The following is a 109,852-nucleotide window of genomic DNA, read 5'->3' on the forward strand; positions in this document are numbered from 1 at the left end:
ACGGCACCCTCGACGACCCGTACGCCCCGAGCAGCCCCACTGCCGATTCGGAGGATGGCATCTCAACCGAACGGACAACCGCCGCGAGCCGGCTCCGGGCGTACGCCCGGGACCTGACCGGACGACGCCGGGCGCAGATGGCCCTGGCCACCGGTGTGGTGTGTTGCCTCGGTCTGACCGCCGTCGTCCAGGTTTGCAACGAGGACGCCGACGCGGCGACCCGGGGTGGATCGCTCTCCAGCTCCGAGCTGGCGCAGCGCGCGGAGCAGCAGCGCGCCTCCCGTTCCCTCGACCGCACGGCCGCCCCGAGCACGTCCGCCGCCGCCCCGTCCGTCGTGGCGAGCCCCGCCGACCCGGACACCAGCGCGCCGGCCCGCAAGGTCGCCCCGGCTCGCCCGACCGACCCGGCGCCCGTCGCCGGGCTGGACGAGGACCAGATGGAGAACGCCGAGGCGATCGTCCGTACCGGCCGCAAGATGGGGGTGCCGCGCCGGGGTCTGGTGATCGCGGTGGCCACCGCCATGCAGGAGAGCAACCTCTACAACGTGGCGAGCGGGGTGCTGCCCGAGTCGCAGGACTATCCGCACCAGGGCGTCGGCTGGGACCACGACTCGGTCGGGTTGTTCCAGCAGCGTTCCAGCAGCGGCTGGGGCCCGGTGGGGCGGCTGATGGACCCCGAGTTCGCCACCCGGCAGTTCCTCGCCGCGCTGGAGCAGGTGCCCGGCTGGCAGCGGATGCGGCTCACCGACGCCGCCCAGGCGGTGCAGGTCTCCGCGTACCCCGAGCACTACCAGCAGCACGAGTGGCGGGCCACCCGGGTCGTTGACGCCATCGTGCCGTCGGGGCGGTAACCTACCGCCCACTATGGACGGTCAGGGTTGAGGCTGTCGCATCCCGGGTACATGTGTTGCGGGTTCGGGGTACACATGATTACGGGATCACCGACAGGAGGACGTTATGTCACTGATGCAGCGGATCAGCGCGTTTCTGAAATCGCCGAAGGGGCAGCAGTTGGTCGACCGGGGCCGGCGCGAGATGGCCAAGCCGGGCAACCAGCAGAAGCTGAAGGGGTTGGCAGCGCGGTTCTCCAACCGCCGCCGCTGACCGCTCCATCGGCCGCCCTGTCCACCGTTCCCACCCCTGGGGAGACCTGGTGACCGACACCCCGCCCGTCGGCGGTCAGCCCGCCGCCCCTACTCCGCAACCGTCCGTCGACCTGCCGGCCGGGCCGGTGGACGCCCCCGAGGGTCCGCCGGCCCGGCTCTGGGACCGGATGCGGGACGACCCGCAGTACGCTCCGGAGCACCTCGCCCTGGAGGCGGTGCGTCGCCTCGGGCCGGAAGCCGCGCAGTGGGTCGGTCGCGCCCGGGCCGAGCAGCCCGGGGTCTCCGCCGATGTCCTGGCCGACCAGGCGGCCCGCAAGTTCGTCAACCTGGCCCGGCTCTCCGGCGCGGTCTCCGGCGCGGCGGGGCTGCCCGGCGCCGTGATCGACGTGGGTGTGCTGGCCTGGACCCAGGCGCGGATGGTGCTGCACATCGCCGCCGCGTACGACGTCGACCCCCTGCACAGTGATCGGGCCACCGACCTGCTGGTGCTCCAGCGGGTGCACAAGGTCGCCGAGAGCGCCCGGTTGGCGCTCGGCGTGGCCGCCGGCCGGGAACGCGCCGACGCGCTCTTCGGTCTGGGCGGCCAGCGTCCGCTCGGTCGGGTCATGCTGCAACTCGGCATCCGGCTGGCCCAGATGGCCGGCGTCCGGGCCGCGAAGCGGATGGTCGCCAAGATCGTCCCAGGCGCGGCCATCGTGCTCGGCACCTGGGCCAACTCGTCAGCTACCAAGGACCTCGCCCAGCGATCCCGGGCCCTCTACCGCTCCCGCGGCGGCGCCGTCCCGGAGCCGCGTCAGCCCTGACGGCCGGCCCCGGGGTGGTCAGTTGGCCAGACCGGAGGAGCGCCAGGTCACCTCGGCGATGCGGCCCTGGCCGGTGGCGTTGGGGTGGAACCAGTCCAGCGGGTTGAGCAGGTCCAGGGTGAACCGGGCCTTGTGCAACGCGCCGCCGTCGTGCCGGCACCGTGCTCCGTACGCCCGGCAGGCCGCCTTCAACTCGGCGTTGTACGCGTCGATCCGGTCCCGGACGGCGGCCCGGCGTGCCCGGTCGGCGGGCGCGGTCGACGTCGCATCGGCCAGCAGGGCCGGGCAGATGCCCCGCCGCCACGCGCGGGTCGCCCGGGGGTCGTCGTGCCCGACCTCCCAGAGCCGGTACAGGTCGGGGATGCTCACCACCAGCACCCGGGCCTTCGGCCGGCCGGTCCGCAGCACCCGCAGCCCCCGGTCGACGTCGGCCCGGAACTGCCCCACCGGCGTCATCGCGTCCACCCCGCCCCGACAGACGTCGTTGGCGCCGATCAGCACGGTGACGTAGTCGGGACGGTCGCGTACCGCTGCCTTGGCCTGACCCTCCAGGGCGTCCGCGCGGGCGCCGGGACGGGCATGGTTGTACGTCCGGTCGCGGATCGCCGTATTTTGGTCGAGCAGCCGCCGGTAGTGGCTCTGCACCCGCAGCCCGTCCCCGGTCGACCAGGAGTTGCGCTCGCAGGAGGTGAGCACCAGGCAGGAGGCGAAGCCGGTGCTGATCGAGTCGCCGAGGGCGGCGATGCCGCCCGGCCCGCTCGACGGCGGGGCGCTCGTGCTGGGGCGGGGTGTCGCGGAGTTGCCGCCCTCGCAGGCCAGCGCGACCAGCGCGGCGAGACAGGCCAGGGCGGCGACCCAGCGTCGAGGCATGACGTCTCCCGTTCCCGCAGCACAGAGCGACAGCGCGGTAACTCTATGCGCAGGAACTGGTTTACCGGGAAGTTGCTGTCGGGTATGCGGCAGAGCGCCGACAGGAGAGCCTTCGGGGTGCTATGCGCCCCGCCAGGGTGCCGGCTGGCCGTGCAGCCACCAGTGCAACGCCCGGGTGATCCGGGGCAGCACCAGATAGGTCATCAGCGGGGTCAGGCAGAGCGTCATCAGCAGCACCCGGGCCGCCAGCGGCACCGCGTCGAGGAAACGACTCGTCAGCAGGGTGGCGGTCAGGCTCAGGGGGAAGAACGCCAGCCAGATGGTCACCGCCTGCTTCCACCGGGGCGGCGACCCGGGCGGAGCCGGCTCCACCGGGTCCACCGAGTGCTCCAGCGGCCTGTCGAACCAGCCCTCGATCCCGGTACGCCGCTCGACCCGGGTGTGCTCGACGATGCCCTGCGCCGAGCTGAGCCACCAGTGCCGCTGCGGCGACTCCTCCCACCGGCGCAGCGTCTCGGCGTCGGCGAAGCGGTACAGCATGTGCCACTCCGGCGAACCGGGGCCACTCTGCACCCAGCCGGCGCCGAGGAACCCGGGGAACGCCTCCGCCAGCGCGGTGCCGGCCCGCATCCAGGCCACCATCTCGCTGGCCCGGTCGGGATCGACGCGGCGGGCGATGGAGACGGTCACCGGCACGGCGAGGGTCATTGACATGCGCCCATCCTGCGGTCGGCCGGGGCCGTGGCGCGAACGGATGTGCCGGAGCACACCGGGGCGGCCGGGTGTGGAAGCCCACGACACCGGTTAACCCGGCCGATCGGGGGTAGCTCGGTGGGTATGACGAGATCGCAGCCCCGGCGCGCCCGTGGCACGGTCGGCCACGCGAACAGCGCGTTGAACCTTCGGCTCACCCTCGCCAGCTTCGGGCTGGTGATCATGGTGCTCTTCGCGGTGCTGGCGTTCTGGGCCGGCATCGCCTGGCTCGGCGTAGTCTGCGCGATCTTCGCCGTGGTCGCCGTGGTCGACCTGGTCGTGATCCAGCGCCGCCGCGCCGCCCGCCGCCGCGAGGAGCCGGGCGTACGACACTCGTTGTTCGAGTGACAGGAGGACGGAATGCCCCACATCGCCACCACCAACCCCGCCACCGGACAGGTGCTCAAGACCTATGAGGCGATGTCCACCGAACAACTCGACGACGCCATCGAGCGCACCGACCTCGCGTTCCACCAGTTGCGGGCGACGACCGTCGACCAGCGCGCCCAGTGGATGAACGCCGCGGCCGACCTGCTGGACACCGAGCGCGACGAGATCGCCCGGATCATGACCACGGAGATGGGCAAGACGTACGTCGCGGCGCAGGCCGAGGTGACCAAGTGCGCCACCGCCGCCCGCTTCTACGCCGACAAGGCTCCCGCGTTCCTCGCCGACGAGCCGGCCGACGCCGCCGCCGTGAAGGCGACCCGGGCGTTCATCCGCTACCAGCCGATCGGCGTGGTGCTCGCGGTGATGCCGTGGAACTTCCCGCTCTGGCAGGTGATGCGCTTCGCCGCCCCGGCGCTGATGGCCGGCAACACCGGCCTGCTCAAGCACGCCTCGAACGTGCCGCAGACCGCGCTGCTGCTGGAGGACGTGTTCCGGCGAGCCGGCTTCCCCGAGGGGGCCTTCACCACCCTGCTGGTCGACTCGGAGGCTGTCGACCACATCCTCAGCGACCCCCGGGTACGCGCCGCGACGCTCACCGGCAGCGAGCCCGCCGGTCGGTCCATCGCGCAGATCGCCGGGCGGGAACTGAAGAAGACCGTCCTCGAACTCGGCGGCAGCGACCCCTTCGTGGTGATGCCCTCGGCCGACGTGGACCGGGCCGCCGAGGTGGCCACCACCGCCCGCTGCCAGAACAACGGCCAGTCCTGCATCGCCGCGAAACGGTTCATCGTGCACACCGACGTGTTCGACGCCTTCGCCGAGAAGTTCGCCGCCAACATGGCCGCGCTGCGCGTCGGTGACCCGATGGACCCGAACACCGACGTCGGGCCGTTGGCCAGCGAGCGTGGCCGCGACGAGGTGCACGCCCAGGTCCGCGACGCGGTCGACAGCGGCGCGACAGTGCTCTGCGGCGGCGAACTACCGACCGGCGACGGCTGGTTCTACCCGCCGACCGTGGTCACCGACCTCACCCCGCAGATGCGGATGTGGTCCGAGGAGGTCTTCGGCCCGGTCGCCGGCCTGTTCCGGGTCTCGTCGTACGAGGAGGCCATCGAGATCGCCAACGGCACCAGCTTCGGGCTCGGCTCGAACGCCTGGACCCGGGACCCGGCCGAGCAGGAGCGCTTCGCCACCGACCTGGACGCCGGCAACGTCTTCATCAACGGGATGACCACCTCGTACCCGGAGTTGCCGTTCGGCGGGGTGAAGAACTCCGGTTACGGGCGGGAGTTGTCGGCGCTGGGCATGCGGGAGTTCTGCAACACCAAGACGGTCTGGGTAGGCGAGGGCGCCGCCTCGGCCGGCGCCGGCGCGCACGCCGAGTAGTTCGGGGCGCGGCACGCGTCAGCCGGTGCCGTCGTGGGTAGGAAGTGTGCCCATGACGTCGTTCGGGTTTCACGCCTCGCATGAGCAGATCGGTCCACGCGCCCTGTTGGAGGCGGTGATCCACGCCGAGCGGGCCGGCTTCGACGCCGCCATGTGCTCCGACCACTTCTCCCCGTGGAGCGCCCGCCAGGGCGAGTCCGGCTTCGCCTGGTCCTGGCTGGGCTCGGCGTTGCAGGCCACCGGCATGCCGTTCGGCGTGGTCAACGCGCCCGGTCAGCGGTACCACCCGGCGATCATCGCGCAGGCGATCGGCACCCTCGGCGCGATGTACCCGGGCCGGTTCTGGGCGGCCCTGGGCACCGGCGAGGCCAGCAACGAGCACATCACCGGCGACCCGTGGCCGCGCAAGGACGTGCGCACCGCCCGGCTGCGCGAGTGCGTGGACGTGATCCGGGCCCTGCTGGCCGGCGAGGAGGTCAGCCACGACGGCCTGGTCCGGGTGGATCGGGCCCGGCTGTGGACCCGCCCCGAGCAGCCGCCCGCGCTGGTCGGCGCCGCCGTCAGCGTGGCCACCGCCCGCTGGTGCGCCGAGTGGGCGGACGGGCTGATCACCGTGAACGCCCCGGTGGCCCACCTGCGCGAGATGATCGACGCGTACCGGGACGCAGGCGGGCGTGGGCCGCTGCACCTCCAGGTGCACGTCTCCTGGGCGCCGGAGCAGGCCCAGGCCGCGGCGCTCGCGTACGACCAGTGGCGCAGCAACGTCTTCGCCCCGCCGGTCTGCTGGGACCTGGAGACCGTCGAACACTTCGACGTGGTCTCCGCCGACGTGCCGGCGCAGCGGGTCGCCGAGGTGGTGAACGTCTCGTCCGACCTGGGTCGGCACGTCGGTTGGCTGGAGGAGTACGTGCAGCTCGGCTTCGACCAGATCGCCCTGCACCACGTCGGGCAGGAGCAGCGCGGCTTCATCGACGCGTTCGGCGCCGAGGTGCTGCCGAAGCTGCGCCAGGGCGGCTGATCGAGGCCGGATAGCCGTACCCCTAGGCTCCTACCCCATGGAAAGCCTGTTCCCGGTCGTCGTCTTCCTGGCGATCGCTACCCTGGGCGCCGCGTTGGCCCGCCGGCTCGGCCTGCTCGCGCCGATCGTGCTGGTCGTCCTCGGCCTGGCGCTCTCGTTCGTGCCAGGCTTCCCGCAGGTCGAACTCGACCCGGAGTTGGTGCTGGTCGGCATCCTGCCGCCGCTGCTCTACGTGGCCGCGCTGGAGACCTCGGTGCCGGCGTTCAAGAACAACATCCGGCCGATCCTGCTGCTCGCGGTCGGCCTGGTGCTGTTCACCGCATTCGTGGTCGGGTTGGTGCTGCACCTGCTGCTGCCGCAGCTGCCGTTCGCGATCTGCCTGGCCCTCGGCGCGGTGGTCGCCCCACCGGACGCCGTGGCTGCCACCGCCGTCGCGCGCCGGGTCGGGCTGCCCCGCCGGGTCGTCACCATCCTGGAGGGCGAGAGCCTGGTCAACGACGCGACCGCGCTGGTGCTGCTGCGGGTCGCGACCATGGCCACCGTCGGCTCGGCCGTCGGCGCCGACAAGATCGCCATCGAGGTCCTGCGGTCCACCGGCGGCGGCATCCTGATCGGGGCGCTCGGGGCGGTGGTGTTCGGCTTCCTGCACCGGCGGATCAGCGACCCGCTGCTGGACAACGCGCTGTCGTTGATCATCCCGTTCGCGGTGGTGTTCACCGCCGAACACCTGCACGCCTCCGGTGTGGTCGCGGTGGTCGTCACCGGCCTGGTGCTCGGACACAAGCTGCCCCAACTGCTGTCGGCGGCGTCCCGGTTGCAGATCGGCGCGTTCTGGCGGCTGGTCCGTTTCCTGCTGGAGGGCCTGGTCTTCCTGCTGGTCGGGCTGCAACTGCGGAAGGTGCTGCGCGATCTCGACGAGCCGATCGGCTCGCTCGTCCTGATCACCTTCGCGGTGCTCGCCACCGTCTTCCTGACCCGGTTCGTCTGGCTCTTCCCGGCCACCTACCTGGCCCGGTTGGTCCCCCGGGTCCGCCGCCGTGACGCCCGACCGTCACCGAAGTTCCCGATCATCATCGGCTGGGCCGGCATGCGGGGCGTGGTGACCCTGGCCGCCGCGCTGGCCCTGCCGCTGACCCTGGCCGACGAAGAGCCGTACCCCAGGGCGCTGTTGATCTGGCTGGCCTTCGCCGTGATCGTTTTCACCCTGGTCGGCCAGGGCGCCACCCTGCCGCTGGTCGCCCGCCGGTTGAAACTGCCCCAGGACGACCCGGTGCAGGACGCGCTCTCCGCGGCCTCGGTGCAGCAACAGGCCAGCAAGGCCGCCCAGGACCGCCTCGACGAGTTGGCCGACAGCGCACCGGATGCGGTGGTGGACCGGCTGCGCCGAGCGGTGGAGGACCGCACCAACATGGCGTGGGAACGACTCGGCGGCGACCAGCGGGAGACCCCGTCGCAGGCGTACGGTCGGCTGCGGCAGGAGATGATCGACGCCGAGCGGGATGTGTTCCGGGCGGCCCGGGACTCCGGCCGGATTCCTGAGGAAGTGTTGGTGCGGGCCTACCGTGACCTGGACCTGGAAGAGTCGTTGCTGCGAGAGGTTGAAAAGTGAGCTGCCAGCACCTGACCGAGGCCGGTGCCGCCGAGCCGCGCACCCCCGACGAGTGCGCGGACTGCGTCGCCATCGGCGACACCTACTGGGTGCACCTGCGGACCTGCCTGAGCTGCGGGCAGGTCGGCTGCTGTGACTCGTCGCCGAACCAGCACGCGAGCAAGCACTTCGCGTCCACCAACCACCCGGTGATCCGCTCGGCACAGCCGGGCGAGGCCTGGCGCTGGTGCTTCGTCGACGAGGAAATCGGCTGACGGTCAGCCCGGGTGCGGTGACCGATCGGCGCGGTCGGCCAGGGCGCGTCGGGTGAGCGGTGGCACGGCAAGGCCGGTGAGCGCGAGCAACCCCGCCAGCGCCAGCCAGCCGTCTGGGCCGCCGTCGATGATCAACCAGGTCAGCAGGGCCGGGTCCCGCCGCGCGGACCAGCCCGGCGAGCAGACCGTCGACCCCCTGGTAGGCGCCGAGGGCGTCCGGGGCGGCGAGGTCATAGGCCAGCGTCGCCCCGGCCCCGGCGTGCCACAGGTCGCCCAAGGTGTAGATCACCGTCGCGCCCAGCAGCAGGCAGCGTGTTGACCAGTAGGAAGGCGGAGACCGTCACCAGAGGCGCATCGGTGTGTGCCACCACCCACAGCGGCAGCACCAGCGTCAACGCCACGTGGTGCACGGAGAGCACCGCCGAGGCCCCGGCGACCGCGAGGAACGGCCCGTCGCGCAGCGCCCGGCCGACTCTCTGACGCAGGGGTCGCCGGGCCGGCGGGTACGCCGGGAGTCGCATGATCAGCGCCGCCGAAACCAGATAGGTGGCGACGTTGCCGAGCACCAGCAGTCGGTACGCCCACCCGGTGTCCACCACCAGCGCGAACGCGGCCAGCCCCGCACCGAGCGCCACGCCCAGGTTGGCCACCGCGCGCAGGGTGGCAAAGGCGTGCACCCTGCCCTGCGGGCCGCCCACCGCGGCGACCAGCGCGGCGCGGACGGCAAGGTTGCCGGAGATCAGCAGAGCGTCCAGTGTGGCCACCAGCAGAAAGGCCGGGAAAGAGCCGACCAGCAGGTACGCGGCGGCGACGGCGGCCTGCGTTAGCTGCAGGACGGCGCGGAGGCTCCGGGGGTCACGCTGGTCGGCGAGCCCGCCGAGCGGCACGCTGGCAGTGAGCCCGACCGGGCCGGCGAGGGTGAGCCCGAGCCCCACCTCCGTCGGGGTCAGTTCCACGGCGCGGGTGAGGAAGAGCGCCGCACCCGTTACCCACAGTCCCGTGCCAATCGTGTTGGCGAGGGTGGCCAGCGACAGGGTGCGTAGCCGACCGGGTGGCGGCAGTGGCGACAGGGACCGCCAGCGGTCGCGAGCCTCCGCCGTGGTGCTGATCCACCGACCCTAGAGCCGCCGCCTGCTCGCGCAGCCCCCGTCGCGCAGCACCAGGGCGCGGCGTAGTGGGCCGGTGATGAGCCGGCGTTGCCTGCCCACGTCGAGCGTCTGACTGGCGCCACCGAGGACGGCGGGCAGGACGGCGGCGTCGCAGGCGAGCCGGCGCACGGTCGCGGGGGTGAGCTGCAGGCCGGTGTCGAGAGCGCCGGTGCCCAGCTGCCGGGCCAACCCGTCGTAGCTGGTGGTGACGACGAGTTGGGTGGGGTCACCACCGTGGTTCGGGCAGTTCACCACCGCGGAGGGCGAGTCGACAGACATCGGCGAGGGCGTCGTGGCGGCGTTGTCCGGCGGTGCGGGCGTCGTCCGGGCCGGTGGGTGCGCTGAGGGGGTCGATGGCGGTGCGAAGCAGCGCGGCAGCCTCTGCATCGAGGATGCCGGTGAGGCGTAAACGGCCGTCGGTCTGCTCGCTGATGGTGACGTGCCGCTCGCGCGCGGCGCGCGACTCGTCGGCCCGCAGCGCCGCCTCGGCGGCCGCGTCAGCGACCTCTGGGGCGACGTGGTCGAGGATGCGGGTGCCGAGCCTGCGCAGCAGGGTGGCGTCGAACTGCGCCGCCCAGTCGACGAGGACGCCGACGGCCTTGTCGACGACGTCTGCCCCGGCGGCGGTGTGGACGGTTTCAACCGTGCCGGCGATGACCCGGACCTGCTCCACGTCGACCGCTCCACCGGCCAACGCGTCCCGCAGACCGGGCGGGGCAGCATCGAGCGTCGCCGCCAGCTCGACCAGACGACGGGCGGCACCAACCCGTAGGCGCAGCCGGTCCCGCAGCCACACCGCCGTCGAGGACGCGCCCTGCGCGGTTGCGGTGCCTCGACCGTCCAGCTCCCGCACGAGGGCCAGCTTGACCGCGGCCAGCCGTTGCTCAAGCCGGTGAGCCGCGTCGAGTGCCGCGACGAGACCGTGCTCCGGAAGTGCCCACGCCGGCGCGTCGAGGCAGTCGGCGACCGCCGCCTCCGCCTGCGTCAACTCCTCCAACATGGACCGAGAATAGAACGGGTGTACGACAGTTTCGGGCTCGTTCGGCGGGCCAGGTTCGGCCGCTTCGGGCAGGGGCAATCGGTGGGCCAGGTGGTCGTCGCCGAGCCCGGTTCAGCGGCTGATGCTGTCCACCAGACGTTCGGTGGCGAGGCAGGAGACGAGGCAGCGTTCCTTCGCGTCACCGCTCAGCCGGGCGGTCCAGTCGGTGAGGCCGCCGTCGCCGATCTCCAGTTTGCCGCCCAGGACGGTGATCCGCAGGGCGCAGCCGGTGTAGTAGCCGCGACCGCGGGACCGCTCCGGTTCGTCCACCAGCGGCACCACATCCCCGTCGAGTGCCGGTCGAACGGTGTCGGCCAGCCGCTCCCGGACGGTCCGGTCGTCGAAGGTGGTGACGTGCAGCTGAGGTGCGACGGCCGGTGCCAGCTCGGAGAGGACGGTCCGCCAGTAGGTGAGGTGCCGGACCAGCAGCCGGGCCTGCGTGCCGCCCGACCCAGTGTCCCGGGCACTGGACACCAGCGCGAAGAGCCGAAAGTGCGCCGACGCGTCGCCGCCGAAATCCTGCGCCCGCAGCACCCGATGAGCGGCGGCCAGGTGCACCTCGCTCTGTCGGCGGCGACGCACCGCCGCCTCGATCGCGAGGGCGTTCGTGGGGTCGCTGAGCACCTCGCTGGCGCGCATCGTGGTGACGATCCTGTTCTGGCTGACCGGTGCGACCGCCGAGCAGGCGCCGACCGGTACGACCGGGGACAGCTCCACTCCGGCGACGTCGGCGGGCAGCAGTTGCCACATCCGGGCCTCCACCCGGGCGAGCACGCGCGGGTCGGCACGGGCCGGGCGGACGAAGCGGTCCTCCCGCCAGCGGCGTACCACCTCGGACGGGCGCACGGCCGCTGCCCGGTCGCGGGCCAAGCCCAACAGGAGACTGCGCAGATCCGCGCCGGACAGCCCGGCCAGCGCGGTCCGCGTCCCCGCCGGCATCGCCGCCCACACCCGACGCTGCGCGCCAGGCAGCTCGTCGCCATCCATGACGTCACCATGGCCCACTGGGCGCGACCGATCCATCGGTTTTGTGGCGTGCCCGCTGATTCGTTCACGTCATCAGCTCGACAGCGTCAGTCGCAGGCACCCCGCCCGCTCACCCCAACGGCCTCCCGGCGGGCCAGCGACATCCGCCCGGAGCGCTGGTGGAGGTCGTAACCCCGTCTATGCTTCACCGACCTGCGAGCGTCAACGGGGGACGGACATGATTGACGCGGTCATCTTCGATGTTGGTGGGACCATTCTCGACGAGTCTCACGAGTTCGCTGCCTGGGCCGACTGGCTCGGCGTGCCCCGGCACACCTTCTCGGCGGTCTTCGGTGCGGTGATCGCCCGGGGTCTGGACTATCAGGAGACGTTCCGGGTCTTCCGGCCCGATTTCGATCTCGCGACCGAGTTGGCGCGTCGGGAGGCTGCTGGCCAGCCGGAGTCGTTCGCCGAGGAGGATCTGTACCCGGACGCGCGAGGGTGCCTGGAGTCCTTGAAGGACCAGGGCCTGTTCGTGGGCCTGGCCGGCAACCAGCCAGCTCATGCGGAGGCGACCCTGCGCGATCTCGACCTCCCGGTGGACGTGATCGGCACGTCGCACGGATGGGGTGTGGCGAAGCCGTCACCGGTGTTCTTCGAGCGGGTCGTCGCCGCGGGAGGTGGTGTCGCGTCGTCGATCCTGTACGTCGGCGACCGGCCCGACAACGACGTGCGCCCGGCCCTGGAGGCGGGCATGAAGACGTGCCTGATCCGACGTGGCCCGTGGGGGCACATCCTCGACCCGTCCACCGTGGCCGAGCGGTGCCTGTTCCGGATCGACTCGCTGGACGAACTCCCCGGCCTGATCGCGACGCACAACGCGGCCGGCGGTTGACCCGCCGGCTGCGTGATCGTGCGGTCCCGGTGGCCGCCCCGGGAAGGGGCGGCCACCAGGGTCGGGGTCAGGTCAGCGAGCAGGCCGCTCCGTTGACGGTGACCAGGCCGGGGCTCGGGTTGGCGCCGCCGGCTGTCGTCGCGTTGAAGCCGAACGTCACCGTGCCGCCGGGGGCGATCTTGGCGTTGTGCGACTCGTTGCGCGCGGTCACCGTCGCGCCGGACTGGGCGACCTTCGCCAGCCACCCCTCGCGGACCCGCTGGTCACCGGTGAACGCGAAGCGCACGCTCCAGCCGTTGACGGTCGCGGTGCCCGTGTTCTTGATGGTCAGCTGCGCGGTGAACCCGGTGCCGCCCTGCCAGGCGCCGTAGTTGGTGTAGCGCGCCGTGCAGGTGGTGGCCGGCACCGCGCCGGCGTCACCCTGGTCGGCCAGGAACGAGGCGATCCAGGCCAGCGCCGAGTTCCAGTTGATCGCCACCTCGTTGGTCGAGTACGAGTTGATGTCGTCGACGTAGCAGAACATCGGCTCGCAACCGGCGAGCAGTTGCGCCACGAACGGGTCCTGGAGGGCCGCGTTCGGGCCACCGGCGAGGGAGCCGGCGGGCGGTCGGGGCAGGCTCGAGTCGAGCTGGTGGCCGAAGATCCGACTGTGCTGGTTCTGTGCGGCGTGCTCACCCCACCCGGTGACGTAGGAGATGTTCAGGGCGTTGCGGCCGAAAATGTAGTCCATGGCCTGCACGGCGCCGTCGCGATAGACGGGGTTGCGGGTCAGGTCGAACGCGGTGGCCAGCACCACGGCGTTGTTGATGACGTTGCTGTTGCCGCCCCAGAAGTAGCTGTTGGCGTCACCGGGCATCGGCAGCCCGTACGCCTGCCGGCGCAGCTCGGCGAGGTACGTGTCGGCGGCGGCGGTGACCGAGGCGCGGACCCGGGCCAGGTCGGCGGCGGGCAGCCCGTTCGGCACGGTGGCCAGGTCGAGGCGGCCCAGCGCCGCCACGCTCTGCCAGCCGAAGCCCCGGGCGTCGAACACGTTCCCGGTGTGGTGCGGTGAGGCGGTCAGGTCGGCCAGGTAGTTCTGCGCCCCGGTGGTCAGGTACAGCTCGGCCGCCGCCCAGTAGAACTCGTCGGTGACGTTGCTGTCGTCGTACGCGCCGCCGCCGGTGCCGTCGGTCGGGCTGGCGTACACCGCCGGGTTGGCCTTGGCCGCGGCGTAGGCCGTCTTCGCGGCAGTGCCGCAGCGGGTCGCGAACGCCGCGTCGTAGGGGGCGAAGAGTCGGGCGCACTGGGCGGCGGTGGCGGCGAGGTTGAGGGTGGCCGCGGTCGACGGTGGGTGCAGCTCGCGCGGCTGCGGGTCGTCCTGCGGGGCGAGGGGAAGCCCGGTCCAGTTCTGATCGTGGATCTTGTGGTGGACCATGCCGGCGAGCGGCTTGCCGGCGGGCACCTGCATGCGAAGCAGGAACTCCAGCTCCCAGCGGGCCTCGTCGAGGATGTCCGGCACCCCGTTGTCGCGCTCGGGCACCCGCAGCGTGCTGTCGGCGAGTTCGGCGCCACCGTCGGCGGTGGCCGCCGTCCTGGTCCGCTCGAAGGTGTTCAGCAGCTGGTAGGTGGCGATGCCGCCGTTGACCACGTACTTGCCGTGGTCGCCGGCGTCGTACCAGCCGCCGCGCACGTCGAGGGAGTAGTCGCAGACACCCGGCTGGCAGGGCACGTTGGTGTCGCCCTGGTTGGGTGCGACGCCGAGGTGGCCGGCGGGCCGGGCGTACTCGTCGCCGATCAGGTCGCCGTCGATGGCGATGCCGCTGCGTTGGGCGTAGAAGAACTGCAACGAGTCGGAGCGCAGCTGGTCGTAGAGGGCGCCGGAGATGTCGAACGGGTGGCTGGTCTCGCCGTCCACGGTGAGCGTGAGCCCGGTGCCGGGCGTGCGGTAGCTGGAGAAGTCGGCCGTCTGCACGTTCTGCCCGGAGGCGGCGTCGACACCGCGAGCGGTGGTGGTGCCACTGGCCACGACGGCGCCGGCGGCGCTGCGCAGCTGCCAGGGCAGCGGTTCGGTGGCCTCGGTGACGACCGTGGCGTTCTTCGGGCCGCCGGGAAGGTAGCCGACCTGGTTGACGCGCACCCGCGGCCCGGTGTCCGGCTCGTACGGCTCGGGTGGCTCGCCACCGCGCAGCGAGACGTCGTCCAGGCAGATGGTCTGCGCCTGGGCGGAACCGCCGACCTGGAAGATCAGTTGGGCGCTGGGGTTGTCGTCCGGGACGGTGAAGGTCTGCTCGACCCGCTGGATGGTGCCGGTCGCGGTGGCGTCCACGGCCGCGTACGTGGTGTACGGGGCGCTGCCGAGCTGCAACACGGCCTTGACCGCGGCGCCGGGGGTGGCGGAGACCGCGAAGCCGAGGGTGTATTCGGCGCCGGCGATCAGCGGCACGCCGTCCTGGCCGATGCCGGCGTCCCACGGGTTGGCCAGCCCGCCCGCGACGGTGGTGCAGAGCTGGCCGTCGGTGACCGCCAGCGCGCCGGTGCCGAAGGAGAACCAGGGGCTCACCCCGGCGCTGAAGTCGCCGTTGTCGATCTGCTCGGGGGCGTCCGGTGGTGGGTCGGCGTGGGCCGCGCCGGCGCCCGCGCCGGTGAGGGCCAGAGTGGTCGCCGCAGCCAACAGGAGGCGGCGTCGGGATGGCGTCACGGGGAGTCCTTCCGGGACGGGAGTGGGACGTTGGTGGTGGCATGGTGGTGCGGAGAACCTGGGAGCGCTCCCAGGTATCGGCTCGATGTTTCCAGTGCGAGTACGCCATGTCAATTGATCCGGTTGGATGGGTTCCGGCATGCCACGAGGGCGGTCGGCCCGCCGGGTGGCCGCCGACGCGCGCCGCCCGAACGTGAGATTGGCCGCGCCACGCGCCGTCGTCCTGATCTCCTAGAGACAACTGCGCCCTTCGCCTGGCAGGCTGCCTCCCATGACCCTGAAGCTGCGTTCCGTGGGAACGAGCGACCGTGGGCTGATCCGCAGCGGAAATCAGGACGCCCTGCACGCCGGCACCTGGCTCGTCGCCGTCGCCGACGGCATGGGTGGGATGGCCGCCGGCGACCTGGCCAGCGCCCTCACCATCGACGCGGTCGCCCCGCTGGACGTGGAGACACCCGAGGACGCCCTGGTCGCCGCGCTCGAGGGTGGCATCGCGCTGGCCACCGCCCGGATCCGACAGGCGGTCGCCGAGGATCCCGAGCGCCAGGGCATGGGCACCACGCTGACCGCCCTGCTCTTCGCCCGTACCGGCAGCTGCCTGGCGCTCGCGCACGTCGGTGACTCCCGGGCCTACCTGTACCGCGAGGGCGTGCTCAAGCAGGTCACCCGGGACGACACGTTCGTGCAGATGTTGGTGGATCAGGGCGTGATCACCGCGGACCAGGCCAGCAGCCACCCACGCCGCGCCGTGGTCACCCAGGCGTTGCAGGGCGACGAGGTCTCCCCGTCGTACGCGACCATGGTGCCCCGGGTCGGCGACCGGTGGCTGCTGTGCAGCGACGGCCTCTCCAACGTGGTCCGCCCGGACACCCTCACCGAGGTGCTCAGCGGCTATCCGGACCGGGGCGCCTGCGCCGGCAAGCTGATCGACCTGGCCCTGCACGCCGGCGCGCCGGACAACGTCACCGTCGTGGTGGCCGACGTCGTCGAGGAGTAGGCCGGCGCTCAGCGCCGACGTGGCGTGGCGCGCCGGGTCGGTGTCGCCGTCCCCGGGTCCTCCGGCCACGGGTGCCGGGGATAGCGCCCGCGCAGCTCGGAGCGGACCTGCGGGTAGCCGGTACGCCAGAACGACTCCAGATCGGCGGTGACCGCCACCGGCCGGCCGGCGGGGGAGAGCAGGTGCAGCAGCACCGGCACCCGACCGTCGGCGATGCGGGGGGCCGCCGCCCAGCCGAACGTCTCCTGGAGCTTCACGGCGAGCACCGGGGCGGCCGGGTCGCTGTAGTCCAGCCGGATCCGGGAACCACTCGGCACCTCGATCCGTTCCGGAGCCAACTGGTCGAGGCGGGCGGCCTGCGCCCAGGGCAGCAGCCGACGCAGCGCCGACGGCACGTCCACCCGCGCCAGGTCGGCCCGGCGGCGCCCGGCGGCCAGCTCCGGGCCCAGCCAGCTCGGCGCGGCGTCGAGCAACGAGTCGTCGTCGACCGCTGGCCAGGGCTCGCCCAGCTGGTGCCAGAGGAACGCGAGCCGTTCACGCAGCGCCCGCGCCGCCGGCGTCCAGGGCAGCAGCCCCAGCCCCTCCTGACGCAGGCCGGTCAGCAACGCGGCGGCCACCTCCGCCCGGTCCGGCCGGTCCAGCCGCCGCTGGACCAGCTCGATCGCGCCCAGCCGGGTCACCTCCCGGGCCACCACGTCCCCGTCGGACCAGCCGACCTCGCGGTCGGTGCGCAGCAGAGGACCGCCCGCCTCCCGGGCCGTCGCCTCGTCCACCGGGGAAGCCCGGCGGATCCGGGCCGACGGCGCGCCCGGGGTGCGGTCCGCGACCGCCACCGCCAGCCAGTCGGACCCGGTCAGCCCCGAACCGGCCGCCAGCTCCGCGGCGGTCCCGCCGGTCATCAGGTACGCCGAACCGCCCGGCCGCCGCACCCGGGCCAACCGTTCCGGGTACGCCAGACCGACCAGCAGCCCGGCGGCGAGATCGTCGCTCAACCCACCCGAGCTGGTCCGGTCGGTGGCATCGGCGCGGCCCTTCGGTGGGGCGCCGGTCGGCAGCGCGGCGCGCAGCCGGCGTACCTCGGTGCGCCAGCGGGCGGTCGCGCCCGCGTCCACGCCGGTGCGCAGCCGACGCCAACCGGCGACCAGATCGTCACCGGGACCGGCCGCGCTCTCCTCGGCGAGCAGGGCGACCACCTCGGCGGCCCGGTCGGCACCGACCCGGCCGGCGCCGTCGAGCAGCGCCCGGGCCAGCCGTGGGTGCGCCCCGGCGGCGGCGATCGACCGCCCCCGCGCCGTGATCCGACCGTCGGCGTCAACCGCGCCCAGGGTCGCCAGGGTGTCCCGCGCCACCGTCATCGCGGCGGCCGGCGGCGCGTCGGGCAACGCGAGCCCGACACCGTCCGGGGCGCCCCAGGCGGCCAACTCCAACGCGAAACCGGTCAGGTCGGCGGTGGCGATCTCCGGCTCGGCGCGGGCGGGCAGCCGCTCGTGGGTCGCCGCCGACCAGCAGCGGTAGACGTACCCGGGGGCCTCCCGGCCGGCCCGGCCGGCCCGCTGGGTGGCGGCGGCGCGGGAGACCGGCACGGTGACCAGCGCGCCCAACCCACGGGCCAGGTCGATCCGGGGCACCCGGGACAGTCCGGCGTCCACCACGATCCGCACGCCGGGGACGGTCAGACTGGTCTCGGCCAGCGCGGTGGCCAGCACCACCCGCCGTCGGTCCGCGCGACGCAGCGCGGCGTCCTGCTCGGTGCCGCGTTGACGGCCGTGCAGCGGCAGCAGCGCGACCGCGTCCCTCAGGTCCGCCAGCCGACCGGTGACCGCCGCGATCTCGCCGGCCCCGGGCAGGAAGACCAGCACGTCGCCGTCGTGCTCGCGCAGCGCCCGCCGCACGGTGGCGGCCACGTGGTCGAGCAGGGCCCGGTCCACCGGCCCGGCCCCGGGCGGGGCGATCGGGCGTGCCGGGGGCACCCAGATCCGCTGCACCGGATGCAACGCCGAGTCGGCCCGGACCACCGGGGCCGGCGTGGTCCCGCCCAGCAGCGCGGCGAACCGGTCGGTGTCCGGGGTCGCCGACATCGCCAGCATCCACAGGTCCGGCCGGAGGGTAGCGCGCGCCTCCACGGTGAACGCCAGCGCGAGGTCGGCGTCGAGTTGGCGTTCGTGGCACTCGTCGAGCAGCACGGCACCCGTGCCGGGCAGCTCCGGGTCGTGGTGCAGCCGGCGGACCAGCAGGCCGGTGGTGACCACCTCGATCCGGGTGGCCGGGCCGACCCGGCGCTCGCCGCGCACCGCGTAGCCGACCCGCTCACCGACCCGCTCGCCGAGCAGCTCGGCCATCCGCCGGGCGGCGGCACGAGCCGCCACGCGGCGGGGTTGGGCGATCACCACCCGACCGGTCACCCGGTCGGCCACGGCCAGCGGCGCGAGGGTGGTCTTGCCGGTGCCCGGCGGGGCCACCAGCACACCGGCGCCGGCCGCGTCGAGTGCCGCGACCAGCGCCGGCAGCACCGGACGGACCGGCAGGTCAAGGGTTACGTCGGAGAGCACGGCCCAGTCTCGCACCGGGACGGGTGCGTCAGGAGTGACGGACCTCGCCGACGCCGAGCACGAAGGCCCGCCAAGCCGCCGCGCCGAAGGCGAGCACCGGGCCGGAGCGGTCCTTGCTGTCCCGGACGGCGACCTGACCGTCGACTGTCGCGACCTCCACGCAGTTGCCGTTGCCGCTGCTGCGCGTGCTGGTGCGCCAGTCCGCTCGGGTCAGGTCGTACGCCGTCATCCGCGGTACCTCTCGTCTGCGTCGGCGTGCCGCAGAAGCGGTCACGCAAAGTTACGAGAAGCCTGCTCAAGACGGGTCAACGACGCCGTCGGATCGAGCGCCATCCGGCACAGCTCCTCGTGCAGAAGGCTATACCCGAGCACATGATCGGCTTCCTCCAGAGCCAGCCCCATCGTGAGGTTATCCAGGTAAACCACGGAAGCGTCGGCGGCATCGGCGAAGTTGAGGATCACGTACGGGGTGCTCATGGCCGGATGCCCGCCGGCCGCGAATGGAAGTACCTGAATTGTCACGTTGGGTAGTTGCGCGATGCGACTCATGTGGACCAGCTGTTCGGCCATCACCGCGGTGCCGCCGACCGGGCGCAGGAGCACCGCCTCGTTGATGATCACCGACAGGTCGACCGGGTCCTCGCGGCGCAGCACCTCCTGCCGGCGCAATCGGGCGGCGATCTTGCGCTCCAGACCGTCCTCGCCGGCGGTGCGCCGGAAGATCTCCCGGGCGTACGCCTCGGTCTGCAACAGCCCGGGCACCGACTCGGCCTCGTACGTGCGCAGCGCCGCCGCCTCGGCCTCCAGCCCGACGTAGAACTCGAACCACTCCGGGAGCACGTCGCTGTAGTTCTGCCACCAGCCGCGTTGCTGTGCTCCTCGGGCGATCTCGATCAGCGCTTCGGCATCCGAACCGGTCACCTCGTACAGCGCGAGGGCGGCCCGGACATCGCGCGGTTTGATGCCGATCTGCGCGGTCTCGATCCGGGAGAGGTTGCTCTTCGACATGTCGAGTTGGCGGGCGGCCACATCGAGGGTCATGCCCGCGCGCTCCCGCAGTTGGCGGAGTTCCCGAGCGATGCGGCGTCGCCGCACGGTCGGGCTGGCGGCGGGTCGAATGGTGGGAGTGGCGGTCACCGTCCGAGTCTGCCACGACAAGATCCGCAGGTCGCGCCTGCACGGAGTGCAACTTTCAAATCTGGGAGTTGCGTTGCAGTAGCTGTCGGTGCATCCTTTCCCGGTCGCGATCACTGTGGACACACCTGTGCGGGAGGACCGTTGCTCATCGCCGACGAGTTCTTCCTGATCGCGCACAACGACAGTCGTGGCAAGGCCAAACTGCACCCGGCGGCGACCGGGCTCGGGCTCGCCGGCGGGCTCCTCGGCGAGCTGATCCTTTATGGACACATCACCGTGCTGGCCGGGCAGATCACGGTCATCGACCGGCGCCCGCCGGCCGACGCCCTGGCGCACACCGTGCTGGACCAGTTGGTCGGTGAGTCCCAGCACCAGGAGTTGCGCACCTGGCTGAGCTTCCTGGCGCAGAGCGCGACCACCTCGGTGGGGGAGCGGCTGGCCCGAGCCGGGGTGCTGCGCCGCCAGGAGAGCCGCCGGCTGCTGCGCACCACGGTCAGCTACCTGCCGATCGACCTCAACGCGGTGGCCTGGCCGGCCACCCGGCTGCGGGCCCTGCTGGACCGGCCGGACCCGCCGGGCGTGCCGGACGCCCTGCTGCTCGGCCTGGTCGTGGCCGCGGGGCTGACCCGCGAGGTGCTGTGGAGCGCCGGCCCCCGCGCGCACCACCGGCTGAACGTCCTCATCCCCGCGCTACCGGCCCCCCTCAAGGAACTCGTCGGGCACACCGAGGCCGCCGTCGGCGCCGCCGTGCTGCGCGGTATCCCCTGATCCCCCGGTAACCCCCAACCCTCCCCTCGTCAATCGGAGTAGTCGTATGCCCCCGACATCGACAGTCGACCGACCCAGCAACGTCTCCGAAGCCCTGGCCCGAGGCCGTCTCGGCATCCCCTCGGTGATCTTCTTCGTCCTCTCCGCCGCCGCGCCGTTGACCGTGGTGGCCGGCGTCGTCACCACCGGCTACGGCGTCATCGGGGTGACCGGAATCCCGCTGGCCTTCCTGCTGGTCGCCGCGGTGCTCGCGCTCTTCTCGGTGGGTTACGTGGCGATGTCCCGCCGGGTGGAGAACGCCGGGGCCTTCTACGCCTACATCTCCCGAGGGCTCGGCCGACCGGCCGGCGTGGGCGCCGCCTGGGTCGCGCTGATCGCGTACAACGCGCTGCAGGTCGGGCTGTACGGCACCATCGGTGTGGCGGCCGAGCCGGTGCTCGACCGGCTCTTCGGCGGGCACCCGCACTGGGCCGTTGTGGCGCTGGTGGCGTGGGCGTTGGTCGGCCTGCTCGGCCTGCTCCGGGTCGACCTCAACGGCATGGTCCTGGCCGCGCTGCTGGTCGCCGAGATCGTCGTGGTCCTCGTCTTCGACCTGGGACAGATCGGCAACCCGGCCGACGGTCAGGTCAGCTTCGCCTCGTTCTCGCCGGACAACCTCTTCGTGCCGGGTGTCGGCGCGGTGCTGGTGCTGGCCGTCCTCGGCTTCGTCGGCTTCGAGTCGGCGGTGGTCTTCAGTGAGGAGAGCAAGGACCCGAAGCGGACGGTGCCGCTGGCCACCTACCTCTCGGTGGCGATCATCGCCGGGCTGTACGCGCTGTCGTCCTGGACCATGACGGTCGCCGTCGGGCAGGACCAGATCGTCGCCGAGGCCGGCGAGCAGAGCGTCGGGCTGATCTTCAACCTGGCCGCCGCGCAGCTCGGCGACACCGCGGTCACCATCGGGCAGGTGCTCTTCCTGACCTCGGTGCTGGCCGCGATGATCTCGTTCCACAACACCACGGCCCGCTACACGTTCGCGCTCGGTCGGGAGCGGGTGCTGCCGGCGGTGTTCGGGCAGACCTCGGCCCGTAGCGGGGCGCCGCGGGCCGCCTCGGTGGCGCAGAGCGCTCTCGGCCTGCTGGTCATCCTGCTGTACGCGGTCAACGGATGGGATCCGGTGGTCCAGCTGTTCTTCTGGGTCGGCACCACCGGCGGCTTCGGCGTCCTGCTGCTGATCGCCACCACCTCGGTGGCGGTGATGGCCTACTTCGCCCGCTCCGCCGGTGGCGAGAATCTCTGGCGACGGGCCATCGCACCCGGCCTGGCCACCATCGCGCTCTTCGTGATCATCTGGTTGGCCGTGTCGAACTTCGCCAACCTGCTCGGCGTCGCGCCGGACTCGACGCTGCGCTGGGCGCTGCCGGCCGCGTACCCGGTGGCTGCCCTGCTGGGCATCGGCTGGGCCCTGCTGTTGCGCAGCAACCGTCCGGACACGTACGCCCGGATCGGCCTGGGTGCGGCGAGCGCCGCCGCCGTCGTGAAGCCGGAGGCACCGGCCGCCGTGGAGGTGACCCGATGAGCGTGGTCATCGAGCGGCTCGGGCCGGAGGAGACCACCCTCGTGGCGGGTCGGATCGCCGAGGCGTTCACCGCCCTGGAGGTGACGTACTGGTTGGTTCCGGACGCGAGCAAGCGGGAGGCCGTGCTGGCCGGGGACTTCGAGATTCTGGTCGAGCACGCGATGCGGCACGGGATGGTCCACGCCACCGCGGACCGAGCCTCGGTCGCGGTCTGGTTCCCGTCGGTCGGCGAGCCGGCGCCGCCGCCGGCGGACTACGACGCCCGACTGGCCGCCGCCTGTGGCGAGTGGACCGACCGGTTCCAGCACCTCGACGAGCTGTTCGCGGCGAACCACCCGCACCCGGACCACCACCACCTCGCGTTCCTGGCGACCCGGCCGGATCGGCAGGGGCAGGGGTTGGGTAGCGCGCTGATGCGGCACCACCACGCCTGGCTGGACGCCAACGGGATGCCGGCGTACCTGGAGGCGAGCAGCCCGCGCAGCCGGGACCTGTACGCGAAGCACGGCTACCTGGCCGGCGAGCCGTTCCGGGTGCCGGACGGCACGCCGTTCTGGCCGATGTGGCGGGAGCCGGTCGGCCACTGAGCCGGACGGGTCGCCGCGGCCAGCACGCACCGTGGCCGCGCTGTCACGCTCACGTGACAACGTGGACAGCGAGGAGGGCCGGGTCCACGGACCCGGCCCTCCACTCGTGAACTGGTCAGTACGTGCCGTCGAGCTGGCCGCGCAGCTTGGTCAACGCCCGGGTCAGCAGCCGCGAGACGTGCATCTGCGAGACACCGATCTGGTCGGCGATCTGCGACTGGGTCAGGTTGCCGTAGAAGCGCAGCGTGAGGATCTTCTGCTCGCGCTCGTCGAGGGTGGCCAGTGCCGGGCCGAGGGCGACCCGCAGCTCGGCCAGCTCGAACTCGCTGTCCTCGCCGCCGAGCATGTCGCCCAGCTCGGTGGCGCGCTCGCCGTCGCCGGTCGGGGTGGACAGCGACACGGCGTTGTACGCGCGGGCGCCCTCCAGGCCCTCCAGCACCTCTTCCTCGGTGAGCTTGAGGTGCGCGGCGATGTCGGCGACCGTCGGCGAGCGGCCGAGGGTCTGCAGGAGCGAGCTGTTGGCGTCGGAGATGGCCAGCCGCAGCTCCTGGAGCCGGCGGGGCACCCGGATGTCCCAGGTGCGGTCCCGGAAGTGCCGCTTGAGTTCGCCGATGATGGTGGGGATCGCGTAACCGGCGAAGTCGACACCGCGCTCGGGGTCGAACTTGTCGATGGCCTTGATCAGGCCGATGGCGGCGGTCTGCGCCAGGTCGTCGTTCGGCTCGCCGCGCCCGCTGTAGCGGTGGGCCAGGTGGTTGGCGAGCGGCAGCCAGGCCTCGATCGCCCGGTCCCGCAGGGCGGCGCGCGACGGGTGGTTGGCGGGCAGTGCGGCCATCGCGTTGAGCAGGTCGGCGGCGCTGTCGGTGAGAGCGCGCGGGTCGAGCTTGGTGGTGGCCTTGACGGCGGCGCTCGGCTGCTCGGTGATCGTTGGCGCGGTCATGGGTGGTCCTCCCTGCACCTCGTCCGCTGACGAAAAAGACGTGACGCTTTGGTTTAGCTTCCAATAGGCCGTTCGGGAGTCACCTTAACCTGATCGTCTCCCCGAAATCTAGCCGAAAGGTTGATGTACTTAAGGCGTGTTGAACCACAAAAGGGGTAAATGACGCGGAAGTTGGGGTGGCTGTGAGGATCCTTACCCGGTTTTCCGGCTGCGGGCCGCTGACCGGTCGTCCGACCGGTCCGGCTTGATCGGCCCCCCGGTCGCGTCGACTGGTCAACATGAAATCCGACAAGTCGCCAGGAGTGTCGACTATCCGTCCTTGTCCCGCTGGCGGGACCGGCCGTAGCGTCGCGTGTACACACCCGGTTCGGAGGCACCGTGCTCGATCCAGCCGCTCCCCAGCTCGTCGTGAACAGTCGCACCCTCTACTTCAGCTGGCTGCCGGCGGATCCTGACGCGGTCGCCGCACTGGTCCCTCCGGGGCTCTGCCCCCGCCCCGACCGGCAGGTCTTCCTCAACCAGTACATCGTCGACGACGAGACGCAGACCTCCGGCTTCGGCGCGTACTCGCTGACCTACCTCGGCGTCTCGCTGGTGGGCGTCGACGCGCCCGGCGGCCTCAACCCGGGTGGCTGGTGGACCCACTACGTGGCCTCCAGCCGGCGGGTCCGTGAGTACGCTGTCGCCCGCGGCGCCCCGGTGCTCGCCGGGCGCACCCGGATCGAGGTGACCGGCGAGGACCTGCTCTCCGAGACGGAGATCGACGGCACACCGTTGATCCGGGCCCGGTGTCGGGTGGGGGAGACCGGGCACGTGATCAGCAGCGGGCACCACCGCTACTTCACCCGGCGCGACGGCCAGCTGCTCAGCTCGGCCTACCCGTTCGTCGCCGAGCCGGTCGCCCCGTTCGAGATCGAGTCGGTCGAGTTCCTCCAGCCCGGCCACCCGATGTACGCGCTGCGTCCGGCGAACCCGCTGACCATCGTGTTCGGCTACTACTCACCGCGCTCGTCGTTCGCCTACCCCGGCGGGCTGAGCGTGCACGCGGTCGCCACGCCGGAGCCGGCCCGGCCGCTTCACCAGGTGCCGGCGAGTCTCGCCCGCAGCGGCCTGCCGTCCGGGTCGTAGACCAGCCGGTACACCGGCAGCGCCCAGGCCCGGGTGTACCACGGCAGCCGCTCGGGGCGGTGCGGGCGCAGCCGCCCGGGCGGCCGTTCTCCCACCTGGCCGTCGTCGTACCACTGCTGTAGCGCGTCCGCGGCTGCCGTGACGGCCGCGACGGCGTCCGCCGGCTCCAGCAGGTCGGCGTCGTCCGCGCCGTCCGGGTCACGGTCCAGGTGCTCGCGCCACAGCCGCAGTCGCAGGTCCCGGGCGAAGCTCCGCGCGCCGTCGCCCCGCCCCGCGGGGTCGGTGGGCTCCCGCTGGTCCGGGGTGTCGTCGAGCACCGCGCAGGACAACTCGCTGTCGTGGGTCCAGGATCGTCGATTGAAGTTGTCGCTGCCCACGCTGGCCCAGACGTCGTCGACCACACAGACCTTCGCGTGCACGTAGACCGGGTCGCCCGCGTGGTTCTCCACGTCGAACACGTGCACCCGGTCCGGTGCCGCCCGCTCACACAGCGACAGCGCCTGCTCGCGCCCGACCATGTTCGGCGGCAACGCCAGCTTGCCGTCCACGTCCGGGTGGCGGGGGACGACGGCGATCAGGTGCAGGTCCGGGTTCTCCCGCAGCGCGTGCGCGAACAGGTCCGCGACCTCGGCCGACCAGAGGTACTGATCCTCCAGGTAGATGAGTCGGCGGGCCCGGCGTACCGCCTTGGTGTAACCCCGGGCCACGGTCCGCTCGCCGTTCGGTGCGAACGAGTAGCGGGGACGGACGGCGGGATAGGTGCGCAGCACCTGGATCTGGTGCGGACCGCAGGCCGGCGGGTCGGCCGGTTGCTCGGGCAGCGGGTCGGGGCGCAGGTCCGAGGCGCGCAGTCGATCCCGCAGGTAGGCCATCGGGTTCTCCGAGTCCAGCGGCATCGGGTCGGTCCAGCGTTCCCGAAAGAGGGTGTCCAACGCGCCGACCACCGGACCGCGCACCGCGAGCTGCACGTCGTGCCAGGGCGGAGTGGGCCCGTACCGGGGGGACATCTGCACCGGCTGCGGGTCGCCGTGGTGCGCGGCGTCATCGCGGCGGCTGTGGCACAGGTCGATCCCGCCGGCGAAGGCGACGTCCCGCTCGGGCTCGCCCAGGTGCCGCAGCACCACGAGCTTCTGATGGTGCGAGCCACCGCGGCGGACCCGTTGGTCCAGCAGCACCTCCCCGCCGGCGGCCGAGATCGTCTCGCTGAGGTCGCGGTTCTCCGCCTCGCTGTAGGCCAGGACGTCGAGGTGCGAGCGCCAGATCAACCCCTTGACCACCACACCGCGCTGCGCGGCCTGCGCGAAGAGTTGGGCCACGGTCGGACCGTCCGGGCGCAGTCGCTGGTCCGGGTCACCCCGCCAGTCGGTGAAGAACAGGTGGTCGCCACGGCCCAGGGCCTCGACCTCCTCGACCAGTCGGTCGAAATACGCGGCGCCGTGAATCAACGGCTCGGCGAGGTTTCCCGTGGTCCATACGGGTATCCCAGAGACCGGGTTGGCGCGTTCCTCTGCGGTGAGAAACCAGTCCTGCAACGGCACCGTCCAGCCCCCCTGGAGGTCGGCAACGTCCTCACGGTAGGACCCCCGACGCGGGTCCGCACGCCAGGCCGACAGAGCAGTGACCTGGCCAACGCCATCGGAAGCGACGCGACAGAGCCGAGGAGGCCACACCATGCCCCGCGACACGACGAATCCCGTGACCGAGAACCGCGAGCCGGCGGTGGAGAGCGAACGGGGTGCGCTGGTAGCGGTGTTGGTGATGGTGATTCTGGGAGTCGCCGGGATTTTTGCGGTCTCCTGAGGCGGCGCCGACGCCCCCGGGTGAACCGGAGGCGTCGGCGCCGAGCTCAGCGGTCGACCGTGGTCAGGGCCGGGTGCCCTGGCCGCCGGTGTGCGGGAGCCGCTCGGTGGGGATGACGCCGAGGCGGCCGGCCTGGAAGTCCTCGAACGCCTTGAGTAGCTCGTCGCGGGTGTTCATCACGAACGGGCCGTACTGTGCCACCGGCTCCCGGATCGGCTGACCACCCATGATGTAGAGGTCCAGCGCCGGGGTGTTGCTGTCCTGGGTGGTGTCGGCGCTGAACCGCAGCGCGTCACCCGGGCCGTGCACCGCGAGCTGGCCGGTACGCACCGGCCGCCGGTCGGCGCCGACCGTGCCGCGACCGCCCAGCACGTACACCAGGGCGTTGAAGTCGGGCCGCCAGGGCAGGTCGACCTGCGCGCCCGGCTGCACGGTGACGTGGGTAATGGTGATCGGGGTGAAGGTCGAGCCCGGGCCACGGTGCCCGGCGACCTCACCGGCGATGACCCGGATCAGCGCGCCACCGTCGGGCGTGGTGAGCAGCGCCGACTCCCGACCCCGGATGTCCTGGTAGCGGGGCGGGTTCATCTTGGCCGAGCGGGGCAGGTTGACCCACAGTTGGGTGCCGTGGAAGAGCCCGCCGCTCACCACCAGGTGCTCCGGCGGCGCCTCGATGTGCAGCAGGCCGCTGCCGGCCGTCATCCACTGGGTGTCACCGTCGGTGATGGTGCCGCCACCGCCGTTGGAGTCCTGGTGGTCGAAGACGCCGTCGATGATGTACGTGACGGTCTCGAAGCCGCGGTGCGGGTGCCACGGGGTGCCCTTGGGCTCGCCCGGCGCGTAGTCCACCTCGCCCATCTGGTCGAGGTGGATGAACGGGTCCAGGTCGGTGGTCGACACCCCGGCGAAGGCGCGACGGACCGGGAAGCCCTCACCCTCGAAGCCGCTGGGCGCCGTGGTCACCGTGCGGACCGGGCGGATCGTGGTGGCCTCGTCGAGTCGAGGCAGGCGGGGCAGGACCAGAACGTTGTCGACGGTGATCGCGGGCATGTCGAGGGCTCCTAACGTGAGGCAGGGGTGGTCGAGCTGACCCGCGATGCCCGCAGGCGCTCGCCGAGCCGGTCGAAGACCCGGGTGAGGCAGGCGACCTCGGCGTCGTCGAGGTCGTCCATCAGGTGGGTGCGCACCGACGCCAGATGGTGGGGTGCGGCTTCCCGCAGGGCGAGCAGCCCGGCGGCGGTGAGGACCGCCTCGCTGCCGCGCCGGTCGTTTGGGCAGGGCTCCTTGCTGACCAGGCCACGACGCTGCATGGAGGAGACCTGGTAGGTGAGGCGGCTGGGCGAGAAGATCAACCTGCTGGCCAGCTCGCCCATCCGTAGCCGCTGGCCGGGTGCCTCGGAGAGCAGGACCAGCACGTGGTAGTCGGCGAAGCTGAGGTCGCTGTCGACCCGCAGGTCCTCTTCCAGCTGGGTGTAGAGACGCTGGCTGGCCTCGATGTAGGCGCGCCAGGCGGCCTCTCGGGTGCTGTCCAGGCTCTCGGTCATGCCGATGACGATAGCACTCTTTCAAAATTTAAATAATGCGGTTTAGCGTTGCCTGGGTCACCTTCTCGCGCTCTGGCGGTGGGATCGTGCAGCTTTGAAGAAAGTCCGCGCTAATCCGGCGGCGCGGGGGCCACAGGTTGTGCCAGACTCCGGCCTCGTGGAACACGTGGAACTCGCCGCCGGCGACCTGTTGCTGCGCCCCTGGCGAGACGAGGACGCCCCGGCGGTGCGCGACGCCCTCCGGGACCCGGCGATCGCCCAGTGGAACCCGCAGGGCGGCGGCCCGATCGACGACGAGGTCGCGCTGCTCTGGGTGCGCCGCCGGGCCGACTGGTCCACCGGCGGTCACGCCTCGATGGCGGTCACCGCGGCGGCCGACGGTGAACTGCTCGGCTCGGTGTCGCTGCACCGCATCCACGACGGCGACGCGTCCATCGGCTACTGGACGGTGCCCGCGGCGCGGGGCCGCCGGGTGGCGGTGCGCTCCGTCGTCCGGCTCACCGAGTGGGCGTTCGCGGACCTCGGGCTGCACCGGGTGGAGCTGTGTCACGCGGTGGCCAACCCGGCGTCCTGCCGGGTCGCCGATCGCGCCGGCTACCCGGCCGAGGGGACCCTGCGCGAGTCGTACCGGTACGGCGACGGCCGCCGCTACGACGAGCACCTGCACGCCCGCCTGGCCACCGACCGCTAGGGCCGAGGTCCGAACACGCTTCGGCCCCGGCCCCGCCGCTCGCCTCGAACCGTCACTCGGTGACCTTGCGGAGGAACGCCGCGAGGGCGGTCCTGACGCGGTCGATCCTCTGCGGCAGGGGCAGAGGCTCGGGCGCGGGGGGCCCGGCGTGCTTCTTCCCCCGCAGATACAGCGAGCAGGCCAGGTCGGAGCACAGGTACGTGCCCACGGAATCGCCCTGCCGCCCGCTCGGACCGGCCTTGGGGGCAGTCATCAACGAGACGCCACCGCCGAGGTGCGTGGTCAGGCAGAACGAGCACATGCTGTGCCGCACGCGCCCCGTCCGGTGCGCCGCGGCCCGCAGCACCACCCCGGCAAGCTTGCCGTCGGTCTCGGCGACCAGGTAGGCCCGCTGCGGCGCGGAGGGATCCCGCCAGCCGAGAAAGTCGAGGTCGTCCCAGGGTCGCATCTCAAGATCGTTCGGTACGGCCAGCCGCTTCGCCTCGCCCCGGCTGCAATTGACGAAGGACGCGCGGATGACGGATTCGGTCAGGGCCAACATAGGTAGTAGCCTAGCCTCACTAGGCAAATCATTAACGTAGCTAGGTTTGGAGTGTGGTGGATGGCACGCGCAGGGGTGACCGTCGAACGCCTGACGCTGGCCGCGGCCGAGCTGGCCGACGAGGTGGGCGTGGAGAACGTCACGGTCGCCGCGCTCGCACGCCAGTTCGGGGTGAAGGACGCCAGCCTGTACTTTCACCTCAGGAACGCGCACGACCTGCGGGTCAGGATCGCCCTGCTGGCGCTGGCGGAGCTGGCCGACCAGGTCGCCGCCGCGCTCGCCGGCCGCGCCGGCAAGGACGCGTTGGTGGCCTTCGCCAACGCGTACCGCGACTACGCGCGAGAGCACCCGGGCCGCTACGCCGCCATGCAGATCGACCTCGAGCCGGAGATCGCCGCCGCGAGCGCGGGCGTCCGGCACGCCGAGATGACCCGGGCCATCCTGCGCGGCTACCGGCTCTCCGAGCCCGACCAGACCGACGCGGTGCGGATGATGCACAGCACGTTCCACGGGTTCGTGAGCCTGGAGCGCAGCGGCGGCTTCCGGCACACCCCGCGCCCCACGGACGACTCGTGGTCGCGCACCCTCGACGCTCTCGACGCCGTCCTCACCAACTGGCCGTCGCGCTGAGCTGCCACAACGTCACGGCATAGGCTCGGTGCCGTGGATGATCTGGAGTTGGCCGACTGGCGGGAGCGGATCGCCCGGCTGTACCTGTCCGACGTCGACCTGGCCGGCTTCCGCGCCGGCCGCGACGAACTCTTCGCCACCCACCCGCAGAGCCCGATCCCCGTGGCGGAGCGGCCCGGCTTCGCCGGAGTGCGCTACTTCCCGCCCAATGCCGAGGCCGTGGTCGAAGCGCCCCTGCGTCCGGCCAGCGGCGAGCTGCGCATCGACACCGGGGGTCCGGACGGGGTGGTCGCGTACCGGAGGGTGGCGGTGGCCGAAACACCGTGGGGGTCGCTGACCCTGTGGTGGATCGAGGCGTACGGGGGCGGGCTCTTCGTTCCGCTGCGCGACGGCACCTGCGGGCGGGAGAGCTACGGCGGAGGCCGGTACCTCACCGACACGGTGAAAGGCACCTTCGGCCGGGGCGTCGAGCTGCTGCCCGGCGACCGGGTCCGGCTGGACGCCAACTACCTCTACAACCCGAGCTGCGCCTACGACGACCGCTGGGCCTGCCCCCTGGCACCACCGGAGAACCGGGTCGACGTCGAGATCCGTGCCGGCGAGCTGGCGTACCAGACCCACGACCACGGTTCTTGATCGACTGAATGTCGTGACCTCGCGTCGGCTTGACCTCAAGTCGCGTTCAACGCATACGGTCGGTCGATGGTAGCGGTTCGCGAGGAGGAGTCGTCTGATGACGGTCAGCTGGGCGTACATCTATGAGCACCCGGGCAGCGACCCCCTCGGTGACCGGGTCGTTCTGGACCGCGGCGGCCAACGCACCTATCTCGTGCCCGTGCCGGACCCGGCGATGGCCCCCGCCGTGGCGGTGGACCTGCTGGCCGAGGGGGTCGCGCTGATCGAGCTGTGCGGTGGGTTCGCGCTGGCGGCAGCGGCACGGGTGGCCGAGGCCGTCGGCGGGCGGGTGCCGGTCGGGCACGTCACGTTCGCGGTGGACTCGGTGCGCGGTGCCACGCGGTACGGCGAACTGTTCGAGGCTGACCCGTCCCCACCTGGTTGAACGACGAATCGGCCGCCCCGGCGTGCTGCCGGGACGGCCGTCGGTCATGGCTCAGCGGGCGTTCCCCGCCGAGCTGGACATCTGCATCCGGCCGAGCAGCTGTCGCGCCTGGTCGGCGAGCTGTGCGTCGACGGTGACCGCGTACTGGCCGGCGCGCAGTGAGCTGGCCGAGGTGAAGTCGCGCTGCCCGCCCGTCATCGCGTGCGCGACCGCGCCGAACACGGCACCCCAGATCGCACCGATGACCAGTCCGACCAGGATCACCGCCAGCCAGTTGCCGACGGTGAAGATGCCGAACAACAGGCCGATGAAGAGCCCGAACCAGGCGCCGGTGCCGGCGCCGAGCAGGCCGGCTCGACCGGTGGTCATTCGCCCGAGCACCGTCTCCACCAGGGTGAGGTTGGTGCCGACGATGGCGCTGTGCTCCACCGGGAAACGGTTGTCGGCCAGGTAGTCGACGACCCGCTGCGCGGTCGGATAGTCCGGGTACGAGCCGATCGTCACGGTCGGCGGGCCGGTCTCCGGACCGTGGCCGTCCCCGGCCGGTGTCGACAGGCGGCCGGCCGGCCCGGATGGAAGCAGGTCGCCACCCTGTGTGCCGGACCGCCAGGCGGCGGTCGGCCCCGAAGCTGACGTCATGAGCATCCTCCCTCGTCAGCTCCCCGCGTTCCCCTCCAGGCCGACCGGTAACCGGTGTCCGCCGTCGGGCAGGAGGGAATGGGCGCGGACTACCCGGGTAGCCAGTCAGGTGGAGAGCGGACAGATCAGCGACTACGGCTTCCTCGCCGACGGCCGCAGCGCGGCGCTGGTGGACGCCTCGGGCTCGGTGAACTGGTGGTGCCCGGGCCGCTTCGACGCCCCGTCGGTGTTCGGGCGGCTGCTCGACGACGGCGCCGGGCACTGGTCAATCCAGCCCGAGGGCGACTACCGCGTCGAACGCTGCTACCTCGACGAAACCCTGGTGCTGCGGACGGTCTTCCACACCGCGCAGGGGAAGGTCGCGCTGACCGACGCGCTCGCCTTGGAGCCCGGCTCACGCGGTCACGACATCGGACTGCACTCGCCGCAGGTGCTGGTCCGTTCGGTGGAAGGGCTGTCCGGCGCGGTGCCGATGCGGGTGCACTACCGGCCGCGCTTCGAGTACGGCCGCACCATCGCGTACCTGATCGAGCGGGAGGACATGCTGGAGGCCATCGCCGGGGCCGCCCGACTCACCCTGCGCGGCAGCATGCGGTTGACCGCCGGCGACGGCGAGGCCACCGGGACGTTCATCGCCCGCGCCGGCACGAAACACAACTTCACCCTCGGGTACGCCCCGACCTACGACGCCCCGCTGCCCGAGGTGCCGGACGCCGACCAGACCATCGCCGACACGGTGGCCGGCTGGCGGTCCTGGGCGGACGAGCACGAATACGACGGGCTCTACGCCGAGCAGGTGCGGCGCAGCCGGCTGGTGGTGCAGGGCATGACGTACCGGCCCAGCGGCGCGGTGGTGGCCTCGGTGACCACCTCGCTGCCGGAGAAACTTGGCGGGGACCGCAACTACGACTACCGCTACGTCTGGGTGCGCGACTTCAGCCTGACCCTGCGGGCGCTGTGGCGGACGGCGTGCCTGGACGAGGTGCAACGGCAGTTCGCCTGGTTGGGCCGGGCGATGGGCCGCATCGACGACAAGCCGGCGCCCATCATGTACGGGGTGCTGGGGGAGCGGGACCTCACCGAGCACCGCCTGGAACAGCTCGGTGGCTACCGTGGCAACCCACCGGTGGTGATCGGCAACAATGCCTGGCAGCAGCGGCAGACCGACATCTTCGGCGAGGCGATGGATGCCGCCTGGTTGATGCGCGACAAGTTGGAGCCGCTGGGCCCGGAGGTGCGCCACGTGCTGCGGGTGCTCGCCGACCAGGCCGAACGGGACTGGTCGTTGCCCGACGCGGGCATGTGGGAGGAGCGCGGCATCCAGCACCACCATGTGTCCTCGAAGGTGCAGTGCTGGGTCGCCCTGGACCGGGCGGTCCGCTTCGGTGACAAGCTCGGCGAGCCGCAGGACGTGGCCCGCTGGGCGGCTGCCCGCGACGCGGTGCGCGCGGAGGTGCTCGAGCGGGGCTGGAACGAACGGCTCCAGTCGTACACCGGTAGTTTCGAATCCGACGACCTGGACGCGTCGGTGCTGGTGATGCCGCTGGTCGGCTTCCTGCGGGCCGACGACCCGCGGATGCGTTCGACGACCCGCGCGGTGGAGCAGCGGCTCTCCCACGGCGGCCTGCTGCGGCGGTGGGACGGCGACCCGGCGGGGTTCCTGATCTGCTCGTTCTGGCTGGTCTGTTGCCTGGCGCTGGCCGGGGAGCGGGACCGGGCGCACGAGTTGTTCCGGGGGTTGGCGGAGCGGGTCAACGACCTCGGCCTGTTCGCCGAGCAGATCGACCCGCTGACCGGGGAGCAGCTGGGCAACTTTCCCCAGGCGTTCTCCCACATCGGCTTGATCAACGCCGCCGGTGTGCTGACCGACGTCGAGCGGGACCCGACGCTGCGTCAGTGCGGAATGCCTCCGGCGTACTTCTCTCCGGTGCGCCCCTGACCCGGACTTTCGCCCAGATCGTGACAACTTTCTATCTGCTGACGCGAAATTCTATCGCTTTCCAGTGAAAGACGTTAATGTCCGGGACACCCTGCGGTGCTCCTCCAGTCGGCGGGAGCGGCACCGAGATCCCCCGGACAGCTGGAGGTCTCGTGTCCCGCACACCGCGCCGACGTCTCGTCAGCGCCACCACCCTGCTCACCGTCCTGGTCGCCCTCTGCTTCGTGCCGCAGGCAAGCGCTCGCCCGGCCGCCGCGTCCCCGGCCCGGGCTGCCGCCCTGGCGCCACCCGCCACCATCGGTTTCGAGAAGGTCGCCCTCGACGGCGGTCTCTCCATGGGTGAACCGATCGAACTGGCCGTCGCCCCCGACGGCAAGGTCTTCTACATCAACCGGGGCACCAGCAGCGCCGGTGGCCAGGTCCGCCTCTACAACCCGGCGACGAGATCCACCACGGTGGCCCTGACCCTGGCGTTGGACGCCCGCTTCGAGGACGGCCTGATCGGCATCACCCTGCACCCGAGCTTCGCGAGCAACCGCTGGGTCTACCTCTTCTACTCGCCGAAGGTCACCCCACTGGTCAACCGGATCAGTCGGTTCACCTTCAACCCGTCCACCCTGCTGCTCGACCCGGCCAGCGAGGACGTGGTCATCGAGTGGCCCACCGAACGCGATCTCTGCTGCCACTCGGCCGGCTCGATGAGCTGGGACACCGCCGGCAACCTGTACTTCGCCGTCGGTGACAACACCAACTCCGGCGGCGACTCCGCCGGCATGGCCCCGATCGACGAGCGAACGAGCCGCAACGCGCAGTACGACGCCCAGCGCACCTCCGGCAACACCAACGACCTGCGCGGCAAGATCAACCGGATCCATCCGGAGAATGACGGCAGCTACACCATCCCCGCCGGCAATCTCTTCGCCGCCGGCACCGCGCGAACGCGCCCGGAGATCTACGTGATGGGCGTGCGCAACCCGTACCGGATCTGGGTGGACCGCAAGGCCAACAACACCCTCTACTGGGGTGAGGTCGGCCCGGATGCCGGCGCCGACCTCGCCAACCGCGGCCCGGCGGCGTACGACGAGTTCAACCGGGCCAATGGGCCCGGCAACTACGGCTGGCCGTACTGCGGTGGCCCCAACGTGGCCTACAACGACTGGGACTTCGCCACCGGCACGCCGCGCGGCTGGTTCCCCTGCGGCGGCTCGACCGGCCCGGTCAACAACTCACCCCGCAACACGGGAATCCAGCAGCTTCCGCCGACGAAACCGGCACTGGTCTGGGAGCAGCACGGCGGCAGTGAGGACTGGCCGGCGCTGGACAACCCGGGTGGGTGTGGGTCACCCAACCACGTCGAGGTCTACCACTACGACCCGAACCTCGTCTCGGACGTGAAGTGGCCGGCCTACTACGACAACAAGTGGCTGATCTCCGAGTACTGCCGCAACTGGATCAAGGAGGTCCAGTTCGACAACGGCAACCCCTCCACCGGCGCGCCGACCATCATCGAGCCGGTGCTCGCCGGCATGAAGCTCGTCCACCCGATCGATTGGCAGTTCGGCCCGGACGGCTCGCTCTACCTGCTGGAATACGGTAGCGGCTACTTCTCCGGCGCGGCCGACGCCGGCCTCTACAAAATCAACTATGTCCAGGGTGGCCGATCGCCGGTGGCCAAGGCCACCGCCAACCGGGACAACGGCCTGGCCCCCCTCTCGGTGACCTTCTCCAGCGCCGGCAGCTCGGATCCGGACGGCGACCCGCTGACGTACGCCTGGGACTTCACCAACAACGGCAGCACCGACTCGACCGCCGCGAACCCGTCCTTCACGTACTCCGCCAACGGCAGCTACAGCGCCCGGCTCACCGTCAACGACGGCACCGGTCGCAGCGCCACCACAGTGGTGTCGGTGGTGGTCGGCAACAACCGACCGACGGTCACGTTGACCGGGCTGCCCGCCGGCGGGCTCTTCGACTGGGGGCAGGACCTGACGGTGGGCGCCACCGCCAGTGACCCGCAGGACGGCACGCCCGCCTGCTCGGCGGTGGTCGTCCGGGCCGCGCTGGGCCACCAGGAGCACGCCCACGAGGAGGGGGAGGGAACCGGCTGCGGCGCGACCTTCAACACCGGCCCGGTGCACGCCGGCCCCGACTCGGTGCTGTTCTTCGTCCTGCGGGGCAGCTACACCGACCGCGGCGCGACCGGCTCGGCCGTGCTCACCGGTGAGCAGGAGATCAGCCTCTACCCGAAACAGTGGCAGGCCGAGCACTTCATCCAGCTCAACGGCCCCAAGGTGATCGACCAGGCGGCTGCCGAGGGCGGCAAGCGGCTCGGCGACGTCCAGAACGGCGAGAGCGTCCGGCACCACGCGGTGAGCCTCAAGGGGATCACCGGCGTCCGGGCCCGGGTCTCCTCCGGCGGCCCCGGGGGCACCCTCTCCTTCCGGTACGACTCACCGACCGGCACCGAGGTCGCCCGGATCGCGGTGCCCAACACCGGCGGCTGGGACAACTACACCGAGCTGAGCGCCACGGTGACCAGGCCCGACGACGGCACCCACGACCTCTACCTGGTCGCCACCGGCGGCAGCGGGGCGCTGCTGGACGTGGACAGCTACACCTTCACCGGTCCCGGCGTCGGCACCGGCGGGCCGCGCACCGGTGAGGTCAAGGCCCTCGGCAAGTGCGCGGACATCGCCTCCAGTCAGACCGCGAACGGCACCAAGGTGCAGACCTGGACCTGCAACGGCACCGCCGCCCAGCGCTGGACCCTGCCCGGCGACGGCACGGTGCGCGGGCTCGCCAAGTGCCTGGACGTGAAGGCGAGCGGCACCACCGACGGCACCCTCGTTCAGCTCTACGACTGCAACGGCAGCGGGGCCCAGCAGTGGGCCGCCCAGCCGGACGGCAGCCTGCGCAACCCACAATCCGGGCGTTGCCTGGACATCCCCAACTCGGACCTCACCGACGGTCGGCAACTGCGGATCTGGACCTGCAACGGCACCGGGGCGCAACGCTGGACCCTGCCGTGACCGCCCCCTGACCGGCTCGGCACCCGTACCCGAGCGTCGTTGACGCACGGGGCCGGGCGGCGGAGGCGGAGCCCGGCCGTCCACCCACGTCCCCCGGGGTGGGCGGCCGGGACTCGGGGGGACAATGCCGGTATGCGGCTGGTGCTCACGGCGGACACCCACGTACCGAAGCGGGCCCGGGACCTGCCCGGGCCCCTCTGGGCGGCCATCGAGGCCGCCGACGTGGTGGTGCACGCCGGCGACTGGGTGGACGAAGCCCTGCTCGACGCGATGACCGCGCGGTCGCGCCGACTGATCGGGGTGTACGGCAACAACGACGGCCCGGCGCTGCGCGCCCGGCTACCGGAGGTGGCCCGGGTCGAGCTGGACGGCCTGCGGGTGGCGGTGGTGCACGAGACCGGGCCACGGACCGGCCGCGAGAAGCGGTGCGCGGCCCGCTTTCCCGACGTCGACCTGCTGGTCTTCGGGCATTCGCACATCCCCTGGGACACCGAGGCGCCCGGTGGGCTGCGCCTGCTCAACCCCGGCTCACCCACCGACCGCCGCTCCCAACCCCACGCCACCTACCTCACCGCCGAGCTGAACGCCGGCACCCTCACCAAGGTCCAGCTACACCGCCTACCCCGCCCCTAACCCTCCGCGCGCCCCGCGCCCCCGCGTGAGTGCGGGGGTGCAGGGGTGCGGGGTTACTGACCTCGGCCGGTCTTGGCCTGGAGTTCGTCGATGCGCTTGGACGCCTCGGCCTTGGTCAGGTCGTCCGGGAGGTCGGCGTGGGCCTCCCGGGCCAGCGTGCTCAGGTAGGACTCCTGAGCGGCGGTCGGCGGCTCGTCGCCGGTGACCCACTCGTCCGGATCCTTGATCGCGGCGTTCTGGTCGGCCTGCTCGGTGCGGCGGTCCGTCATCGTCATCACCCTTTCTTTCGAACAGGTGTGCCAGTACCCCGATCGCCGGTGGTTCATGCCCGAACGCCGCCACCTACGATCATCGGATGACGGTGGACCGGTCGGGTGTGGTGGTGGTCGGGGCGGGCATCGCCGGGGTGGCCTGTGCGATCGAGCTGACCCGGGCCGGGGTGCCGGTGCAGGTCCGGGAGCGGGGGCACGTCTGCGGTGGCCGGATGGCCAGCAAACGCTTCCAGGGCCGGCCCGCGGACATCGGCGCCGCCTACTTCACCGCCACCGACCCGGACTTCGCCGCGCTGGTCGAGCAGTGGCGGGCCGCCGGGCTGGTCCGCGAGTGGACCGACACCTTCCAGGCGTACGACCGGAGCGGGAACCACGAGGTGCCCGGGCCGGTGCGGTTCGCCGCCCCCCGCGGGCTGCGCTCGTTGGTCGAGCACCTGGCCGGCGAGGTGCCGGTGACCGTCGACCGGCTGGTGCTCACCGTGGAGCCCGGCCCGGTCGTGGACGGGCAGCCCTGCGCGGCCGTCGCCCTGGCCATGCCGGGCCCACAGGCCGCCCTGCTGCTCGACCCGGCCCTGACCGACGCCACCCGGGTCGTGCAGGAACAGCGCTGGTCGCCGTCGCTGGCCGCGGTGCTGCGCTTCCCGACCCGTCGCTGGCCGGACTTCCGGGGCGCGTTCGTCAACGAGCACCCGGTCCTCAACCTCGTCTGCGACGACGGTGACCGGCGCGGGGACGGCGCGCCGGTGCTGGTCGCGCACACCGTGCCGGAGTTCGCGGCCGGGCACCTGGCCCAACCCACCGGGGCCGGCCCGGCGATCGAGCAGGCCGTCCGGGATCTGCTCGGGCTGCCCGAGCAGGCCGTCGACGTGCACGTGCACCGCTGGACGTACGCGAAGCCGACCAGCGACACCGGCGGCGCCACCCACCGCCTCGACGCCGACGGAATCGGCCTGGCCGGCGACGCGTTCGGCAAGCCCCGGGTGCAGAGCGCCTGGCGCTCCGGCCGGGACCTGGGCCGCGCGCTGGCCGCCCGGCTGGCCTAAGCCGTCTGCTCAGGCGTGCCCGGCTGCCGCGACGGGTCGGGCGTCGGCGTCCCGCTCGGCCGGGTCGGAGGTCCGCTCGCCCTCCCGGTCCAGCAGCTGCATGACCGGGGTCGCCGTGATGCCGTGCACCACCACGGAGACGAGCACCACCAGCCCGACGGTCGCCCAGAGCAACTCGGCCTGCGGGAAGTCGGCCTTCGTGGTGGCGTACGCGAGGTAGTAGAACGAGCCGACACCGCGAATGCCGAACAACGAGATGACCCAGTGCTCGGCCGGGCGTCCCGGGGCGCCGCGCAGCGACAACCAGCCGATCAGCGGCCGTACCAGGAACACCAGCGCCAGCCCGACCGCGGCCGCCGGCCAGGTCAGCGGACCCAGCAGGCCACCCACGATCGCGCCGCCGAGCAGCAGCAACAGCACCAGGGTGAGCAGCCGTTCGACCTGCTCGGCGAAGTCGTGCAGCACCGAGTGGAACTCGTGGGTCCGCTCGGCGGACCGGATGGCCCGGGCGGCCACGAACACCGCCAGGAAGCCGTACCCACCGACCACTTCCACCAGCCCATACGCCAGGAAGGTGGCGGCCAGGGCCAGGAAGCCCTCGGCGTGCCGGGCCAGCCGCAGCTGGCTGGGCGCGCGGAAGAACAGCTTGCCGAGCAGCCAGCCGATGAGCAGGCCACCGCCGACGCCGACGCTGATCTTCCAGAGCACGTCCACGGTGAACCACTCGGCCAACCAGTCGCCTGGGGCGAGGCTGGTCGAGGCGATGGCGATGGCGGCGTAGACGAACGGAAACGCCAGCCCGTCGTTGAGGCCCGCCTCGGAGGTCAACGCGAAGCGGACCTCGTCCTCGGAATCCTCCACGTCGGTCGGCTCGCCGACCTGCACGTCGGCGGCGAGCACCGGATCGGTGGGCGCCAGCGCGGCGCCCAACAACAGCGCGGCGGCCGGCACCAGCCCCGCCCACCACCAGCCGAGCAGGGCCACCGCCGCGATGCACAGGGGCATCGCGATCGCCAGCAGCCGCCAGGTGGACGACCACCGCCGCCAACTCAACGGCCGGTCGATCTTCAGCCCGGCGCCCATCAGCGCGACGATCACCCCGATCTCGGTGAGGTGGGTGGTCAGCTCCGGGTGGGCCAGGGGGTCCGGTGACGGCAGCCCGACCGGCAGCAGGAACACCAGCATGCCGAGGGCGAGAAAGGCGATCGGCATGGACAGCGGGCGCCGCTCCAGCACCCGCGGCAGGATGCCCGCGAGCAGAGCGCCCAACCCCACCAGCGCGAACGCCACATCTACCGGCTCCACGGCACCACCCTTCTGCCCGCACCCGCGAGCGCGGGCAGGTGGTGACAGTCCTTGCCCCGCAAGGGCTCCGGCTATGCGCGTCCGCGCCGGTGGACCGGAATGATCCTCACCGGTGCCGGGTCAGCGGCGAGTCCGCCAACTCGTGCAACAGCGCGGCCGGGTCGTCGTACACCGCCACGGCACCCGCGCCGGCGAGCTCGCCGCGGCTGGTGCCACCGCAGGTCAGGCCCACACAGGGAATGTTCAACTTCCCGGCCGCGACGACGTCCCACACCGAGTCGCCGACGAAGACCACCCGCTCGGCGGGCAACCCGGACTGCTCAAGCGCCGCGACCAGGATGTCCGGTGCCGGCTTGCTCTGCTGGGCGTCCTGCGAGGAGGTGATCGTGTCGATCACGTCATCGGCGGCCAGCGCCCGGCGCAGCGCGCCCACCTCGGGTTCCGAGGCGGAGGTGGCGAGCACCACCCGCAGCCCCCGCTCGGCGCAGGCGCGCAGCAGGTCGGCCGCCCGGGGCAGCGGCGTGAGTCGTTCCCAGTACTCGGCGTAGAGGGTGTCGTGCGCGTCGCGCAGCTTCGAGTCGGCGTCGCGGTCCCGCTCCGGGCCGAGGAGATGGTCCAGGAGTTTGTCCGACCCCATCCCGATCGAACGGTGCACCACCGCCATCGGCACCGGCTGGTCGGTCTGCCGCAACGCCTCCCACCAGCTCACGGTGTGCAGGTACGTGGTGTCGACCAGGGTGCCGTCGATATCGAAGAGGACCCCGGCGGGCCGGTCGGTACGCATGGGCGTCCTCCTACCCTCGAGCGTCTCAGGGATGCGCGGCTGGCGGGGTGAGGATCTCGAACCAGACGGTGGAGCCGCGGACCGACGGGTCGGTGCCCCAGGCGTCGCTGAGCTCCTCGATCAGGCCGAGACCGCGCCCGCGACTGCTCAACGTGTCGGTACGGGCCCGGGTCACGGTGCCCCGGGTGCCGGAATCCGCGACCGAGACGAGCAGCCGCTCCGCGCTGAGGTCGATCTCCACCCGGGCGGCCGTGCCGGCGTGCAGCAACGCGTTGGTGGTCAGCTCGCTGGTGCAGAGCACCGCCGCCCCGATCACCGACTCGGCCACCTGCCACTCGGTGAGCTGGCCGGTCAGCCAGTGCCGGACCCGGCTGGGCGCGGTCGGCTCCGCGGGCACCTCCATGCTCGCCGAACGACTCGGCTTGAGCGCGTGCTCGACCGCCAGCACGGCCACGTCGTCCTCGGTGCCGCCCGGGACCGCCGCGGTGGCCACCGCGCAGAGCGCGCGTGGGTCACCACTGCCGGCCTTGGCGATGGCGTCGCTCAGAGTGGCCAGCCCGGCGCTCAGGCTCTGCCGGCGACGCTCCACCACCCCGTCGCTGAACAGCAGCAGGGTGTCACCGGGACGGAACGCGACAGTCGTGGTGCCCGGCCGACCGCCCAGCCCCAGCGGCGGCCCGGCCGGGACGTCGACGTACTCGGCGTGGAACCGACCACCCGGGTCGACCCGGCGGATCAACGGCGCGGGGTGACCGGCGCTGGACAGGGTCAGCTCCCGCCGCTCCGCGTCGATCACCCCGAACGCCACGGTGACGAACAGCTCGTGGGTGCCGGCCTCCACGCCGAGGCTGGTCACCAGCCGGTCCAGGCCGGCCAGGACCGCGTCGGGCGTCGGGTCGGCCAGCGCCAGGGCGCGCAGCGCGGCCCGGACCTGCCCCATCCGCGCGGCGGCCTGCACGTCGTGCCCGGCCACGTCGCCCAGCACCACGCCGAGCGAGCCGTTGGGCAGCAGGAACGCGTCGTAGAAGTCGCCGCCGGCCGCGTTGCCGTCGACGCCCGGGTCGTAGCGGGCCGCGATCCGCAACCGGGGCAGATCCGGCAGGTGCTCCGGCAACATGCTGCGTTGCAACAACTGGGCCGTGCCGTGCTGGGTCTCGAACCGGCGGGCCCGTTCCGCGGCCTGACCGATCAGCTCGGCCGAGGCGGCCAGCAGCGCCCGCTCGGCGGGTGACCAGGTGTGCGGGACCTGGTAGCCGACCGCCAGCCCACCGCGCACCACCGAGGTACCCAGCGGCAGGGCCGCCATCGCGCGGATCTTCTGGTCGTGGCGGTCGACGGCGGTGTCCCGCAGCGGTTGCCCGTCCCGGGTGAACGACGGGCCGCCGGAGCGGGCCGCCTGCACCACGGGGGCCGACCAGTCCGCCGCGGCGCGCCGCCAGAGTGGGGGCAGCCGCTCGTCGGCCTCGTCCAGCAACTCGCCACGGACCCGACGCACCATGCGCCAGCCGCCGCCGCCCTCGTCGACCGCGAACGACGCCTGGTCGGGGTCGAACGTGGTGATCGCGTACCGCAGCGCCACCCGGGCCACGTCGTCGAGGGTGAGGGTGCCGGCGAGCGCCGCGGCCACCTCGCTGAGGCTCTGCAACTGCTCGGTGACGTGGGTGGTCTCGGCCGCGACCGTCAACACGCCGACGATCTGCCCGGCGCTGTCGCGCACCGGCGAGTAGCCGCGGGTGAAGACCGCCTGCTCCACGGTCGCGGAGTGCCCACGGACCAGCGGCAGGGTGGACTCCTTCTCCAGGAAGGGCACGCCCTGCCGGTAGCTGCGCTCGATCACCGCCCCGACACCGGGCAGCGCCCAGATCTCCGCGAACACCTCGGCGGCCGGTCGGCCGAGGGCGCTCGGGTGCTTGGTGCCCAGCAGCTCGGCGTAGCCGCCGTTGTAGAGCAGGACGAGGTCGTCGCCGTAGGCCAGGGCCATCGGCATCGGCGAGGCGAGGATCAGCTGCACCACGGCCCGCAACGCGACGTCCCAGTCCTCGGGTGGGCCCAGCGGGGTGTTGGCCCAGTCGTGGGCGAGCACGCCGACGGCCGGATCGGACCCCGTGGGTGCGCCCGGGCCCGGAGTTGCTGGCGTGGGGATCCGCCCGACCGTTCCTGGCATGTTCGCAGCCTAGTCGGCCGACCGGAAAAGGCATCCGACCACGGCGGCGGGCCGTCGCCGCGTCCGTCGCGGTGGCCGTTCGGGCAGTTCAGGGCCCCTGTCCGGAGGTCTGTCGCAAAAAACGCCGCGCGCTGCGCGGACTGCCGGACCGGTAGCCGGGTATGCGCCCGGCGCAGTCCATGCGACAGGAGGGACATCATGCTGAAAACCCTCGCGGTCCGGCAGGCCGACATCGGCGATGCCATCGCCGACACCTGGAGGTCGGTGCTGCTCTTCATCCCGAAGGCAGTGGCCTTCATCGTCATCCTCGTGGTCGGCTGGCTGATCGCCAGAGCCGTCCTCAAGATCGTGGATACGGTGCTGGAACGGGTGCGTTTCGACCAGGCGGTCGAACGCGGTGGCATCAAACGGGCCCTGGAGAGAACGAAGTACGACGCCAGCGACATTCTGGCCAGACTGGCGTACTACGCCGTACTGCTGTTCACGCTGCAGTTCGCCTTCGGAGTCTGGGGGCCCAACGCGATCAGTGACCTGATCAGCGGCGTGGTGTCCTGGCTGCCGCGCGCGTTCATCGCGATCGTCATCGTGGTGGTGGCGGCCGCGATCGCCAACGCTGTGCGGGATCTGGTCACCGGGGCGCTGGGAGGGCTCTCGTACGGCAAGGTCCTGGCCGACCTGACGGCGATCTTCATCATCGCGCTCGGTGTGATCGCCGCCCTGAACCAGGTGGGTATCGCCACCACGGTGACCACTCCGGTGCTGATCGCGGTGCTCGCCACGGTGGCCGGCATCCTGATCGTCGGCGTCGGCGGTGGTCTCGTGAAGCCGATGCAGAAGCGCTGGGACGGCTGGCTGGACCGGGCTGCCCAGGAGGCCCGGGCGGTGCAGCAGCAGCGTCAGGCCACGTCGGCCGGGCGGAGTGACGTGGAGCGGCAGATGGCCGACCGCGGGGGTGACCGCACCCAGGCCATGCCTCGGGTGGACGAAGCCCAGCAGTACCGCTCGTAGCGGGCGTAACGGCACGACGGTGGGGAGGGTGTTCCGCGTCCGACGCGGGGTGCCCTCTCCGCGCGTGTCAGTCCCGGTCGAGTGCCCGAGCCAGCGCGCAGACCGCGAGCAGGCGGGTGAGCAGCCACTCCGGTTGGCTCCAGTCCACCGGCCCGCTGGGCGGCGTCCACCCGTGCTCCAGGGCGGCGGCGCGCACCCCGTCGGCGTAGCCGGCGAGCGCCGCGGCGGTCAACGGGGTGCGGTCCCCGTCGAGGCTGTCCCGGACGGCCGCCGCGTGCTGGTCGACCGAGGCCAGCAGCCCCGGTCGTGCGGCGGCGGCGGCGAGCCCGACAGTGCCCACGGAGACGGTGAGGGCGGCCAGGGTGGACCGCGCCGAGTCGACGGCGGTACGGGAGGCGACCCGGTTGAACGGCACACGCATGGTGACCGAGGCTAACCGACCGGTGACCACCCCGACCTCGGCCGCTCGGTGGATGTCGGCTGCGCCACTGGGCGATCGCCGCTGACCTGGGGGATTGATCCGGCACAGACGGGGCAGGAGAACCACCCAGGATGACGGCACGGAGGCACAGATGGGACAGCAGGAGGACGGGCCGGATGAGCGGCACCGGCGGCCGGACGGGGTCAGCGACGCGACGGTCGCCGCGCTCGGCAAGCTCAGCGAGGCGCTGGAGTGTGTGGAGCGGGCCCGGGGGCACCTCTACTCGATGCACCAGCTGATCGGGCATGCCGACCTGATGCTCGACGACGCGGTGGAGCAGTTTCGCGCCGCCGGACATCCGCACCTCGCCGACCGGATCGCCACGGAGCTGCGCGGCCGCAACGTCATCGCCGGACGGTGGACGTTCCAGATCGTCGAGGACTTCGACGACGGCTACCACGCGCTGTTCCGGAAGTTGGACCAGCAGGCCCGCGACGAGCTGGTGGGCGGACGGCGCCACCTCTACGAGGCGGAGATGAAGGAACGCCGCCGTAGCCGGGGCCGGCCGGGCCACGAGGCCCGGCCGGGCGGCCCTGGCTAGTCGCTTGTCGCGTCGGCCGGGCGTCGCCGTGCCGCGTCGTCGGCGATGATCACGGTGGCCACCATCAGCGCGACGCAGAGGCTGAACAGCCAGGACTCGTCGGTGACGAGCCAGGCGGACACGGGTGCCTGGAGCGCGGCGAGCAGGAAGCCGAGCCAGGCGAGCCGGCGCTGACGCGTGGAGAGGATTCCGGAGCCTTGATGCATCCCGAAATTCTTACGCGAACCGGCCGGCTTGCCGTCCTCCGATCGGCCGATTCTGGATGAGCTGTCCGTTTTCTCGACCGTCCGGACACGACTTCTTTGCGCACCGAGCGATCGGGTGCCGACGGCGCTAGGGTGCTGCTGCGGCAGGATGGTGCCTCGTGTCCACCCCGCCCGCGCGCCCCCGCTCCTCGCTGCTCCTGCTGGCCTACCTCGCGTTCGTCAGTCTCGGCCTGCCCGACGGCCTGCTCGGCGTCAGCTGGCCCTCGATCCGGGGCGACTTCGACGTACCGACCGAGGCGGTCGGGTGGGTGCTCACCGCCGGCACCGTCGGCTATCTCACCTCCAGCGTGCTGGCCGGTTTCACGCTGGCCCGGGTCGGCGTGGGCGCCCTGCTCGCCGGCAGCACCCTGCTGGCCAGCCTGGCGCTGACCGGCTACTCGGTGAGCCCGGTGCTGGCGGTGCTGGTGGGCTGTGCGCTGCTGCTCGGGCTGGGCTCCGGCGCGGTCGACTCCGGGCTCAACGCGTACGCCGCCGGGGCTCTCGGGCCCCGCCACATGAACTGGTTGCACGCCTTCTTCGGCCTCGCCGTGGCCATCGGTCCGCTGATCATGACCGGGGTGCTGAGCACCGGGCTGGGCTGGCGCTGGGGGTACGGCATCGTGGCCGCCGCCCAACTCGTCCTCGCCGCCGCGTTCGCGCTCACCGTGCGGGCCTGGCGCCGCGGAGTCCCGGCCGGCACCGAGGCGGGCGCCGCTGTCCAGGCCGGGCCCGCCGGCACGGGCACCGAACCGGCACCGGTCGTCCCGGTCCCGGTTCGGGACACGCTGCGGCTGCCGGCGGTCTGGTCGGGGACGCTCGCCTTCGTGCTGTATGTGGCGATCGAGGTGTCCGCGGGGCTGTGGGCGTTCCTGCTGCTGACCGAGGGACGTGGGCTCAGCGCGGCGCTGGCCGGCGGCTGCGTCTCCGCGTACTGGGGCAGTCTCTTCGTGGGTCGGGTCGTGCAGGGCCTGGTGGCCGAGCGCCTGGGGGCGGGGCTGGTGCTGCGCGTCAGCCTGGCCGGAATGGCCGTCGGCGCGGCGCTGATCGCCGTTCCCGGGCCGGCCGTCCTGGCGGTGCTCGGCCTGGTCGTCGTCGGGTTCGCCGCCGCGCCGGTGTTTCCGCTGCTCACCCTCACCACCGCCGAACGGGTCGGCGCGGCGCACGCGGACCGGGCCATCGGGCTGCAGATCGGCGCCGCCGGCGTCGGCGCGGCGCTCTTCCCGGCCGGACTGGGCGTGCTGATCGGCAACACCTCGGTGCAGGTGCTGGGCTCCGCCCTGCTGGCGCTCGCGCTGGCGCTGATCGCGCTCTACGAGTGGGGCGCGCACCGACCCGGCGCCGGGTCGCCCGCGCAGGCGGTGCCCAACCAGCCCGGAAGCGGCGAGGGTCAGACGTCCGGCCCGGTCCGACCGGTGGTGGACGGGCGGTAGGCGCGCTGCGGGTCGGTGGCCTCCCGGGTGTTGCCCTGGGTCGGCCCGTCGCGGTCCGCCGCAGCCGGCCCGTGCCCAAACGCGGCCTCCTCGCCGGCGTCGTTGCCCGTCACGTCGTCGGCCTGCCCGTCGAGGGTGGAGCCCGCCACGGCGCGCTCCAACTCCTCCAACGGCAACCGTTCCTCGTCCCGCCACACCCTGATGTTGTCGTCGGTCATGCCTTCAGCCGTACCCGGGCGCGATGATCGCAAACGGGCTCGGACACCGCGATGGCCGCCGGGATTCCGGCGGCCATCGCAGGTCACTGCTCGGGGTCACGGCTGCGGGCGGTCCACCTTTCCGCGCCACGCGCCGGTCTCCTGACCACGCCGCTCGATGTAGGTCTTGAACCGTTCCAGGTCGCCCTTGGCCCGTCGGTCGACGATGCCGAGCTTGTCGCCGGCCTGCTCGACGACACCGTGCGGCTCGAACTCGAGTTGCAGGGTGACCCGGGTCTTGTCCTGGTCCAGCCGGTGGAAGGTCACCACACCGGCCTGCTGGGTGCCGTCGGTCGAGCGCCAGGCGACCCGCTCGTCGGGGAGCTGTTCGGTGATCTCCGCGTCGAACTCACGCTTCACCCCGGCGATGTCCACCGTCCAGTGGGTCATCGTGTCGGAGAGCTGCCGGACCTCCTGCACCCCCTCCATGAACTGGGGGAACTCCTCGAACTGCGTCCACTGGTCGTACGCGGTGCGTACGGGCACGGAAACGTCAACGTGTTCGGTAACGCCACTCATCGGGGAACCTCCTTCAGTCGCGGGTGGGTTGGTGGATCGGGGGCGATCCGTCTCACCAGCGAGTTGTCTCGTTCTTGTTGCCGAGCGCGGCCCACACCTCGGAGACCGTCTGGTAGACGGTGCCCTCGGGCAGCCGTTCCAGCGCCGCCACGATGTCGTCCGGCGCCTCGTTCTCGCGGGCGCTGGCGATGAGCACCAGGCGGTCACCCGGCAGCGCGCTCATCGAGATGAACCGGCCGAGCCGGCTGCGCTGCTCGACGTCAGTGGAACTCATCCCCTTCGGGGCGCCGCTGCGCGTCTCGCCCGCCGGGGCGGTGGTCGCCTCTGGCTGGTCCTCACCGGCCGGTTCCGGAACCCGGAACTCGTCAACCCGAGAGCCACCGGTCCCCGGCCCCTGTACGAGGCCGCTGACCTCCTGACTCATCTGTTCGTCGATCCTCGGTCCGTGCTTGCTGTTGCCACGCTCCATGCCTTCTGCGCTACCCGGCACCCCGTTCGGTAAACCGGCACCGGGCCAGGAACCGGCCCTCGGCCGGGCGGCGAACCGGACACCGCGACCGAACGGGAGCTCAGTCGTCGGCGGGCTTGCGGGGCGGCAGCACCGGCTCCTCCGGGTCCGGCTCGCCGGCCTGCAACTGCCGCCCGCGCTGCACCTCGGCGTTGATCTGCACCCCCAGCATCAGCGCCGAGTTGGACAGGTAGAGCCAGACCAGGAACGCGATGGCCGCCCCGAGGCTGCCGTAGGTGGTGTCGTACGAGCCGAAGTTGGCCACGTAGAGGCCGAAGCCGAAGGAGGCCGCCGCCCAGGAGATCAGGGCCACCGCGCCGCCCGGGGTGAGCCAGCGGAACCGGGGCTGACGCACGTTCGGCGCGATCCAGAACAGCAGGGAAAGCAGCACCATCATGATCATGGCGAGGACCGGCCACTTCGCCACGCTCCACGTCGTGCGGGCCAGGCCGCCGGCGTTGATCAGGTCGCCGACCGCGTCGGTGACCGGCCCACTGACGATCAGGCCGAGGGCGACCACCGCGAGCAGCACCAGCGTGATCGCCGCCAGGCCGATCTGTAGCGGCCGAAGCTTCCAGACCGGGCGGCCCTCGGTCACCCCGTAGACGGCGTTCGAGGCCCGGGTGAACGCGCCGATGAAGCCCGACGCGGACCAGAGCGCGCCGAGCAGGCCGAAGCTCAGCAGCAGCTTGGGGTTGCTCTGCTCCAGCACCACGGACCGGATCACCCGGACCACGCCGCCCTCCTCGTCGGTCAGCACCGCCCCGGCGCCCACCTGGTTGGCCAGGTCGACCACGGTGTCGACGGTCTGCTCGCCGCTGGAGACCAGACCGACCAGCGCCACCACCACGATGGCGGACGGAAAGAGCGCCAGCACCCCGTAGTAGGTCAGCGCGGCGGCCCAGTCGGAGCAGTTGTCGGTGACGAAGTTCTGCACGCTGCGGACCAGCACCCCGCGCCAGGTCCGCCAGCTCAGCTGGCGCATCCTTCGGGGCATCCGGGCGCCCGGTGTGCCGTTGAGCGTCGTACCGGGCTCCGTGGTCGTCATGCCCGCTCCCTGCGCCCCGGCCGCCGGATGACCGGTCGTCCGGTCTGGCCTGGCCCGGCGGTACCCGGATGGTGAAATCGACAAACCCCACCGGCCCCGGGCCGGTGCCGCTAGGGTTTGCCGCCGCCGGACCGGGGAACGGTCACAGTGACCCTGTCGACACGGAGGAGGACGAGATGCCCGGGCGCGAAGACCTGCCCAGCACGCTGCGGCGCTCCCCGGAGAAGGCGCAGCGCACCTGGGAGAAGACACACGACTCGGCGGTCGAGACCTACGGCGAGGGGGAGCGGTCGCACCGCACCGCCTTCGCCGCGGTGAAGCACGAGTTCGAGAAGGTGGGCGACCACTGGGAGCCGAAGGGCCGCAAGGGCCCCAGCGACCAGCAGGCCGCCGGTGGTGGGCCGGAACGACGAGCCCCCACCGCGGGTGGCGTGGACGCCAACGCCACCAAGGACCACCTGATGTCGGTGGCCCGCAAACTCGACGTACCCGGCCGGTCCAGCATGACCAAGCCGGAGTTGGTCACGGCCATCGAGAAGGCCAACGACCGAGCCACCCGCAAGGCCCGCGGCGACTGACCGCCGCCGCACGGGAGCACAACCGACCCGGTACGGGCGGACGCGCCACCCCTGCGTCCGCCCGCACCGCCTCACCAGTGCCCGCCGCCCGGCGCCTCGATGTGCACCGCCTTCGTGGCGGTGAACTCGTCCAGCAGTTCCGGGCCGTACCCGAAGCCCTGCCCGCTGGCCCGGCGCGGATGCGCGGCGCCTCCCGGCGCACCCCCGAACACCGCGTTGACCTTGACCGTGCCCACCGGCAGCTCCCGCCAGGCCCGCTGCGCGTGACTCATCGACGGGGTCAACACGGTGGCGGCCAGCCCGTACGGGGAGTCCGCCGCGCAGCGCAGCGCCTCGTCGAACGAGTCGACGACCACCACCGGGGCGACCGGCCCGAAGGTCTCCTCCCGAACCAGCGTCATGTCGTGGCGGCAGTCCGTGACGACGGTGGCCGGATAGAACGCCCCCGGCCCGTCCGGGACCTCGCCGCCCACCACCACCCGGGCACCGTCGGCCACCGCGGCCGCCACCTGCCCGTGCACGTGGTCCCGGTGCCGCCGGTCCACCAGCGGGCCCAGCTCGGTGCCCGGGTCCCGGCCCGGCCCGACCCGCAGCGCCTCGGCGCGTCGTACCAGCGCGGCCACGAAGTCGTCGGCGACCTCCCGGTGCACGTAGAGCCGCTCCACCGCCACGCAGATCTGCCCGGCGTTGGCGAACGCGCCGAGCGCGGCCTGTTCCGCCGCCCACTCCGGGTCGACGCCCGCGTCGACGATCAACGGGTCACTGCCCCCGTTCTCCAGGAGCACCTTCGCGCCGGTGCGGGCCGCGGCGGCGGCGATCGCCCGCCCGGTCGCGGTGGAACCCACGTGCGCCACCACGTCGACCTCCTGCGCGGCCAGCGCCGCACCCACCTCCGGGCCGCCGGTGAGCAGCGACAACACCCCGGTCGGCAGCGCCTGGTCCAGCGCTCGGGCCAGCAGCCAACCCGTCGCCGGTGCCCGTTCGCTCGGCTTGTAGAGCACCACGTTTCCGGTCACCAGGGCCGCGCCGAGCAGCCCGCAGGAGACCGCCACCGGGTCGTTCCAGGGGGTGATCGCCGCGACCACCCCGCGTGGCTGCGGGGTCAGGAAGTCCAGCGCGTCGGTCTCACCGTTCAGCGTGCGCCCACCGCGCAGCGGTGCCAGCTCCGCATACTGTCGCAGGGTGCCGATCCCCGCCTCGACGCCGCCGCGCGCGTCCGCCAACGGCTTGCCCATCTCCGCGGTGACCGCCGCGGCCAACTCGTCGACGATCGCGGCCACCGCGTCCGCGGCCCGGTGCAGCGCCGCCGCCCGTTCGGCCGGCGCGGTCGCCGCCCACTGGGCCGCCGCGTTGCGGGCCGCCTGGGTCGCCTTGCCCACCTCGTCGGCCGTGGCCACCGGCACCGTGGTCACCGGCGTGTCGTCCGCCGGGTCACGCACGACCAGTTCGCCGCCGTCGCCGCCGGCACCCCACACCCCGCCCACCAACTGCGCAACCGTGTACATGCGGCGCTGGTTGCCCCGGCCCCGGCGAGGCAAACGCGTTTCGCCCGGTTGCGCGCCGGGTAGGCGGATCCGATGACAACCACCGCCGCGCAGAGCGCGGACGCGGTCATCGTCGGCGCCGGGCACAACGGCCTGGTGGCGGCCAACCTGCTGGTGGACGCCGGCTGGGACGTGGTGGTGCTGGAGGCGACGGCCGCGCCCGGCGGCGCGGTCCGCTCCGCCGAGGTCACCGCGCCGGGCTACCTGAGCGACCTCTACAGCTCGTTCTACCCCCTCGGGTACGCCTCGCCCGTGTTGGGCGGCCTGGACCTGGATCGGCACGGGTTGTCCTGGCGGCACTCGCCGGACGTGCTGGCGCACCTGCTGCCCGACGGCCGGGCCGCGGTGATCAATCGTGACCCGGACGTCACGGCCGCGTCGCTGGAGCAGTTCGCCCCGGGGGACGGCAAGCGTTGGCTCAACGCGTACACCGACTGGCTCGACGTGGCCGAGCCGATGCTGGACGCGATCACCTCGCCGTTCCCGCCGGTACGCGGAGGGCTGGGTCTGTTGCGTCGGTTGCGCGTCGCCGGCGCGCTGCGACTCGCGCGGCGGCTCGTCGTGCCGGTCCGCAAGCTCGGCGACGAACTCTTCGACGGTGCCGGCGGGCCGGCCCTGCTGGCCGGCTGCGCCCTGCACACCGACCTCTCCCCGGAGGAGGCCGGCTCCGGGGTGTACGGCTGGCTGCTGGCCATGCTCGGCCAACAGGTCGGCTGGCCGGTGCCCGACGGCGGCGCGCAGCGGATCACCAACGCGCTGGTGGATCGGCTACAGGGGCGCGGCGGGACGATCATCTACGGTGCCCGGGCCGACCGGGTGCTCACCGCCCGGGGCCGGGCGATGGGCGTGCGGACCGTCGGCGGCGCGCTCTGGCGGGCCCGGCGGGCGGTGCTCGCCGACGTCCCCGCGCCGGCGCTCTACCTCGACCTGGTCGGCGCGGCGGCACTGCCGTCCCGGATGGTGGAGGACCTGGCGCACTTCCGGTGGGACGGCTCGACGCTGAAGGTGGACTGGGCGCTCTCCGCGCCGGTGCCCTGGACGAACCGGCAGCTGGCCGGCGCCGGCACCGTGCACCTCGGCGCGGACCTCAACGGGCTCACGTACTACGCCGGCGAGCTGGCCCGCGGCGAGCTGCCCCGCGACCCGTTTCTGCTGGTCGGGCAGATGTCGGTGGCGGACCCGAGCCACTCCCCGCCGGGCACCGAGTCGCTCTGGTCGTACACCCACCTGCCGTTCCGGCGCAACTGGCGGGCCGAGGACGTCGCCGGGCACGTACAGCGGATGGAGGAGGTGCTGGAGGCGGCGGCCCCGGGTTTCCGGCAGCTGATCGTGGGCCGACACGTGGCCGGGCCGGCCGACCTGGAGAAGGGCAACCCGAGCCTGGTCGGCGGCGCGCTCGGCGGCGGGACCGCCGCCGCGTACCAGCAGCTCTTCCTGCGCCCGATTCCTGGCCTGGGCCGGGCGGACACCCCGGTGGACCGGCTCTTCCTGGCCAGCGCGTCGGCGCATCCCGGCGGCGGTGTGCACGGCGCGCCGGGCGCGAACGCGGCCCGCGCGGCGCTGGCCCGCGACCGCGCGCTCACCGGCCGCGCCTACGCCGCAGCCGTCGCCACCGCCCACCGCGCCATCTACCCCGACTGACCGCCCACCCTCGGCCCGTCGAGAGCCGGGGTGATCAAGAGGTTAGCGTCAGATTTTCCGGCGTCGGCGACGCAAACCTCTTGATCACCCCGGTGGGTGGGTGGGGCGGGGGTGGGTGGGGTTAGCGGGTTATGTTGCGGTGCTTGCTGCGCAGGCGGAACGGCATGAGCGCGCTCTCCACCTTGGTCGCGGTGGTCATCTTGGAGACGCCGTCACGCCGCTCCTCGAAGCGGATCGGCACCTCCAGGATGGTGTGCCCCAGCTTGGTGGCGAGGTAGTGCATCTCCACCTGGAAGCTGTAGCCGTTGGACTGCACCCGCTCCAGGTCGATGTCGCGCAGGGCTTCGGCCCGCCAGATCTTGAAGCCGGCGGTGAGGTCCCGGATCCGTACCCGCAGCAACGTGTGCACGTAGAGGTTCGCCCAGCCACTGAGCGCCCGGCGATAGAGCGGCCAGTTCTCGTCCAGCTCGCCGCCGGGCACGTACCGGGAACCGATCACCACGCTGGCCTGGGTGGAGAGCAGCGCGCCGAGCATCCCCGGCAGCGCCTCCGGCGGGTGCGAGAGGTCGGCGTCCATCTGCGCCACGTACTCGGCGCCGCCCTCGATCGCCCGACTCATCCCGTCCACGTACGCCCGGCCGAGGCCCTCCTTGCCGGCGCGGTGCACGACCTCGATCCGGTCGGGGTGCTCGATGGCCAGCTTGTCCGCCACCTCCCCGGTGCCGTCGGGGGAGTTGTCGTCGGCGACGAGGATGCGCAGCCCCGGCAGCGGCAGCGCGAGCAGCCGCTCGACCAACGCCGGGAGGTTGCCCGCCTCGTTGTACGTGGGCACGACGACGGTCAGGCGTGCGTCCCGCCACGGCGACGGCAACTGCACCGGCTTGATCATGTCGGTCATCCTCGGTTTGCGGACAAGGGTCATGGAAAGGGTATCCAGTGGCTGCATTCGGTCCGAGGGAGGCACCCCCCCTCCCGGGTGCTTCGTTCCGTCGCCGCCGGCCGGGCGCGCGCGCCGATGCCCTGATCAGTGCCGACGCTGGTGAGAGTTTGTGCTGGTCAGCGCCGCCGGCGAGCGACCGCGGTGAGGGCGAGCGCGGCAACGGAGAGCGCGACACCGGAGAGCGCCGGCTTGTGCGTGCCGACCCAGAGCGCCGCGGAACGGTCCCGCGCCTGTTCGCGGAACACCCCCGCCGCGCCCCGGTCCGTGTCCGCATCGCCGGGATGATCCAGATTGTCCCGCCAGGTGGCCGGATCGATCTCCTCACCGGTCTGCTGACTGTCGTAGCCGTCGCGGGCCAACTTCCGGTCCAGCAGGCCGGGAAACAGGACGTCGGCCACCCGGGCCCGCCAGGTCGGGCCGCCCACGTTCAGCTCCCTGGTGCCGCGGTCGGCGGCCCACACGATGGCCCGGGCGGCCAGCTCCGGAGTGAAGATCGGTGGCACCGGCTGCGGATGCCGGGGCAGCCGGGTACGGACCCAGGAGAACTGCGGCGTGTTGACGGCGGGCAGCTGCACCATGGACAGCTTCACCCCCGGGCAGTCGTGCAGCAGTTCGGCGCGCAGCGAGTCGTTGAACCCCTGGATGGCGTGCTTGCTCGCGCAGTACGCCGACTGCAGCGGGATCCCCCGGTAGGCCAACGCCGAGCCCACCTGCACGATCGTGCCCCGCCCGTGCGCCCGCATGTGCCGCAGCGCGGCGAGGGTGCCGTGCACCGTGCCCAGGTAGGTGACCTCGGTGACCCGCCGGAACTCACGCGCCGGAATCTCCCAGGCCGGCGCGAACACCGACGCCATCGCGTTGTTGACCCACACGTCGATGCCGCCCCAGCGGTGCACCACGTCGTCGGCGGCCTGCTGCACCGCGCCCGCGTCGGCCACGTCGACCCGGTACACCCGCACATCGGTCGCGCCGCGCAGTCGGCACTCCCGCTCGGCGGCGAGCAGACCCGCCTCGCCCCGCGCCAGCAGCGCCAGCCGGGCGCCGCGCGCCGCGTACGCGTGGGCGACGGCCCGGCCGACGCCGGCGCTCGCGCCGGTCACCACCACCGTCTGGGTCACGACGCTGCCTTCTGACGGGTGGCGATGTCGGAGAGCCGGTCCAGCGTCTCCCGGTTCCGCAGATGCAGCACCAGATCGTTGAGCTTGTTGTGCACCCACCGCAGCGGGCCGGCGGCGAAGTCCTCCCCGATGCGCACCCGGGTGGCGCCCTCGCCGACCGGTTCCAGGGTGAAGGCCACGATCGCCTCGCCCGCCGGCCAGAGCCCGGCCTTGAGCACGAGCCGGTGCGGCGGCTCGCAGACCAGCACCGTCGAGGCGTCCTGCAAGGAGAGCGGCCAGGGCCCGGCACGGTGGTGCAGTTGGCTGCCCACCCGGGGCCAGGCGTCGTCCACGTCCCGCATGTGCGTCGTGCCGACCACCCAGTCGCTGTACGTCCATCCGTCCGCGAGCACGTCGAACACCTGCTGCGGGGAAGCCTCGATCACTTTCTCCACAATCGCCACGGGGATCCCATACCCGGAGCACGGCACGGGCTAACAGCCGCCGGGGTTAGCTTCTCCGGCGCGGCGGGTAAGGCCGACCCGGGGCATCGCTGGCGGCGCTGGCCCACCGCCTCGACGACGACGTTTACTCCTCGGGGCGCAGGGAACCCGCCGGCTGTGCGACAGGACCAGGAGGATCCGTATCAGCGCAGGTCAGCCCAGGTGTACGCCGCTGCTGACCGCGCCGGTTCCGGGTCTGTCGCAAGCCCCCGCCCCGTCCTGTACGACGCGGTGCTACTGGACCGCGACGGCACCCTGATCGAAGACGTGCCGTACAACGGCGACCCGGAGAAGGTGCGGCCGGTGCCGGGCGCGCGGGCGGCGCTGGACCGGCTGCGGGCGGCCGGGCTGCGGCTGGCGGTCGTCACGAACCAGTCGGGCCTGGCCCGGGGCTACTTCACCGGTGAGCAGATGCGGGCGGTGCACGCCCGCGTCGAGGAGCTGCTGGGCCGATTCGACGCGTGGCTGGTCTGCCCGCACGACGACGCCGACGGTTGTGACTGCCGCAAGCCGGCGCCCGGTCTGGTGCACGCCGCCGCCCGCGAGCTGGGCACGAGCGCGTCCCGGTGCGTGCTGGTGGGCGACATCGGCCGGGACATCGGCGCCGCGCTGGCCGCCGGGGCCGCCGGGGTGCTGGTGCCCACCCCGGTGACCCGGCCGGAGGAGGTCGCCGCCGCCGGGTGGGTGGCCACCGACCTGCCGGCGGCGGTGGCGGAGATCCTGCGCCGCCTACAGGCCGTGCAGCCCTCGGCCCCGCCCACCGAACCGGTACGGACGGCGCTGGTGGTCCGCTCGGACTCGGCGGGTGACGTGCTGGTCACCGGCCCGGCGATCCGCGCCGTCGCGGCCGGAGCGGAGCGGGTGGTGCTGCTGTGCGGGCCGCGCGGTCGGGCCGCCGCCGACCTGTTGCCCGGCGTCGACGAGATCATCGAACATCCGCTGCCGTGGATCGACCCCACACCGGGGCCGGTCGACCCGGCGGCCATCCGGAGCCTGACCGCGCGGCTGGGCGCGGTCGGCGCGGACCAGGCGCTGGTGTTCACCTCGTTCCACCAGTCCGCCCTGCCGTTGGCCCTGCTGTTGCGGATGGCCGGGATCGACCGGGTCGCGGCGATCAGCGACGACTATCCGGGCTCCCTGCTGGACATTCGGCACCGGGTGCCGGTCGGTGTCCCCGAACCCGAACGTGCGCTCTCCCTGGCTGCCGCCGCCGGCCACCGGCTGCCCGACGGCGACGAACCGGTCCTGCGGCTCCGCCGAGACGCCGTGCCACCGCGACCGGCCGACCTCGGCGACCCGGGGTACGTGGTGCTGCACCCCGGTTCGGCCGCGTCGAGCCGGGCCTGCCCACCCGAGGTGGCGACCCGGATCGTCGGGGCGCTGACCGACGCCGGGCACCGGGTGCTGGTCACCGGCGGCCCGGACGAGCGGGCGGTCACCGCCCGGGTCGCCGCGGCCGGCGGCACCGACCTGGGCGGCCGCACCGACCTGGCCGGGCTGGCCGCGATCGTCGCGGACGCCGGCGCGGTCGTGGTCGGCAACACCGGGCCCGCGCACCTGGCGGCCGCCGCCGGCGTGCCCGTGGTGAGTCTCTTCGCGCCGACCGTCCCGTTCGGCCAGTGGGGGCCCTACCGGGTGCCCACCGTCCGGCTCGGAGACGCCACCGCGCCCTGCCGGGACACCCGGGCGGCCAGCTGCCCGGTCCCCGGGCACCCCTGCCTCAGCGGCGTCGACCCGGACGAGGTGGTCGACGCGCTGCGGACGCTTGCCGTCAGTGGTGGTGGCGGCCGATGAACATCCTGCTCTGGCACGTGCACGGCTCCTGGACCACGTCGTTCGTGCACGGCAGCCACCGCTACCTGATTCCCACCACCCCGGACCGCGGCCCCTACGGCCTCGGCCGGGCCCGCACCTACCCGTGGCCGGACAGCGCGGTCGAGGTCACCCCGGACGAGCTGCCGGGCGCCGACATCGACCTGGTCATCCTGCAACGCCCCGACGAGATCGACCGGGCCGAGCAGTGGCTTCGCCGCCGCCCCGGCCGGGACCTCCCCGCGATCTACGTCGAACACAACACCCCGAAGGGCGACGTGCCCAACACCCGACACCCGATGGCCGACCGCGACGACCTGCTCATCGCCCACGTCACCGGGTTCAACCAGATCTTCTGGGACACCGGCACCGCCCGCACCACAGTGGTCGACCACGGCATCGTCGCCCCCTCCGCGACCTACACCGGCGAGCTGGACCGGCTCGCCGTGGTGATCAACGAGCCGGTACGGCGAGGTCGGGTCACCGGCACCGACCTGCTGCCCCAGTTCGCCGAGATCGCGCCGCTGGACGTGTTCGGCATGGGTGTCGCCGGGTTGGCCGACCACCTCGGGCTGCCCGCCGACCGGCTGACCAGCCACGACGACGTGCCCCAGGACCGGATGCACGCCGAACTGGCCCGCCGGCGGGCGTACCTGCACCTGTGCCGGTGGACCTCCCTCGGGCTCAGCCTCATCGAGGCGATGGCGATCGGCATGCCGGTCGTCGCGCTCGCCACCACCGAGGCGGTGATGGCGGTGCCCCCGGCGGCGGGGGCGCTCGCCACCCGGACCGACACCCTGCTCGACGCCGCCCGCCGGTTCATCACCGAACCGGCGACCGCGCGTCAGGCCGGAGCGGCGGCGCGAACCGCCGCGCGCGACAGGTACGGCCTCGACCGTTTCCTCGCTGACTGGGACCGGCTGCTGGAGGAGGAAGTATGCGGATCGCGATGATCTCGGAGCACGCCAGCCCGCTCGCCGTCCTCGGAGGGGAGGATGCCGGCGGCCAGAACACGCACGTCGCGGAGCTGTCCGCCGCGCTCGCCGCCGCCGGGCACGAGGTGCGGGTCTACACCCGCCGCGACGCGCCCGACCTGCCGGTGACCGTCCGCAGCCCGGACGGGTACGACGTGGTGCACGTGCCGGCCGGCCCGGCCGAGCCGGTGGCCAAGGACGCGCTGCTGCCGCACATGCGAAAGTTCAGTGACTGGCTGATCGAGCGCTGGCGCGGCGGCGACTGGGTGCCCGAGGTGATCCACGCGCACTTCTGGATGAGCGGCCTGGCCGGGCTGACCGCCGGCCGGCAGACCGGGGTGCCGGTGGTGCAGACGTACCACGCGCTGGGCACGGTGAAGCGCCGCTACCAGGGTGTGCAGGACACCAGCCCGGCCCGACGGGTCGCCTACGAGCGGGAGCTGGGCCGCTCGGTGGACCGGATCGTCGCGCAGTGCCGCGACGAGGTGGGCGAGTTGGTCCGGATGGGTGTGCCCCGGTCCCGGATGACCGTGGTGCCCTCCGGGGTCAACCTCGCCACCTTCGCCCCGCTCGGGCCGGCCGCCGACCGGGAACCCGGACGGGCCCGGATCCTCACCGTGGGTCGGCTGGTCGAGCGCAAGGGCTTCCAGACCGTGATCCGCGCGATGGCGCTGGTCCCGGACGCCGAGTGCGTGGTCGTCGGCGGCCCACCCGAGGGGCTGTTGGAGACCGACCCGTACGCCCGCCGGCTGCGGGCCCTCGCGGAGTCGTGCGGGGTGGCCGACCGGGTGCACCTGGTCGGCGCGGTGCCGCGGGAGGAGATGGGCCGCTGGTACCGCTCGGCGGACCTGCTGGTCGCGGCGCCCTGGTACGAGCCGTTCGGGTTGACCCCGCTGGAGGCGATGGCCTGTGGGGTGCCGGTCGTCGGCACGGCCGTGGGCGGCATCCGGGACACCGTGGTCGACGGGACGACCGGCGACCTGGTGCCGGCCCGGGATCCGCACGCGCTGGCCACCGCGATCCAGGGGTTGCTCGACGACCGGATCAGGCGCTTCGCGTACGCGACGGCGGCCCGCCAGCGGGCCCGGGAGCGGTACTCGTGGGCGGCCACCGCCGAGCGGCTGGTCGAGGTCTACAGCGAGGTGGCCGCCGTGCGCCGGCCGACCCGGGTGGTGGCCTGATGCCGGCGGGCAGCCTGCTCGACACCCACCTCACTAATCTCGCCGCGGCGCTGGTGCCGTACCGGCGGTGCGAGCGACAGCTGGCGCGCTGGGGCGGGCACCTGGCCCACCGGCTGGCCGCCGGAGGACGCCTGCTGGTCGCCGGCAACGGCGGCAGCGCCGCCGAAGCCCAGCACCTCACCGCCGAGCTGGTCGGCAAGCTGCACGACGACCGTCAGCCGCTGTCCGCGATCGCGCTGCACGCCGAGACGAGCGCGCTCACCGCCATCGCCAACGACTACGGCTACACCGACGTGTACGCCCGCCAGGTGCGCGCCCACGGCCGCCCCGGCGACATCCTGCTGCTGCTGAGCACCAGTGGAACCAGCCGCAACCTGGTCGCCGCCGCGCAGGCCGCCCGCGACGTCGGGGTGACCACCTGGGCGCTCACCGGCACCGCCCCCAACCCGCTCGCCGAGACCTGCGACGACGTGCTGGCCGTCGCGTCCCCGGACACCCAGGTCGTCCAGGAGCTGCACCTGGTGACCAGTCATCTGCTCTGCGAGTACCTCGAACAGGAGCTGCCCGCGGCGCTGGCGGCGGTCGCCGATCCGGCGGTCGTCCACCCCGTGCCGGGCGAGGCGGCGCCGGTGCGGACCGGGGTCGAGGTGGTGCTCGACGGCGGGACCGGACAGCAGGTCGACGCGTGAGGATGAGGAGGCAAGCGTGAGGGGACCGGTGGTGGTGCTCGGGGACACCCTGCTCGACCGGGATGTGGAAGGTGTGGTGAACCGGCTCTGCCCGGATTCCCCGGTGCCGGTGCTCGACGAGACCGCGGCCACCGACCGACCGGGGGGCGCCGGTCTGGCGGCGGTGTTCGCCGCCGCGCAGGGCGCCGAGGTGGTGTTGGTGACCGCGCTCGCCGACGACGCCGGCGGGGCCCGGTTGAGCGCTCTGCTCGCCGCCGCCGGCGTGCAGGTGTACCCCCTGGCCCTCTCCGGCGCGACGCCGGAGAAGATCCGGCTGCGGGCCCGGGGGCGGGTGCTGCTGCGGCACGACCGGGGCGGCACGTCCGGGGAGCCGGGTCAGCCCTCCGACGAGGTGCTCCGGGTGATCGGCGCGGCGTCGGCGGTGCTGGTCAGCGACTACGGCCGGGGGGTGGCCCGGCAGCCCGCGCTGCGCGCCGCGCTGGCCGCCACCCGCGCGCCGGTGGTGTGGGACCCGCATCCGCGCGGCCCGGCGGCGGTGCCCGGCGTACACCTGGCCACCCCGAACGAGTCCGAGGTGCGCGAGCTGATCCCCGCCCTGCCCGGTGCCTCCCGACTGGCCACCGCGTCGCGCGGCGCCCAGGGGCTACGGCGGCGCTGGCGGGCCGGCGCGGTCGCGGTGACGCTCGGCGGTGACGGCGCGCTGCTCTGCCACGCGGGGTCGACGCCGCTGGTGGTGCCGACGCCGGGTACCGCCGAGGGGGACACCTGCGGTGCCGGCGACCGGTTCGCGGCGGCCGCCAGCCTCGCGTTGGCCCAGGGCGCGCTGGTCTCCGAGGCGGTGCAGGCGGCGGTCGCCGAGGCGTCCGCGTACGTGGCGGGTGGGGGAGTGGCGACGGCGCTGCCTCCGTCCGGACCTGCGGTGCGCGCGGGGCTCGGGTCGCGAACCGCGCAGTCGCCAACCCGAGGCGGCGCGGTGACCGCTGGGGTGGCTGACCGGGTGGGCGTCGCCGCCGTCGCCACGCTCCTGGCCGAGGTACGAGCCGCGGGTGGCACGGTGGTGGCGACCGGTGGTTGCTTCGACCTGCTGCACGCCGGGCACGTGGCCACCCTGGAGGCCGCCCGGCAGCTCGGTGACTGCCTGATCGTCTGCCTCAACTCCGACGCCAGCGTGGCCGGGTTGAAGGGGCCGGACCGGCCGGTGCAGTCCGAAGCGGACCGCAGCCGGCTGCTGGCCGCCCTGAGCTGCGTCGACGCGGTCCTCATCTTCGACGAGCCGACCCCGGAGGCGGCCCTGTCCTGGGTACGTCCCGACGTCTGGGTCAAGGGCGGCGACTACGCCACCGGTGGCGGGGACGAGACCGCCAGCCTGCCGGAGGCGGAGGTCCTGCGCCGGTGGGGCGGGAACACCGTGGTGGTGCCCTACCTGGACGGTCGTTCCACCACCGACCTGATCGTCCGCTCGCTCGCGGAGCGGACCCGATGACCGCCACGCGGCCCGGTGCCGGGCCCACCGTCCTGGTCACCGGCGGCGCCAGCGGGCTCGGGGCCGCGGTGGTCGCCGCGGTGACCGCCTCCGGTGGCCGACCGCTCGTGCTGGACCGGCAGCCGCCGGTCGACGGGGTGTCCTGGACCGAGTGCGACCTGGCCGACACGCGTGCCGCCGAGGTGGCCACCCAGCACCTCGCCGAGCAGGCCGGTGGCCTGGACGCGGTGGTCACCGCCGCCGGCACGGACGTGCCGGGCCGACTCGCCGACCTGCCGGGGGAGACCTGGGACCGGATCATCGCCGTCGACCTGCTGGCCACCGCGGCGGTGATCCGGGCCGCGCTGCCGTTCCTGCTGACCTCCCGGGGCCGCATCGTCACGGTCGCCTCCACCCTGGGCGTCAAGGCGGTCAGCGACGCCACCGCGTACTGCGCGGCGAAGTTCGGCGTGGTGGGGTTCACCCGGGCCCTCGCCGCCGAGCTGGCCGGTCAGGTCGGCGTCACCCTGCTCATTCCGGGTGGGATGCGCACCGCGTTCTTCGACGAACGTGACCCGCAGTACAAGCCGGGGCCGGACGCGATCCTCAACGAGCCCGCCGACACCGCCGCCGCGATCATGTTCGCGCTCAGCCAGCCGCCCGGCTGCGCGGTGCGCGAGATGGTGGTCTGCGCCGAGCAGGAGACCTCGTACCCGTGATCCTCGTGCTGCGCGCCCTCGGCGTCGGCGATCTGGTGACCGCGGTGCCCGCGCTGCGGGCGCTGCGGGCCGCGTACCCGTCACGGGAGTTGGCGCTCGCCGCGCCCGGTTGGCTGGCCCCGCTGGTCGACCTGGTCGGTGGCGTCGACCGGCTGGTGGACACCGCCGGGCTGGACCGCCCGCTCCGGGTGGGGTCGGCCCCGCGGGTCGCGGTCAACCTGCACGGGCGCGGCCCGCAGTCGCACCGGTTGCTCGTGGCCACCCGGCCCGGTCGGCTGCTCGCCTTCGCCAGCCCGGACGCCGGCTGCGCCGACGGCCCGAGCTGGGCCGCCGACGAGCACGAGGTGGACCGGTGGTGCCGGCTGCTGTCCTGGTACGACATCCCGGCCGACCGCGCCGACCTCAGCCTGCGTCGGCCCGGGTCGGCGGGGCTGCCCAGCGGTGTCACAGTGCTGCATCCGGGCAGCAAGATCCCGGCCAAGCGGTGGCCGGCCGAGCGGTTCGCCGCGCTGGCCCAGGCGCTGACCGACCAGGGGCACCGGGTGCTGCTCACCGGCTCGGCCGACGAACGGGCGTTGGCGGCCCGGGTGGCCGAGGCGGCGCGCCTGAGCTCGGACGCGGTGCTGGCCGGCCGGACCGACCTCGGCGCGCTCGCCGCGCTGGTGGCCGACGCCCGGCTGGTGGTCAGCGGGGACACCGGGGTCGCCCACCTGGCCACCGGGTACGGCACCCCGTCGGTGGTCCTCTTCGGGCCGGTGCCACCGGCGCACTGGGGGCCACCACCGGACCGGCCACGGCACCGGGTGCTCTGGGCCGGCGAGGCGGATTGGCCCAGGTGGGATGGGGTAGGAAGCCACCCGACGATGGCGGCTCTGCGCCTTGACGAGGTGTTGGCCGCCGTGGCCGAGGTGGAGAGGGTGGTGCGGGTCTCCGGTGCGGTTGCGGCGTAGCGACCCGGGTCGACCGGGGTACGGACGGCGTCGGCGCGGGCGGGGTTGGCTCTTCGTCGACCCGTCCGGGGCTCCGGTGCGGGATCCTGATGTCCTGGCCCGGCTGCGGGAGTTGGTCATCCCGCCGGCCTGGCAGGACGTGTGGATCGCGCCGCACCCGAACGGGCACATCCAGGCGATCGGGATCGACGCGGCTGGGCGCAAGCAGTACATCTACCACCCACGGTGGCGGGAGAAGCAGGACGAGGCGAAGTTCGACCACATGCTGGAGGTGGCTCGGCGGTTGCCGGCGCTGCGCGAGCGGGTGGGACGCGACCTGGACGGCCGTGGGCTGGGCCGGGACCGGGTGCTGGCGACGGTGACCCGACTGCTGGACATGGGGATGTTCCGGGTCGGCAGCGACCAGTACGCCAACGGCGACGACCCGACGTACGGGGTGTCCACCCTGCGCCCCGAACATGCCCGGTCCCGGCGCGGCTGTGTGGTGTTCGTGTTTCCCGCGAAGGGGGGCATCGAGCAGGTCCGCCGGATCGAGGACCCGGAGCTGTGCCAGGTGCTGGTGAATCTGCGCCGTCGTCGGCGGCGGGCGGAGCGGCTGTTCGGCTACTGGGACGGCCGGGAGTGGCGCGATGTGCGTAGCGACGAGGTCAACGGGTACCTGCGCGACGCCAGCGGTGGGGAGATGACAGCGAAGGACTTCCGCACCTGGCACGCCACCGTGCTCGCGGCCACCGAGCTGGCCACCGTCGGCCCGGCCCGCTCGGTGACCGCCCGGCGCAAGGCGGTGGTCGCCGTGATGCGGGAGGTGGCGGAGCTGCTGGGCAACACGCCGACGGTGGCCCGTGCGTCGTACGTGGACCCCCGGGTGGTCGACCTCTACCACGACGGGGTGGTGGCGCCGGTGGATCCGCAGGCGCCGCGCGAGGAGGCGGAGCGGGTCGTCCTGGAGCTGCTGGAGAAGGCCTGACCGGCCCTGTCGGCGATTCTGGGGGGGATGCGCGACAGGGCCGGAGCCTCGGGCGTGAGCGGGGTGCCACCGGGCGGCCGCCCGCCGCTCGCGCGGCGGGCGCCTCGCCACGGCCCCCGTTGACGGCCGACCAGGCGATGATCGGCCGCTGGTGTCAGTCTGCCGGCAGCGAGTTGACCGTGGACGCCCGGCGGTTGACGATCCGCGCCAAATCCGAGCCGCTGTCGCGGTGCTCCTGCGGGGTGGTTCCGTACGCGGCCCGGAACGCCCGGCTGAAGTGGGCCTTGGCGGAAAAGCCCCACCGCGCCGCGATGGTCTGCACGGGCTGGTTGCGCAGCGCCGGGTCGGTCAGGTCACGCCGGCACCGGGCCAGCCGCAGATCCCGGATGTACGACGCCACAGTGGCGTCCTCGGCCTCGAACAACCGGTGCAGGGACCGCACCGAGATGTGGTGGGCGTCGGCGACGACCTGGGGGCCGAGTGCCGCCTCGCCGAGGTGGCGGTGGATGTAGGACTGCACCTGAGTGAGCAGCGCCCGGCGACGGATCTCGGTGGGCACGGCGTCCTCGGCGACGAGGTGCCGGCCGAGCATGGTGGTGGCCAGGTCGAGCCCCACCGCGCCGAGCCGGCTGGCGTCGGCGGCGTGGTACTGCTCGGGGTGCCCGGTCACCTGGAGCAGGAACTGCGCCAGCAGCGCCCCGATTCCCTCGCTGCCGGACATCCGGCCGCCGTAGAGCGCGGCCATCCGCTGTGGTGGAAGGGGCAGCGCGGCGTGCGGGATCATCGTGATGATCGAGGTGGCCTGGTCCCGCTCGGGCTCGGTCGCGTGGTGGCAGACGTCGTGCGGCCGAGACGCGTCGTAGAAGGTGAACTCGCCGGCCAGGATCTCGCTGCGGCGACCGTCCTGGCTGGACGAGCCGATGCCGCCGGTGGTGAGGGCGAGGATGTACAGCTCCGGGTCGGACTGGCGGACCCGCTTCCGGGTCCGGGTGGCGTCCAGGGACGGGTACTCGTACTGCACCAGCTGGATCGGGCCGAGGTCGAGGAAGTCGGCGCGGGCGGCGAAGTCGTCGCTGTGCGCGGACTGGATGCGCAACGGTGCCGAGGTGCGCGCGACCAGGTCCAGCCACATGCCGAACCGCTCGCCGGGTGGCAGGACGGTGGTGTCGATGGTGTCTCTCGGCAGCATCGGGCTTCCTCAGTCCGCTCGGCGCTGGATCAGTGCCTCGACGCCGTCGAGGATCCGGTCCAGGCCGAAGACGAACTCGTCGTCGGGGTCGTCGTCCTGGTTGAGCACGCCGGCGGCCAGCACCCGGTGCAGCGCGGGGAAGCGGGCCGGGTCGATGAGCCGGGCCATCAGCCGGGCGTACGCCGGCATGATCTCGCTGGGCTCGACGCCGGCCGCCCGGCTGCCCTCGGCGATCTGCGAGGTGAGGGTGGCCTCGTTGCGGACGTACCCGGTGATCAGCAGCAGCACCGACATCTTCTCGCTCTCGGCGAGCGTGGTGCCGTCGAGGCAGCGCAGCCCGTCCTCCATCCAGCCGAGCTGCTGCGGGGTGATCGGTGGGCTGTTGATCGGCACGTGCAGCAGCCAGGACCGTTGCCGCAGCACCTCGTGCTCGGCCCAGGCCCACCGGGTGAGGCCGGCGCGCCAGTCGTCCTGCGGCGCGGGCGGGCCGGGGGACGGGCCGTAGCCGGCGTCCACCATGAGCATCAGCAGCTCGTCCTTCGAGCCGACGTACCGGTAGAGGGCCATGGTCGCGGCGCCCAACTCCTTGGCCACCCGGCTCATCGAGACGGCCGCCAGGCCGTCGGCGTCGGCCACCCGGACGGCGGCGGCCACGATGGTGGGCACGCTCATTCCCGGCCGGGGGCCCTTGGGGGGTCGTTCCCGCAGCCCCCACGCGCTCTCGATGGCCGGCGGGAGTACCGGCCCGCTGTCGTCTGTCTCTGCCGCCACATGTCCTCCTTGCCTCGCCATCCTAGTTCTGCGTATGGTCTACGCATAACAGCGTACGAGATACGCAGAGGGGAAACTGATCATGACGACCACCACCACGCCGGCCCCACGGGCGGGCCGACGGGAGTGGATCGGGCTCACGGTGCTGATGCTGCCGCTGCTCCTGGTCTCGATGGACGTGTCGGTGCTCTACTTCGCCGTCCCGTTCATCAGCGCGGAGTTGCGCCCCACCGCCACCGAGCAGCTCTGGATCTTCGACATCTACGGCTTCGTGCTGGCCGGGCTGCTCATCACCATGGGCGCCCTGGGCGACCGGATCGGCCGACGCCGGCTCCTACTGATCGGCGCCGTCGCGTTCGGGGCGGCGTCGCTGCTGGCCGCGTACGCCGACAGCACCGCGACGCTGATCGCCGCGCGCGCCGTGCTCGGCGTCGGTGGGGCCACCCTGATGCCCTCGACGCTCGCCCTGGTGCGCAACATGTTCCACGACGCCAAGCAGCGCGGCACCGCCATCGCCATCTGGACCGCCACCCTCACCGGCGGCATCGCGATCGGCCCGGTGCTCAGCGGCATCCTGCTGGAGCACTTCTGGTGGGGCTCGATCTTTCTGATCAACATCCCGGCGATGCTGATGCTGCTCCTGCTCGCCCCGCTGCTGGTGCCCGAGTTCCGCAACCCGGCGACCGGGCGGTTCGACCTGATCAGCGCGGCCCTGTCGCTCGCCGCGCTGCTGCCGGTCATCTACGGCATCAAGGAGATGGCCCGCGACGGCCTCAGCCCGGCGCGGGTGCTCGCCATCGTCGGCGGCCTGCTGGTGGGCGCGCTCTTCCTGCACCGGCAGCGGACCCGGGCGTACCCGATGGTCGACCTCGCGTTGTTCCGACGTCGCGGCTTCGCCGGGTCGCTCGCGGTCAACCTGCTGGCGATGTTCGCCATCGTCGGCTTCGCCATCTTCACCACCCAGCACCTCCAGCTGGTGCTCGGCCTGAGCCCGCTGCGGGCGGCACTGTGGAGCCTCGTGCCCTCCCTCGCCGTGGGTGGAATCGCGCCGGCCGCCGCCGCCCTCGCCCAGCGCGTCGAACGGGCGTACCTGATCGGTGCGGGGTTCGGGATCGCCGTGGTCGGCTTCGTGGTGTTGACCCGGGTCACGCCGGAGACGCCGCTGTGGCTGCTGCTCGTCGGCGCCAGCGTCTACGCGGGTGGCCTGGTGATGGTGATGTCCCTCGTCACCGAGCTGGTCCTCGGCGCGGCGCCGCCCGAGCAGGCGGGTGTCGCGTCGGCGCTGACCGAGTCCAGCAGCGAGCTGGGCGGTGCGCTGGGAATGGCGATCCTGGGCAGCGTGGGCGCGGCGGTCTACCGCCGCGAGATCGTCGACGGCCTGCCCGCCGGGCTACCCGCCGACGCCGGCGCCGCGGCCCAGGAGACCCTGGGCGGTGCGCTCGCGGTCGCCCAGGGACTGCCGGCGGATCTGGCCGACGCGGTGCGGCACGCCGCCGGGGTCGCGTTCACCGACGGGCTGCACCTGGCCGCGTACGCCGCCATGGTGGTGATGCTGCTGGGCGCGCTTACCGCGCTTCTCGCGCTGCGCGGCGTCCGACCGGCCGACTCCACGGCGCTGGCCGCCGAGCCGGCCGGTCCGGCCGACACCTCGTTGTCGTCGGTCAGTCGGTGAGCACGTGCGCGAGCCGGTCGCGGAAACGCCGCTCGGAGTCGCTGACCGACTCGCCGCCGATGCCCAGCAGCCCACCGCTGGACGCGGCGCCCACCACCTGCTCGGCGATCTTCACGAGCCAGTGCTTGTACGCGCCGGCCTCACCCTCGTCGACGCGGCCGGCCAGCAGCTCGGCGGCCTGGCCGGCCCGCAGCAGCACGTCGTCGATGTACGCCCGGGGGTCGGCGGGCGCGATGACCGGCAACTCCTCGCCGGTCTCCGGGTCACCGACCCGGGTGACGATCTCGCCAGCCACGGCGGCGACCAGCGGGCTGGCCGACTCCCGGCCGGCGGCGATGGTCTCCAGCCCGGCCGCGGTCTCCGCCATGGTCCGGCGGGTGCCGTCGGACTCGGCGGCGCTCGCCGCGGTCAGCACCGACTGCGGCAGGCCGACCAGCAGCCCCCACTCCCCGTCGGAGAATCCGAACCCGGTGTACGCCGGCTGCTCGATCACGGCAACGCCCCTTCCGCCCTGCTCTGCTTGGTCAATCGGTGCTCTGTTTGGTCGATCCACCGGGCCCGACACCGGTGCCCGGGTCAGGCTAGTCCAGGGTCAACAGGCCCTGTTCGGACACCACGCGCACCGACAACGTCTTGTACCCGACCTCATCGAAGAGAACCGTCATCTTGTCCTCCTCGTACGAGAGCACCAGGCCCGGCCCCCACTCCGGGTGCCGCACCTGGCTGTGCACCGGGAACGGCCCGACCGCGCCCTGGTCGGCCACGCTGGTGCCGTTGTGGCAGTTGTCGCAGTGGCCGCAGACATCCGTCATCTGCTCGCCGAAGTAGGCCAGCAGGGTCTGACCCCGGCAGGCCCGGGTCTCGGCGAAGGCCCGCATCATGTCGGTGCGCGACCGGGTCACCGTCTGCTGGCGCTCCGCCTCGGCCAGCGCCGCCGCGGCGGCGTCGGTCGGGGTGGGGGAGTAGCGGGGCGCGCCGATGCGCTGCCGGGCGCGCGGCTCGGCCGCGCCGATCTGCTCCAGCAGGGAGAGGTACTGGCCCAGCTTGCGTGGGCCGAGGCCGGTGGTCTCGCGCAGCTCGGTCTTGGTGGCCGGCTTGCGACGCAGCAGCGCGGCGAGGTCGCGCAGCTCGTCGACGTCGGGCAGCCCGCCGCTGAAGAACCGTTGCAGGCCGACATCCTCGGCCTGCCAGAGCAGCAGCACCCGGGCCGGTTGCCCGTCGCGTCCGGCCCGGCCGATCTCCTGGAAGTAGCTGTCCGGCGAGTCGGGCAGTGCCATGTGCACCACCCAGGCGATGTTCGGCTTGTCGATGCCCATGCCGAACGCCGAGGTCGCCACCATGATGGGGACCTGGTCGGCGAGGAACGCCTCGTGCAGTTCGGCGCGGGCGCCGGCTGCCATCCCACCGTGGTAGAACTGCGCCGGGAAGCCGGCATCGGTCAACCGGGTGGCCAACTCCTCGGCGGCGCGACGGGTCGGCACGTAGATGATCCCGGGCCGCTCGTCGTCGCGCAGCAGCGTGGTCAGCCGCCGCCACCGGTAGTCCTCGGTGGGGCAGTGCGCGACCTCGACGAACAGGTTGGGCCGGTCCAGCCCGGAGACCACCACCTCCGGCTCGCGCAGCCGCAGCCGGGCGATGATGTCGTCGCGTACCGGAGGGGAGGCGGTGGCGGTCAGCGCGACCACCGGCGGTCGGCCGATGCCGTCGATGAGGTGCCCCAGCGCCAGGTAGTCGGGGCGGAAGTCGTGCCCCCACGCGGAGATGCAGTGCGCCTCGTCGATCGCCACCAGCGCCGGCTTCAGCGCGGCGACCTCGGCCATCCGCTCGGGGTTGCTGAGCTGTTCCGGGGTGATGAAGAGGAATTCGGCCCGGCCCTCGCGGACCTCGGTGATCGCCTCCGCCTGTTGGGTGGGCGACTCGTTCGAGCTGATCCGCACCGCCCGCAGCTCCGGGCGTTGCCGCTCGTTGAGGGAGGCGATCTGGTCCTGCTGGAGGGCCAGCAGCGGGGAGATCACCACGGTGGGGCCGGGAATGAGGCTGGCCGGAATCTGGTAGATCGCCGACTTGCCGGCGCCGGTGGGCAACACCACCAGGGCGTCGCGTCGCTTCATCACCGCGCGCATGGCGGCCAGTTGGTTGGGCCGCAGCGCCTTCCAGCCGAAAAGGCTGCGGGCCGCGCGGCGCAACGTCATCGAGTGCGTGGACAGTTTCATCGAGGGCCGGAGGTACCCGAGCCCATGACCGCCGAAACGCGTTCGGACGATCATGGGCCGCCGCTCGCCGCTCGCCGCTCGCCGCTCGCCGACTCAGCGCAGCCGGGGCAGGACCTCGCGCTGGTAGAGGTCGAACAGGCCCTGGTGGTGGGGGCCGGTGTTGGCCACGTAGACCTCGTCGAAGCCGGCCTTGGCGTACTTGTCGATCATCTCCAGGTGGGCGTCGGCGCTGTTGCCGCAGACGAACGCCTCCTTCAGCATCTCCGGCTTGACCAGCTCGGCGGCCTGCTCGAAGTGTCGCGGCGAGGGGAGCACCTGGGACAGCTCACCCGGCACCCCCGCGTTGGGCCAGCGCTCGTACGCGATCCGCAGCCCCTCCTCCTCGCTGTCCGCGTACGCCGCCTTGAAGCCGGCCTGGCACGGCTTGTCGCCGCCGCCGTTCTCGCGGAAGCGCCGGACCATCTCGCCGTCGGGCATGGTGCTCACGTAGCCGTCGCCGATCCGGGCGGCCAGGTCGATCGACTTCGGCCCGAAACCGGAGACGTAGATCGGCGGGGGCGCGTCCGGCAGCGTGTAGATCCGGGCCTGCTCCACGGTGTAGTGCTTGCCGTGGTGGTTGACGAAGCCGCCGCCCCACAGCGCGCGCAGCACCTCGACGGCCTCCTCCAGCATCTCCAGTCGGACGTCGGCCTGCGGCCAGGCGTCGCCGAAGATGTGCTCGTTGAGCGCCTCGCCGGTGCCGACGCCGAGCACGAACCGCCCGCCGTGCAGCACCGCGCTGGTCGCCGCCGCCTGCGCGATCACGGCCGGGTGGATCCGCAGGGTCGGGCAGGTCACCGCCGTGGTCACCGGCAGCGAGCAGACCTGGCTGAGCGCGCCGATCATCGACCAGACGAACGGGCTCTGACCCTGTGCGTCCACCCAGGGGTGGTAGTGGTCGGAGATCCACAGCGCCTCGAAGCCGGCCTGTTCGGCGCCGCGCGCCTGCTCCAGCAACTCGGCTGGCGTGAACTCCTCACTGGACAGAAAGTATCCGATCTTCATGGCTTCCCCTTCGGCACGCGGACCTGCTGATGGGAGAGCCGTACCCCGGCGGCGCCCGGTCACACCGGCTCCCGTCGTCGGCCGGGTCAGCGTCGGCCGAACATCGCCCGGATCGCGGCGAGGAGCAGCAGGGCGCCGACCACCAGGCCGAGCAGGCGTACGCCGGGGATGTCGGCCGGGCTCGTCGCGTCGGCCAGCAGGACGGGATCCATCCCCGCACTCTCCCCGGGGAGCGGGCCGCCAGGCAACTGTAAGGTTTATTGACTATTGAATCGCTCAGTGTGACCATGGCAGGACCGCCTGCCGGTGGCGGTGCGCCGAGGGCGCGCGAGAGATGGGGTACGGGGGCCGCATGAGCGAGCGCAACCAGCGGATCGACGGGGGCGCACCGTCGCCGGTGATCGACATCGATCACTGCGAGGGGGCGGCGTGACAACGACCACCGGGCACCTCCCGGCGCTCGCCGCCGCCGTCCTGCAACCCGGCTTCGTCGGCACCACCCCACCTGCGTGGGTGTGCCGCTGGCTCGGCGAGGGTCTCGGCTCGGTGGTGCTCTTCGCCCGCAACGTCGTCGACACCGAGCAGGTGGCCGCGCTCACCGCGACGCTGCGCGCGGAACGGCCGGACGTCATCGTGGCGATCGACGAGGAAGCCGGCGACGTCACCCGGCTGGAGTCGGTGCACGGCAGCTCCCGGCCCGGCAACTTCGCCCTCGGCGCGGTCGACGACCCGGAGCTGACCGAGGCCGTCGCCCGGGACCTCGGCGCCGAGCTGGCCGCGGCCGGGGTCACCCTCAACTACGCCCCGGACGCCGACGTCAACTCCAACCCGGCGAACCCGGTGATCGGCGTCCGCTCCTTCGGCGCCGATCCGACGCTGGTCGCGCGGCACACCGCCGCCTGGGTCCGCGGGCTCCAGGCCGGAGGCGTCGCGGCCTGCGCCAAACACTTCCCCGGACACGGCGACACCCGGGTCGACTCACACCACGACCTGCCCCGGATCACCGCCGACCGGGACCGGCTGGACGCCTGCGAACTGGCCCCGTTCCGCGCCGCCGTGGCCGCCGGGGTGCAGGCGGTGATGACCGGCCACCTGCTGGTGCCGGCGCTCGACCCGCACCTGCCGGCGACGCTGAGTCAGCGCATCCTGGGTGAGTTGCTCCGCGACGAGATGGGCTTCTCCGGCGTGGTGGTCACCGACGCGATGGAGATGCGCGCGGTCGCCGACCGGTACGGCTTCGCCGGGGCGACGGTCCGCGCCCTCGCCGCCGGAGCCGACGCGATCTGCATCGGTGGCGAACGGGCCGACGAGCAGGACGCCCGCGAGCTGCGCGACGCCATCGTGGCCGCCGTCATCTCCGGTGAGCTGCCCGAGGAACGCCTCGCCGAGGCCGCCAAGCGGGTCGGTCAACTCGCCGCCTGGACGGTGGCCGCCCGCAGCGCCGGCCCGGCCCGAGCGCGCGGCGCCGCCGACGTCGGGCTGGTCGCCGCCCGACGGGCCGTCCGGGTCACCGCCGCCCCCGGCACGACGGCCGCGCTGCCACTGACCCGCGCGGCACACGTCGTCGAGTTCGAGCCGCTGCGCAACATCGCCATCGGCGCCGAGACCCCGTGGGGCATCGGCGGGCCACTGGCCGAGCTGCTCCCCGGCACCAGCACGGTCCGCTACGCCGAACCCGACGTGCCGGCCGACCCGGGCGCCGAGGCGGGCGAGCGCCCCCTGGTCCTGGTCGTCCGCGACCTGCACCGGCACGACTGGATGCGCGCCGCCGTGCACCGCGCGTTGGCTGCCCGGCCGGACGCGGTCGTGGTCGAGTTGGGCGTGCCCGAGCTGGTCACCGGGGCGGTGCACCTGGCCACCCACGGCGCCACCCGGGCCAGTGGTCGGGCCGCCGCCGAGGTGCTCACCGACGCCCGCTGACCGGTCCGCGCTACGGGAGGTCGGCGACCAGGTCGGCGTACTCGGGGTGTTTGTCGATGAACGCGGCCATGAAGGGGCACTGCGGCACCACCGTGGCACCCCGGGCGCGGACCTCGTCCAGGGTGCCCCGGATCAACGCCCCGCCCACCCCCTTGCCCTGGAAGCCCCGGTCCACCTCGGTGTGGGTGAAGACCAGGACCTCCCCGCGCATCAGGTACGCGGTGAAGCCGGCCAACGCGTCGTCGACCAGGATCTCGAAGCGGTGCTTCGCCGGGTTGTCCTCGACCAGGGTGCTCATCCGGCCATTCTCCCCGCCGGCTCGGCCAGCGCGTCGAGTTCGCCGAGCAACCGGTCCACCTCGTCGGCCGTGTTGTAGTGGTAGATGCTGGCCCGCACCGCGCCGCCGCTGTCGCGCAGACCCATCAGCTGGAAGTACTCGTAGGCGTAGTAGTCGCCGACGGAGAGGCAGAACCCGGCGGCGCCCAACGCCTCCTGGGTGGCCGCCGGCGACATCCCGGCGACCCGGAACGAGACCGTCGGGCAGCGCCGGGCCGGCGAGCCGTAGACGGTGATCGCCGGCCGCTGCGCCAACCCGGCGAGCAGCCGGTCCAGCAGGGCCTCCTCGTGTGCCTGGGCGGCGGCCAGCCCGGCCCGCAGCCGCGCCCGCCGGTCCCCGACCGCCTCTGGGTCCAGCCCCGCCAGGTGATCCACCGCGGCGGCCACGCCGGCCAGCAGCGGGAAGCTCGGCGTGCCGTACTCGAACCGGTCCGGCACCGCGTCGGAGGACGGCACCAGCTTCGCCGGGCGCAGCGCCGCCCACCGGGCCGGGTCCGCCACCATCGCCGCCAGGTGCGGCCCGGACCACTTGTACGCGCTCGTGACCAGCACGTCGGCGCCGAGCGACGCCAGGTCGGTCGGCCCGTGCGGCACCGAGTGCACCCCGTCGACGCAGACCAATGCGCCGACCGCGTGCGCGGTCTTGGCGATCGCCGACACGTCCGGCACGGTGCCGATGGCGTTGCTGCCGGCGGTCACCGCGACCAACCGGGTCCGCTCACCGACCAGGTCCGCGTACTGGGCCGCGGGCAACTCGCCGGTGTGCCGGTCGACCTCCGCCCAGCGCACCGTCGCGCCGGCCGCCTCGGCGGCCTGCACCCACGGCCGCACGTTCGCGTCGTGGTCGAGTCGGGAGACCACCACCTCGTCACCCGGGCGCCAGCCCGCGCCGAGCGTGCGGGCCAGGGTGTACGTCAGCGCGGTGGCGCTCGGGCCGAGCACCACCCCCGGCCGGGTCGGCGCCGAGCAGGTCGGCCACCGCCGAGCGGGCCTCGGCCACCAGCTCCAGCGACCGACGGCCCGCACCGTTGGCGGCGCTGCGGTTGCCGACCGCGGACCGCATGGCGTCGGTGACCGCGTCGATCACACCGGCCGCGGTCTGGGTGCCCCCGGCACCATCGAGGTGGACGAAGCCCTCGGTCAGGGCGGGGTACGCGGCCCGGGTGCGGGCGATGTCGAACGGCATGTCCCGGACCCTAGCCGGTGCTCCTCGTACCCTGGTCGGCCGCCAGGTGATCACCAATCGGCGACGACGTCGCGGATGTCTCGTACTCTTGGCGAGGTGACGAACCGACCCGCCACCATGCCCATTCCCTCCGTCCGTCGCGCCGCCGGTCTCTTCGCCAGTCTGGCGCTCGGCCTCGCCGTGCTCGCCGGGTGCAGCTCTCAGGGCGCCTCCACCGACTGCGGGCTGGACGCCTGCACGGTCACCTTCGAGCGGGGTGTCGACGCGAGCGCCACCATCCTGGGCGTCGAAGCCAAGCTGGTCGGCGCCGAGGGTGACCAGGTGACCGTCGAGGTCGCCGGTGAGCAGCTCACCCTCACCACCGGCCAGCAGGCCGCCGAGGCCGGGGGCTTCGCGGTCACCCTGGACAGCGTGACCGACCAACAGGTCAAGATTCGCGTAGCGCGCAACCCCGGCAGCTGAGCTGGGCGGGCGGCGGTGGCCGACGTTTGGGAATCTTCAGAATCGGAGATTGTGACGCCATGTCACTCACCCGTAGCGCCGAAGCCACCGCCTCCCGTACGGCGGACAGCCGGTGGCTGGAACTCCTCGCCCGGGCCGGCTTCATCGGCTACGGCATCGTCCACCTCCTCTTCGCCTGGTTGGCGTTGCAGATCGCGTTCGGCACGTCGTCCGACGACGGCGACCAGTCCGGCGCGCTGCGTACCCTCTCCGCACAGCCCCTCGGCAAGTTCCTGGTCATCGCCGTCGCGGTCGGCCTGCTCGCGATGGCGATCTGGCAGGCGCTGGAGGCGGCGGTCGGGCACCGCGCCGAGCGCGGCAGGGAACGGGTGATCGAACGGCTCGCCTCGACCGGCCGGACCATCGTCTACCTCTACTTCGCCTGGACCGCCTTCAAGGTCTTCAAGGACGCCGGGTCGAACAGCGCCGACCAGCAGGAGGCGTTGACCGGCAAGCTGATGACCTCCAGCGGCGGCCGCTGGCTGGTCGGCCTGGCCGGGCTGGTGCTCGCCACGATCGGTGTCGGCCTGGTGATCTACGGGCTCGTCAAGCGCTTCGAGAAGCACCTGAAGACCGGCGAGATGAGCCCGAAGGCCCGGAAGCTGGCCCGCCGCCTCGGCGTCGCCGGGTACGTCGCCAAGGGCGTCGCGTACGGCATCGCCGGTCTGCTGATCATCGTGGCGGCGGTGAACTACGACCCGGAGAAGGCCCGTGGTCTGGATGCCGCGTTGCACGCCCTGCGCGAGCAGTCGTACGGCACCTTCCTGCTGACCCTGGTCGCCCTCGGCATCGCCGCCTTCGGCGTCTTCTGCTTCCTCCAGTCCCGGTACCGCAAGGTCTGAACTGGTCGATTCCTGGGCCGTCGGGCACCCTTGGGCTTTTGCCCGAAGTGCCCGACGCCTGGTCGAAGGGGAGCACCGAAGCCGTGCAGAACTATCTCGAAACGGCCGTCGCCGCGCTCGTCGCGGCGGCGGTCGCCCTGTTCCTGGTCGAGGTCGTCCACCGGTTGACCCGGAGGTTCGGCCGCCGGTCACTGCTGCTGACCGAGCTGACCGACCACGCACACCGCCCGTTCCAGGTCGCCGGAACGGTCCTGGCCGTGCAGTTCGCCGTCCGCTTCAGCACCGGGTACGCGGTCGGCGAGAGCTGGCGGCGAATGCTGCTGCACCTGCTCATCCTCGGCGTCATCGCCACCCTGGCCTGGCTGGTCGCCGGTCTGCTGGTCGTCGTGGAGGACACCGCGCTGGCCCGGTTCCGGGTCGACGTACCGGACAACCGGCACGCCCGACGGGTACGGACCCAGGTGGTGATGCTGCGCCGCCTGACCATCGCGGTGATCGTCATCCTGGCCGTCGGCGTGATGCTGATGACGTTCCCCAGCGTGCGGGGCATCGGCGCCGGCGTGCTGACCTCGGCCGGTGTGGTCGGTGTGGTGGCAGCGCTCGCCGCGCAGAGCCTGCTCGGCAACGTCTTCGCCGGCCTCCAGCTCGCCTTCAGCGACGCCGTCCGGCTCGACGACGTGGTCGTCGTCGAGGGGGAGTGGGGTCGCATCGAGGAGCTGACCCTCAGCTACGTCGTGGTGCAGATCTGGGACGACCGCCGGTTGATCCTGCCCACCTCGTACTTCACCAGCAAGCCGTTCCAGAACTGGACCCGGACGGAGGCGGCGGTGCTCGGCACCGCCGAATTCGACGTGGACTGGGCGGTGCCGGTGCAGACCATGCGTGAGGAGCTGCGCCGCCTCGTCGAGGGCACCGAGCTGTGGGACGGGCGGGTCTGCGTCCTTCAGGTCACCGACGCCACCGGCGGGACGGTCCGGTTGCGCGCGTTGGTCAGCGCCGCCGACGCGGGCAGCCTGTGGGACCTGCGCTGCCTCGTCCGGGAGCACCTGGTCGCCTGGATCCGGGACAACCGCCCGACCGCGATGCCTCGGCTGCGCGCCGAGCTGGGCGACTCCACCAGCAACCTGTCCTGGCAGTGGGTGCAGCCGCGGCGTCCGACCCGCCGCCTGTCCGACACCGAGGCGCCCGACGACGCCCGGGTCTTCGGCGGCAGCGACGACGGCGACGCCCGCAGCGAAGCCTTCGTGGGCCCCGAAGAAACCCGCCCCTGACCGGAAGACCCGCCCGTCGCGTCTCGCCCCGCCCCCGCCCCGCCCCGCCCCGCAAGATCGTGCAACTTCCTGGTTGTCGTGGCCTCCAACCGCCGCCGAGGCCACGAAAACCAGGATCGAGCGTGATCTTGCGCCGCAGGCCATGGTGATCTCGGACTTGGCGGATGGGTGCGCCTGGTTTGTCCGCGCCAACCTCATGGTCGCCGCTGTGGAAACGGGGGACGGGGTCCGTTGCGGGAGGTTTGGCCGGGCTTGGGTGGGGGATGTGCTGCCGGACGTCTCTGGCGTGATCGCGGCGGCTGGCCGCGTATCGGCGGCGCGGCGTCCGGACAACGGGGACGGTGAGCTGCTTGGCGCGCTTTAGGATTGACGAGCGGCGACTTCGGGCATACAGCGCGGTGATGAGGAAAGGAGGACAGCATGGCTGACGTGGCGAAAGCCCGCACATCCCAGAACGGGAGCGAGCCCTCCACCGCCGAGTTGGTGCAGCGGGCCACCGAGCAGATCTCCCGCCTCGTGCGGGACGAACTGACGCTGGCCCGAGCGGAGTTGACCCAGAAGGGTAAGCACGCAGGCATCGGGATCGGCCTGTTCGGCGGCGGAGGCGCGCTCGCGTTCTTCGGTCTGGGCGCGCTGGTCGCCACGGCGATCCTGCTGCTCGACCTGGTGTTGCCCGCCTGGGCCGCGGCGCTGATCGTGGCGGTGGCCTGCTTCCTGGTGGCCGGCATCCTCGCCCTGGTGGGCAAGAAGCAGGTCAGTCGTGCCGTCCCGCCGGTGCCGGCGGCCACGGTCCGCAGCCTCCGGGCAGACATGGACACCGTCACCGCCGCGGTGAAGGACAGGGGGCGGCAATGACCGGCAACGGGACCGGCGACACGGAGGCCCTCCGCGAGGAGATCCGTCGCACCCGGGTCGAGTTGGGCGAGACGATGGAGGCGTTGGCCGCCAAGGCCGACGTCAAGGCGCGGCTCAAGGAGTCCGCCGAGCAGGCCAAGGAGCGGATGCGTGAGCAGGCGGCGCAGACTGTCGCTCGGGTCCGCGGGCAGGCCGCGCGGGGCGTCGGGATGGCGCGAGCGCAGGCCCACGAGAAGGGCGAGTTGGTACGCGCACAGGCGTACGACAAGGGCGAGTTGGTGCGCCGCAACCCGGTGCCGTGGGCGGCCATCGCGGCCGGTGCGGTGGCCACCGTGGTGGTGCTGATGATCGTGCGGGGGAGGCGTAGGTGAGTAAGAGCATCGGCAGGGCCGCGTACCGGCCGGTCGGCGTGCTGTTGGGTATCGCCGCGGGCACGGTGGCCGGGGCGATCTTCCGGCAGGTCTGGAAGGTCACCGCGGGCGACGGTGAGGCGCCCAACGCGACCGACGAGGATCGCGGCTGGGGCGAGGTCCTGGCCGCCGCGGCGTTGCAGGGCGCCATCTTCGCGGTCGTCCGAGCCGCCGTGGACCGGGGCGGCGCGGTCGGCGTACGCCGGATGACCGGCAGCTGGCCGGACTGACCAGGCAGCGACTTCAGCCCCCTTCCCGCATCGATGGGAAGGGGGCTTTCGCATGGCATCGCACGCCGCCCAGCGCACCTGAGGCATCCGTCAGGTCACATGTCGGAGAAATTCGTCGGAGAGGTCGTGACAGACTTTTTGCCTCCGTGATTTGCTGGTCCCCGCTGTTGCGAGATGGCGTGGGTTGAGAGAAGTCTCCTTCGTGGGGCCGCCTCAGGCGCCGCTGCTCAAAAACGGCCAATCGGCCGGACGGCGTGCACGGCCGCCAGTTTTTAGAGGGAGATACACATGGCTCAGGGAACCGTGAAGTGGTTCAACGCTGACAAGGGCTTCGGCTTCATCACCGTCGATGGTGGGGGTGCTGACGTGTTCGTCCACTTCTCGGCCATCCAGACCAGCGGCTACCGCTCGCTGGAGGAGAACCAGCGGGTGGAGTTCGAGATCGCGCAGGGTCAGAAGGGTCCGCAGGCCGAGCAGGTCCGTCCCATCTGAGTGAGACGGCCGGCCCCCGCCGGCCAGTGGGACGACCCGGCCCAAGGGTCGCGGCAAAGCCCCGCATCCCGGTTGGGATGCGGGGCTTTGCACGTGCTCGGGCTCCGCAGTGGAGCAGCCGCTCAGCGTCGACGCGAGCGCAGGCCGAGCCAGAGCACCACCAGCCCGGCCAGCGCGACGAGCGGGCCGATCACCGCCCAGATCTTCTCGTCGGTCATCAGGCTGCCGCTGACGTAGCCCAGGCCCTGGACCGTCCACACCGCACCGATCACCACGGCCAGTAGGCCGAGGGTGAGCGGAAGCCAGCCCCTCATCGCGTCCCCTCTCCGCCGCCCGGGGCGGCGCGCTGCCGTCCAGCATCGCCGGCCGGGCGATGCGACGCGAGCAACCCGGGTGCGCGGGTCACCACCGGTCGTGTACCTGCGGGCGGATCAGCTCGTCGTAGGTCTCGCGCACGGCTGCCAACTGCTCGTCGGTGAGCGGGGACAGGGCCGCCGCGGCGGCGTTGCGTCGGGCCTGGTCGGCGTCGCGGGCACCGGGGATGACCACGGTGACGCCGGCCTGGTCCAACACCCAGCGCAGCGCGAACTGCGCCATCGTGCGGTCCGCGTCGACCAGCGGGGCCAACCGGCGTACGGCGGCCAGACCCCGATCGAAGTCGACTCCGGAGAACGTCTCCCCGACGTCGAAGGCCGCACCGTGCCGGTTGTAGTTGCGGTGGTCGTCGGCGGGGAACTCGGTGTGCTCGTCGTAGCGCCCGGAGAGCAGGCCGCTGGCGAGCGGCACTCGGGCGATGATGCCGACACCGGCCGCCGCGGCGGCCGGCAGCACCCGCTCCAGGGGCTTGTGGCGGACCGCGTTGAGGATGATCTGAACGCTCGCCACCCCGGGTCGGGCGATCGCGGTGAGGGCCTGGTCGCAGGTCTCGACGCTGACCCCGTACCCGGCGATGGCCTTCTCGGCGACGAGGGTGTCCAGGCCGTCGAAGACCTCGTCGGAGGAGAAGACCTCGGTGGGCGGGCAGTGCAGCTGGACCAGGTCCAGGGTGTCCATGCCCAGGTTGGCCCGGGAGCGGTCGGTCCACTGCCGGAAGTTGGCCAGGGTGTACGCCTCCGGTCGCTGCTCGACGCGGCGCCCCATCTTGGTGGCGACGGTCAGCCCGGCGTCGGGTCGGGTGCGCAGAAAGCGGCCAATCAGTTGCTCGCTGCGGCCGTCGCCGTACACGTCGGCGGTGTCGAGGAAGGTGACCCCGGCGTCCACGGCGGCGGCGAGCACCGCCATCGCGTCGTCCTCGCTGACGGTGCCCCAGTCGGCGCCGAGTTGCCACGCGCCCAGGCCGACCGCGCCAACGGTCCGGCCGAGCCGGTTGAAGCTGCGCTGTTCCATGCCCCGAGCCTAGTGATCGGGTTGCCACCCTGCCACGCGAGCCGTACCTTTAGCAGTACGGACGTACGGTTTGGGAGGCGACCATGTGGGACCCGACGACCTACCTGCGCTTCGGCGACGAGCGATCCCGGCCGTTTCACGACCTTCTCGCCCGGATCCCGGCCGAGCGACCCCGGGCGGTGGTCGACCTCGGCTGCGGCCCCGGCCAGCTCACCGCCGTCCTCGCCGAGCGCTGGCCGACCAGCCGGGTGCGCGGCCTCGACTCCTCGCCCGAGATGATCGAGCGGGCCGAGGCCCTCGGCGCGCCGGTCGACTTCGCGATCGCCGACCTGCGCGACTGGCGTCCGGCCGGCGACGACGACGTGGTGGTCAGCAACGCAGCGCTGCAGTGGGTCCCCGGCCACCAGGAGCTGCTGCGCCGCTGGGCCACCGAGCTGCCCGCCGGCGCCTGGCTCGCCATGCAGGTCCCCGGCAACTTCGCCGCCGACTCGCACCGCGCCCTGCGGGAGGTTGCCAACCGGCCGACCTGGCGGGCCGAGGTCGCCCCGCTGCTGCGTGCGGACCCGGTCGACGACCCGGCCGACTACGCGGCGCTGCTGACCGCCGCCGGCTGCGCGGTGGACGCCTGGGAGACTACCTACGTGCACCTGCTGCCGGCTCGACCCGCCGCCGAGCACCCGGTGCTGGCCTGGATGGAGGGCACCGCGCTGCGCCCGGTCCGGGCCGCACTGGACGCCGTCGGCTGGTCCGCCTTCCGGGCCGAGCTGGGAGTACGGCTCACCGCGGCGTACCCGGTGCGGCAGGGGCAGGTGTACTTCCCGTTCCGCCGCGTCTTCGTCGTCGCCCGCACCGGCGACCATGCCCAGGAGAACCCGTGACCGACCTGTCCACCTTCATCGCCGGCCTGCCCAAGGTGGAGCTGCACGTGCACCACGTCGGCTCCGCCCTGCCCCGGATCGTCGCCGAGTTGGCGGCGCGCCACGAGGGGCGCAGCCCCGTGCCGGCCGACCCGGACGCGCTCGCCAACTACTTCGAGTTCCGCGACTTCGCGCACTTCATCGAGGTCTACCTGAGCGTCGTGGATCTCATCCGCGACCCGGAGGACGTCTGGATCCTCACCCACGAGGTGGCCCGGGAGCTGGCCCGCCAACAGGTCCGGTACGCGGAGCTGACCATCACCCCGTACTCGCACGTTCGACGGGGCATTCCCGCGCCGGCATTCTGCGAGGCGATCGAGGACGCCCGCAAGCGCGCCCAGGCCGACTTCGGCATCGAGCTGCGCTGGTGCTTCGACATCCCCGGCGAGGCCGGTCTGCCGGCAGCCGCGGAGACGCTGCGCATCGCGCTGGACGAGCGCCCGGACGGGCTGGTCAGTTTCGGTCTGGGCGGCCCGGAGATCGGCGTACCCCGACCGCAGTTCCGGCCCTACTTCGACCAGGCTCGCGCTGCCGGGCTGCGTTCGGTGCCGCACGCCGGGGAGACCACCGGGCCGCAGACCGTCTGGGACGCGCTGAACGAGTTGGGCGCCGAGCGGATCGGGCACGGCATCTCCGCCGCGCAGGACCCGCAGCTGCTCGCGTACCTGGCCGAGCGGCAGATCGGGATGGAGGTCTGCCCGACGTCCAACGTGCGCACCCGGGCGGTGGCCACCCTCGACGAGCACCCGCTGCCCCGGCTGGTCGAGGCCGGGCTGCTGGTCACCATCAACTCCGACGACCCGCCGATGTTCGGCACCACCCTCAACGACGAGTACGCGGTGGCCGCCCGCCTGCTCGGCGTCGGCGCCGAGGGGCTGGCCGGGCTGGCCCGCAACGCGGTGACCGCGTCCTTCCTGGACGCCGCCGGCCAGCAACGGATCCTCGCCGAGATCGACGCGTACCTCGCCGCTGCCGGCTGAGCTGGGCCGCTGAGCAGGGCGCGGCGGCCGGCTGGGCCGGTCGGACGAGCAGGGCGCGCGGCGGGAGCGTGGGTGTGGGGGGACCTGTGACTCCCGCCGCGCGCGCGGCTCCACCGGCCGTGGGTGCGCGAAGCGCTCGGCCGGTGGAACTGGTGGGTTCGTGCTGTGATCCTGTCAGCCCGCAGCCGATCCAACGCGGTCGTTAACCGCGATCTAAGGAAGACTTGCGCCGGCGCACAGCCCGGGGTTCGGCCGGGTCAGTCGTCGGTGGGGCGCTGGCGGGGCCAGCGACGTCCAGTGGCCTTCGTGTCCCGGGCGTCGCGGGCCATCCGACCGACCAGACCGAAGCGGCTGACCTGCCGGGGCGTCGCCTCCGGGTCGGCGAGCAGCATCACCACGCTGGCCCCGCCCAGTCGGGCGCGGTCGATGCTCACCGAGCCGTTGGCCTGCAACGCGACCCGCTTGGCGATGTCCAGCCCGAGCCCGGTCGAGCCCTGGTCGCTGGCGCCCCGGCGCAGGGCCCGGTCCGGGTTGGCGATGCCGGGGCCGGCGTCGTCGATCCGGATGGCCACGTAACCATCGCGCCGGGACACCGCCACCTCGAAGGCGGTGCCCTGCGGGGTGTAGCGGAAGACGTTGCCGATCACCGCGTCGAGCGCGGCGGCCAGCTCGGCCCGCGGCACCGGCGCCGGGATGCGCAGCTGCGCGCCGTTGACCCGGTGCGGGCGGTTCTGGTCGCCGGCCAACGCCGCCCAGAACACCATCCGGTCCCGAACCACCTCGCTGACGTCGCACATCGCCGGCCCGGCCTCGAGCGCCACCGTCTTACGGGTGGTCTTGATCAGCACGTCGATCTCACCCTCCAGGGTGACGATCGCCTGCCGGATCCGCCGGATCCCGCGCAGCCGGTCCAACTCCGCCGGGCTGAACGAACCCACGCTGGTGTCGTCGGACTCCAACGCCTCCGCGTCCAGGCGCAGCACCGTCAACGGGGTACGCAGACGATGCGACAGATCGGCCACCAACTCCCGCTCGTCGGTGCGAGCGGCGTCCAGCCGGTCCGCCATCCGGTTGAAGGCGTACCCGGCTTCGGCCAACTCGCGCGGACCGGTCGGCTCGACGCGTACGCCGAGGTCGCCGTCGCCGACGGAGAGTGCGGCCTTGACCAGACCCCGGGTCGAGTCCACCGCGCGGGCAGCGACCCGGTCGACCACCAGCACCGCCGCGCCGGCCATCGCCGCACCGACCGCGAACAGCAGCAGCCAGGTGCCGCCGGTGCCCTCGCCCAGCGTCGACTCCGGAAGGAACACCTCGACAACGGCCGTCCGGTCACCGAGGACCACCGGGTCGAGCCGGGCCACACCCCCGTCGACGTCCACGACCAACGACTGACGCTCGGAGCGGGCCCGGTCCACATCGCTGCCGCTGGCCCGACCAGCGGACTCGTCCAACCCCAACCCGTGTACCACGGGCCGGGTGGAGGCGCCCTCGGCGCTGGCCACCACGGCCCGCTCGACGACCGCCGGGTCGGTGCTCACCGCCAGCGCGCCGGTCACCAGCGCGCTGCGCCGCGCCGCGTCGGCGATCGCCTCGTCCCGGCTCTGCTCCCGCAGGCTGAGCCCGAGCGGGATCAGGAAAGCGAGCGCGACGAGACTGCACATGCCGGCCGTGAGCAGGGCCAGCGCCGTCCTCAGTCCGGTGCCACCAGCCGGAATCCGACCCCCCGCACGGTGCGCAGGTAGCGCGGCTTCGCCGCGGACTCGCCCATCTTTCTGCGGAGCCAGTACAGGTGAACGTCGATGGTCTGATCCTCGCCGACCGATGGCTGCCGCCATACCTCCTCCAAGAGTTCCCGGCGGGACACTACCCGCCCAGGTCGTGCGGCGAGATACGCCAACAGGTCGAATTCCTTGCGGGTCAGCGCCAGCGGCTCCCCGTCGAGCTGGGCGCTGCGCTCGCCCACGTCCACCCGCAGCCCGCCGACGCTGTGCACCGCGGGCTGCACGGACCGACTGGCCCGGCCGGCCCGGCGCAGCACGGTGGTGATCCGCGCGTCCAGGTGCGCCCCGGTGAACGGCTTGACCATGTAGTCGTCGGCACCGGCGCGCAGCAGCTTGACCACCGACTGCTCGTCGTCACGGGCGGTGGCGATGATGATCGGAACGTCGGTGATGCCACGCAGCATCCGCAGCGCGTCCGAGCCGTCCAGGTCGGGCAGGCCGAGGTCGAGCACCACCAGGTCGGGTGTCTCCGCGGCGACCCGGCGCAGGGCATCCAACGCCGTACCCACGGCGTGCACGGCATGCCCCCGGTCGGTGAGGGACCGCAGCATCGCGCCGCGTACGACGTGATCGTCTTCGACCAGGAGCACGGAGGCCACGACAAGACCGTACTTGGCCTGGCAAGTTGATCGCGTTGCGGCGTGCCTGGAGACCGGGCAAGCTGGTACGACGATGTCGTTCACCCTGTTCGCCGATGCCCGCCTGGCGCTCGCCCGGGACAGCCTCGCCGGTCTCTCCACCGGCGACGCGCTCGGCGCGCGGTACTTCCTGCCGGAGCCCGCGTCCGTGGATCTCGCCGCCGACGCCCTGCCGCCAGCGCCCTGGGAATGGACCGACGACACCGAGATGGCCTGCTCGGTCTTCGCCCAGCTGGCCGAATCCGGCGGCATCGACCGGGACCGGTTGGCCCTCTCCTTCGCCGAACGGTGCGCCGAGCGTCGAGGCTACGGCGCCGGCGCGATGCTGATCCTGGGGCTGATCCGCACCGGCACCCCGTGGCCGCTGGCCGCCGCCTCCGCCTTCGACGGGCAGGGCTCCTGCGGCAACGGCGCGGCGATGCGGGTCGGCCCGCTGGGCGCGTACTTCGCCGACTCGACCGCCCGTGCCGCGGCGCAGGCCCGCGCCTCCGCCGAGGTGACGCACGCGCACCCGGAGGGGATCGCCGGCGCGGTCGCCGTCGCCGTCGCCGCCGCGCTGGCCGCCCGGGCCCGCCTCGACGGGCACCGGCCAGCCCCGGAGCGGCTGCTCGCCGGGATCGCCGCCGCGCTCGACCCGGGCACCGAGGTGCACCGGGGCGTGCACCGGGCGGCCGGGCTGGTCGGCCGGCCGCTGCCCCGGGTGGTGGCGGCGCTCGGCAACGGCTCCCGGGTGACCGCCCAGGACACCGTCGGGTTCACCCTCTGGGTGGCCGCCACCCACCTCGACGACTATCCGGCGGCCATCGAGACGTGCGTACGGGCCGGCGGGGACGTGGACACCACGGCCGCCATCGCCGGAGCGGTGGTGGCGGCGCACACCGGCGTCGGCACCCCGGGCGGGGTGCCCGAAAAGTGGCTGGCCGCCCGCGAGCCGCTACCTACCTGGCTCCCCTGACCCCCGGGATCGCCCTGCCTGCCCGGATTGCCCGGCTACCTTGCCCGCGTGGGTTGTTCCGGGCTGGCCCGCGTCGCCCTGCCCGCGTCGCCCTGCCCGCGTCGCCCTGCCCGCGTCGCCCTGCCCGCGTCGCCCTGCCCGCGTCGCCCTGCCCGCGTCGCCCTGCCCGCGTCGCCCTGCCCGCGTCGCCCTGCCCGCGTCGCCTGGCCCGCGCTGCTCGGCCTGGTCGCCTCGCCCGCGATCAACTCGGCTTCCTGCAAATCGGGGCATCCGGGCGGCTTGGTTGCCACGGTTTCCGGAAAGCCGAGTGGATCACCGCCAAATCGGGCTGTCCGCGCGGCTGGGATGCCGCGGTTTCCGGGAACCCGAGTGGATCACCGCGATGCCGCGGAAACAGCGGGCGTCGGGTCGGCGGGCTGCGGGTCGGCCGGCGTCCGGTCGGCCGGCGTCCGGTCGCTGGGCGTCGCGGTCTCGGCTGCATGGCCGGTTGTCTCGGCGAGCGTCGTGGCGTCGTTCGCGCCGTCACGCGTCGCGGTGGGCGTCGCGGTCCTGTCCGCCCGGCCGGTTATCTCGGCCAGGATCGCGGCCTCGTCGGGGGTCGCGGCCTGGTCCGGGCCGCCGGTCACCTCGGCGAGCGCGGTGGCCTCGTCCGGGTCGCGTCGACGCCACCGGCTGACCAGCCAGCCGATCGCCGCGCCACCGCCCAGCCCGGCCAGCAGGCCGGCGGCCAGCATCCCGTCGGCGCTGCCGGACTCCTCGCCCGCGCCGCCCGAGCGGGCCGGCGGTGCGGCGTCCCCACCGCCGTTCGCAGCGCCGTTCGCAGCGGCCGGCGCACCGGCCGCCGGGCCGCCGTGCCCGCCGTGCGCGGCCGGACCCGCCGCTCCGGGCGCCGCCGGCAGCAGGGTGAGCGCCGGGGCCTGGTGCGGACCGGAAGCGTCCGCCCACCGGACCACGGTGCCGTCGGCGTACGTCTGGACGACCTCGAAGGTGAGCCGCTCGGCCTGCGGCATCGGCCCCATGGAGAGCGCCAACCGGGCCGGCCCGGGGTCGCTCGCACCGACCCGGACCCAGGTCACCGCGGTGGTCACCGTGCTCACCCCGGCGGAGTGGATGCCGGCCACCGGCTTGTCCAGGGTGCGGGAGCTGATCCGGGGCGCCCAGCCGTTCACTGACATCGGGTAGACCTCGGCGATCGGCGCGTCGGCCGGCAGCCGTACCTCGATCTGATTGGTCTTCGTGCCGGCCCGCTCCTCCGCAACGGTGAACTCCAGCCGTACCGCGTCGCCCTGGCGGGCCTCGGTCGGGGTGGTCGTCACGTCCGCCGCGTACGCCGTGCCAGGCCAGAGCAGCAGCCCAGCGGCGGTCACCGCGGTCGCCGCCACGATCCGCCGCCGACGGCCACCGCCGTACGTGCTCGCCATCTCGTGCCCCCATCCGTGTCGACGCGGCCGGCACCGGTTTCCGGCCACACCTTCTAGTTCGGCTGCGAGGCGCGAAAGGTTCAACGTCGGCGGCAAGGAGGTGCCCTTCCCGGTCGGGGGCGGGGCGACCGATAGCATCGGCAGGAGCCGAGGATCGGCACCGTTTCGTACCACTTGGAGGAGTCACCGTGGCCGCACCCCGTACCCCCGCCGTGGCCGACCCCGTCGTCGTCGCCGCCGGGACCACGGCGGCCGACGCGGTGGCCGCGGCCGGACTGCCCGCGAACGGCCCCAAGGCGATCGTCGTGGTCCGCGACCCGCAGGGCCAGCTGCGCGACCTGGACTGGACGCCGGCCGAGGAGACCGTCGTCGAGCCGGTCAGCCTGGACTCGCCCGACGGGCTCAACGTGCTGCGCCACTCCACCGCGCACGTCCTCGCCCAGGCCGTGCAGGACATCTTCCCCGAGGCCAAACTGGGCATCGGCCCGCCCATCGAGAACGGCTTCTACTACGACTTCGACGTCGACAAGCCGTTCCAGCCCGATGACCTCAGCAAGCTCGAGAAGCGTATGCAGGAGATCATCAAGTCCGGGCAGCGGTTCCGTCGCCGCCGCTTCGGCAGCCTGGACGAGGCGCGCTCCGAGCTGGCCGACGAGCCGTTCAAGCTGGAGTTGATCGAGGTCAAGGGCGAGGGCCTGGACACCGACGAGGTGATGGAGGTGGGCGGCGGCGAGCTGACCATCTACGACAACCTCGACGCCAAGGAGGACAAGGTCTGCTGGTCGGACCTGTGCCGGGGCCCGCACCTGCCGACCACCCGACTGATCGGCGCGTTCAAGCTGATGCGCTCCGCCGCCGCGTACTGGCGAGGGTCGGAGAAGAACCCCCAACTTCAGCGGGTGTACGGCACCGCGTGGCCGACCCGCGACGAGCTCAAGGCGTACCTGAAGCTGTTGGAGGAGGCCGCCCGGCGCGACCACCGCAAGCTCGGCGCGGACCTCGACCTGTTCAGCTTCCCCGACGAGATCGGCTCCGGCCTGGCGGTCTTCCACCCCAAGGGCGGCATCATCCGCCGCGAGATGGAGCACTACTCGCGGCGGCGGCACGAGGAGGCGGGGTACGAGTTCGTCAACACCCCGCACATCACCAAGGCGCAGCTGTTCCAGACCTCCGGTCACCTGCCGTACTACGCGGACACCATGTTCCCGCCCATGCAGCTGGAGGGCGCGGACTACTACCTCAAGGCGATGAACTGCCCGATGCACAACCTGATCTTCAGGTCGCGCGGGCGGTCGTACCGGGAGCTGCCGCTGCGGATGTTCGAGTTCGGCACGGTCTACCGGTACGAGAAGTCCGGCGTCGTGCACGGCCTGACCCGGGTCCGTGGCCTGACCCAGGACGACTCGCACATCTACTGCACCCGCGAGCAGATGGCCGGCGAGTTGTCGACGCTGCTCAGCTTCGTGCTCGACCTGCTGCGCGACTACGGCCTGGACGACTTCTACCTGGAGCTGTCGACTCGGGACGACTCGCCCAAGTTCATCGGCGCCGACGAGGACTGGGCCGAGGCCACCGAGGCGCTGCGGACCGCCGCCGCGACCTCCGGCCTGGACCTGGTCCCCGACCCGGGCGGCGCGGCGTTCTACGGGCCGAAGATCTCCGTGCAGGCCCGTGACGCGATCGGCCGGACCTGGCAGATGTCCACCATCCAGGTCGACTTCAACCAGCCGGAGCGGTTCGCGTTGGAGTACCAGGCCGCCGACGGCAGCCGGCAGCGGCCCGTGATGATCCACCGTGCGCTGTTCGGGTCGATCGAGCGGTTCTTCGGGGTGCTCACCGAGCACTACGCGGGTGCCTTCCCGGCCTGGCTGGCGCCGGTGCAGGTGGTGGGCATCCCGATCCGCGAGGACCACACCGACTACCTGCACGGCTTCGTCGCCGCGCTGCGCGCCGAGGGCATCCGGGCCCAGGTGGACGCGGGTGACGACCGGATGCAGAAGAAGATCCGGACGGCGCAGCAGCAGAAGATCCCGTTCATGGTGATCGCCGGTGACGACGACGTGGCCGCCGGCACGGTCTCCTTCCGCTACCGCGACGGCTCCCAGCGCAACGGGGTGCCGGTCGCCGAGGCGGTGACCCACGTGCTGGACGTGGTCAGCTCGCGGACCAACATCGGCCCCTCCGCCGCCGCCGAGTAGCGGGACCGCCGCACGGCCCGCGTGTCGCATGATCGCGCTCGATCCAGGAAGTAGTGGCCGCCCCGGTGGGGGAGGCCACTACTTCCCTGTTCGAGCGCGATCTTCGCCGGGGAGGCCGGCGCTCGGGGGCGGTGTCGGTGTCAGATGCCGCAGTTGGGCGCTGACCAGCCCCCGACCGCCGCCACGTGGGTGTGGTCGTTGTGGCCGGGGTAGCCGGGGCCGAGGATCTGCCCGAAGCCGTGGTAGCGGGCCTGCTGCGCCAGCCGGCAGAACGACGGGGACCCGACCAGGTCGACCCCGTCGCCGTACAGGTGTCGGCTGTTCGACGCCCCGCCGACCGCGCTGTTGCAGGCGTAGCTGCGGAAGCTGCTGCTGATCGCGATGGCCACGTCCCCGAGGGCGTGCCGCATGGCCTGGAGTTTCCACATCGAGACGAGCGCGTTGAACCGGGCCGTGCTGGCCGAGACCGCGCCACCGGACCAGTCGCTGTTGCACTTGTTCAGCTCGGGGTAGCTGAAGTTGGCCGGGGTGCAGTCGTCGTCCTGGAGGGCGTAGAGCCGGTTGAAGGTCTGTGGGCCGGCGATGCCGTCCGCGGGCAGCCCGTACGCCTGCTGGAAGCGGATCACCGCCGACCGGGTGGCCGGGCCGTACGCGCCGTCGAGGGTGAGCACCGCGCCGTAGCCGGGGTAGCCGGCGACCCGGATCTGGAGTTGCCGGACGTCCTCGCCGGACGCTCCCTGGGCGAGGGTGCGACCCCAGGTGTAGCAGCCGTCCGCCTGGGCCGCGCCGGCAGTGAGGGTGACGCCGGCCACTGTGGTGGCGGCGGTCAGCGCAAGTGCCGCGAGGAACCTGCCGAGCCGTCGGAACATGTAGCCCTCCATCAATGCATGGAAGTACGTGGATGCATGGAAGTTTCAGGCTTCGGCATTGATCCGTCAAGAACTTGCAGTATCCGGTTTTCCCGACGGCGGGTGTCGCGGCTCGACCGCGGGGCTCCGTAGGATCGGCTCGTGACAGGGGCGGAACGGCACACGGACACCGACGGCATGGCGGACGGCCTGGAGCGGCTCTGGACGCCGCACCGGATGACCTACATCTCCGGCGAGGACCGCCCGGCCGAGGGCTACGAGAAGCCCACCGGCTGCCCCTTCTGCCGAGGACCGCAGCTGCCCCCGGAGGAGAGCCTGGTGGTGGCCCGTGGCGAGCACGTGTTCGTGGTGCTCAACCTCTACCCGTACAACCCGGGGCACCTGCTGGTCTGCCCCTACCGGCACGTCGCCGACTACACCGACCTGGACGTGCCGGAGACCACCGAGCTGGCGTCGTACACGCAGACCGCGATGCGGGTGATCCGCAAGGTCAGCAACGCCCACGGCTTCAACCTGGGCATGAACCAGGGTGGGGTGGCCGGCGCCGGCATCGCCGCGCACCTGCACCAGCACGTGGTGCCGCGCTGGGGTGGCGACGCGAACTTCATGCCGGTGATCGGCCGCACCAAGGTCCTGCCGCAACTGCTCGGCGACACCCGCGACCTGCTCGCCCGCGCCTGGCCGTCCTGACCGCCGCCGGCCGCGCCGCGCCGGCTGCGCGATCTCCGCGCCGGTCCGGCTAGTCGGCGCGCAGCAGCGGGGTCAGCTCCGACCAGCTCTCCACCCGGTGTACGCGGGGCAGCAGCGCGGCGTGCGCGGCGACCTCGGCCCGGCGGGGCCGGAACAGGAAGCGGTGCGGCACCGAGTCGAGGTAGCCGAGCACCTCCAGCTTGTCGTCCACGAAGTGGGTCAGGCCGAGGTGTCGAGCGATCGGTGCCTTGTCCGGTCGGGTGCGGCAGAAGTGCACCCGCGCGACCGGGATGCCGGTGCGGGCCGCAAAGTCGTGGTGGGCCAACCACTCCCGGGTGCGCCGCTCGGTGGCCTCCCCGCACTTGGACACCAGGTGCACCTCGTCGAACGCCGGGCCGAGCGCCGCGAGCGCGTCGAACGCCCCGACGACGGCCGGGGTGCGCAGGTAGTGCGCGCCGAAGAACGACGTGTCCGCGTCGTCGTCGGCCGGCTCGATGATCACTCCGCCGATGTCCACGCCGAGCCGTCGCATGGGTTGATCATGCCGCACCCTGAGCGTCCCCGTGCACCCGCGTGTCCGCCCGCCGGATCTGCTACGCCGCGGCCCGCTGGAGGTGGCACGATCGGCCGATGGCAGTCACGACACGGACGTTGGGGCGCAGCGGCATCGAGGTCAGCGCCCTCGGCATGGGGTGCTGGGCGATCGGCGGGCCCTGGGCGGAGGGCACCCAGCCGCTGGGCTGGGGCGCGGTCGACGACGACGAGTCGGTGCGGGCGGTACGCCGGGCGCTCGATCTGGGCATCACCCTCTTCGACACGGCCGACACGTACGGGGCCGGGCACAGTGAGCGGGTGCTCGGTCGTGCGCTCGCCGGCCGCCGCGACAATGCCGTGATCGCCACCAAGTGGGGTTACACCTTCGACGAGGCCGCTCGGCAGGCCACCGGCGAGGACGCGTCGCCTGCGTACCTGCGCCGCGCCGTGACCGCCTCACTGCGCCGGCTGAACACCGACCGGATCGACCTCTATCAGCTGCACCTGGCCGACCTGGCGGTGCCGCGGGCGCAGGCGCTGATCGGGACCTGCGAGGACCTGCTGGCCGAGGGCCTGATCCGCGGGTACGGGTGGAGCACCGACCGCCCCGACCGGGCCGCCGCGTTCGGGCACGCCGCCGCCGGTGCCACCGCCGTGCAACACACCCTGTCGGTGCTGCGCGACGCCCCCGAGTTGCTCGCCGTCTGCGACAAGTACGACCTGGCCAGCGTCAACCGCGGTCCACTCGGGATGGGGCTGCTGACCGGCAAGTACTCGGCCGGCTCGACACTGCCCCGCGACGACGTACGCGGGCTGGCCCCGGGCTGGTTGGAGTGGTTCCGGGGTGGCCGGCCAGCACCGGAGTGGCTGCGCCGGGTCGGCGCGGTCCGTGCCGCGCTCACCGCCGACGGGCGCACCCTCGCCCAGGGCGCGTTGGGGTGGATCTGGGCGCGCAGCGGACGCACCATCCCGATCCCGGGCTGCCGGACGGTTGCCCAGGTCGAGGAGAACGCCGCCGCGCTGCACCGGGGCCCGCTGCCGGCGGACCAGTTCGTCGAGGTGGAGCGTCAGCTCGCTGCCGTCCGCACGGCCGCCCTCCGCGACGCCGACCGCCCCCACTGGCCCCGCCCCACCCACCCCACAGTCCACCCGTAACCGTCCCCGCAGGCGTCCCGCCACCCGCCCCGATCTTGCACTTTCTGCGGGGACTCATGCCGCAACAGCGACATAAGGGCAACAGAAAGTGCAAGATCGACAGGGCGGGGCGGGGCGGGGTTAGGGGTGTTGTTCCTTGCGGGTCTGGTCGGCCAGGTGGGCGGGCATGGGGTCGTGGCGGACGAAGTGGCGGCGGAAGGTGCCGGTGCCGGCCGTCATGGAGCGCAGCTCGACGGCGTACCGAAGCAGCTCGGTGGCCGGCACTTCGGCCCGGACGAGAGTGCGGCCCTCGGTGTCCGGGTCCGGTTCGGTGCCGAGCACCCGGCCGCGTCGGCCGGACAGGTCGCCCAGCACCGTGCCCACCGAGCCGTCCGGCACCCGGATGGTGACCTCGTCGATCGGCTCCAGCAGGGCCGGCTGGCCACGCTCGGCGGCGTCGCGCAGCGCCAGCGCGCCGGCGGTCTGGAAGGCCGCGTCGGAGGAGTCGACGCTGTGCGACTTCCCGTCGACCAGGGTCACCCGCAGGTCCACCACCGGGTGGCCGGCGACCAGCCCGCGCTCAAGCTGGGCGCGGACGCCCTTCTCCACGGACGGGATGTAGTTGTGCGGCACCGCGCCGCCGACCACCCGGTCGACGAACTCGAAGCCACTACCGCGGGGCAGCGGCTCGACCTCGATGTCGCAGACCGCGTACTGACCGTGGCCGCCGGACTGCTTGACGTGGCGGCCGTGCCCCTTCGCGGGCACGGTCAGCGTCTCGCGCAGCGACACCTTGACCGGCTCGGTGTCCAGCTCGACGCCGCCGGCACGTAGCCGGTCGAGCACCACGTCCGCGTGCGCCTCGCCCATGCACCAGAGCACCAGTTGGTGGGTCTCCGGGTTGCGCTCCAGCCGCAGCGTGGGGTCGCCGGCGACCAGGCGGGCGAGGTTGCGGGCCAGGGCGTCCTCGTCGGCGCGGCTACGGGCGACGATCGCCACCGGCAGCAGCGGCTCCGGCATCTCCCAGGGGGCGATCAGCAGTGGGTCGTCCCTGGTCGAGATGGTGTCGCCGGTCTCGGCGCTGCCCGACTTGGTGATCGCGCAGAGGTCACCGGCCACGCAGAGCGACACCTCCCGCAGGGTGGCGCCCAGCGGGGTGTAGATGTGCCCGACCCGCTCGTCGGCGTCGTGGTCGGGGTGCCCGCGTTCGGCCATGCCGTGCCCGGAGACGTGCATGGTCTGGTCGGGGCGCAGCGTGCCGGAGAAGACCCGGACCAGCGAGACCCGGCCGACGTGGCGATCGATGGTGGTCTTGACGACCTCGGCGACCAGCGGCCCGGCCGGGTCGCAGGTCAGCGGCGGACGCGGCGAGCCGTCCACGCCGGTCACCGCCGGCAGCTCGTGCTCCAGCGGCGACGGGAACGCGGCGGTCAGCACCTCCAACAGCACGTCCAGCCCGACACCGGTCTGGGCGCAGACCGGCACCACCGGGTAGAAGTGGCCCCGGGCGACGGCCTTCTCCAGGTCGTCGATGAGCACCTCGGTGCTGATCTCCTCGCCGTCGAGGTAGCGGTCCATCAGGGTCTCGTCCTCGCTCTCGGCGATGATCCCCTCGATCAGCTCGTCGCGGGACTCGTCGATGGCCCGCTGGTGCTCCGGGTCCGGGTCGCGGACGTCGGCGGGGAGCCCGGCGCTGTAGTCGAAGACCCGACGGGTGATCAGGCCCAGCAGACCTTCGGTGGACACCCCGTCGTCGCCGAGCATCGGCAGGTAGAGCGGCATCACGTTGTCACCGAAGAGGCGTTGGCAGAGCGCCACCGTCTCGTCGACGTCGGCGCGCGGCTGGTCCAGGCGGGACACCGCGACCGCGCGGGGCATGTCGACCGCGGCGCACTCCTCCCACAGCGCGACCGTGGCCGCGTCCATGCCGCCCGCGGCGGAGACCACGAAGAGCGCGGCGTCGGCGGCCCGCAGCCCGGCGCGCAGCTCGCCGACGAAGTCGGCGTACCCGGGGGTGTCCAGCAGGTTGACCTTGATGCCGTTGTGCAGCAGCGGCGCGCAGGACAGGCTGACCGAGCGCTGTTGGCGTACGGCGGCGGGGTCGTGGTCGCCGACTGTGGTGCCGTCGACCACGGAGCCGGCGCGGCCGATCGTGCCGGTCGCCGCGAGCAGCGCCTCGACCAGCGTGGTCTTGCCCGCCCCGGAGTGCCCGACGAGCACCACGTTGCGAACCCGCTCGGGCTCGGTCACCACCGGCGTGCCGCCGGTGGAACCCTTCTCGTGACTCTTCTGCGCCATGGGGCGCACCTCCCTCAGCCGGTGGTGGTGGCGACCGCCGCGCGACGGGAAGCGGCCCGGGGCGAGTGCGCGGCGATATCCTCCGGTGGTCTGCTGCGAAGCGGGAACGGGACGGGCGGACGGGTGAGCTGGCTCACCTCCCGGCTCGATCTCACACCCGTTGCCGGATAGGCACAAGCCTCCCCCGGGCGGGTCGGCGGTACCGTCCGTATCGCCGGAGCTGGGCGGACCGTTATCGTGGGGACCGCCATGGCGAAGATCTTCCAAGTGTCGGCCCGCGCGGGGATGACCCGCGTCGTCGAGCCGATTGCCCGTGCCCTGCTGCGCGCGGGCGTCACCCCCAATGCCGTCACCGTCGCGGGCACCGTTGGTGTGCTCGTCGGCGCGCTCGGCTTCGGTGCTCGCGGCCATCTGGTCGCGGGCGCGTTGATCGTCACCCTGTTCGCGCTCACCGACCTGCTCGACGGGACGATGGCCCGGATGAGCGGCGGCTCCACCAGGTTCGGCGCGTTTCTCGACTCAAGCATGGACCGGGTCGCCGACAGCGCCGTCTTCGGCGCGGTCGCGTACTGGCTGGCCACCCAGGGGCACCACTCCGGGGTGGCCGCCGCGTTGCTCTGCCTGGCCGCCGGCAGCCTGGTCTCCTACGTGAAGGCCCGGGCCGAAGGGCTCGGCATGACCTGCAACGTGGGCATCGCCGAGCGCACCGAGCGGCTGCTGATCGTCGGGGTCGGTGGGATCCTCACCGGCGTCGGGGTCGATCCGGCCCTGGAGATCGCGCTCTGGCTGCTCGCCGCCGTGTCGATCTTCACGGTGGGGCAGCGGATGACGCACGTCTACCGCCAGGCCCAGCAGCTCCAGCCGGACGGTCAGGCGTGACTGGCGTGCCGGTGACCCGGCGTCGGACGACCGGCGGCCGAGTCGCGTGAACCTCACCGAGCTGGGCTACGTCGCCGGGTGGCGGGTGGTCCGCGCGCTACCCCGGCCGCTGGTGGCGGCGGCGTTCCAGGCGGGCGCGGACCGCGCCCACCGCGCCGGCGGAGGGGGTACGGCCCGACTGCGCGCGAACCTGCGCCGGGTGGTCGGCCCGGAGCTGCCCGACGCCGAGTTGGACGATCTCGTCAAGCGCGGGTTGCGCTCGTACGCCCGGTACTGGATGGAGGCGTTCCGGCTGCCCGCCCTGAGCCGGTCGCAGATCCTGTCCGGTTTCCGGCTCGACGGCGCCGAACTGCTCGCCGCCGACGTGGCCGCCGGTCGGGGCGCGGTGGTGGCCCTGCCGCACGCCGGCAACTGGGATGCTGCGGGCGCCTGGGTGGCGGCCACCGGTTGGCCGATCACCACGGTCATGGAGCGGCTCAAGCCGGAGGGCGTGTACGAGCGTTTCCTGGCCTTCCGGGCGAGTCTGGGGATGGAGATCCTGCCGACCCACGGGGGGCCGCGTCCGGCGTTCGACGTGTTGCTGGACCGGCTCCGTGCCGGTGCGGTGGTGCCGTTGCTGGCCGACCGTGACCTCTCCGCCCGGGGGGTGGAGGTGGACTTCTTCGGTGGGAAGACCCGGATGCCCGCCGGGCCGGCGTTGCTCGCGCTGCACACCGGCGCGCCGCTCTACGTGGCCTCGCTGTGGTACGAACCGGACGCCGCCTGTGCGTCGCTGGCTGGTCCGTTGCCGGTGCCGGGGCCCGAGGTGGGACCGCTGGACCAGCGGGTCCGGTCGCTGACCCAGTTGATCGCCGACCGTCTGGCGGCGGGTATCGCCCGGCATCCGGAAGACTGGCACATGTTGCAGCGGATGTGGCTGGACCAGGCGAGGTCGGGGGAGAGCACGGCGCTGCCCTCGTCGGCCTCCGGCCCGGCCTGAGGAGGTGGGCTGACACATGCGGATTGGCATCGTGTGCCCGTACTCCTTCGACGTGCCCGGCGGGGTGCAGAACCACGTCATGGACCTCGCCGAGGCGCTGATCGCGCTCGGCCACGAGGTCAGCGTGCTCGCGCCGGCCGACGAGGATTCACCGCTGCCGGAGTACGTGGTGTCCGCCGGTCGGGCCGTTCCGCTGCCGTACAACGGTTCGGTGGCCCGGATCGCGTTCGGCCCGGTGTCGACCGCCCGGGTGCGACGGTGGATCACCAACGGCGACTTCGACGTGCTGCACGTGCACGAGCCGCTCACGCTGAGCCTGTCGCTGCTGGCCGTGCTCTCCGCCCGTGGCCCGGTGGTGGCCACGTTCCACACCGCGATGACCCGTTCGCGGGTCCTCGCCGCCGCCCAGGGTGTGCTCCAGATCGTTCTGGAGCGGATCACGGCCCGGATCGCGGTGAGCGCGCTGGCCCGCAAGGTGCAGGTCGAGCACATGGACGGCGGCGCGGTGGAGATCCCCAACGGGGTGGCGGTGGCCAAGTTCGCCGACGCCGAGCCGTTGCCGGGCTGGCCGGGGGAGTGCGCGCCCGGCACCGGCGGCACACTCGGCTTCCTGGGCCGGTTCACCGAGGCCCGCAAGGGCTTCCCGGTGCTGCGCGACGCGTTCGTGGCGTTGGCCGCCACGCGGCCCGGTCTGCGGTTGCTGGTCGCCGGCCCGGGTGACCCCGACGACCTGTACGACCAGTTCCCCGCCGACCTGCACGAGCGGATCACGTTCCTCGGCCTGGTCAGCGAAGCGGACAAGGCGCGCATGCTGCGCAGTGTGCACCTCTACGTCGCACCGAACACCGGCGGCGAGTCGTTCGGCATGATCCTCACCGAGGCCCTCGCCGCGGGTACGACGGTCATCGCCAGTGACCTTGACGCGTTCCGGCGGGTGCTCGACGGTGGGCGGGCCGGTCGACTCTTCCCCACCGGTGACCCGGTGGGGCTGCGTGACGTGCTCAGCGAGCTGCTGGACGACCCGGCCGGGCGGGCCACGCTGAGTGCCTGCGGCGATCAGGTGGTCGCGAATTTCGACTGGCCGGTGGTTGCTCGCCGCGTTCTGGAGGTATACGCAGCGGCGATCGAGGCAACCGACGGGCGGGTCATCGACCAGGAATGGGTGGGGCTGGGCTGAGCCGGTGTGACGGATGGTGCGGTGGTGACCGGCGGGACCGGTCCGGCCGCGCCCAATCGGACGAAACGGAGCAGCACTACGATGCCGCACATGTGGTGGGTGGTGGCCGCGAGCGTGGTCGTGGGGCTGGTCGCGGCGTACCTCATCTGGACCGCCGGCCGGGTGGAGCGGCTACAGGGCCGCGCGGAGCTGGCGGCCCGGGCTCTCGACGCCCACCTGTTGCGTCGCGCGGCGGCAGCCGCGGTCCTGGCTGAGCGGCGTTTCGGCGTCGAGCTGTACGCGGCCGCCCGGATCGCCCTGGACGCCAGCCCGGACGAGCGGGAGGCGGCGGAGAACGACCTCACCCGGCAGTTGCGCGGCGTCCAGTTGGACCCGGGCGACCCGGACTGCGCGGCGGTCATCGCCGCGAGTCGTCGGCTCGCGTTGTCCCGGCAGGTGCACACCGACCTGGTTCGGGACGCCCGCTCGGCGCGCAGCCGGCCGCTGGTGCGCCTGTTGCGGATGGGGCGGGGCCGGCAGTGGCCGCGCTACTTCGACATCGACGATCCGACTCTCGTCGTCCCGGCGGACGTCCCCGCGGCCTGAGCGCCGATGGTCGTCACTGCTCCCGAATGGGCTCGGGCGGACCGGTGACCAGGGCCACAGTGCAGGCCACCGGGGGTCTGATTGGCTGTCGGTACGGCGTTGAACCGCGCGTAGCATTTCGCTGCCACCCGCAGAGCACGTCCAAGGAGCGATGACCCGTGCCCGAAAACACCGCGTCGAACACCGGTACCGCCCCCGTCGTCGGCACCGCCCGCGTGAAGCGGGGCATGGCCGAGATGCTCAAGGGCGGCGTGATCATGGATGTCGTCAACGCCGAGCAGGCCAAGATCGCTGAAGACGCCGGCGCCGTAGCGGTGATGGCCCTGGAGCGGGTGCCCGCCGACATCCGCGCGCAGGGCGGGGTGTCCCGGATGAGCGACCCCGACATGATCGACGGGATCATCGGGGCGGTCTCCATCCCGGTGATGGCCAAGGCCCGCATCGGCCACTTCGTGGAGGCGCAGATCCTCCAGTCGCTCGGCGTGGACTACGTCGACGAGTCCGAGGTGCTGACCCCGGCCGACTACGCGAACCACATCGACAAGTGGGCGTTCACCGTGCCCTTCGTCTGTGGCGCCACGAACCTGGGCGAGGCGCTGCGCCGGATCACCGAGGGCGCGGCCATGATCCGCTCCAAGGGTGAGGCGGGCACCGGTGACGTCTCCAACGCCACCACCCACATGCGGAAGATCCGCCAGGAGATCCGCCGGCTCTCCTCGCTGCCGGCCGACGAGCTGTACGTCGCGGCCAAGGAGTTGCAGGCCCCGTACGAGCTGGTCAAGGAGGTCGCCGAGAGCGGCAAGCTGCCGGTGGTGCTGTTCACCGCGGGCGGGATCGCCACTCCGGCCGACGCGGCGATGATGATGCAGCTCGGCGCGGAGGGCGTCTTCGTCGGCTCCGGCATCTTCAAGGCGGGCAACCCGGCTCAGCGGGCCGCCGCGATCGTCAAGGCGACCACGTTCCACGACGACCCGGACGTGCTGGCCAAGGTTTCCCGGGGCCTCGGCGAGGCGATGGTCGGCATCAACGTCGACGAGATCCCGCAGCCGCACCGCCTGGCCGAGCGCGGTTGGTGAGCGCGACCGTGACGGCGCCCGTGATCGGTGTGCTCGCCCTCCAGGGCGACGTCCGCGAGCACGTGGCGGCGTTGGCCGCGGCGGGCGCGGACGCCCGCCCGGTCCGCCGTCCGGCGGAGCTGGACGCGGTCGACGGCCTGGTCATCCCCGGCGGCGAGTCCACCACCATGAGCAAGCTCGCCGACATCTTCGAGCTGCGCGAACCGATCGACAAGCGGATCGCCGACGGCATGCCGGTCTACGGCTCCTGCGCCGGCATGATCATGTTGGCGACCGAGGTGCTGGACGGCCGACCCGATCAGCGGGGTTTCTCCGGCATCGACATGACCGTCCGGCGCAACGCGTTCGGCCGGCAGGTCGACTCGTTCGAGGCGCCGGTGACCGTCGCCGGGGTGCCGGGCGAGCCGTTCCACGCGGTCTTCATCCGCGCGCCGTGGGTCGAGCGGGTCGGTGCCGGCGTCCAGGTCATCGGGGTGGTGGCCGGCGGCCCGGCCGCCGACCGGATCGTGGCGGTCCGACAGGGCAACCTGCTGGCCACCTCGTTCCACCCGGAGCTGACCGGTGACCTGCGGGTGCACGCGTACTTCGTGGACCTGGTCCGCGCCGCCTCCTGAACAGCGGGCGACCGCGTCGGGTTGTCCATGATGCTCGCCGGGGCCGGGTCTTATGTCCCGTCTGCCCTGGTCCGTGCGGGCCGGTCGGCCTTACCGCGCGCGGTGCATGACAGCGACCCGGGGGACGTCGGTAGGATTGCGGAGATTCGGCAGGGCCATCTGCCCGCCACGGCTTCCACCAGAGCTGACCGGCACCTCCGCGTGCGCCGGCGGGAGCGGGGCGTGAGCGGTGCGGTCGATGCAGACGGCGGGTAGCAACGGAGGTAGAAGATGTCCGGCCACTCAAAGTGGGCGACGACCAAGCACAAGAAGGCCGTCATCGACGCCAAGCGCGGCAAGATGTTCGCCAAGCTGATCAAGAACGTCGAGGTGGCCGCACGGACCGGCGGCGGTGACCCCTCCGGCAACCCGACGCTCTTCGACGCCATCCAGAAGGCGAAGAAGAGTTCGGTGCCGAACGACAACATCGATCGCGCCGTCAAGCGCGGCTCCGGCCTGGAGGCCGGCGGCGCCGACTGGCAGACGATCATGTATGAGGGGTACGGCCCGAGCGGCGTGGCCATGCTCATCGAGTGCCTCACCGACAACCGCAACCGCGCGGCGACCGAGGTCCGGACCGCGCTGACCCGCAACGGCGGCTCGCTCGCCGACGCCGGCTCGGTGTCGTACATGTTCTCCCGCAAGGGCGTGGTGATCGTCCCCAAGGAGGGCACCAGCGAGGACGACGTGATGCTGGCCGTCCTGGACGCCGGTGCCGAAGAGGTCAACGACATCGGCGAGGCGTACGAGGTGGTCTCCGAGCCGACCGACCTGATTCCGGTGCGGACGGCGTTGCAGGATGCCGGCATCGAGTACGAGTCGGCCGAGTCCTCCCTGATCCCCAGCGTCAACGTTCCGCTGGACGAAGAGGGCGCGCGTAAGATCTTCAAGCTGATCGACGTCCTGGAGGACTGCGACGACGTCCAGAACGTCTACGCCAACTTCGACATCAGCGACGACGTGATGGCGGCGGTTGACGCCTGAGCCCCGCCCCATCCCGCCGCGATCTTGCACTTTCTGACCCGACAGAACGGGTCAAGCACGGCATATCGTCAACAGAAAGTGCAAGATCGCGGCGGTTGCCTCCGGAGGTCGAGCGAGGAGGTGCCGCAGAGGTGGCGGAGCGGTTCGCGCCCGGTGACACCGTGGTACGGCGTGAGGTGCTGCGAGGTGAGGTCTGGTTCGGCTGCCCGACGATCTGCGTCGAGGATTCGCCCGAGCTGCTCGCCCTCTACCTTCCACCGGGGGCCGAGTTCGGCTTCCCGGAGACCGGCGTCTTCCCGTGCGGGCGGCACCCGTGGGAGACCGCCGGGCACCGCTCCTGGTCCGGGCACGGCAAGCTGATGCTGCAACGCCCCGGCGAGGCGCACTCGATCGACGTGTTCTGGACCGGGCCGGGGCGCGACTTCGCCGGCTGGTACTTCAACCTCCAGGACCCGGTGCGGCGTACGGCGATCGGGGTGGACACCCTGGACCACGAGCTGGACCTGTGGTGGGCCGCGGACGCCGACCGGTACGTCTGGAAGGACGTGGAGATGTTCGCGCAGCGGCTCGTCGAGGGGCGCTACCCGGGCATGGGGGACGCCATCCGGGCCGAGGGCGACCGGATCGCCGCCCTGCTCGACGGCGGTGAGCGCTGGTGGGACCCGGCGTGGGCCACCTGGCGGCCCGATCCCGACTGGACGGCACCCCCGCTGCCCGCCGGCTGGGACCAGGTGCCACCCGCGCGCTGAGCCGCGCCGCCGTCAGTCTGCCGGCAGCGAGTTGACCAGGAACACCTGATCCGTCCCGCCGGTGCACGGCTCGACCAGCGCCGCGTTCGACACGTCGCTGTCGTCGTCGCGCAGGCCGACGCACAGCTCGCTACGGTCGGGCCGGATGCGGTACGCGTCGGGCGTCGCTCCGGTCGGCTCGAAGTGGAACACCTGCCTCGGCCTGCTCGCGCTGCAATTTTTCTCGTCCCAGGGTTCGAGCAGGTTCCGGCCGGGATCCTCCTCGCGGATGGTGAGGCAGCCCTTCCCGTGCACCGGGTGGACCCAGTGGATGAAGAACATTCCGTCGGTCACCGGTTCCAGCGCGGTGTCCGGTGGGGTGGCCTCCGTGCAGGGCCGCTGGACCGCTATCTCCTTGGTGTACTGGCCGGTGCGATCGCGGCCCTCGGTGAGGCAGAGGTGCGGGCTGCCGACGGGGCGGATCTGGCTGCGCCCCGCGCTCGGCGAACGGGCACCGCCCCCCGCCGATGCGGTCGGATCGGTGCGTTGCCCGGCCTTCCCCTGCTCGTCGTCGCGCCGCTCGGCCCAGAAGCCCACGCCGAGCGCGGCCAGCAGGGCGGCGACGACGAGCAGCGCCAGCGGCGCGGGCCGCGCGAACCAGCGTGGGCGGGCCGGGTCAGGTCGCTGCGGGGTCGTGACCGCGTCGACCGGCGGTGGGTCCGCTGCCGGCGATGGCGGGGCGAACTGACCCGCCGCGAGGCGGTGCCGGGCCCGTAGCCACGTCTCGACCTGATCTTCCGCGCCGCAGGCCCGCACGAACGCGGCCACCACCTCGGGTCGCGGCAGTGTGGACCGGCGCAGGATGTCGGCCGCGGTGCTCCGGGCCAACACGTCACCCGCCGCCGCGGCACGCTGCTCCAGTTGCCGGTAGGTGAGCCCCGACCGGTCCTTGAGCTGGCGCAGCAACTCGACGAACTCGGCCGGGTTGGACGTGTCGTCCGGGCGTAGCTCCCCCGTGGTCATCGCCCGATTCTCCAGACATCGCGGACGCGGTGGCAAGCCGGGTCCCGGTGACTGTCCGAGATGGTCGGACAAGATCCGGACATGCGCCCCTGAGCTGCCCGGACAGCCCAGCGCGGCGACCAGGGCATTGTCGTCGCCGACTGATTTACCTAGCGTCTTCTCTCGATGGCCGCGCCGCTGACCGGTGTGCGTTCGGCGGGTTCGCCGGCACCGGTTCGGGCTCGACCACACCAACGACACGGGGAGGTTCGATGGATGGTGCTGTCCGGGATCCGGTGCCGCAGGTGGCCACGGCAGGGGAGTATGTGGCGTTGCTCAGGGAGGCGCGGCGGCGTTCCGGCATGACCTATCGGGAGCTCTCCCGGCGCGCCTCGGCGGCCGGACACTGGCTGCCGCCGAGCACCCTCGCGACGATGCTGGGGCGCTCGACGCTGCCCCGGGAGCGCACCGTCGTCGCGCTGCTGGCCGCCTGCGGCACCCCGGCGGCCGAGGTCGACAGGTGGCTGGAGACACGGCGGGTCATCGAGGCCCGCCTCGGCGAGCAGGGCCGAGGGGAGAGCGACGCGGCACGGACCCCTGCCGGCCCGTCCACGACCGTCGCGGCGAACATCCGCCCGAGCGTCGGCTCGGTCCCGCCGCGACCCGAAGCACCCTGGCCGGCCCGTCGCTGGCTTCGGCTGGCGCTGCTGGCGGTGCTCGGCGTCCTGACGGTCGGGGCGGCCGGGGCGCTGCGACCTCTCGCCCCTCCCGCAGTGGACAACTCGCCGACCGCTGGCTGTCCGGACGTGCTGCGCCAGGGCATGTACGACCCCTGCGTGCTGAGCCTCCAGGAGCACCTGGTGGCCGACGGGCTCACCGTGCCGGTCGACGGTTGGTTCGGCCCGGACACCACCAGCCGGGTGATGGTGTTCCAGGCGTTCGGCGGCCTGCCGGTCAGCGGCACCGCGGACGCGCGGTTGTTCGGCGAGTTGGCGGGCGATCGGAAGGTGCCCGTCAGCTGGACGCAGGACCGGATCCGCAAGCACCTGCGGCAGATGTTCCCGGAGGACCCGGCCGGGGCGGTGGAGGTGGCGCGCTGCCTGTCCGGACTGGACCCGTACCGGGTGGAGGTCGTCGAGGACGGCTCGCGGCGCTGGGGGTTGTTCCAGTTCAGCGACGTGGAGGTGTCCCGGTTCGGCGTCGACCGCCGGACGGTGCTGGATCCGGCCTGGAACATCGGGACGGCCCGGGAGGTCTGGTCTCGTACCGGCGACTTCGGCCACTGGAACTGCCCGGCGTAGCGGTGACGCGTGATGCTCCCCGCCCGATCCCCGGACCGGGCGGGGAGCATCCCCCCGTTACCCCGACTGACGATTCACGGTCGCAGGCGGTTGGCGAACACGTACGCGCCCACGGAACGTCCGGTGGCGAGCCCCGCGTCCGCGTCGAACCGGTAGTGCACGCCGAGGTAGATGCGGCTCAGCGCGTTCTCCTCGGCGGCGTGGTCGAAGCCGGTCATGCGCCGGACCACACCCTCCGCGTAAGGATCGTCGGTGGTGGCGTCGAAGGCGATCGCATCGGTGCCGAAGAAGCTCTTCATCACCGCGGACCAGGCCCCCGCGAAGGTGGCGTGCCCGGAGACGTAGGCCGGGAAGGCCGGCGTGTACGGCACCCCGGCGCGGTCCTGCGACAACGGCTGCCAACCGGGGCCCCCGGTCGCCTCGATGGCCGTCACCGGCCGCCACAGGTCGATAGGTGTCTGGTACTTGGCGTCCCAAGCGGCGATGGCGGCGTCGGCGAGAGCGAGGGCGACCAGCCCGAAGAGCCGGGCGTTGGCCAGGATGCCGAGCTGACGCTGTTCCGACACGATCCGGGTGTGCGAGAAGAGCTGACCCGGTGGTTTGTACGTACCCCCCAGGTCGTTGGCCCAGAAGAACGCGATCTGCCTCTGGTCGGCGGTCCGCAGCGCCGACGTCCGGCCGCCGTAGTCGCGGACCTCCTGTACCTGATCGCGGTACTGCTGCTTGCTGAGCAGGTCGGAATACCCGGTGGCGCCGGCCGGTAGCCCGGGGCGGAACTGCCGGCCCGAGGTGAGCGCGAACGGGGTGACCAGGCCCCAGTTCGGGCTGACCGCCGCCTTGCCGTTGGTCGGTCGCCACGAGCCGGGTACGCCGTCCAGTTGGTAGGGCGTGTTGTTGCCGGAGCCGTCGTTGGCGCGAGCCTGGAGGTTGGCGGCGGCCGCCGCCGCGCCGACGGTGTCCCCACGGGCGACCTCGGCGGCGTTCACCCCGGACGGCCGGAGGGCGACAGCGCCGGCGAGGGCCTGGGCGTAGGACTGGCCTTGGCCGCCGTACAGGGCGGTCAGCACGTCGTACGCGGCCCGGTCGACGGCCGCGTGCAGGGACGGCGCCACGACGTTGTCCATGGTGCCCGGGTACGTGACCGGCACCCGTACCCGGTAGGGAGTGCCGACGCCGGTGACCGAGGCGGCGGCGTCGTGCATCGCCGCGTGCAGGATCGCGGCCTCCCGGGACGAGGAGGTGGGTGGCAGGTCCAGCGCCTGGTACGTGCCCAACAGGACGCCATTCCAGTACAGGATCGGGTCGGTGGCCGGGTCCACGGCCAGCGGGCTGAGCGAGATGTTGTCCACCTGGACCGTCGAGGCGGCCTGGCCGCCGAAGTGGAACAGCAGCACCGCCTTCGGGTCGCCGAACGGGGAGGTGAAGTCGAAGGTGAACCGGCGCGTCGTGGAGGTGAGCGCGACGGTCTGGTCGACGGCGGAGGTGAAGGGCGTGTCCGCCCGGGAGACCGAGACGCGCAGGGAGCGGCTGACGTCGGCGGAGGCGTCGAACTGCAACCGGTACGGCTGCGCCGCCGTCACGCCGAACTCGAAGTGACCGACCAGGTCCTCCCAGACGGGCTTGCCGACCGTCGCGCTGGTGCGGACGCGCAGTTGCCCGGCGTTGACCGTGGTGCTGGTCGTGGCGAGCCGGGTCCACCAGGGCTGGGTGCTGCCGTTGTCGAACGTGCCGTTGAGGATGAGGTCGCCCGGGGCGGCGGCGGCCGGCGCGGGGCGGACGAGAGCGGTGAGGGTGCTGGCGAGGGCGACCGCGAGCACCGTGCTGAGCAGACGCCGGAGTTGCCGTGCGTTGATCGGTGGGGACATCGAGAGCCTTTCCGGTCCGGGACCGGCGACGACCAGGTCGTTGCCGTGAGGATCGGCTCACCGTAGGAGCGTTCGCGTTGTTCGCAGCCCGCGAACAGCGCACGGAACGGGGCCGCACGACGGCGGGCGCCGGCATCCGTCAGGACACCGACGCCCGCGCGGGGCGAACCCTCGGCTCAGCCGATGGTCTCCCGCTCCCGCCAGGCGGTACGCAGCGAGGTCCGGCCGTTGGTGCGCAGCAGCGACCCCTCGTACACCCGGGCCCCGGCGAGGAGGAACGCGCCGGCGGCGAGCAGCAAGATGACCAGCGAGACGATCGGCTCCCACCCGGCCGCGTCGCCGGTGAACAGCCGCAGCGGCATCGCCGTGGGCGACGAGAACGGCACATAGGACAGCACCCGCATCGCGGTGGCGTTGTCGTTCAGGAAGATCACCGCGAAGAACGGCAGCATGACGGCGAGCTGCACCGGCGTCGACACGGCGGCGATGTCCTCCTGCCGGTTGGCCAGGGCGCCCGCCGCCGCCCACATGGCGGCGAGCAGCACGAAACCGATCAGGAAGAACGGCACGAACCAGCCGATCGCCGGGGCGAGCAGGGTGAGCAGACCTCCGCTGTCGCCCATCTGCAGCCCGATCACCGCCACCACCGCGATCAGGGCGATCTGCGCGAACGCCAGGATGGCCCCGGCCACCACCTTCCCGGCCAGCAGGGCCCGCACCGGCACGGCGGCGACCAGGATCTCCACGATCCGGGTCTGCTTCTCCTCGATGACGCTCTGCGCGATCTGCACACCGAACGTCTGCGAGGTGAGGAAGAAGACGAACGCGAAGACGAACGGCACCAGGAACGCCACCACCGGGTCGACCGCATCCGGGTCGAGCAGGCGTACGGTCGGTTGGCTGCTCAGGGCCTTCACCACGTCGTCGGGGGCGTCATCCATGGCCAGGACGGCCGGTCCGGCGACCACCGCCGCGTCCACGTCGTCGTCGCGGACGGCCTGCTCGGCGGCCCGGTCATCGGGGACGACCCGGACCTCCAGCCCGGCGGCGCGCAGCGGCGCGGCCAAGCTCTCGGTCACCGCCACGGTGGACGGCCCGCCGGAGAAGAGCGGCGGCAGGATGGTGCCCGCCGCGGCGATCAGCAGGAAGAACAGCGTGCCGAACAGGAAGGTACGGTCGCGGAGCTTGACCCGGATCTCGCGTTCGGCGACCAGCCGGGTGGCCTGGGTGACGTTCACTGGGTGACCTCTCGGAAGATCTCGGTGAGCGAGGGGCTGACCGGGCGGAAGGCGCGGACCGGGCCGCGTGCGAGGGCCGCCCGCAGCACGGGCTGTTCGTCGGTGCCGGCCGGCAGGTCGAAGACCACACGCGCGCCGTCCAGCTCGACCAGGGTCACTCCCGGGTGGTCGCGTACCCAGCCGGCGTCGTGCTCCACGACCAGCTCGAAGCGGGGCACCGTGTGCGAGTCGCGCAGCTGCTGCCGGCTGCCGGCGGCCCGGATCACCCCGTCCCCGATGATCACCAGGTCGTCGCAGAGGCGCTCCACGACGTCGAGCTGGTGGCTGGAGAAGAGCACCGGCGCGCCGGCCGCGGCCCGTTCCCGCAGCACGGCCACAACGGTCTCCACGGCCAGCGGGTCGAGGCCGGAGAACGGTTCGTCGAGCACCAGCACCTCGGGGTCGTGCACCAGCGCGGCGGCGATCTGGGCGCGCTGCTGGTTGCCCAGCGACAGCGTCTCCAGCAGGTCGTCGCCCCGCTCACCGAGCCCGACCCGGTCCAGCAGGGCGTCGGTGGAGCGCCGGGCCGCGGCGGCGTCCAACCCGTGCAGCCGGCCCAGGTAGGTCACCTGCTCGCGGGTGGTCATCTTGGGGTAGAGGCCCCGCTCCTCCGGCATGTAGCCGAAGCGCCGCCGGTCCTGCCGGGTCAGCGTGGTGCCGCCCCAGCTCACCTCGCCGGCGTCGGGGGCGAGGACACCCAGGATGATCCGCATGGTGGTGGTCTTGCCGGCACCGTTGGCGCCCACGAAACCGGTCATCCGACCGGCGGACACCTCGAAGGACACGTTCCTGAGCACCTGACGGTCGCCGAAGCTGCGGTCGACGCCGTCGAGGCGAAGCGTTCTGGTCACGCCCTCACGCTAGATCGAATACGCCGCTCCGCCGTCCGCCCGGCGGGTGAGCCGGCGGGTCCACCTCGCGGTGGACGCCGGTCACGCGCCGGGCCGGACCACGCCGTTCTCGTACGCGAACACGACGGCCTGCACCCGGTCGCGCAGGCCGAGTTTGGCCAGCACACGACTCACGTGTGTCTTCACCGTCGCCTCGCCCAGGTGGATGGTCGCGGCGATCTCCGCGTTGCTCGACCCGGCGGCGAGCAGCATCAACACCTCCCGTTCGCGTGGGGTCAGCTCGGCCAGCGCGGCGTCCGCGGCCGGGCCTCGGTGGGCGGTGCCCGTCGGGTCGCCGGGTCGGGCGAAGGTGGAGATCACCCGGCGGGTGATCTCCGGGGCGAGGAGACCGTCGCCCCTGGCCAGCACCCGGATCGCCTCGACCAGCTCCTCCGGCGTGCCGTTCTTGAGCAGGAAGCCACTGGCCCCGGCCCGCAGCGCGGCGAACAGGTAGTCGTCGCGGTCGAAGGTCGTGAGGATCAGCACCGCGGGCGCCCCGGGGCCGTCGGCAACGATCTGCCGGGTGGCCTCCAGGCCGTCCATCCCGGGCATTTCCACATCCATGAGTACGACGTCGGGGCGGGTCGCCCGGGTCATGGTGACGGCCCGTTCGCCGTCGGCGGCCTCACCGACCACCTCGATGTCGTCCTCCACCTCGAGGATGACCCGGAAGCCGGTACGGACGAGGTGCTGGTCGTCGGCGAGCAGCACCCGGACCATCGGGCCGGCGTCGGGGACGTGCTGGGCTGCCGCGCTCATGCCGAAGGCTCCGCGCCGGCTGCCACCTGGTGCCTGTCGCTCGGCTCCCGCTGCGGGCCCACCGGGCGGTCCGCCGACGCCGCCAGGGGGAAGCGGGCGCGTACCCGCCAGCCGCCGCCGGCCCGCGGCCCGGCCTCCAGGTCGCCGTCGTGGGCGGTGACCCGTTCGCGCATCCCGATCAGGCCCAGCCCGACGGCGGTGGCCCGGCCACCACCCCGCCCGTCGTCGGTCACGTCGACCTCCACCTCCCGGGCCAGGTACCGGACCCGCACGTCCAGCAGCTCCGCCCCGGCATGTTTCAGGGTGTTGGTCACCGCTTCCTGCGTCACCCGGTAGGCCGCCTGGGAGACCGATTCGGGCACCACGACCGGGTCTCCGTACACCCCGAGGGTCGCCGTCAGCCCGGCGGCCCGAGCCCGCTCGACCAGCTCGCCGATCCGTTCGACGCCGCCGGCCGCCGGCGGTTCGGCGTCGGCGCCGGCGGAGGTCCGCAGCACGCCGAGCATCCGGCGCAGCTCGTCGACGGCGGTGCGGGCGCTCTGCTCGATGGCGGTCAGTGCCGTACGGGCCTTGTCCGGGTCGCGGTCGAACACCCGGCGGCACGCGGACGCCTGCACACCCATCACCGACACGTGGTGGGCGACCACGTCGTGCAGCTCCCGGGCGATCCGGACCCGTTCGCCGAGCACCGCCCGCTCCCGCCCCTCGGCCTGCGACCGACGCAGGTCCTCGGCCTGGGCGCGCAGCTCGTGCTCACGGCGCGCGGCCACCCAGGCGGTCTCACCGAAGAAGTAGGCGAACCCGAGAGTCAACACGTTGGCCAGCACGCCGGTGACCATCGCCGCGAGCACGGGTGGCACCGGTCCGACCGCGTCGTCGAAGGAACCAGGGGGGATGTGATCAATGGTCACGGCGTAGTAGACGCCCAGCCAGGCGAACATGGTGGCGATCACGCCGATCCGCAGCCGGCGGGCCAGCCGACGGTCCTGCCCCCAGGCGCCGGCGGTGTAGATGACGCAGAACAGAGCCCAGGCGGAGAACTGGGTCTCCGGGGCCGATCGTGCCTGGGCGCTGACGAACACCACCGAGACGATCAGCAGGGTCGCCAGCGGCCAGCGTCGTCGCCAGACCAGCGGCAGCGTCACCGCGACGGTCCAGAACAGCTGCTCCGGCCCGGATGGTGGCGGGCCCAGCAGGAACGCCCCGGCGCTGCGGGCC

General features: G+C 72.7%; 112 protein-coding genes and 1 pseudogene (2 of these 113 running past the window's edge). 60 read left to right on the plus strand and 53 right to left on the minus strand.

The window, feature by feature from the left end:
* The 3 genes from AC5L30_RS08250 to AC5L30_RS08260 all read left to right on the plus strand — a co-directional run.
* On the plus strand, positions 1 to 851 hold the 3' portion of the coding sequence (locus tag AC5L30_RS08250; protein ID WP_494866311.1) for a peptidase M23. The gene continues 10 nt to the left of window position 1, outside the view; only the last 851 of its 861 coding nucleotides appear in the window; its start codon lies beyond the left edge, outside the window; the stop codon is at positions 849 to 851.
* Between the two features lie 106 nt (positions 852 to 957).
* Positions 958 to 1,104, plus strand: a complete 147-nt coding sequence (locus tag AC5L30_RS08255; RefSeq protein WP_203122442.1) for a hypothetical protein — start codon at positions 958 to 960, stop codon at positions 1,102 to 1,104.
* A 49-nt stretch (positions 1,105 to 1,153) separates the two neighbouring features.
* Positions 1,154 to 1,909: an EcsC family protein gene (locus AC5L30_RS08260; protein WP_494866312.1), complete on the plus strand. Its 756-nt coding sequence runs from the start codon at positions 1,154 to 1,156 to the stop codon at positions 1,907 to 1,909.
* 18 nt (positions 1,910 to 1,927) lie between these two features.
* Here the strand turns inward: AC5L30_RS08260 and AC5L30_RS08265 are convergent, their stop codons facing one another.
* A complete protein-coding gene (locus AC5L30_RS08265) occupies positions 1,928 to 2,779 on the minus strand; it encodes a GDSL-type esterase/lipase family protein (protein WP_494866313.1) in 852 nt (283 codons plus the stop codon).
* A 120-nt stretch (positions 2,780 to 2,899) separates the two neighbouring features.
* A complete protein-coding gene (locus AC5L30_RS08270) occupies positions 2,900 to 3,493 on the minus strand; it encodes an antibiotic biosynthesis monooxygenase (protein ID WP_494866314.1) in 594 nt (197 codons plus the stop codon).
* Positions 3,494 to 3,616: 123 nt separating this feature from the next.
* Here AC5L30_RS08270 and AC5L30_RS08275 point away from each other — a divergent pair, with 123 nt between their 5' ends.
* The 5 genes from AC5L30_RS08275 to AC5L30_RS08295 are packed head-to-tail and all read left to right on the plus strand — an operon-like array spanning position 3,617 to position 8,189.
* Entirely contained in the window at positions 3,617 to 3,880 is a 264-nt protein-coding gene (locus AC5L30_RS08275; protein WP_088947285.1) for a DUF6343 family protein, read from the plus strand.
* Between the two features lie 12 nt (positions 3,881 to 3,892).
* Entirely contained in the window at positions 3,893 to 5,308 is a 1,416-nt protein-coding gene (locus AC5L30_RS08280; RefSeq protein WP_494866315.1) for an NADP-dependent succinic semialdehyde dehydrogenase, read from the plus strand.
* A 52-nt stretch (positions 5,309 to 5,360) separates the two neighbouring features.
* The gene (locus AC5L30_RS08285; protein WP_494866316.1) at positions 5,361 to 6,326 is read left to right on the plus strand and encodes a TIGR03885 family FMN-dependent LLM class oxidoreductase; all 966 of its coding nucleotides are present in this window, start codon (positions 5,361 to 5,363) and stop codon (positions 6,324 to 6,326) included.
* 37 nt (positions 6,327 to 6,363) lie between these two features.
* On the plus strand, positions 6,364 to 7,935 hold the full coding sequence (locus AC5L30_RS08290) for a Na+/H+ antiporter (protein WP_494866317.1): 1,572 nt from the start codon (positions 6,364 to 6,366) through the stop codon (positions 7,933 to 7,935).
* Positions 7,932 to 8,189 (plus strand): UBP-type zinc finger domain-containing protein, encoded by a 258-nt coding sequence (locus tag AC5L30_RS08295; protein ID WP_494866318.1) that lies wholly within the window; start codon positions 7,932 to 7,934, stop codon positions 8,187 to 8,189. Before AC5L30_RS08290 ends, AC5L30_RS08295 begins: the two co-directional genes overlap by 4 nt.
* 3 nt (positions 8,190 to 8,192) lie before the next feature.
* Here AC5L30_RS08295 and AC5L30_RS08300 read toward each other — a convergent pair whose 3' ends face one another.
* The 5 genes from AC5L30_RS08300 to AC5L30_RS08320 all read right to left on the minus strand — a co-directional run bounded on the left by AC5L30_RS08300 (position 8,193) and on the right by AC5L30_RS08320 (position 11,363).
* Positions 8,193 to 8,423 carry a hypothetical protein gene (locus AC5L30_RS08300; RefSeq protein WP_494866319.1) on the minus strand — a complete coding sequence of 77 codons (231 nt, stop codon included), beginning with the start codon at positions 8,421 to 8,423 and terminating at the stop codon, positions 8,193 to 8,195.
* Positions 8,420 to 9,298 (minus strand): MFS transporter, encoded by an 879-nt coding sequence (locus AC5L30_RS08305; RefSeq protein ID WP_494866561.1) that lies wholly within the window; start codon positions 9,296 to 9,298, stop codon positions 8,420 to 8,422. Before AC5L30_RS08305 ends, AC5L30_RS08300 begins: the two co-directional genes overlap by 4 nt.
* Positions 9,299 to 9,307: 9 nt before the next feature.
* A complete protein-coding gene (locus AC5L30_RS08310; protein ID WP_494866320.1) occupies positions 9,308 to 9,616 on the minus strand; it encodes a DUF222 domain-containing protein in 309 nt (102 codons plus the stop codon).
* Positions 9,564 to 10,337, minus strand: coding sequence for a DUF222 domain-containing protein (locus AC5L30_RS08315; RefSeq protein ID WP_494866321.1), 774 nt, complete (start codon positions 10,335 to 10,337; stop codon positions 9,564 to 9,566). The genes AC5L30_RS08310 and AC5L30_RS08315 overlap by 53 nt, the downstream gene beginning before the upstream one ends.
* Before the next feature lie 111 nt (positions 10,338 to 10,448).
* The gene (locus AC5L30_RS08320; RefSeq protein ID WP_494866322.1) at positions 10,449 to 11,363 is read right to left on the minus strand and encodes a hypothetical protein; all 915 of its coding nucleotides are present in this window, start codon (positions 11,361 to 11,363) and stop codon (positions 10,449 to 10,451) included.
* 217 nt (positions 11,364 to 11,580) lie between these two features.
* On the opposite strand from AC5L30_RS08320, the gene AC5L30_RS08325 reads away from it, so the two are divergent.
* Positions 11,581 to 12,237, plus strand: coding sequence for an HAD family hydrolase (locus tag AC5L30_RS08325; RefSeq protein ID WP_494866323.1), 657 nt, complete (start codon positions 11,581 to 11,583; stop codon positions 12,235 to 12,237).
* Between the two features lie 67 nt (positions 12,238 to 12,304).
* Here AC5L30_RS08325 and AC5L30_RS08330 read toward each other — a convergent pair whose 3' ends face one another.
* Positions 12,305 to 14,914: a glycoside hydrolase family 9 protein gene (locus AC5L30_RS08330; protein WP_494866324.1), complete on the minus strand. Its 2,610-nt coding sequence runs from the start codon at positions 14,912 to 14,914 to the stop codon at positions 12,305 to 12,307.
* 271 nt (positions 14,915 to 15,185) lie between these two features.
* On the opposite strand from AC5L30_RS08330, the gene AC5L30_RS08335 reads away from it, so the two are divergent.
* The gene (locus tag AC5L30_RS08335) at positions 15,186 to 15,911 is read left to right on the plus strand and encodes a PP2C family protein-serine/threonine phosphatase (protein ID WP_494866325.1); all 726 of its coding nucleotides are present in this window, start codon (positions 15,186 to 15,188) and stop codon (positions 15,909 to 15,911) included.
* 8 nt (positions 15,912 to 15,919) lie between these two features.
* Here the strand turns inward: AC5L30_RS08335 and hrpB are convergent, their stop codons facing one another.
* Genes hrpB through AC5L30_RS08350 form a run of 3 tightly spaced genes read right to left on the minus strand, consistent with a single transcriptional unit; the run spans position 15,920 to position 19,555 of the window.
* Positions 15,920 to 18,460, minus strand: a complete 2,541-nt coding sequence (hrpB, locus tag AC5L30_RS08340; protein WP_494866563.1) for an ATP-dependent helicase HrpB — start codon at positions 18,458 to 18,460, stop codon at positions 15,920 to 15,922.
* Between the two features lie 28 nt (positions 18,461 to 18,488).
* Positions 18,489 to 18,689 (minus strand): DUF397 domain-containing protein, encoded by a 201-nt coding sequence (locus AC5L30_RS08345; protein WP_494866326.1) that lies wholly within the window; start codon positions 18,687 to 18,689, stop codon positions 18,489 to 18,491.
* 41 nt (positions 18,690 to 18,730) lie between these two features.
* On the minus strand, positions 18,731 to 19,555 hold the full coding sequence (locus AC5L30_RS08350) for a helix-turn-helix domain-containing protein (RefSeq protein ID WP_494866564.1): 825 nt from the start codon (positions 19,553 to 19,555) through the stop codon (positions 18,731 to 18,733).
* A gap of 183 nt (positions 19,556 to 19,738) precedes the next feature.
* On the opposite strand from AC5L30_RS08350, the gene AC5L30_RS08355 reads away from it, so the two are divergent.
* From AC5L30_RS08355 to AC5L30_RS08365, 3 genes are read left to right on the plus strand one after another with little or no spacing between them, the layout of a single operon-like run.
* A complete protein-coding gene (locus AC5L30_RS08355; protein WP_494866327.1) occupies positions 19,739 to 20,365 on the plus strand; it encodes a GOLPH3/VPS74 family protein in 627 nt (208 codons plus the stop codon).
* 46 nt (positions 20,366 to 20,411) lie between these two features.
* Positions 20,412 to 21,923: an APC family permease gene (locus tag AC5L30_RS08360; RefSeq protein ID WP_494866328.1), complete on the plus strand. Its 1,512-nt coding sequence runs from the start codon at positions 20,412 to 20,414 to the stop codon at positions 21,921 to 21,923.
* Positions 21,920 to 22,510 carry a GNAT family N-acetyltransferase gene (locus tag AC5L30_RS08365; RefSeq protein ID WP_494866329.1) on the plus strand — a complete coding sequence of 197 codons (591 nt, stop codon included), beginning with the start codon at positions 21,920 to 21,922 and terminating at the stop codon, positions 22,508 to 22,510. The genes AC5L30_RS08360 and AC5L30_RS08365 overlap by 4 nt, the downstream gene beginning before the upstream one ends.
* 115 nt (positions 22,511 to 22,625) lie before the next feature.
* Here AC5L30_RS08365 and AC5L30_RS08370 read toward each other — a convergent pair whose 3' ends face one another.
* A complete protein-coding gene (locus tag AC5L30_RS08370; protein ID WP_091401616.1) occupies positions 22,626 to 23,450 on the minus strand; it encodes a SigB/SigF/SigG family RNA polymerase sigma factor in 825 nt (274 codons plus the stop codon).
* A 378-nt stretch (positions 23,451 to 23,828) separates the two neighbouring features.
* Here AC5L30_RS08370 and AC5L30_RS08375 point away from each other — a divergent pair, with 378 nt between their 5' ends.
* Entirely contained in the window at positions 23,829 to 24,578 is a 750-nt protein-coding gene (locus AC5L30_RS08375; protein ID WP_494866330.1) for a hypothetical protein, read from the plus strand.
* Here the strand turns inward: AC5L30_RS08375 and AC5L30_RS08380 are convergent.
* The gene (locus tag AC5L30_RS08380; protein ID WP_494866331.1) at positions 24,527 to 26,116 is read right to left on the minus strand and encodes a phospholipase D family protein; all 1,590 of its coding nucleotides are present in this window, start codon (positions 26,114 to 26,116) and stop codon (positions 24,527 to 24,529) included. The genes AC5L30_RS08375 and AC5L30_RS08380 overlap by 52 nt on opposite strands.
* Before the next feature lie 133 nt (positions 26,117 to 26,249).
* Between AC5L30_RS08380 and AC5L30_RS08385 the strand changes: the two genes are divergently transcribed.
* Entirely contained in the window at positions 26,250 to 26,378 is a 129-nt protein-coding gene (locus AC5L30_RS08385) for a hypothetical protein (protein WP_256441970.1), read from the plus strand.
* A 63-nt stretch (positions 26,379 to 26,441) separates the two neighbouring features.
* On the opposite strand, the gene AC5L30_RS08390 is transcribed toward AC5L30_RS08385, so the two are convergent.
* On the minus strand, positions 26,442 to 27,428 hold the full coding sequence (locus tag AC5L30_RS08390) for a pirin family protein (protein WP_494866332.1): 987 nt from the start codon (positions 27,426 to 27,428) through the stop codon (positions 26,442 to 26,444).
* 11 nt (positions 27,429 to 27,439) lie between these two features.
* Positions 27,440 to 27,922 (minus strand): MarR family winged helix-turn-helix transcriptional regulator, encoded by a 483-nt coding sequence (locus AC5L30_RS08395; RefSeq protein WP_494866333.1) that lies wholly within the window; start codon positions 27,920 to 27,922, stop codon positions 27,440 to 27,442.
* Positions 27,923 to 28,079: 157 nt separating this feature from the next.
* Between AC5L30_RS08395 and AC5L30_RS08400 the strand changes: the two genes are divergently transcribed.
* On the plus strand, positions 28,080 to 28,613 hold the full coding sequence (locus AC5L30_RS08400; protein WP_494866334.1) for a GNAT family N-acetyltransferase: 534 nt from the start codon (positions 28,080 to 28,082) through the stop codon (positions 28,611 to 28,613).
* Between the two features lie 52 nt (positions 28,614 to 28,665).
* Here AC5L30_RS08400 and AC5L30_RS08405 read toward each other — a convergent pair whose 3' ends face one another.
* Positions 28,666 to 29,154, minus strand: a complete 489-nt coding sequence (locus AC5L30_RS08405; protein WP_494866335.1) for an FBP domain-containing protein — start codon at positions 29,152 to 29,154, stop codon at positions 28,666 to 28,668.
* A 60-nt stretch (positions 29,155 to 29,214) separates the two neighbouring features.
* Here AC5L30_RS08405 and AC5L30_RS08410 point away from each other — a divergent pair, with 60 nt between their 5' ends.
* The 3 genes from AC5L30_RS08410 (at position 29,215) to AC5L30_RS08420 (ending at position 30,844) form a co-directional block, all read left to right on the plus strand.
* Positions 29,215 to 29,784, plus strand: coding sequence for a TetR/AcrR family transcriptional regulator (locus AC5L30_RS08410; protein WP_494866336.1), 570 nt, complete (start codon positions 29,215 to 29,217; stop codon positions 29,782 to 29,784).
* 33 nt (positions 29,785 to 29,817) lie between these two features.
* Positions 29,818 to 30,420, plus strand: a complete 603-nt coding sequence (locus AC5L30_RS08415; protein ID WP_494866337.1) for a DUF1684 domain-containing protein — start codon at positions 29,818 to 29,820, stop codon at positions 30,418 to 30,420.
* A gap of 97 nt (positions 30,421 to 30,517) precedes the next feature.
* On the plus strand, positions 30,518 to 30,844 hold the full coding sequence (locus AC5L30_RS08420) for a DUF6506 family protein (RefSeq protein WP_494866338.1): 327 nt from the start codon (positions 30,518 to 30,520) through the stop codon (positions 30,842 to 30,844).
* 51 nt (positions 30,845 to 30,895) lie between these two features.
* Here AC5L30_RS08420 and AC5L30_RS08425 read toward each other — a convergent pair whose 3' ends face one another.
* Complete coding sequence (locus AC5L30_RS08425; RefSeq protein ID WP_494866339.1) at positions 30,896 to 31,483, minus strand: YflT domain-containing protein; 588 nt, start codon at positions 31,481 to 31,483, stop codon at positions 30,896 to 30,898.
* A gap of 109 nt (positions 31,484 to 31,592) precedes the next feature.
* Here AC5L30_RS08425 and AC5L30_RS08430 point away from each other — a divergent pair, with 109 nt between their 5' ends.
* The 3 genes from AC5L30_RS08430 to AC5L30_RS08440 all read left to right on the plus strand — a co-directional run bounded on the left by AC5L30_RS08430 (position 31,593) and on the right by AC5L30_RS08440 (position 37,084).
* Positions 31,593 to 33,422: a glycoside hydrolase family 15 protein gene (locus AC5L30_RS08430; protein ID WP_494866340.1), complete on the plus strand. Its 1,830-nt coding sequence runs from the start codon at positions 31,593 to 31,595 to the stop codon at positions 33,420 to 33,422.
* Positions 33,423 to 33,574: 152 nt separating this feature from the next.
* The gene (locus AC5L30_RS08435) at positions 33,575 to 36,451 is read left to right on the plus strand and encodes a ricin-type beta-trefoil lectin domain protein (RefSeq protein ID WP_494866341.1); all 2,877 of its coding nucleotides are present in this window, start codon (positions 33,575 to 33,577) and stop codon (positions 36,449 to 36,451) included.
* A gap of 132 nt (positions 36,452 to 36,583) precedes the next feature.
* Positions 36,584 to 37,084: a metallophosphoesterase family protein gene (locus AC5L30_RS08440; protein ID WP_494866342.1), complete on the plus strand. Its 501-nt coding sequence runs from the start codon at positions 36,584 to 36,586 to the stop codon at positions 37,082 to 37,084.
* Between the two features lie 53 nt (positions 37,085 to 37,137).
* On the opposite strand, the gene AC5L30_RS08445 is transcribed toward AC5L30_RS08440, so the two are convergent.
* The gene (locus AC5L30_RS08445; protein WP_494866343.1) at positions 37,138 to 37,359 is read right to left on the minus strand and encodes a DUF3072 domain-containing protein; all 222 of its coding nucleotides are present in this window, start codon (positions 37,357 to 37,359) and stop codon (positions 37,138 to 37,140) included.
* Between the two features lie 101 nt (positions 37,360 to 37,460).
* On the opposite strand from AC5L30_RS08445, the gene AC5L30_RS08450 reads away from it, so the two are divergent.
* On the plus strand, positions 37,461 to 38,399 hold the full coding sequence (locus AC5L30_RS08450; protein WP_494866566.1) for an NAD(P)/FAD-dependent oxidoreductase: 939 nt from the start codon (positions 37,461 to 37,463) through the stop codon (positions 38,397 to 38,399).
* Between the two features lie 9 nt (positions 38,400 to 38,408).
* On the opposite strand, the gene AC5L30_RS08455 is transcribed toward AC5L30_RS08450, so the two are convergent.
* From AC5L30_RS08455 to AC5L30_RS08465, 3 genes are all read right to left on the minus strand, one after another.
* Positions 38,409 to 39,704 carry a cation:proton antiporter gene (locus AC5L30_RS08455; RefSeq protein WP_494866344.1) on the minus strand — a complete coding sequence of 432 codons (1,296 nt, stop codon included), beginning with the start codon at positions 39,702 to 39,704 and terminating at the stop codon, positions 38,409 to 38,411.
* A gap of 106 nt (positions 39,705 to 39,810) precedes the next feature.
* Positions 39,811 to 40,488 carry an HAD family hydrolase gene (locus tag AC5L30_RS08460; protein ID WP_494866345.1) on the minus strand — a complete coding sequence of 226 codons (678 nt, stop codon included), beginning with the start codon at positions 40,486 to 40,488 and terminating at the stop codon, positions 39,811 to 39,813.
* A 25-nt stretch (positions 40,489 to 40,513) separates the two neighbouring features.
* Positions 40,514 to 42,652 carry an ATP-binding SpoIIE family protein phosphatase gene (locus AC5L30_RS08465; RefSeq protein WP_494866346.1) on the minus strand — a complete coding sequence of 713 codons (2,139 nt, stop codon included), beginning with the start codon at positions 42,650 to 42,652 and terminating at the stop codon, positions 40,514 to 40,516.
* A gap of 198 nt (positions 42,653 to 42,850) precedes the next feature.
* Here AC5L30_RS08465 and AC5L30_RS08470 point away from each other — a divergent pair, with 198 nt between their 5' ends.
* The gene (locus AC5L30_RS08470; protein WP_091401646.1) at positions 42,851 to 43,660 is read left to right on the plus strand and encodes a mechanosensitive ion channel family protein; all 810 of its coding nucleotides are present in this window, start codon (positions 42,851 to 42,853) and stop codon (positions 43,658 to 43,660) included.
* Positions 43,661 to 43,727: 67 nt separating this feature from the next.
* Here AC5L30_RS08470 and AC5L30_RS08475 read toward each other — a convergent pair whose 3' ends face one another.
* Complete coding sequence (locus AC5L30_RS08475; RefSeq protein ID WP_494866347.1) at positions 43,728 to 44,081, minus strand: DUF6401 family natural product biosynthesis protein; 354 nt, start codon at positions 44,079 to 44,081, stop codon at positions 43,728 to 43,730.
* 151 nt (positions 44,082 to 44,232) lie between these two features.
* On the opposite strand from AC5L30_RS08475, the gene AC5L30_RS08480 reads away from it, so the two are divergent.
* The gene (locus AC5L30_RS08480) at positions 44,233 to 44,682 is read left to right on the plus strand and encodes a hypothetical protein (RefSeq protein ID WP_494866348.1); all 450 of its coding nucleotides are present in this window, start codon (positions 44,233 to 44,235) and stop codon (positions 44,680 to 44,682) included.
* On the opposite strand, the gene AC5L30_RS08485 is transcribed toward AC5L30_RS08480, so the two are convergent.
* Positions 44,679 to 44,888 carry a hypothetical protein gene (locus AC5L30_RS08485; protein WP_030334989.1) on the minus strand — a complete coding sequence of 70 codons (210 nt, stop codon included), beginning with the start codon at positions 44,886 to 44,888 and terminating at the stop codon, positions 44,679 to 44,681. The genes AC5L30_RS08480 and AC5L30_RS08485 overlap by 4 nt on opposite strands.
* A gap of 158 nt (positions 44,889 to 45,046) precedes the next feature.
* Here AC5L30_RS08485 and AC5L30_RS08490 point away from each other — a divergent pair, with 158 nt between their 5' ends.
* Positions 45,047 to 46,357: an MFS transporter gene (locus tag AC5L30_RS08490; RefSeq protein WP_494866349.1), complete on the plus strand. Its 1,311-nt coding sequence runs from the start codon at positions 45,047 to 45,049 to the stop codon at positions 46,355 to 46,357.
* On the opposite strand, the gene AC5L30_RS08495 is transcribed toward AC5L30_RS08490, so the two are convergent.
* From AC5L30_RS08495 to AC5L30_RS08510, 4 genes are all read right to left on the minus strand, one after another.
* Positions 46,315 to 46,575, minus strand: a complete 261-nt coding sequence (locus AC5L30_RS08495; RefSeq protein WP_494866350.1) for a hypothetical protein — start codon at positions 46,573 to 46,575, stop codon at positions 46,315 to 46,317. The two genes, AC5L30_RS08490 and AC5L30_RS08495, sit on opposite strands and share 43 nt — an antisense overlap.
* A gap of 96 nt (positions 46,576 to 46,671) precedes the next feature.
* Positions 46,672 to 47,133, minus strand: a complete 462-nt coding sequence (locus AC5L30_RS08500) for an SRPBCC family protein (protein ID WP_494866351.1) — start codon at positions 47,131 to 47,133, stop codon at positions 46,672 to 46,674.
* A gap of 52 nt (positions 47,134 to 47,185) precedes the next feature.
* Positions 47,186 to 47,602 carry a DUF2795 domain-containing protein gene (locus AC5L30_RS08505; RefSeq protein WP_238660523.1) on the minus strand — a complete coding sequence of 139 codons (417 nt, stop codon included), beginning with the start codon at positions 47,600 to 47,602 and terminating at the stop codon, positions 47,186 to 47,188.
* 100 nt (positions 47,603 to 47,702) lie between these two features.
* On the minus strand, positions 47,703 to 48,689 hold the full coding sequence (locus tag AC5L30_RS08510; RefSeq protein ID WP_494866352.1) for a YihY/virulence factor BrkB family protein: 987 nt from the start codon (positions 48,687 to 48,689) through the stop codon (positions 47,703 to 47,705).
* 176 nt (positions 48,690 to 48,865) lie between these two features.
* Between AC5L30_RS08510 and AC5L30_RS08515 the strand changes: the two genes are divergently transcribed.
* On the plus strand, positions 48,866 to 49,267 hold the full coding sequence (locus AC5L30_RS08515) for a ChaB family protein (RefSeq protein WP_145791495.1): 402 nt from the start codon (positions 48,866 to 48,868) through the stop codon (positions 49,265 to 49,267).
* A 71-nt stretch (positions 49,268 to 49,338) separates the two neighbouring features.
* Here AC5L30_RS08515 and AC5L30_RS08520 read toward each other — a convergent pair whose 3' ends face one another.
* Complete coding sequence (locus AC5L30_RS08520; protein ID WP_494866353.1) at positions 49,339 to 50,772, minus strand: aldehyde dehydrogenase family protein; 1,434 nt, start codon at positions 50,770 to 50,772, stop codon at positions 49,339 to 49,341.
* A 72-nt stretch (positions 50,773 to 50,844) separates the two neighbouring features.
* Between AC5L30_RS08520 and AC5L30_RS08525 the strand changes: the two genes are divergently transcribed.
* The gene (locus tag AC5L30_RS08525; protein ID WP_494866354.1) at positions 50,845 to 52,452 is read left to right on the plus strand and encodes a phytoene desaturase family protein; all 1,608 of its coding nucleotides are present in this window, start codon (positions 50,845 to 50,847) and stop codon (positions 52,450 to 52,452) included.
* A gap of 121 nt (positions 52,453 to 52,573) precedes the next feature.
* Here the strand turns inward: AC5L30_RS08525 and AC5L30_RS08530 are convergent, their stop codons facing one another.
* The 3 genes from AC5L30_RS08530 to AC5L30_RS08540 form a co-directional block, all read right to left on the minus strand.
* The gene (locus AC5L30_RS08530; protein ID WP_494866355.1) at positions 52,574 to 53,341 is read right to left on the minus strand and encodes a polyprenol monophosphomannose synthase; all 768 of its coding nucleotides are present in this window, start codon (positions 53,339 to 53,341) and stop codon (positions 52,574 to 52,576) included.
* 167 nt (positions 53,342 to 53,508) lie between these two features.
* Entirely contained in the window at positions 53,509 to 54,510 is a 1,002-nt protein-coding gene (locus AC5L30_RS08535; RefSeq protein WP_494866356.1) for an SDR family oxidoreductase, read from the minus strand.
* Entirely contained in the window at positions 54,507 to 54,953 is a 447-nt protein-coding gene (locus AC5L30_RS08540) for an SRPBCC family protein (RefSeq protein ID WP_494866357.1), read from the minus strand. The genes AC5L30_RS08535 and AC5L30_RS08540 overlap by 4 nt, the downstream gene beginning before the upstream one ends.
* A 156-nt stretch (positions 54,954 to 55,109) precedes the next feature.
* Between AC5L30_RS08540 and AC5L30_RS08545 the strand changes: the two genes are divergently transcribed.
* Genes AC5L30_RS08545 through AC5L30_RS08580 form a run of 8 tightly spaced genes read left to right on the plus strand, consistent with a single transcriptional unit; the run spans position 55,110 to position 63,746 of the window.
* A complete protein-coding gene (locus AC5L30_RS08545) occupies positions 55,110 to 56,786 on the plus strand; it encodes an HAD-IIIA family hydrolase (RefSeq protein ID WP_494866358.1) in 1,677 nt (558 codons plus the stop codon).
* Positions 56,783 to 57,757, plus strand: coding sequence for a glycosyltransferase (locus tag AC5L30_RS08550; protein WP_494866359.1), 975 nt, complete (start codon positions 56,783 to 56,785; stop codon positions 57,755 to 57,757). Before AC5L30_RS08545 ends, AC5L30_RS08550 begins: the two co-directional genes overlap by 4 nt.
* Positions 57,742 to 58,959, plus strand: coding sequence for a glycosyltransferase (locus tag AC5L30_RS08555; protein ID WP_494866360.1), 1,218 nt, complete (start codon positions 57,742 to 57,744; stop codon positions 58,957 to 58,959). The genes AC5L30_RS08550 and AC5L30_RS08555 overlap by 16 nt, the downstream gene beginning before the upstream one ends.
* Complete coding sequence (locus AC5L30_RS08560; RefSeq protein ID WP_494866568.1) at positions 58,956 to 59,648, plus strand: D-sedoheptulose-7-phosphate isomerase; 693 nt, start codon at positions 58,956 to 58,958, stop codon at positions 59,646 to 59,648. The genes AC5L30_RS08555 and AC5L30_RS08560 overlap by 4 nt, the downstream gene beginning before the upstream one ends.
* A 16-nt stretch (positions 59,649 to 59,664) precedes the next feature.
* Positions 59,665 to 61,131, plus strand: coding sequence for a PfkB family carbohydrate kinase (locus AC5L30_RS08565; RefSeq protein ID WP_494866361.1), 1,467 nt, complete (start codon positions 59,665 to 59,667; stop codon positions 61,129 to 61,131).
* Positions 61,128 to 61,829 (plus strand): SDR family oxidoreductase, encoded by a 702-nt coding sequence (locus AC5L30_RS08570; RefSeq protein WP_494866362.1) that lies wholly within the window; start codon positions 61,128 to 61,130, stop codon positions 61,827 to 61,829. Before AC5L30_RS08565 ends, AC5L30_RS08570 begins: the two co-directional genes overlap by 4 nt.
* A complete protein-coding gene (locus tag AC5L30_RS08575; protein ID WP_494866363.1) occupies positions 61,826 to 62,779 on the plus strand; it encodes a glycosyltransferase family 9 protein in 954 nt (317 codons plus the stop codon). Before AC5L30_RS08570 ends, AC5L30_RS08575 begins: the two co-directional genes overlap by 4 nt.
* Entirely contained in the window at positions 62,763 to 63,746 is a 984-nt protein-coding gene (locus AC5L30_RS08580) for a DNA topoisomerase IB (RefSeq protein ID WP_494866364.1), read from the plus strand. Before AC5L30_RS08575 ends, AC5L30_RS08580 begins: the two co-directional genes overlap by 17 nt.
* A 154-nt stretch (positions 63,747 to 63,900) precedes the next feature.
* Here the strand turns inward: AC5L30_RS08580 and AC5L30_RS08585 are convergent, their stop codons facing one another.
* Both AC5L30_RS08585 and AC5L30_RS08590 read right to left on the minus strand, forming a co-directional pair.
* Complete coding sequence (locus tag AC5L30_RS08585) at positions 63,901 to 64,935, minus strand: AraC-like ligand-binding domain-containing protein (RefSeq protein ID WP_494866365.1); 1,035 nt, start codon at positions 64,933 to 64,935, stop codon at positions 63,901 to 63,903.
* A 9-nt stretch (positions 64,936 to 64,944) separates the two neighbouring features.
* Complete coding sequence (locus tag AC5L30_RS08590) at positions 64,945 to 65,706, minus strand: TetR/AcrR family transcriptional regulator (RefSeq protein ID WP_494866366.1); 762 nt, start codon at positions 65,704 to 65,706, stop codon at positions 64,945 to 64,947.
* Between the two features lie 82 nt (positions 65,707 to 65,788).
* On the opposite strand from AC5L30_RS08590, the gene AC5L30_RS08595 reads away from it, so the two are divergent.
* Positions 65,789 to 67,378, plus strand: a complete 1,590-nt coding sequence (locus tag AC5L30_RS08595; RefSeq protein WP_494866367.1) for an MFS transporter — start codon at positions 65,789 to 65,791, stop codon at positions 67,376 to 67,378.
* Here the strand turns inward: AC5L30_RS08595 and AC5L30_RS08600 are convergent.
* The 4 genes from AC5L30_RS08600 to AC5L30_RS08615 form a co-directional block, all read right to left on the minus strand.
* Positions 67,368 to 67,871: a hypothetical protein gene (locus AC5L30_RS08600; RefSeq protein ID WP_494866368.1), complete on the minus strand. Its 504-nt coding sequence runs from the start codon at positions 67,869 to 67,871 to the stop codon at positions 67,368 to 67,370. The two genes, AC5L30_RS08595 and AC5L30_RS08600, sit on opposite strands and share 11 nt — an antisense overlap.
* 88 nt (positions 67,872 to 67,959) lie before the next feature.
* On the minus strand, positions 67,960 to 69,591 hold the full coding sequence (locus AC5L30_RS08605) for a RecQ family ATP-dependent DNA helicase (protein ID WP_494866369.1): 1,632 nt from the start codon (positions 69,589 to 69,591) through the stop codon (positions 67,960 to 67,962).
* 93 nt (positions 69,592 to 69,684) lie between these two features.
* Complete coding sequence (locus AC5L30_RS08610; protein WP_494866370.1) at positions 69,685 to 70,635, minus strand: TIGR03557 family F420-dependent LLM class oxidoreductase; 951 nt, start codon at positions 70,633 to 70,635, stop codon at positions 69,685 to 69,687.
* Positions 70,636 to 70,721: 86 nt separating this feature from the next.
* Positions 70,722 to 70,847, minus strand: a complete 126-nt coding sequence (locus AC5L30_RS08615) for a hypothetical protein (RefSeq protein ID WP_255750123.1) — start codon at positions 70,845 to 70,847, stop codon at positions 70,722 to 70,724.
* 217 nt (positions 70,848 to 71,064) lie between these two features.
* On the opposite strand from AC5L30_RS08615, the gene AC5L30_RS08620 reads away from it, so the two are divergent.
* Positions 71,065 to 72,555 carry a glycoside hydrolase family 3 protein gene (locus AC5L30_RS08620; protein ID WP_494866371.1) on the plus strand — a complete coding sequence of 497 codons (1,491 nt, stop codon included), beginning with the start codon at positions 71,065 to 71,067 and terminating at the stop codon, positions 72,553 to 72,555.
* A gap of 10 nt (positions 72,556 to 72,565) precedes the next feature.
* Here AC5L30_RS08620 and AC5L30_RS08625 read toward each other — a convergent pair whose 3' ends face one another.
* A complete protein-coding gene (locus AC5L30_RS08625; protein ID WP_269679981.1) occupies positions 72,566 to 72,853 on the minus strand; it encodes a GNAT family N-acetyltransferase in 288 nt (95 codons plus the stop codon).
* A pseudogene (locus tag AC5L30_RS08630) lies at positions 72,850 to 74,077 on the minus strand (cysteine desulfurase-like protein). Before AC5L30_RS08630 ends, AC5L30_RS08625 begins: the two are co-directional and overlap by 4 nt.
* Before the next feature lie 96 nt (positions 74,078 to 74,173).
* On the opposite strand from AC5L30_RS08630, the gene AC5L30_RS08635 reads away from it, so the two are divergent.
* The 7 genes from AC5L30_RS08635 (at position 74,174) to AC5L30_RS08665 (ending at position 78,678) form a co-directional block, all read left to right on the plus strand.
* The gene (locus AC5L30_RS08635; protein ID WP_494866372.1) at positions 74,174 to 74,539 is read left to right on the plus strand and encodes a hypothetical protein; all 366 of its coding nucleotides are present in this window, start codon (positions 74,174 to 74,176) and stop codon (positions 74,537 to 74,539) included.
* A 59-nt stretch (positions 74,540 to 74,598) separates the two neighbouring features.
* The gene (locus AC5L30_RS08640; RefSeq protein ID WP_494866373.1) at positions 74,599 to 75,420 is read left to right on the plus strand and encodes a DUF1206 domain-containing protein; all 822 of its coding nucleotides are present in this window, start codon (positions 74,599 to 74,601) and stop codon (positions 75,418 to 75,420) included.
* Positions 75,421 to 75,503: 83 nt separating this feature from the next.
* Positions 75,504 to 76,691, plus strand: coding sequence for a mechanosensitive ion channel family protein (locus tag AC5L30_RS08645; RefSeq protein WP_494866570.1), 1,188 nt, complete (start codon positions 75,504 to 75,506; stop codon positions 76,689 to 76,691).
* 420 nt (positions 76,692 to 77,111) lie between these two features.
* A complete protein-coding gene (locus tag AC5L30_RS08650) occupies positions 77,112 to 77,546 on the plus strand; it encodes a phage holin family protein (protein ID WP_030338239.1) in 435 nt (144 codons plus the stop codon).
* Complete coding sequence (locus AC5L30_RS08655; RefSeq protein WP_494866374.1) at positions 77,543 to 77,917, plus strand: DUF3618 domain-containing protein; 375 nt, start codon at positions 77,543 to 77,545, stop codon at positions 77,915 to 77,917. Before AC5L30_RS08650 ends, AC5L30_RS08655 begins: the two co-directional genes overlap by 4 nt.
* Positions 77,914 to 78,186, plus strand: a complete 273-nt coding sequence (locus tag AC5L30_RS08660; protein WP_494866375.1) for a DUF4235 domain-containing protein — start codon at positions 77,914 to 77,916, stop codon at positions 78,184 to 78,186. The genes AC5L30_RS08655 and AC5L30_RS08660 overlap by 4 nt, the downstream gene beginning before the upstream one ends.
* Before the next feature lie 288 nt (positions 78,187 to 78,474).
* Positions 78,475 to 78,678: a cold-shock protein gene (locus tag AC5L30_RS08665; protein ID WP_030338233.1), complete on the plus strand. Its 204-nt coding sequence runs from the start codon at positions 78,475 to 78,477 to the stop codon at positions 78,676 to 78,678.
* A gap of 122 nt (positions 78,679 to 78,800) precedes the next feature.
* On the opposite strand, the gene AC5L30_RS08670 is transcribed toward AC5L30_RS08665, so the two are convergent.
* Positions 78,801 to 78,992: a hypothetical protein gene (locus AC5L30_RS08670; RefSeq protein WP_494866376.1), complete on the minus strand. Its 192-nt coding sequence runs from the start codon at positions 78,990 to 78,992 to the stop codon at positions 78,801 to 78,803.
* 88 nt (positions 78,993 to 79,080) lie between these two features.
* Complete coding sequence (locus AC5L30_RS08675) at positions 79,081 to 80,064, minus strand: aldo/keto reductase (protein WP_091401706.1); 984 nt, start codon at positions 80,062 to 80,064, stop codon at positions 79,081 to 79,083.
* A gap of 83 nt (positions 80,065 to 80,147) precedes the next feature.
* Here AC5L30_RS08675 and AC5L30_RS08680 point away from each other — a divergent pair, with 83 nt between their 5' ends.
* Both AC5L30_RS08680 and AC5L30_RS08685 read left to right on the plus strand, forming a co-directional pair.
* Positions 80,148 to 80,942 (plus strand): trans-aconitate 2-methyltransferase, encoded by a 795-nt coding sequence (locus tag AC5L30_RS08680; RefSeq protein ID WP_494866377.1) that lies wholly within the window; start codon positions 80,148 to 80,150, stop codon positions 80,940 to 80,942.
* Complete coding sequence (locus AC5L30_RS08685) at positions 80,939 to 81,961, plus strand: adenosine deaminase (protein WP_494866378.1); 1,023 nt, start codon at positions 80,939 to 80,941, stop codon at positions 81,959 to 81,961. The genes AC5L30_RS08680 and AC5L30_RS08685 overlap by 4 nt, the downstream gene beginning before the upstream one ends.
* Positions 81,962 to 82,218: 257 nt before the next feature.
* On the opposite strand, the gene AC5L30_RS08690 is transcribed toward AC5L30_RS08685, so the two are convergent.
* Together AC5L30_RS08690 and AC5L30_RS08695 are read right to left on the minus strand one after the other, a co-directional pair.
* Complete coding sequence (locus AC5L30_RS08690) at positions 82,219 to 83,622, minus strand: HAMP domain-containing sensor histidine kinase (RefSeq protein ID WP_494866379.1); 1,404 nt, start codon at positions 83,620 to 83,622, stop codon at positions 82,219 to 82,221.
* A 29-nt stretch (positions 83,623 to 83,651) separates the two neighbouring features.
* Positions 83,652 to 84,341: a response regulator transcription factor gene (locus AC5L30_RS08695; RefSeq protein WP_091401712.1), complete on the minus strand. Its 690-nt coding sequence runs from the start codon at positions 84,339 to 84,341 to the stop codon at positions 83,652 to 83,654.
* A gap of 73 nt (positions 84,342 to 84,414) precedes the next feature.
* Between AC5L30_RS08695 and AC5L30_RS08700 the strand changes: the two genes are divergently transcribed.
* Positions 84,415 to 85,335 (plus strand): ADP-ribosylglycohydrolase family protein, encoded by a 921-nt coding sequence (locus AC5L30_RS08700; protein ID WP_494866380.1) that lies wholly within the window; start codon positions 84,415 to 84,417, stop codon positions 85,333 to 85,335.
* 374 nt (positions 85,336 to 85,709) lie between these two features.
* On the opposite strand, the gene AC5L30_RS08705 is transcribed toward AC5L30_RS08700, so the two are convergent.
* Positions 85,710 to 86,756 (minus strand): DUF1775 domain-containing protein, encoded by a 1,047-nt coding sequence (locus AC5L30_RS08705; RefSeq protein WP_494866381.1) that lies wholly within the window; start codon positions 86,754 to 86,756, stop codon positions 85,710 to 85,712.
* A 188-nt stretch (positions 86,757 to 86,944) separates the two neighbouring features.
* Between AC5L30_RS08705 and thrS the strand changes: the two genes are divergently transcribed.
* Positions 86,945 to 88,954 (plus strand): threonine--tRNA ligase, encoded by a 2,010-nt coding sequence (gene thrS / locus AC5L30_RS08710; protein WP_494866382.1) that lies wholly within the window; start codon positions 86,945 to 86,947, stop codon positions 88,952 to 88,954.
* 140 nt (positions 88,955 to 89,094) lie between these two features.
* On the opposite strand, the gene AC5L30_RS08715 is transcribed toward thrS, so the two are convergent.
* Positions 89,095 to 89,823, minus strand: coding sequence for a D-Ala-D-Ala carboxypeptidase family metallohydrolase (locus AC5L30_RS08715; protein ID WP_494866383.1), 729 nt, complete (start codon positions 89,821 to 89,823; stop codon positions 89,095 to 89,097).
* A 177-nt stretch (positions 89,824 to 90,000) separates the two neighbouring features.
* On the opposite strand from AC5L30_RS08715, the gene AC5L30_RS08720 reads away from it, so the two are divergent.
* Positions 90,001 to 90,513 (plus strand): HIT family protein, encoded by a 513-nt coding sequence (locus AC5L30_RS08720; protein ID WP_181518504.1) that lies wholly within the window; start codon positions 90,001 to 90,003, stop codon positions 90,511 to 90,513.
* Positions 90,514 to 90,562: 49 nt separating this feature from the next.
* Here AC5L30_RS08720 and AC5L30_RS08725 read toward each other — a convergent pair whose 3' ends face one another.
* The gene (locus AC5L30_RS08725) at positions 90,563 to 91,045 is read right to left on the minus strand and encodes a hypothetical protein (protein WP_494866384.1); all 483 of its coding nucleotides are present in this window, start codon (positions 91,043 to 91,045) and stop codon (positions 90,563 to 90,565) included.
* A gap of 98 nt (positions 91,046 to 91,143) precedes the next feature.
* On the opposite strand from AC5L30_RS08725, the gene AC5L30_RS08730 reads away from it, so the two are divergent.
* A complete protein-coding gene (locus AC5L30_RS08730; protein ID WP_494866385.1) occupies positions 91,144 to 92,202 on the plus strand; it encodes an aldo/keto reductase in 1,059 nt (352 codons plus the stop codon).
* Positions 92,203 to 92,322: 120 nt separating this feature from the next.
* On the opposite strand, the gene AC5L30_RS08735 is transcribed toward AC5L30_RS08730, so the two are convergent.
* Positions 92,323 to 94,479: an elongation factor G-like protein EF-G2 gene (locus tag AC5L30_RS08735; RefSeq protein WP_494866386.1), complete on the minus strand. Its 2,157-nt coding sequence runs from the start codon at positions 94,477 to 94,479 to the stop codon at positions 92,323 to 92,325.
* A gap of 249 nt (positions 94,480 to 94,728) precedes the next feature.
* Between AC5L30_RS08735 and pgsA the strand changes: the two genes are divergently transcribed.
* From pgsA to AC5L30_RS08775, 8 genes are all read left to right on the plus strand, one after another.
* Positions 94,729 to 95,358, plus strand: a complete 630-nt coding sequence (pgsA, locus tag AC5L30_RS08740; protein ID WP_494866387.1) for a phosphatidylinositol phosphate synthase — start codon at positions 94,729 to 94,731, stop codon at positions 95,356 to 95,358.
* 46 nt (positions 95,359 to 95,404) lie between these two features.
* Positions 95,405 to 96,337, plus strand: a complete 933-nt coding sequence (locus tag AC5L30_RS08745) for a phosphatidylinositol mannoside acyltransferase (protein ID WP_494866388.1) — start codon at positions 95,405 to 95,407, stop codon at positions 96,335 to 96,337.
* Positions 96,338 to 96,353: 16 nt separating this feature from the next.
* A complete protein-coding gene (locus AC5L30_RS08750; RefSeq protein ID WP_494866389.1) occupies positions 96,354 to 97,514 on the plus strand; it encodes a glycosyltransferase family 4 protein in 1,161 nt (386 codons plus the stop codon).
* 81 nt (positions 97,515 to 97,595) lie between these two features.
* Positions 97,596 to 98,099 (plus strand): hypothetical protein, encoded by a 504-nt coding sequence (locus AC5L30_RS08755; protein WP_433318039.1) that lies wholly within the window; start codon positions 97,596 to 97,598, stop codon positions 98,097 to 98,099.
* A 158-nt stretch (positions 98,100 to 98,257) separates the two neighbouring features.
* Positions 98,258 to 99,175, plus strand: a complete 918-nt coding sequence (gene pdxS / locus AC5L30_RS08760) for a pyridoxal 5'-phosphate synthase lyase subunit PdxS (protein ID WP_494866390.1) — start codon at positions 98,258 to 98,260, stop codon at positions 99,173 to 99,175.
* 8 nt (positions 99,176 to 99,183) lie between these two features.
* Entirely contained in the window at positions 99,184 to 99,789 is a 606-nt protein-coding gene (gene pdxT, locus AC5L30_RS08765) for a pyridoxal 5'-phosphate synthase glutaminase subunit PdxT (RefSeq protein ID WP_355423421.1), read from the plus strand.
* A gap of 270 nt (positions 99,790 to 100,059) precedes the next feature.
* Complete coding sequence (locus tag AC5L30_RS08770; RefSeq protein ID WP_494866391.1) at positions 100,060 to 100,812, plus strand: YebC/PmpR family DNA-binding transcriptional regulator; 753 nt, start codon at positions 100,060 to 100,062, stop codon at positions 100,810 to 100,812.
* 131 nt (positions 100,813 to 100,943) lie between these two features.
* A complete protein-coding gene (locus tag AC5L30_RS08775) occupies positions 100,944 to 101,561 on the plus strand; it encodes a ribonuclease FAU-1 family protein (RefSeq protein ID WP_494866392.1) in 618 nt (205 codons plus the stop codon).
* A gap of 12 nt (positions 101,562 to 101,573) precedes the next feature.
* Here AC5L30_RS08775 and AC5L30_RS08780 read toward each other — a convergent pair whose 3' ends face one another.
* Positions 101,574 to 102,563, minus strand: a complete 990-nt coding sequence (locus AC5L30_RS08780; RefSeq protein ID WP_494866393.1) for a helix-turn-helix domain-containing protein — start codon at positions 102,561 to 102,563, stop codon at positions 101,574 to 101,576.
* Between the two features lie 251 nt (positions 102,564 to 102,814).
* Between AC5L30_RS08780 and AC5L30_RS08785 the strand changes: the two genes are divergently transcribed.
* Positions 102,815 to 103,843 (plus strand): peptidoglycan-binding protein, encoded by a 1,029-nt coding sequence (locus AC5L30_RS08785; RefSeq protein WP_494866394.1) that lies wholly within the window; start codon positions 102,815 to 102,817, stop codon positions 103,841 to 103,843.
* A gap of 74 nt (positions 103,844 to 103,917) precedes the next feature.
* Here the strand turns inward: AC5L30_RS08785 and AC5L30_RS08790 are convergent, their stop codons facing one another.
* From AC5L30_RS08790 to AC5L30_RS08810, 5 genes are all read right to left on the minus strand, one after another.
* Positions 103,918 to 105,708 (minus strand): carbohydrate binding domain-containing protein, encoded by a 1,791-nt coding sequence (locus AC5L30_RS08790; protein WP_494866395.1) that lies wholly within the window; start codon positions 105,706 to 105,708, stop codon positions 103,918 to 103,920.
* Positions 105,709 to 105,884: 176 nt separating this feature from the next.
* Positions 105,885 to 106,946, minus strand: a complete 1,062-nt coding sequence (locus AC5L30_RS08795) for an ABC transporter permease (RefSeq protein ID WP_494866396.1) — start codon at positions 106,944 to 106,946, stop codon at positions 105,885 to 105,887.
* Positions 106,943 to 107,836, minus strand: coding sequence for an ABC transporter ATP-binding protein (locus AC5L30_RS08800; RefSeq protein WP_494866397.1), 894 nt, complete (start codon positions 107,834 to 107,836; stop codon positions 106,943 to 106,945). The genes AC5L30_RS08795 and AC5L30_RS08800 overlap by 4 nt, the downstream gene beginning before the upstream one ends.
* 81 nt (positions 107,837 to 107,917) lie before the next feature.
* A complete protein-coding gene (locus tag AC5L30_RS08805; protein ID WP_494866398.1) occupies positions 107,918 to 108,634 on the minus strand; it encodes a response regulator in 717 nt (238 codons plus the stop codon).
* On the minus strand, positions 108,631 to 109,852 hold the 3' portion of the coding sequence (locus AC5L30_RS08810; RefSeq protein ID WP_494866399.1) for a sensor histidine kinase. It continues 116 nt past the right edge of the window; 1,222 of the gene's 1,338 nt are visible here — the last part of the coding sequence; the start codon falls outside the window, past its right edge; its stop codon occupies positions 108,631 to 108,633. The genes AC5L30_RS08805 and AC5L30_RS08810 overlap by 4 nt, the downstream gene beginning before the upstream one ends.

The sequence above is a fragment of the Micromonospora sp. BQ32 genome (genome assembly GCF_059358895.1).

What these genes read in the sequence shown, in the direction of transcription:
- AC5L30_RS08365 (WP_494866329.1), top strand. Translation starts at nt 21,920, where the DNA reads ATGAGCGTGGTCATCGAGCGGCTCGGGCCGGAGGAGACCACCCTCGTG.
- AC5L30_RS08530 (WP_494866355.1), bottom strand. Translation starts at nt 53,341, where the DNA reads ATGATCAAGCCGGTGCAGTTGCCGTCGCCGTGGCGGGACGCACGCCTG.
- AC5L30_RS08520 (WP_494866353.1), bottom strand. Translation starts at nt 50,772, where the DNA reads ATGTACACGGTTGCGCAGTTGGTGGGCGGGGTGTGGGGTGCCGGCGGC.
- AC5L30_RS08675 (WP_091401706.1), bottom strand. Translation starts at nt 80,064, where the DNA reads ATGGAACAGCGCAGCTTCAACCGGCTCGGCCGGACCGTTGGCGCGGTC.
- AC5L30_RS08360 (WP_494866328.1), top strand. Translation starts at nt 20,412, where the DNA reads ATGCCCCCGACATCGACAGTCGACCGACCCAGCAACGTCTCCGAAGCC.
- AC5L30_RS08555 (WP_494866360.1), top strand. Translation starts at nt 57,742, where the DNA reads ATGCGGATCGCGATGATCTCGGAGCACGCCAGCCCGCTCGCCGTCCTC.
- AC5L30_RS08405 (WP_494866335.1), bottom strand. Translation starts at nt 29,154, where the DNA reads ATGTTGGCCCTGACCGAATCCGTCATCCGCGCGTCCTTCGTCAATTGC.
- AC5L30_RS08465 (WP_494866346.1), bottom strand. Translation starts at nt 42,652, where the DNA reads ATGCCAGGAACGGTCGGGCGGATCCCCACGCCAGCAACTCCGGGCCCG.
- AC5L30_RS08790 (WP_494866395.1), bottom strand. Translation starts at nt 105,708, where the DNA reads ATGTCCCCACCGATCAACGCACGGCAACTCCGGCGTCTGCTCAGCACG.
- AC5L30_RS08320 (WP_494866322.1), bottom strand. Translation starts at nt 11,363, where the DNA reads ATGGATGGCGACGAGCTGCCTGGCGCGCAGCGTCGGGTGTGGGCGGCG.
- AC5L30_RS08515 (WP_145791495.1), top strand. Translation starts at nt 48,866, where the DNA reads ATGCCCGGGCGCGAAGACCTGCCCAGCACGCTGCGGCGCTCCCCGGAG.
- AC5L30_RS08285 (WP_494866316.1), top strand. Translation starts at nt 5,361, where the DNA reads ATGACGTCGTTCGGGTTTCACGCCTCGCATGAGCAGATCGGTCCACGC.
- AC5L30_RS08780 (WP_494866393.1), bottom strand. Translation starts at nt 102,563, where the DNA reads ATGACCACGGGGGAGCTACGCCCGGACGACACGTCCAACCCGGCCGAG.
- AC5L30_RS08410 (WP_494866336.1), top strand. Translation starts at nt 29,215, where the DNA reads ATGGCACGCGCAGGGGTGACCGTCGAACGCCTGACGCTGGCCGCGGCC.
- AC5L30_RS08315 (WP_494866321.1), bottom strand. Translation starts at nt 10,337, where the DNA reads ATGTTGGAGGAGTTGACGCAGGCGGAGGCGGCGGTCGCCGACTGCCTC.
- pgsA (WP_494866387.1), top strand. Translation starts at nt 94,729, where the DNA reads ATGGCGAAGATCTTCCAAGTGTCGGCCCGCGCGGGGATGACCCGCGTC.
- AC5L30_RS08770 (WP_494866391.1), top strand. Translation starts at nt 100,060, where the DNA reads ATGTCCGGCCACTCAAAGTGGGCGACGACCAAGCACAAGAAGGCCGTC.
- AC5L30_RS08585 (WP_494866365.1), bottom strand. Translation starts at nt 64,935, where the DNA reads ATGCTGCCGAGAGACACCATCGACACCACCGTCCTGCCACCCGGCGAG.
- AC5L30_RS08425 (WP_494866339.1), bottom strand. Translation starts at nt 31,483, where the DNA reads ATGACGTCAGCTTCGGGGCCGACCGCCGCCTGGCGGTCCGGCACACAG.
- AC5L30_RS08595 (WP_494866367.1), top strand. Translation starts at nt 65,789, where the DNA reads ATGACGACCACCACCACGCCGGCCCCACGGGCGGGCCGACGGGAGTGG.
- AC5L30_RS08290 (WP_494866317.1), top strand. Translation starts at nt 6,364, where the DNA reads ATGGAAAGCCTGTTCCCGGTCGTCGTCTTCCTGGCGATCGCTACCCTG.
- AC5L30_RS08640 (WP_494866373.1), top strand. Translation starts at nt 74,599, where the DNA reads ATGTCACTCACCCGTAGCGCCGAAGCCACCGCCTCCCGTACGGCGGAC.
- AC5L30_RS08510 (WP_494866352.1), bottom strand. Translation starts at nt 48,689, where the DNA reads ATGACGACCACGGAGCCCGGTACGACGCTCAACGGCACACCGGGCGCC.
- AC5L30_RS08255 (WP_203122442.1), top strand. Translation starts at nt 958, where the DNA reads ATGTCACTGATGCAGCGGATCAGCGCGTTTCTGAAATCGCCGAAGGGG.
- AC5L30_RS08750 (WP_494866389.1), top strand. Translation starts at nt 96,354, where the DNA reads ATGCGGATTGGCATCGTGTGCCCGTACTCCTTCGACGTGCCCGGCGGG.
- AC5L30_RS08475 (WP_494866347.1), bottom strand. Translation starts at nt 44,081, where the DNA reads ATGCGTGTGCCGTTCAACCGGGTCGCCTCCCGTACCGCCGTCGACTCG.
- AC5L30_RS08670 (WP_494866376.1), bottom strand. Translation starts at nt 78,992, where the DNA reads ATGAGGGGCTGGCTTCCGCTCACCCTCGGCCTACTGGCCGTGGTGATC.
- AC5L30_RS08505 (WP_238660523.1), bottom strand. Translation starts at nt 47,602, where the DNA reads ATGGAGCGTGGCAACAGCAAGCACGGACCGAGGATCGACGAACAGATG.
- AC5L30_RS08495 (WP_494866350.1), bottom strand. Translation starts at nt 46,575, where the DNA reads ATGACCGACGACAACATCAGGGTGTGGCGGGACGAGGAACGGTTGCCG.
- AC5L30_RS08385 (WP_256441970.1), top strand. Translation starts at nt 26,250, where the DNA reads ATGCCCCGCGACACGACGAATCCCGTGACCGAGAACCGCGAGCCGGCG.
- AC5L30_RS08730 (WP_494866385.1), top strand. Translation starts at nt 91,144, where the DNA reads ATGGCAGTCACGACACGGACGTTGGGGCGCAGCGGCATCGAGGTCAGC.
- AC5L30_RS08605 (WP_494866369.1), bottom strand. Translation starts at nt 69,591, where the DNA reads ATGAAACTGTCCACGCACTCGATGACGTTGCGCCGCGCGGCCCGCAGC.
- AC5L30_RS08680 (WP_494866377.1), top strand. Translation starts at nt 80,148, where the DNA reads ATGTGGGACCCGACGACCTACCTGCGCTTCGGCGACGAGCGATCCCGG.
- AC5L30_RS08715 (WP_494866383.1), bottom strand. Translation starts at nt 89,823, where the DNA reads ATGTTCCGACGGCTCGGCAGGTTCCTCGCGGCACTTGCGCTGACCGCC.
- AC5L30_RS08335 (WP_494866325.1), top strand. Translation starts at nt 15,186, where the DNA reads ATGACCCTGAAGCTGCGTTCCGTGGGAACGAGCGACCGTGGGCTGATC.
- AC5L30_RS08480 (WP_494866348.1), top strand. Translation starts at nt 44,233, where the DNA reads ATGGGACAGCAGGAGGACGGGCCGGATGAGCGGCACCGGCGGCCGGAC.
- AC5L30_RS08460 (WP_494866345.1), bottom strand. Translation starts at nt 40,488, where the DNA reads ATGCGTACCGACCGGCCCGCCGGGGTCCTCTTCGATATCGACGGCACC.
- AC5L30_RS08440 (WP_494866342.1), top strand. Translation starts at nt 36,584, where the DNA reads ATGCGGCTGGTGCTCACGGCGGACACCCACGTACCGAAGCGGGCCCGG.
- AC5L30_RS08500 (WP_494866351.1), bottom strand. Translation starts at nt 47,133, where the DNA reads ATGAGTGGCGTTACCGAACACGTTGACGTTTCCGTGCCCGTACGCACC.
- AC5L30_RS08720 (WP_181518504.1), top strand. Translation starts at nt 90,001, where the DNA reads ATGGCGGACGGCCTGGAGCGGCTCTGGACGCCGCACCGGATGACCTAC.
- AC5L30_RS08805 (WP_494866398.1), bottom strand. Translation starts at nt 108,634, where the DNA reads ATGAGCGCGGCAGCCCAGCACGTCCCCGACGCCGGCCCGATGGTCCGG.
- AC5L30_RS08525 (WP_494866354.1), top strand. Translation starts at nt 50,845, where the DNA reads ATGACAACCACCGCCGCGCAGAGCGCGGACGCGGTCATCGTCGGCGCC.
- AC5L30_RS08705 (WP_494866381.1), bottom strand. Translation starts at nt 86,756, where the DNA reads ATGGCGAGCACGTACGGCGGTGGCCGTCGGCGGCGGATCGTGGCGGCG.
- AC5L30_RS08310 (WP_494866320.1), bottom strand. Translation starts at nt 9,616, where the DNA reads ATGTCTGTCGACTCGCCCTCCGCGGTGGTGAACTGCCCGAACCACGGT.
- AC5L30_RS08265 (WP_494866313.1), bottom strand. Translation starts at nt 2,779, where the DNA reads ATGCCTCGACGCTGGGTCGCCGCCCTGGCCTGTCTCGCCGCGCTGGTC.
- AC5L30_RS08345 (WP_494866326.1), bottom strand. Translation starts at nt 18,689, where the DNA reads ATGACGGCGTACGACCTGACCCGAGCGGACTGGCGCACCAGCACGCGC.
- AC5L30_RS08550 (WP_494866359.1), top strand. Translation starts at nt 56,783, where the DNA reads ATGAACATCCTGCTCTGGCACGTGCACGGCTCCTGGACCACGTCGTTC.
- AC5L30_RS08625 (WP_269679981.1), bottom strand. Translation starts at nt 72,853, where the DNA reads ATGAGCACCCTGGTCGAGGACAACCCGGCGAAGCACCGCTTCGAGATC.
- AC5L30_RS08650 (WP_030338239.1), top strand. Translation starts at nt 77,112, where the DNA reads ATGGCTGACGTGGCGAAAGCCCGCACATCCCAGAACGGGAGCGAGCCC.
- AC5L30_RS08420 (WP_494866338.1), top strand. Translation starts at nt 30,518, where the DNA reads ATGACGGTCAGCTGGGCGTACATCTATGAGCACCCGGGCAGCGACCCC.
- AC5L30_RS08325 (WP_494866323.1), top strand. Translation starts at nt 11,581, where the DNA reads ATGATTGACGCGGTCATCTTCGATGTTGGTGGGACCATTCTCGACGAG.
- AC5L30_RS08615 (WP_255750123.1), bottom strand. Translation starts at nt 70,847, where the DNA reads ATGGATCCCGTCCTGCTGGCCGACGCGACGAGCCCGGCCGACATCCCC.
- AC5L30_RS08395 (WP_494866333.1), bottom strand. Translation starts at nt 27,922, where the DNA reads ATGACCGAGAGCCTGGACAGCACCCGAGAGGCCGCCTGGCGCGCCTAC.
- AC5L30_RS08665 (WP_030338233.1), top strand. Translation starts at nt 78,475, where the DNA reads ATGGCTCAGGGAACCGTGAAGTGGTTCAACGCTGACAAGGGCTTCGGC.
- AC5L30_RS08655 (WP_494866374.1), top strand. Translation starts at nt 77,543, where the DNA reads ATGACCGGCAACGGGACCGGCGACACGGAGGCCCTCCGCGAGGAGATC.
- AC5L30_RS08280 (WP_494866315.1), top strand. Translation starts at nt 3,893, where the DNA reads ATGCCCCACATCGCCACCACCAACCCCGCCACCGGACAGGTGCTCAAG.
- AC5L30_RS08690 (WP_494866379.1), bottom strand. Translation starts at nt 83,622, where the DNA reads ATGTGCAGTCTCGTCGCGCTCGCTTTCCTGATCCCGCTCGGGCTCAGC.
- AC5L30_RS08610 (WP_494866370.1), bottom strand. Translation starts at nt 70,635, where the DNA reads ATGAAGATCGGATACTTTCTGTCCAGTGAGGAGTTCACGCCAGCCGAG.
- AC5L30_RS08785 (WP_494866394.1), top strand. Translation starts at nt 102,815, where the DNA reads ATGGATGGTGCTGTCCGGGATCCGGTGCCGCAGGTGGCCACGGCAGGG.
- AC5L30_RS08485 (WP_030334989.1), bottom strand. Translation starts at nt 44,888, where the DNA reads ATGCATCAAGGCTCCGGAATCCTCTCCACGCGTCAGCGCCGGCTCGCC.
- AC5L30_RS08370 (WP_091401616.1), bottom strand. Translation starts at nt 23,450, where the DNA reads ATGACCGCGCCAACGATCACCGAGCAGCCGAGCGCCGCCGTCAAGGCC.
- AC5L30_RS08390 (WP_494866332.1), bottom strand. Translation starts at nt 27,428, where the DNA reads ATGCCCGCGATCACCGTCGACAACGTTCTGGTCCTGCCCCGCCTGCCT.
- AC5L30_RS08270 (WP_494866314.1), bottom strand. Translation starts at nt 3,493, where the DNA reads ATGTCAATGACCCTCGCCGTGCCGGTGACCGTCTCCATCGCCCGCCGC.
- AC5L30_RS08755 (WP_433318039.1), top strand. Translation starts at nt 97,596, where the DNA reads ATGCCGCACATGTGGTGGGTGGTGGCCGCGAGCGTGGTCGTGGGGCTG.
- AC5L30_RS08300 (WP_494866319.1), bottom strand. Translation starts at nt 8,423, where the DNA reads ATGACCTCGCCGCCCCGGACGCCCTCGGCGCCTACCAGGGGGTCGACG.
- AC5L30_RS08470 (WP_091401646.1), top strand. Translation starts at nt 42,851, where the DNA reads ATGCTGAAAACCCTCGCGGTCCGGCAGGCCGACATCGGCGATGCCATC.
- AC5L30_RS08570 (WP_494866362.1), top strand. Translation starts at nt 61,128, where the DNA reads ATGACCGCCACGCGGCCCGGTGCCGGGCCCACCGTCCTGGTCACCGGC.
- AC5L30_RS08700 (WP_494866380.1), top strand. Translation starts at nt 84,415, where the DNA reads ATGTCGTTCACCCTGTTCGCCGATGCCCGCCTGGCGCTCGCCCGGGAC.
- AC5L30_RS08275 (WP_088947285.1), top strand. Translation starts at nt 3,617, where the DNA reads ATGACGAGATCGCAGCCCCGGCGCGCCCGTGGCACGGTCGGCCACGCG.
- AC5L30_RS08735 (WP_494866386.1), bottom strand. Translation starts at nt 94,479, where the DNA reads ATGGCGCAGAAGAGTCACGAGAAGGGTTCCACCGGCGGCACGCCGGTG.
- AC5L30_RS08445 (WP_494866343.1), bottom strand. Translation starts at nt 37,359, where the DNA reads ATGACGATGACGGACCGCCGCACCGAGCAGGCCGACCAGAACGCCGCG.
- AC5L30_RS08725 (WP_494866384.1), bottom strand. Translation starts at nt 91,045, where the DNA reads ATGCGACGGCTCGGCGTGGACATCGGCGGAGTGATCATCGAGCCGGCC.